Origin of the sequence: Humitalea sp. 24SJ18S-53, assembly GCF_050632385.1 — a bacterium.
Lineage (GTDB): Bacteria > Pseudomonadota > Alphaproteobacteria > Acetobacterales > Acetobacteraceae > Humitalea.
In genome coordinates this window covers 3,696,343-3,809,560 of the sequence record NZ_CP192599.1, presented here as the reverse complement: position 1 = coordinate 3,809,560, position 113,218 = coordinate 3,696,343, and the positions used below count along the sequence as shown (strand labels likewise).

The window sequence follows — 113,218 nt, the reverse complement described above, 5'->3', positions numbered from 1 at the left end:
GCCGAATGCCACGGCGATCTGGGGCCCGCGGGTCGCGGCCGTGCGCGCGGCGGGCGTCGTGGCCCCGGTTGCCCAGGCGACGATCGAACGTTGGCTGACGCCAGAATGGCATGCGGCCAATCCGGCGCGCTGGCAGCAGATCCTGGACACCATCGCCGCGACCGATCCCGAAGGCTATGTCGGCTGCGTGGAGGCGATCCGGAACTTCACCTTTGTCGCGCGCCTGCCCAGCCTGGCGATGCCGGTTTGCGTGGTCTGTGGCGAGAAGGATTCGGCCGTCCCCCCAAGCGAAGGCGAGCGGATCGCGGCCCTGGTCCCGAATGGCCGGTTCCACGCGATCGCCGGTGCGATGCATCTGCCGAATGTGGAAAAGCCCGAGGCGTTCAACAGGGTTCTGCTCGACTGGCTTGCCGCCAACCAATGACGCCGCCCTTGGACAGTTTTGGGCACCAACGCCGCCTGCTGGCCGGCCTTGGCCGTTTCACCGAGGACATCGCCGCCGACCAGCCGCTGCACATGGTCATCCGGCGGTCGTTCCATGCGCATGCGATCCTGGACACGCTGGCGCCGAGGGGCGTGGCCGACATCGCCATGCCGGCGTCGCCGCATCAGATCTGGTAGGCGCTGGGCTAGCTGGCGGTGATGCCCGCCTCACGCACCACCTCGCCCCACAGCGCCGTCTCGCGCACCATGATGGTGGTCAACTCCTCCGGTGTCGAGGATTCGGCATCCGCCCCGGCGCGTGCCAGGGCCTCCTTCAGCGTGGGCTCGGCCAGGGCCTGGCGGGACAATTCGCCAAAGCGGTTGGCGATGGACGGGGGGGCGCCGATGGGCGCGAAGATCGCGATCCAGGTACCGGCGACGCAGTTGGGCAGGCCAGCCTCCTCCATGGTCGGCAACTGCGGCAACAAGGCGTGGCGCTTGGCGCCGCACATCGCCAGCGGCCGGACGGTGCCCGCGCGGACCTGCGGCAGCGAAGAGGGCATGGAGTCGAACATCGCCTGGATATTGCCGGAGATCAGGTCGGCCATGGCGGGGCCGCCGCCGCGATAGGGCACGTGGGTGACGTTCACACCGGCCCGCAGCTTGAACAGTTCCGCGGCCAGGTGCAGCGACGATCCTGCACCGGCCGAGCCGTAGTTCAACTGCCCAGGGCGCGCCTTCGCCATGGCGATGAATTCCGCGACGCTATTGGCCGGGAGGGTCGGATGCACGACCAGCAGTTGCTCGATGCGGAACACCAGGCCGATGGGCATCAGGTCGCGCAGCGGATCGTGGTTCATGTCGCGATAGAGGTAGCGGTTGACCGTCAGCGGCCCGTTGCTGGTCAGCAGGATCGTGTAGCCATCGGGCGGCGTGCGGGTGAAGGCCTCGGCGCCGATGTTGCCGCCGCCGCCGCCGCGATTGTCGATGACGACGGGCTGGCCCACGACCTCGCTCATCCGTTGCGCCCAGATGCGTGCCGAGACATCGGTGCCGCCACCGGCCGCGAAGGGCACGATCACGCGAATGGACCGGTTGGGGTAGCCCGCCTGGGCATTGGCGATGGCGGGGGCGGCCAGCAGGGCGGCCAGGGCGGCGCGGCGCGGAATCATGACGGTTCCTTCCATGCGGACAGGGCGGCCGCGACGCGCTCCGCACCGTAGTCCCGTATCGCCGAGGCACGGCTGACCTTGCCGTCCAGGATATCGGCCGCCAGCGCGCGCGGGTCGCGCAGCGCCGGGTCGCCGAAACCGCCGCCGCCAGGCGTGTCCATCCGCACGCCAAGCCCCGCGGTCATCGGCAAGGCGGTGGTGGCGGTCGGCAGCAGGCGTTCGCGCGGCGTGCCCGGTTCGATCAGCAGGTTGGCCTGGCCACCAGAGAGCCCGCCATGCAGGCCGGGGGCGACCATCACATGGCCCTCGCCACGCGCCGTCAGCAGCGAGCCATCGACGCGCGATGAAATCTGCCGGGCGATGCCCAGGCCCCCGCGCCATTGCCCGGCGCCGCCACTGTCCTCGACCAGCGCATAGGCGTCGACCAGCAAGGGGTATTCGATCTCCAGCGCCTCGGCCGGCAGGTTGGAGGAGTTGGTAACATGCATCTGCACGGCTTCGGCGCCATCGGCGCCTTCGCGTGCACCCGCGCCGCCGCCGATGGTTTCGATATAGACGTAGGTGCCGGTGCGGCGCTGGCCGGAGACAAGCAGGGCCGGCACGGAATCATGGCTCTGCGCCATCTGGCGTGGGCGCGGCAGGACCTGGTTCATCGCATCGAAGATGGCCCCCGACAGGCGGTTGCAACTGATCGCGCGGGCCGCCGTGGCGGCGGGGAAGCGCGGGTTCACGATGCTGCCTTCGGGGGCGGAGATACGGATCGCATCGAACAGCCCGCTGTTGGCCGGCAGGTCGGGGTCCAGCAGGGCCTTCACGGCGTAGTAGCAGGTCGCCTCCAGCGCATTGGTGGCGATGTTCAGCGCGCCCCGTGCCTGCGCGGCCGATCCCGCGAAATCCAGCAGCAGATCGTCGCCGCGCACCACGATCCGGGTGCGCAGGACGATGGGTTCGCCCCCCGGCACGCCGTCGCCGTCCATCCAGCGTTCGCCCTGGTAGTCGCCATCGGGCAGTTCGGCGATACGGGCGCGCAGGCGTCGGCCGGTATAGGCGAGCAACGCCTCGATCGCCGCTTCCACCGCCGCCAGGCCATCGGTCGCGACCAGGCGTTGCATCAGTTCCGCGCCGCGTTCGTTGACGGCGATCTGGGCGCGCAGGTCCAGGATGCGTTCGGCCGGTTCGCGGGAATTATGGGCGATCATCTCCAGCAGGTCGCGGTCGATCTCACCAGTGCGGACGATACGCATCACGGGGATGCGCAGGCCCTCTTCAAAGATCGTGCGCGCGCTTTGCGACATGGATCCGGGGTTCGGCCCGCCGACATCCGAATGATGGCCGGTATTGGCGGCGAAGAAGGCGACGCGGCCGTCACAAAAGATGGGTGTGACGATGTTGATGTCCGGCTGATGCGTGCCGCGCGCCAGGAAGACATCGTTGCAGACGAAGGCATCGCCCGGCTGCATCTGGTCCACCCGGTAGCGTTCCAGCACGGTGACGACGGCACCCATCAGCGAGCCGAGGTGCATCGGCATATGCGCCGCCTGCGCCAGGCAGCGCCCGGTCGCATCGAACATGCCGACCGAACAATCCTTGCGTTCCTTGATGTTGGTCGAGAACGAGGCGCGGATGAGCACATGGCCCATCTCCTCGGTGATGGAGAGCAGCCGGTTGGCGAAGACTTCCATCGCGATGGGGTCGGCGGCCGCACGGGGGAGGGAGGTGTCAGGCATCGGCGTGCTCCCGCGCGGCGGCGCTGCGCACCGTGTCATCCTCGTTGCGGACGATGATATTGCCGTCGGCGTCCAGGGTCGCGGCCTGTCCGGGGAAGACGAGCGAGGTCGCGCTCATTTCCTCGATCACCGCGGGGCCGGCCAGCAGCGCGCCGACGGGCAGCAATTCACGGGCATAGACCGGCGCGTCGCGCCAGCCGTGGCGGGGGTCGAAAAAGACGCGGCGGCTGCCGATGCGCGCGGCCTCGGTCGTGCCGCCGGTGGGGGGCGGTTCGGGCGCGCCGCGGGGGACGTGGCCGACAGCGGTCAGGCGGCAGTTCACCAGTTCCACGCCGCGATCGGGGATGGCGTAGCCATTGGTGCGGGCGTGTTCGACGGCGAAGGCCTCCAGCACCTCATCGAGTGGCGGCACATCGGCGCCGAGCGGGACGCGGACCTCGAAATTCTGGCCTTCGTAGCGGAGTTCGACGGCGCGGCGCGTGGCGCGCTGGGCGGGCGGCACGCCTTCGGCGGCGAGCCAGGCTTCCGCCTCGGCACCCATCGTGTCGAACAGGGCACCGGCGCGGGTCCAGGTGGCGGCGTCCATCGGGGCGATTTCGCTGCGCACGAAGTCCAATGCGATATCGGCCAGCAGGATGCCGCGCGCGCACATGGTGCCGGGTTCACGCGGGATGATGACGGTGGGGATGGAGCATTCGGCCGCGACTTCCGTCGCGTGCAGCGGCCCCGCGCCACCGAAGGCGAAGAGTGCGAAATGTTCCGGTGCATAGCCGCGTTCGGTGGTCACGCCGCGGATGGCACGGCCCATGTTCGCGACCGCGATGCGGATGATGCCGAGCGCCGCCTGTTCCAGGGTCAACCCCAGCGGGGTGGCGATCCGGTCCTGCACCGCGCGGCGCGCGGCGGCGGCATCGACCGGCATGGCCCCGCGCAACAGCGCCGTCTGGTCCAGCCGCCCCAGCACGATATTCGCATCGGTCAGGGTCGGTTCGGTGCCGCCGCGCCCATAGGCGGCGGGGCCGGGATCGGCGCCGGCGCTGCGCGGCCCGACCTTCAGCGCGCCGCCCGCGTCGATATAGGCGATGGAGCCACCACCCGCACCGATCACGTCGATGCCGATGCTGGGTACTTTGACGGGGTATCCCGCGACGTCTCGCGCGCTGGTGGATGTCGCCTGGCCGCCCGCGACGACCGAAACATCGGTGGAGGTGCCGCCCGCGTCGAAGGTCACGATGTCGGCAAAGCCCGCCTGGGCGGCCACGACGGCAGCACCGATGACGCCGGCCGCGGGCCCTGACAGGCAGGTGCGGACGGGCGTCGCGGCGGCGGTCGCGATCGACATCAGCCCGCCGTTCGAATGCACAGTATAGGGTTCCGCGACGATCCCGGTATCGCGCACCCGGGCCAGCAGGCGATCGAGGTAATGCGCCATGCGCGGCCCGACGAAGGCGTTGAGCACGGTGGTCGAGAAACGGTCGAATTCGCGAAATTCCGGCAGGACTTCGCTGGAAACCGACAGATAGGCGTCCGGCAGCACGCGCCGCAGCACTGCCTTCGCGGCGCGCTCATGCGCCGGGTCGCGCCAGGAATGCAGGAAGCAGACGGCGACGGAGGTGACGCCGTCATCGCGGAAGGATTCCGCGGCGGCAACGACCTCGGCTTCGTCGAGGGCATGCAGGACCGTGCCCTCGGCGGCGATCCGTTCGGCGATCTCAAGCCGTCGGCGGCGCGGCACCAGCGGGTCAGGGCGGCGGATGTCGTAGTTGTAGAGATGCGGGCGGATCTGGCGCGCGATTTCCAGCACGTCGCGGAAGCCCTTGGTGGTGATCATGCCGGTGCGCGCGCCGCGGCGTTCGATCACCATATTGGTCGCGACCGTGGTGCCATGGCCGAGGAAGGCGACGTCAGCGGGCGATGCCGCGTTCTTCGCCAGCAACTCGCGCACCCCCGTCTCGATCGCCTGCGATGGATCGGCGGGGGTGGAGGGCACTTTGTGGAAGGCTATGCGGCCGGTCGTCTCATCCACCATCGCGAGGTCGGTGAATGTGCCGCCGACATCGACACCGATGCGCAACCGCTTGCCGCTGCCTGGGCGTTCGTCGGGCATGCTTGCATTCCTGACGCGCCGGAAGGGCGCGACAGGCAGCCTAGCGTGGCTTCGGCGGGAAAGACCAGACGCGACCTAATACCCGCGCGCGGGATCCACACGGTTCGGCGCCGGTCGACCGTCCCGCAGCGCCCGCAGGTTGGCGAAGAGAATGTCGAGCGTGCCGTCGTTGTAGGTCTGCGGATCATCCGACGACACATGCGGCACCACCAGCATCCCCGGCGTCCGCCACAGGCGGTGTCCGGTGGGAAGCGGTTCCGGGACCGCAACATCGGTCACGACGCCATCCAGTTGCCCGGCATCCAGCGCGTCGCAAACGGCGTCCTGATCCCAGACGGCGCCGCGCGCCATGTTCACCAGCTTGGCCCCGTGGGGCAGCAGCCCGATACGCCTGGCATCGATCAGCCCACGTGTCGCCGGGGTCAGCGGGCAGGCGAGCAGCAGGAACTCCGCGCGCGGCAAAACCTGGTCCAGCGCCTCGGTCGGGTGCACCTCATCGCAATCCGGATGTGGCGCCGGGCTGTTGCGTACGCCAAGCACGCGCATGCCGAAATGCCGTGCATGGCGCGCCGCGGCCCCGCCGATGCTGCCAAGGCCCACGATGCAGACCGTGCGACCGGACAGCACGGAACCGAAGATCGGCGCCCAACGTTCCACGCGCTGTGCGGTGGTGATCTTCGGGATGTGGGTTGCCAGCATCAGCAACGACATCAGCGCGAATTCGCCGGCCTTGGCGGCATGGGTGCCGCGGTTGTTCAGCAGCAGGATGTCGGGCGGCAACCAGTCGAATGGCGCCAGGCGATCAAGCCCGGCCGAGGTGCAGGCGATGACGCGCAGTTTCGGTGCGACGCCCGGCAACTCGCCTGAGGCGAAACGCTGCTTGACCACCTTGGTCCAGGTCAGGACCACCTCGGCCTCCGGGATCGCGGCGGCGAAGCCTGCGTCATCATCGGCGAAAGATACCGCGAACCCGCCGAGGTCCGGATGGCGCGCCAAGGCCGCGGCCCATTGTGCCGGGGTGACCGGAAAGATCTCTTCGCCGGCCGGGTTTTGTACATGGATCCGCATGCGGTTGAAAATCGCATGGTACTGGCTGGCGTCAAGCCGGCGCGTTGACAGGCCGGAGGGGACACGCAACCAATATGCCCCACCTATTCATCAGGAGATGTCATGGCCATGCGCCTCGCCACAGCCCTGCTCGCCTGCACGCTTGCAGCCCCCGCCGTCGCCCAGAACCTCACAATCGGTATGCAGACCGAACCGGGGACCATGGATCCGCAGTTCAACCTGTTGGGGTCCAATACCTCGGCGTTGCGTAATATCTACGACACGCTGCTGTCGCGCGACCCGAGCCTGCAGGTCCGCCCCTCGCTGGCCGAGAGCTTTCGCGCGGTCGATGAGACCACCTGGGAGTTCAAGCTGCGCCCCGGCGTGCGCTTCCACGACGGCAGCCCGCTGACGGCGGAGGATGTGCGCTTCACGATCGCACGCATCCCGAACGTCCAGGGCAATCCCAATTCCTACGTCACCTATATCCAGGGCATCCGGGAGGTGCAGGTCGTCGATCCGCTGACGGTGCGCTTCCTGACGGATGGTCCGGTGCCGTTGCTGCCGACCAATATCTCGAACGTCTTCATCATCTCCGCGGCGCATGGTCTGCGGCCGACCAGCGAGTTCAACACGGGCCAGGCCGCGATCGGCACCGGCCCGTATCGGTACTCCTCATGGCAGCCGGGTCAGCCGCTCGTGCTGGAGCGCAACGCTGAGTATTTTGCAGGTGCGGCGCATTGGCAGCGCGTGACGTTTCGCCCGCTGACGAATGATGCCGCGCGGGTCGGCTCCTTGCTCGCCGGCGACGTGGATTTCATCAATGGCGTGCCGTTGCAGGATGTCGCCCGGTTGGAGCGTCCCGCCAGCCGCACGCGCGTCTTCGGCGGCCCGTCGGCCTACGTCTACATGCTGTTCCCCGAGGTGGGTAAGGATCCGCTGCCCGGCGTGCGCGACACCCAGGGCAATCCGCTGCCGCGCAACCCCTGGATGGACCCGCGCGTGCGCGAAGCCGTGTCGCTGGCCATCAATCGGGAGGCGATTGTCGAACGCCTGATGGAAGGCCGCGCCAGCGTCGCCAACCAGGCGGTGCCGGCTGGGTTCTTCGGCCATTCCACGCGCATTCCGCCCGCGCGCTTCGATGCCGAGCGTGCCCGGGTGCTGTTGCGGGAGGCCGGCTACCCGAACGGGTTCCAGACCAATCTCGCTTGCCCCAATGATCGCTTCGTCAACGACAGCAAGATCTGCGAGGCGGCCGCGCAGCAGTTGCAGCGCGTGGGCATCCGCGTCGATCTTTCGGCGCAACCGCGCGCCACCTTCTTCCCGCAGCGGGCACGGCGCGAATGGCCGATGCATGCCGCCGGCTGGGGCAGCCTGACGGGTGAGAGCAGCTACTTCCTGACCAGCCAGGTGCATACGCCGAACCGTGACCTGGGGCTGGGTGCGATCAACTACTCCGGTGTTTCTTCGCCCGCGATCGACGCGCTGATCCAGCGCGGCCGCCGCATCCTGGACGATGGCGAACGCCGCCGCGTGCTGGAGGAAGCGATGGAGCAGACTATGGCGCAAAACCTCATCATCCCGATCCTGACGTTTGAAGCCGTTTGGGCCGGCCGCGCCGACCGCGTGCGATTCACCCCGCGTGCGGATGAGGAGACCTTGGCGATCGAGATTCTGCCAGCGACGCCATGACCGGCGTCGCCATCGACCTGTCGGGGCGCCGTGCGCTTGTCACCGGGGCCGGCACCGATGGGATTGGGCGCGCCATCGCCCTGATGCTGGCGCGCGCCGGCGCCCGCGTCGCGGTGCATCACCTGAACGAGACGGACGCGGCTGTGGCGCTGGCGGCGGAAACGGGCGGCGTCGCCTTGCAGGCCGATCTTTCCGACACGGCCGTGGCGGCGGGGTTGCCGCAGCGTGCGGCGACGGCTCTGGGCGGGCTCGATATCCTGGTCGGCAACGCGGGGGCGCTGCTGCGCAAGCCGCTGGCTGAAACGACCGATGCCGATTTCGCGCGCATCCATGCCGTCGACCTGGCCGCGAATTTTGCCTTGGCGCGGGAGGCGGCGGGGCTGATGCAGGGCGCGGGGCGGATCGTGTTCACCTCCTCGGTCAATCAATGGATGCCCAATCCCGGGCTCGTCGCCTATGGCAGCGCGAAGGCGGGCTTGGGTGGCCTGACGCGGCAATTGGCGCTGGAACTGGCTGCGGGTGGTATCATGGTGAATGCGGTGGCACCTGGAACCATCGAGACCGACCTGAACCGCGCCGCGCGCGCCGATCCCGCGTGGCACGCAAAGAAACTGACGCTGATTCCCGCCGGACGGACCGGCACGCCGCAGGATGCCGCGGGCGCGATCCTGTTCCTGTGCAGCGACCTGGCTGGCTACATCACCGGCACGACCATCACCGTGGATGGGGGACTTTCGTTGATGGGGCTGGCGGCATGAGCGAGTTGTGGGAGGTCTTTGCGCTGCGATGGGCGACCGATCCGGCGCGTCGCGCATTCCAGTGCTTCCTGGGTGGATCGGGCGGGGATGGGCCGATGCCTGTCGCCTATCACGCCTTCATCCTGCGCGGCCCGGGGGGATTCGTGGTGATGGACACCGCCGCAGACGCCGCGCGCACGCAGCGCTACGGTAAGCAGGCGTTTCATGGAATGGAGGAAGCGCTGGCCGTGCTTGGCACCACTGCCGCGACGGTGCCAACCATCATCCAGACGCATCTGCACTGGGACCACGCCGGGCAGCCTGCGCTTTTCCCGCAGGCGATATTCCATATGCAGCAACGCGAACTCGCCTATGTGAACGGCCCCGCGATGCGCCACGGCGTATTGCGCGCGGGGTATGAGCTGGCCGATATCGCCGCCGCCACCGCCCTGCTGCACGAAGGCCGCATGGTGTTGCACGATGGCGATGTCGCGCTGGCGCCGGGCCTGACCTTGCATCATGTGGGTGGTCACACCGATGGGTTGCAGATCGCGCGGGTGCGGACGCGGCGCGGTTGGATGTGCCTGGCGACGGATGCCGTGGCCTATCGGCTGAACCTGGAACGGCGGATCCCTTTCCCCGTGCTGTTCCACACGGGCGACGCGCTCGATGCTTTCGAGACGGTGCTGTCCTTGGCGGACGCGCCCGAACTGGTCATCCCAGGTCACGATCCTTGGGTGGTGGACGCACATCCCGCCGCCGCGGTGGGTGCCGAAGGGTGGCTCGCGCGTCTCGATTGAAGACGGGTCGGCATAATGTCTTGACATTATGGGCCGCGCAATGCTGCCATGCTGAAAGGCAATAAGGAGCAGCAGGAAGGCGATGTCCCGGCGCGAGATGCACCTGTTGGCCTACCTCAAGACAGGTCCGACCGCGAACCACATGGGGGCCTGGCGGCATCCCGACGCTTCACTCGACGACATCCTGCAACCCGAACGCTACGAGCACATCGCCCGCGTGCTGGAGGCTGGTCGCTTCGATGGCTGCTTCTTCGCCGACGGGCTGGGCCTGCACGACATCTACAAGGGTGGCTTCCAGACGCGGCTGGAGTTGGGTGGGCAGATCAGCTTCCTTGATCCGATGATGGTGCTGCCGCTGATGGCGCGGGTGACGCGCCATCTGGGCATCGGGACGACCCTTTCGACCACCTTCCACCAGCCCTACAATCTGGCGCGGATGCTGGCGTCGCTGGATATTCTCAGCGGCGGGCGCGTTGCCTGGAATATCGTGACCTCCACGCGGCGGGAGGAAGCGCGCAATTTCGGCATGGATGATTTGCCGCCGCGCGAATTGCGCTACGACATGGCTGATGAGGTTGTGGAAGCCTGCTGCGCGCTCTGGGATTGCTGGGATGACGGCAGCCTGGTGATGGACAAGGAGCGCGGCGTGATGGTCGATGCCTCCCGCGTCCGCCACGCTGACTACCAGGGCAAGTGGTTCAGCACGCGCGGGCCGCTGACCATGCCGCGTTCGCCGCAGGGGCGGCCGGTGCTGATGCAGGCGGGATCGTCACCACGGGGGCGGGATTTTGCCGCGCGCTGGGCGGAGATGATTTTTTGCCCGCAGCACACCAAGGCCGATATGCAGGCCTTCTACCTCGACATGCACCAGCGCATGGTTGCCGCCGGGCGCGATCCGGAGTCCTGCGCGATCATGCCGCAGCTTGAGGTGGTGATCGGTGAAACCGAATCCATCGCCGAGGAGAAGGCCGCCTACCTCGAATACCTGGTCGAGCCGGAACTCATCCTGGCGGCGCAGTCGAGCGCGCTGGGCGTCGATCTCGCCGCCAAGGTCGATGACATTGATGAAGCAGCCAAGGCGCGTGGCAACCAGGGCATGCAGGGCACACTGGATCGCGTTCGGTCGGTGATGGAGACGGAAGGCGTGACCTTCGCCCAGGCCGTCACCAAGTCGCACCGCGACCTGATCCTTGGCACACCCACCAGCGTTGCCGACCAGATGCAGGATCTTTTCGACTCACGTGCCTGCGATGGCTTCGTCGTGTCGCAAATGGTCTTCCCGTCGTCGCTGGAGCAATTCTGCCGATCGGTGGTGCCGGAGTTGCAACGGCGCGGCATTTTCCGGCGCGACTACCGGGGGCGCACCCTTCGCGAGAACCTGCAGGCGACGCCGCGCGGTTGAACTTTTGGCCAGGAGAGTAGGATGGACCGCATCGACAGACGCAGCCTGATGCTGGGGATCGGCGCGGTTGCCGCCGCCGGGCCGGCCATGGCGCAGGGCACGCCACGCCGCGGCGGCACGCTGACCGTGGGCTTCGAGGACAATACCCGCACGCTGGATCCGACCTTCTCGATCCAGTTCGGTGAGCGGCAGATCCTGTATTTGATCTACAACACGCTGGTCGCCATCGAGCCGGACTTCTCACTGAAGCCCGAATTGGCGAAAGCCTGGACGATCGAGAACGACGGCAAGCGCTATGTGTTCGAATTGCAGGCTGGCGTGAAATTTCACGACGGCACTGCCTTCGATGCGGCCGCGGTGAAGTGGAACATCGATCGGCGCCTGGACGAGGCCGTCGCCTCACCGCAGCGCAATCAGCTTCGGCCGCTGATCGACAATGTCGAGGTCATCGGACCGCTGATGGTCGCGATCAATCTGCGGTCGCCGCATCCGGGACTGCTCGCGGACATGGCGGACCGCGCGGGCTGCATGGTGTCGCCCGCCGCGGCGCAGCGCTTCGGCCAGGATTTCGGCCGCAATCCCGTCGGCACCGGCGCTTTCGTCTTCCGCAACTGGACGCAGGGCACCAGCATCACGCTGGAACGCAACCCTGACTATTGGGAAGCCAATGCCACCTGGTTGGACCGTGTGGTGTTCCGTTCGACACCGAACACCGTCATCGGGCTGCAACGCCTGATCGTGGGCGAGGTCGATTTTGTCGACGCGCTGGCGCCGGATAGCCTGCGGCAGATCCAGGGGCGCGAAGGCATCACGACCGATCGTGCGCGCGTGGGTCGCTGGTACTCGTTCCAGTATCAGGTGGACAAGCCGCCCTTCGACAATGCGAAGCTGCGCCTGGCGATCGCGACGGCACTCGACCGTGATCGGATCAACCAGATCACGATGGATGGGCAGGCGACCATCGCGAATGGGCCGACGCCGCAAGGGTTGTGGTGGTCCTCGCCCGACACCATCGTGCATGCCCATGATCCTGCACGAGCGCGGGCGCTGCTGGCCGAGGCCGGGGTCGCGCCGGGGACCACATTGACCCTGACGACGCCGAGTGAGCCGCTGTATCGCCGCATCAACCAACTCGTGGTGGAACAGCTCGGCGCTGTCGGGCTCCAGGTCACGCTCGCGCCCGTCGCGCAGTCGGAATTCTATGCGCGTGTCGTGTCGCGGGCGATCAACTTCGTCCCGATCAACTGGACGCAGCGCGCCGATCCTGATGGGCTCTTCTATATCCTTTTCCACAGCAAGGGCTTTGCCAATACGACGGGCTACAGCAACCCGGAGGTGGATGCGATGCTCGATGCCGCACGCCGCACGGTGGACCGGGAGGAGAGGCGGCGCCTCTACGCCGCGGTGAAGGACCAGTTGATGCGGGACCTGCCCTATATCCCGTTGTACTTTGCCGCCGAGTTTGCCGCCTACAACCGCAGGCTCGTCGGCGTCGTGAAGATGCCGGACAATATCCCGCGCTTCCGCTACGCCTGGAAGGCAGCATGATCCCGGCACCATGACCGGCTTCGTATTGCGACGGCTGGTCTGGATCCTGCCGAATGTGTTGCTGCTGACCTTCCTGCTGTTCGCGGTGGTGACGGGATGGCTCGGTAGTCCGGCTGGGATGATGCTGGGCACGGATGCCTCGCCCGAGGCTGTGGCGGCACTCGACCGTCGCTATGGCTTCGATCAGCCGATCTGGCGCCAGTACATCGCCTGGGTTGGGGCGGCGCTGGGGGGGGATTTTGGGCGATCTTACGCGACGCAGCAGACCGTTGCCTCGATGATCGCCCCGGCCGCGCCGGTGACGCTTGAACTCAGCGCATGGGCGATTCTGCTCGCGCTGGTCACGGCGGTCGGGCTCAACAGCCTGACGGTGGGGCGGCAGGCGATCGGCACGGTGACCTCCGCGCTTAGCGTGATCGGCGTGACGATCCCGAACTTCATGCTGGGGGCCAGCCTGGTCTATCTGTTTTCGGTCCATCTCGGCTGGCTGCCGACCACCGGCTGGGTGCCCTGGAGCGAAGGGGTGGGCACGCATCTTCGGCACCTCATCATGCCGGTGCTGACCTTGTTCGCATTCTATTTCGGGTCGTTCACCATGATCTACCGCGCCGAATACCGCGCAGTGCAGCGGCAGCTTTTTGTGCGCGTCGCTGCGGCCAAGGGCCTGTCGGATACGCGCGTTTCCTTCCGCCACGTGTTGCCGAATGCGATCCTGCCGGTGGTGACCTATGTGGGCATTTCGGCTGGCCATCTGATCGGCGGGGCGGTGGTGACGGAAACGGTGTTTTCCATCCCGGGACTGGGGCGTTTGTTTGTGTCCGCCATCGGTGCCTATGATTTTCCGGTGATGCTGGCCATGGGCATGATCGTGCTGGCGGGCGTGACCGTGACCAACCTTGCGGCCGATATGATCCTGGCCGCCATCAACCCGCAGATCCGACTTTGAGCATGGATGGACGGCTGGCCCGACGCGTCTTCGGCGGTGGGCTGATCCTGCTGGTCGTGCTGGCGGGGGTTTTCGCGCCGTGGCTGGCGAGCCATGACCCGAATGCCTCCGGCGCCGATGTCTTGGCGGGGGCGTCGGCCGAGCATTGGTTCGGCACCGATGATCTTGGCCGCGATGTGTTTTCGCGGGTGCTGCACGGCGCCCGCATTTCACTGATCGTCGGCCCAGCGGCGGCGCTGGTGGCCGCTGCCATCGGCGTGCCGATCGGCCTGATTGCCGGTTACGCGCGTGGACGCATGGATGTGGCACTGATGCAGGCCATCAACCTGTTCATCGCGATGCCGAGCCTCGTGCTCGCGTTGATGATCACGGCCATGGTCGGGGCGACCTTGCAGAACCTGGTGCTGGTGCTGGGTTTCGTCATGTGGCCCGAAATGGCCAGGCTGGTGCGGGGCCAGGTCATCAGCGTGCGAGAGGTTCTGTTCGTCGAGGCCGCGCATGCGATCGGATGCAAGCCATCACGCATCCTGGCGAGGCACATCTGGCCGAACATCATGCGCACCATCGCGGCGCAGATGGCGATCGCGGTCTCCTCGGCGATCTTCACCGCGGCGAGCCTGGGCTTCCTCGGCCTGGGCCTGCCGCCGCCGGCGGCGGATTGGGGCAGCATGGTGCAGAGCGGGTTCGACTACCTGTCCGTCAACCCGTTGCTCAGCCTCGCACCAGGGGGGGCCGTGGCGCTCACCGTGCTCAGCTTCTACCTGGTGGGCCAGACCGTTGAGTGAGGCGCCGCCGCTGTTGCGCGTGGAGGCGCTGCGCACCGTGTTCCGCACGCGCGCAGGAGAGGTTGCGGCCGTCGATGGCGTGGGCTTCGACATTGCGCGTGGGCGCACGCTCGGCATCGTCGGCGAAAGCGGTTGCGGCAAGTCGATGCTGTCGCTGTCGGTGATGCGCCTGGTGCCGCCTCCCGGGCAGGTCATGGCCGGCAGGATCCTGCTGGATGGCCAGGACCTCGCGTCGCTTTCGTCGCGCGCGATGCGCGCGATCCGCGGCAAGCGCATCGCCATGATCTTCCAGGAACCGATGAGCAGCCTGAATCCGCTCTTCACCATCGGCCACCAGATCGCCGAGGCCATGCGTGCGCATGATACAGCCGCATCCGACCGCGCATTGCGTGCACGCTGCATCGAACTGCTGCGCCGCGTGCGCATTCCAGCGCCCGAACGCCGGGTGGACGACTTCCCGCACCAGATGTCGGGCGGCATGCGCCAGCGCGTAATGATCGCGATGGCCCTGTCCTGCGAACCGGAACTGCTGATCGCCGATGAACCGACGACCGCGCTGGACGTCACCGTGCAGGCGCAGATCCTGGATCTGCTGCGCGACCTTCAGGCGCAGAGCGGGATGGCGATGATGCTGATCACGCACGACCTTGGGGTGGTGGCGGACATGGCGGACGACATCGCCGTCATGTACGCCGGCCGCATCGTCGAGATGGCGCCCAAGGCGGCGATCTTCGACGATCCGCAGCATCCCTATACGCTGGGGCTGCTCGGCAGCATGCCGCGGATCGAGGACCGTCGCGAGCGCTTGCTGGCGATCGACGGCATGGTGCCGCCCCCCTTCAACCTGCCACCAGGCTGCCGCTTCGCGCCGCGTTGCGTCTTCGCGGCGCCCGCCTGCGATGCATCGCAACCCGCGCTGCGGCATCTTGGCGCAGGCCATGTCGCGGCCTGCCTGCGCGCCCCATTGGAGGGCATCGACGCGTGAACCCGCCCCTGCTTGAGGTCGAGGACCTTTCCCGCCACTACCCGGTGCAAGGCGGGCTGTTTCGGGGTCGCACGGTCGGCGTCGTGCGCGCGGTGGATGGGGTGTCGTTCCGGATCGGTCGTGGCGAGACCCTGGGATTGGTTGGCGAGTCCGGGTGCGGCAAGTCCACCCTGGCGCGGCTGGTGCTGCGGCTGATCGAGCCGTCCGGTGGCACCGTCCGCTTCGCCGGCCAGGATATCACGGCGATGTCGGGCGAACCGCTGCGCCAGTTGCGGCGGAAGATGCAGATGATCTTCCAGGATCCCTTTGCGTCGCTGAACCCGCGCATGACGGTGGCGGACCTGATCGCCGAGCCGCTGGTCGTGCATGATCTTGGCGACGCTGCGGCGCGGCGGGCGCGGGTGCGGGCGCTTCTGGCCCTGGTCGGGCTGGACGAAAGCCATGCGCGTCGTCGGCCGCATGAATTCTCGGGCGGACAGCGGCAACGGATCGGAATCGCCCGGGCCTTGGCCGTGGAACCGGGGCTGATCGTATGTGATGAACCGGTCTCGGCGCTGGACGTCTCGATCCAGGCGCAGATCGTCAATCTTCTGCGGGATCTCCAGCAGCGGCTTGGCCTGTCCTACCTGTTCATCGCGCATGACCTGGCGGTGGTGAAGCATGTCGCCGATCAGGTGGCGGTCATGTATCTCGGCCGGATCATGGAGATCGGGCCGGCCGAGCAGATTTTCGATGACCCGCGGCATCCTTATACCCGCACGCTGATCGCCGCGGCGCCGCGCCCCGATCCGCATCGCGGCCGGCAAAGGGATTTGACGCCGGGCGACGTGCCGAGCCCGATGGACCTGCCCAGCGGTTGCCGCTTCCACACCCGCTGCACCTACGCGAACGACCTGTGTCGTAAGGTCGAACCGGTCCTGTCGGCGGTGGGTGACGGCCATCTGGCCGCCTGCCATCGCGCGGCAGACCTGCCGCCGTCGGCGGAGGCCGAACTGGTGCGGCCGCCCTCTGTCAATGCTGCGACGCGGCTGGCGCTTTACGCGGCCAGGCGCGACCGGGGTTAGGGCAGCATCTCGCTGCCCGGCACCACACCCTTCGGCAGCCCCGCGACATAGCGCGCGACGTCACCGGGGCGCGCGATCCACAAGCGGTCGCGATGATCGACGATATGGGTCAGCGCGCGGCGCAGTTGCTTCAGCCGATACGGCTGCCCGACCAGGAAGGTGTGCAGCACCAGGCTGCACACCAGCGGATATTTTTCCGATTGGCGCAGCAACTCGTCGAACTGGTCGATCATCATATCGGCAAAATCGCGCCCGGAATGCTGGCGATAGGCCATGGCGGGGCTGTCGTTGATCTCGACCGAATAGGGGATCGACAGGATCGGTCCGGACCGCGTTCGCATCCAGAACGGCTGGTCATCGGCGGGCCAGTCCATGACGTAGTCGAAGCCCTCCTCCTTCAGCAGGTCCAGCGTAACGCCGGTCTGTGCGAGCCAGGGTCCCATCCAGCCCTTTGGCCGTTGGCCGGTGTGGCGGGCGATGCCCTCGGCGCTTTCGGCGATCAGCCGGCGTTCGTCGTCTTCCCAGAGTGAATCCTGGCGTTCGGAATTGGTCCGGCCATGGCCGACAAACTCGTCGCCGCGCTTGATCAGCGCGGGTGCGATTTCCGGGCAGGCATCGAGTGCGGCGGTGTTCACATTGTGCGAACAGGGCAGCCCCATCTCGTCCAGCATGTCGAGCATGTACCAAAGCCCGACGCGGTTGCCGTAGTCGCGCCAAGCATAGTTGCGCTGGTTCTGCGGTGCGCCGATCTGCGCGCTGTCGCTGCCGATGCCGGCACGAAAGGCAAAATGCTCGATGTTGTTGGACAGCAGCAGCGCCAGCCGCTTGCCGCCCGGCCATTCGTAGGTCGGGCGTTGCGGCAGGGCGCTGTGCGTGTAGCGGTTGTGTTCGGGCAGCTTCATGCGGTCCTCCTGAAGGCTCAGACCTTGGCGCGGTCGATCACAGATTTCGGGAACAGGTCCTCGACCGCCAGGCGCCGCGCGGTCAGACCTTGCTCATGCGCATAGCGGGTCATCGTGTCGATCACCTTGGCATTGGCCTGCACGCCATAGGGCCAGAAATCCTCGCCCATCAGGGCGCGGGTGCGCTTCAACTCATCCACTGCCCAGGGCAGGGTGGTGTAGAGGTGGCCGATCTTGGCGATGTCGATCATGCACAGTCGCTTGGCTTCCTCGAAGGCCATCTGCACGTTCACCGGCAGCCAGGGGTTCTGCTCCACCAGGCTGCGGCGGATGCCGACCAGGTGCATGATCGGGAAGATGCCGGTGCGCGTGAAGTAGGCTTCCTCGGCAGCACGGTAATCGGGGAATAGCCTCGCGACTTCTGGTGTTTCACCGAAACAGGACGGTGCACGGGCTGTGAGCAGCGCATCGATGGACCCCTCGGCCAGCGCCGCGGACAGGGTCGTGTCGGCCGGGATGGGACGCACCTCGACTCCCTCAGGCAAGTCCAGCGCCACGACATTGCCGCGCCCCGCTTCTTCCAGCCCCCCGACGCGCCAGCGGATGTCCGACGGCGCGACCCCGTGCTCATCCTGCAGCACACCACGCATCCAGAGCGCCACGGTCATCTGGTATTCCGGCACGCCGATGATCTTGCCCTTCAGATCCTCGGGGCGGGCGATGCCGCGGTCGGTGCGGATATAGATGGAGGAGTGGCGGAACAGCCGGGACAGGAACACCGGGATGCCGACGAATTCGCAAGTGCCCTTGGCGACCTGGACCATGTAACTCGACATCGACAATTCGGTGATGTCGAATTCCTGGTGGCGGAAGGCGCGGTGGAAGGCTTCCTCCGGCGACATCGCCAGCGGCACCACATCGCAGCCGGCGATCGAGACGCGCCCGTCGAACAGCGCGCGGGTGCGGTCATAGGCGCAGCAGGACAGGCTGGCGCGAACACGGTTCATGGCACAGGTCCGATCAGCGAGAGAATATCCACCGGCGACACCGGCACACGATTGATCCGCACGCCGAATGGCCGCAGCGCATCCTCGATCGCGGAGGCAATGGCGGCAGCAATCGGGATCACCCCGGCCTCACCGACGCCCTTGATGCCCAGAGGGTTCAGGGGGGATGGGCTTTCCATGTGCCGGATGGTCACGGGCGGCATTTCTGTCGCTGTCACCAGCAGGTAGTCGGCGAGGGTGGTCGAGATAGGCTGCGCGTTCTCGTCGAAGCGCATTTCCTCGAACAGCGCATTGCCGATGCCATGCGCGATGCCGCCCATCAACTGGCCTTCGACGATGCGCGGATGCAGGGCTCGGCCACAATCATGCGCGAAGACGATGTGGCGCAGCGTGACGCCGCCGGTGTCGGCATCGACCTCGACCTCCGCGACCGCGCTGCCATTGGCATAGGCCATGGCGTCGATCACGACTTCCTCGGTCGCGATCAGCCCGGGACCGAGGCCCGCGGGCAGCGCGAAGCCCGGCAGGCCGGCGGTGGCGCGGGCGATCTCGCCGAGGCTTTTGCGCATGCCGGGCGCACCCTTGACCCGGACGTCGCGGCCTTCGATCTCCAGATCCTCGACTGCGACTTCCATCAGTTCGGAGGCCACGGCCAGGATTTTTTCACGCACACGCAAGGCCGCGGCATGTGCGGAACTTCCGGCCAGCACGGCCTGGCGACTGTTCGATCCGCCGATCCCCATGGGTGCGGCGGCGGTATCGCCCGTCAGCACGGTGACGTTGTCCATGTCGAAGCCAAGATGTTCGGCGACGATCTGGGTCAGCATGGTGCGGGTGCTTTGGCCCATGGCGGCGGCGCCGGTCGCGACGACGATACGGCCCGAAGGTTCGACCCGGACCGAGACATGTTCGAATGGCCCGCGCCCCGTGCCCTCGACGTAATTCGCCAGGCCCATGCCGATGTGGCGCCCTGCCGCCAGGGCCTCCGCCTGCCGCCGGGGGAAATCCGCCCAGCCCGCGCCGTCCAGCGCGAGTTGCTGGCAGGCCGGGTAGTCGCCGCTGTCCAGCACGACCTGCATCCCGCCGCGCGTGCGCAGCGGCGTCGCATAGGGCATGCGGTCGCCGGGCACGAGGTTACGGCGCCTGATCTCGTCGCGGCCGATCCCCAACTCCCGCGCGGCGCGGTCCAGCAGCCGTTCCATGGCGAAGACGCCCTGCGGCTGGCCGGCGCCGCGCACGGGCGTGACCGGAACCTTGTTGGTGACGGCGACGCGCACCTGCATGCGGAAGGCCGGAACGACATAGGCCAGGGGCATCGCCGACACGGCGCCCTGCGGCACGTTGATGCCGCGCGCGGTCCAGGCGCCATGGTCGTGAACCAGGCCGCCCCGCAGGCCGAGGATGCGACCCTCCGCATCGGTCGCGATCTCGACATCCCAGGCCTGGTCGCGTTCCTGCGTCGTGGTGACGCAGTGTTCGCCCCGGTCCTCGATCCATTTGACGGGGCGACGCAGCAGTTTTGCCGCGAGGGCGATCACGACTTCCTCGGCGTAGAAGATCAGCTTTGGCCCAAAACCGCCGCCGACATCGGGCGTGACCACGCGAACCTGCGTCTCCTCCAACCCCAGCAGGTCGCAGATCATCCGTCGCGAGGCGTGCGGCGTCTGCGTGGAGTTCCACAGGGTAAGCCGGTCTTCCAGCGGATCATGAACCGCGACGAGACCCCGGCATTCCATCGACTGGGCACTGCCGCGATGCATCCATAGCTCTTCGCGGAAGCGATGCGGGGCGCTGGCGAAGGCGGCCTCCACGTCGCCATAGGCCAGCACCATCTCGGCGGCGAGATTGCCGGCCTGGTCGCTATGCGCGGCGGGCGAGCCGGGCAGCAGGGCCGCGACGCAATCGGCGACGGCGGGCAATGGTTCGTCGTCGATCATGACGGCCGCCGCGGCGTCCTCGGCCAGCGCGCGGCTATCGGCGATGACGACGGCCAGGGCTTCGCCGACGTGAACGACCTCGGCTTCCGCCAGCACCGGCCGATGCAGGTCCATCCGGTAGGCGGGGCTGGGCAGGGCGACCCGCAGCCGCGTGTCGGTCAGGTACGGCCGCAGATCGGCCAGGGTCAGCACGGCGTGAACGCCCGGCATGGTGCGGGCCGCCGAGGTATCGATGCCCTTGATCAGTGCATGCGCCTGCGCCGAGCGCACGAATGCGGCGTGCAGCATGCCGGGCAGGGCGATGTCATCGGCGAAACGCCCCTGGCCGCGGATCAGCGCGGCATCTTCCAACCGCGCGACGTCGCGGCCCAGCAAGCGGGCTTCGGGCCAGCCGGTCATGCGGCGCGCAACCGTGCGGCGGCATCCAGCGTGGCCGCGACGATGCTGTCATAGCCGGTGCAACGACAGGTATTGCCGGAGATCGCGATGCGAATCTCCTCGTCCGTGGGGTCCGGGACCTGGGCCAGGAATTCGGTGAGCGTGGTCAACAAGCCCGGCGTGCAGAAGCCGCATTGCAGGGCGTGATGCGTGCAGAACGCGTCCTGCAACGCCCCCAGCGGGCCGGTCGCCGGGCTGAGGCCCTCGACCGTGGTCACCGTCATCCCCTGCGCCTGCACCGCCAGCATCAGGCATGCCCGCACCGCCTGGCCGTCCAGCAGCACCGTGCAGGCGCCGCAGACGCCATGCTCGCAGCCCAGATGCGTGCCGGTCAGGTTCAGGCTGCCGCGCAGGAAATCCGCCAGATGCTGGCGCACTGGCACATCGGCCTCTTGCACCGCGCCGTTCACGGTCAGTTGGATGCGCCGCGTCGTCATGCGGCGCGACCGAATGCGATGCCAAGGCCGCGGCGCACCAGCACCTCGGCCACGCGCTGGCGATACCAGCCGGGAACGGCGGGATCGCTGATCGCGTCGATGTCGCGGCAGGTCGCGGCGGCGTCGCGGAACAGCGCCTCCGATGGGGCGGCGCCCTGCAACAACGCCTCGGCCGCCAGCAGGCGCAGCGGCGCGTGGCCCACGCCGCCGAGCGTGATCGAGGCGCGCGACAGGCGCCCGTCCGCGCCGCGCAGCAGCAGCACGGCGGCCGAGACGATGGCGTAGTCACCATGCCGGCGCGCGAATTCGCCAAAACTGTGTCCATGCCCGGCCGGCCAATCCGGCAGGTCGATGGCGGTGACGATTTCCTCTGGCGCCAGCGATGGCGTCATGAAGCCCGCCGGAAAATCGGTCATGGCGATGCGGCGTTGCCCGGCCGGTCCCGCGACCAAGATTTCGGCATCGAGCGCGGCCGCGACGCTGACCAGCTCGGCAGAGGGATCGAGGTGGCAGAGCGAGCCGCCGATGGTCCCGCGGTTGCGCGTCTGGCGGTGGCCGATCTGGGTCAGGGCCTCGGCCATCAGCGGGCAGCGGCGAAGGATGTCCGGGCTGTCCTCCAGCGCCCGCTGGCGGGTCATCGCGCCGATGCGCAGCCCGGTTTCGGTCGCGGCGATGCCGGCCAGGCCCTCGACCCGGTTCAGGTCGATCAGGTGGTCGGGATAGACCAGGCGCAGGTTCAGCATCGGCATCAAGGATTGCCCGCCAGCCAGAAGCCGGGCGTTGTCCAAACTCGCCAGCAGCCCCAGCACCTCATCCAGGCGATGCGGGTCGTGGTAGTGAAACCCGGCCGATTTCACGCGGCACCGTCCAGCAATTCCCGCACACGCTGCGGCAGGATCGGCAGGCTGGTGATCGCGCCTGGCCGGCGCAACGCATCATCGACGGCGGCGGCGATGGTCGCGCCGACCGCGTTGGTGCCGCCTTCGCCCGCGCCCTTGATGCCGAGGGGATTCAGCGGGCTCGGCGCATCCTCGGCGATCAGCACATCGACCGGCGGCATTTCGGCGATGGTCGGGATCAGGTAGTCGGCGAAGGTCGTGGACAGCGGCTGGCCCTGCGCGTCGTAGCGGAATTCTTCATACAGTGCGCCGCCAAGCCCCTGCGCGAAGCCGCCGACCAACTGGCCTTCGACCAGCATCGGATTGACCGCGCGGCCGATGTCATTCGCGACCAGGTAGCGTTCGACCCGGACCTCGCCGGTCATCCGGTCCAGCCGCACTTGCGCGAGGTGCAGGCCGTAGGGATAGACCATGTGCTCGCTCCAGAACCAGCGCTCGGCCGTGAGTCCCGGCGTCAGGCCCTTCATGCGCGCTGCGTTGGGGCCCATCTGGCGCGCGACATCGCCCAGCGAGATCGAAGCACCACCCGGGCGCAGCACCTGCCCATCCACGATGGTCAATTCGTCGGCCGGCGCCTGCAGCAATTCGGCGGCGGTTTCCAGCGCCATGGCGCGCACCGCCAGCGCCGCCTGCCAGGTGGCCGAGCCGGACATGACCGTGACGCGGGACGCATGCGCGCCATTGCCGAATTCGATGCGGTCGGTGCGCCCGCGCACGACGCGGATTTTCGCGTGATCGACGCCCAGCGCCTCGGCGCAGATCTGCGCCAGCACCGTCTCCATGCCTTGGCCGACGGAGGCGGCACCGCTGACCAATTCCACGCCGCCCGTCGCATCGATGGTGACGCGGACGCCGTCGGAGGGGCCAAGGCCGCTCTTCTCGACGAAGAAGCCGAGGCCAAGGCCGACGCATTCCCCAGCGGCGCGACGTTGCGCCACTGCTTCTTGCGCGGCATTCCAGCCGAAGCGCGCCAGTGCCTTGTCCAGCAGCCCCGCATAATCGCCGGAATCCAGCACGACATCGGTGCCCAAGGTGTCCAGCGGGCGCGCATAAGGCATCTCTGCGGTGCCGATCAGGTTTTCCCGCCGCACCACGATCGGGTCCAACCCCAGGCGGTCGGCGATGGCGTCCATCAGCCTCTCGCGGACAAACGTCGTCTCGTAGCGCCCGGGTGCGCGATAGGTCGCGGCCGGCGTCTTGTTGGTCAGGCGGAAATGCCCCGCGACGCGATAGGCCGGCAGCCGATACGGGCCGGGCAACATGCCCGCCGCCAAATCCACGATGCGTGCGCCATGGGTGCGGACATAGGCGCCCTGGTCGTGGAAGAAGGTATCGTCAATCGCGAGCAGGCGCCCCTGCGCATCGACCGCCGCGCGGATACGGTGGCGTTGCTGCCGCGAATGGTTTGTCGCGACGAAATGCTCCCGCCGGTCCTCGATCCATTTGATCGGCCGGTCTAGGCGCAGCGCCGCCAGGCAGACCAGCAGATCCTCCGGATAGAGTTCGCCGCGCACGCCAAAGCCGCCGCCGACATGGCCTTCGAACAGGTGCACCCCGGCCTGGGGGCGGCCAAGCAGACGCGCGATCTCGTCGCGGTTCCAGTGCTGCTTCTTGGCACTGCCGTGCAGTTCCAGCACGTCCTGGCCCGCGTCGTAGCGCGCGATGGCGCCGCGCGTTTCCAGCGGCACGCCCGAATGCCGACCCACCGACAAATCCAGCGCGACCACGGCAAAAGCGTCGCGGAACGCGGCCTCCACATCGCCGTAGCTCTTGCGGATGATGGTGGGCTCGGTCCCGAGGCCAGGAGCGAAATCGCCCGGAGGGGCGGCGGCGTCGAGCAGTGGCGGCAGTTCCTCGACGTCGACCGACACCAACTCGCCGGCATCCTCCGCGACATAGGGATCTGTGGCAAAGATCGCCGCGACCGGTTCGCCGACATAGCGCACCCGGTCCCGCGCCAGGATGTGCTGGCAATAGGGCTCCATCCCCGTGACCTTGGTCGCGCGGAAGGGGATGGGCGGGATGTCGCGCACATCGGCGCCGGTCCAGATCGCGACCACGCCGGGTAGCGCCAGCGCCGCCGCGGTGTCGATGCCGATCAGCCGGCCATGCGCGACCTGCGCGCGCACGATCCGCATATGGAGTTGGCGCGGGAAGGAGACGTCGGCGGCGAATTTGCCGCGCCCGCGCACCAGGGGCAAATCCTCCAGCCGCGTGACAGGGCGACCGATGCTGGTTTGCGGGCCGGGAGGCAGGTCGTTCATCGCGCGCGCATCGCCACGGCGGCGGCACGCACCGCTTGGGCGATGTTCTGGTAACCGGTGCAGCGGCAGAGGTTCGACGACAAGGCCTCCATCAGGGTCGCGTCGTCGATCTCGGGATCCTGTTCCAGCAACCCCACCGCCAGCATCAGGAAGCCGGGGGTGCAGTAGCCGCATTGCAGCGCGTGATGGTCGATGAAGGCCTGTTGCAGCGGATGCAACTGGTCGCCCACCGCCAGGCCCTCGACCGTGCGCAGCGCACGCCCATCGGCCTGCACGGCAAAGATCAGGCAGGCGCGGACGGGTTGGCCATCCATCAACACGGTGCAGGCGCCGCAGACGCCGTGTTCGCAGCCCAGATGCGTGCCGGTCAGGCCGCAATCATCGCGCAGTGCATCCGCCAGGGTGCGCCTGGCCTCGATGTGCAGCCGATGGTCCTGGCCGTTGACGTGCAGGGTGATGGCGTGTCGCGTTTGCATGTCAGGCCGCTGCGCAAAGGGCGCGAAAGATGGAGGTTTCGGCCAGGCCGCGGCGATAGGCCGTGTCCTCCAGCGGATCCAGGATCGGCGGCGCGGCGGCGGCCGCGGCCTTGAACACGGCTTCTGATGGTGTCTTGCCCAGCAGCAGCGCCTCGACCGCCGCCATGCGACGCGGCGCCGGTTCGACGCCGCCGAGGCCGATGCGCGGTTGGACGATGGCCCCATCCCGCAGGGCATATGTCGCGATGGCCATCGCCTGCGCGTAATCCCCCGCGCGGCGCGCGAATTCATCGAAGCCGACGCGGACGTCGTCGGCCAGCAGCGGCAGGCGGGCCGAGAGCAGCAACTCGTCCGGCTCCAAGGCGGTCGCCATGAAGCCCTGGAAGAAATCGCCGGCGGGGATCATGCGTCGCCCGCGCAGGCTGGCGGCCTCGATCTCATGGCCCAGGGTCGCCATCAGAAGGCACCATTCGGACGCGGGGTCGGCATTGGCCAGGCTGCCGCAGAAGGTGCCGCGGTTGCGGATCGGCAGATGCGCGATGTGGCGCAGCACCTGGCCGAGCAGGCGCCCCAGTGGCCCGGGTGCCGCATCGGCGTTCAACTGCGCGTGGCGGACGCAGGGGCGGATGTGCAGCACCCCGGCCTCGATCGTCACGCGGTCGAAGCCCGCGACGCCGTTGATGTCGATCAGATGCGGCGGGCGCGCGACGCGCAGCGCCATCGCGGGGATCAGGGACTGCCCGCCCGCCAGGATGCGGCCATCCTCGGGCGCATGGGCGGCGAGGGCGGCTAGCGCGTCCTCCACCGTGCGGGGCGCGTGGTAGTGGAACAGTCCGGGCTTCACCTGTGGCTACCGCTCCTGTTCGTCGCCACCCGCGCGGTGCCCGACAATTGTCAGGACATTTATGGCCCGGTGTTGAACGGCGTCAAGGACGTCATGCGCCGGTGTCGTTGCGGAACTCGATTGGCGAATCGAGAGTGTATTGGAAGCGTTCGCCGTGAAAGCACACCACCCCGTGCAGCAGGGGCGCGCCGTCAGCGTCGAAATAGGTATGCGCGGTCTGCAGCAGGGGCGTGTTGGCGCGAACGCCGAGCAGCTTGGCGATCCGCGCCTCGGCGGCGACGCAACTGACGATATTGGTGATCCGGGCCGGTGGCTGGCCCATCGCCGCCGCCAGGAGGGAGATGATCGCCATCTCCCCCGCCATCCGGTCGGTGACCTGCCGGCCGATGGCCAGGGGCAGGAACCGGACCTCATGCGCGAAGGCCTGGTCGTCCAGCAGGCGCAGGCGTTCCAGGCAGACGACGTCCTCACCCTGCGGCAGGCCCAGGATATCGGCGACCGCTGCCGGCGGCGCATGGATCGCGCGGCCAAGCACCTGAAAACGCACCGCTTTACGCGCGACACGCATTTCGTCTTCGAAAGCCAGGCTGACGTCGTGGCTCATTCGCTCGAGGGCGACGAAGGTGCCGCGCCCCCGGCCCCGGGTGACCATGCCGGCCGACACGAGATGCGCCATCGCCTGGCGGACCGTCGGCCGGCTGACACCGAAATGCGCCATGCACTGGGTTTCGGTCGGCAGTGCGTGGCCGACCATCGCGGCGCGGCCGGCGCGGATGGGCGCCGCCAGGCGTTCGGCCAATTGCATGTACAGCGGCATGCTGCTGCTGGGTGCCAGCGGCGGCAGGGAGGTCAGATCATAGGCCGCGGGGCTGCTGCGGCTGAGCTCAGCCAGGGCTTTCGCTTGATCGGGTCGAGAGATGAAAACCACCGAATGCACGCTTCCCAGGAATGTTGCGATGCAGCCTAGAGCGCCTTCGCGCCAGTTGACAGGCGGGGCGCACAAACTGACATTGTCCTGACATTGTGGGATCGGGGGGCCGGGTTGGCGGACCCCGCCCGCGCTGGCCGGGGCGATGTCATGGGCAATACGATCCTTACCACCCTGGACCTGGACCGCTTGCGCCGGACCTACGACCAGGGTTTTTGGGGCGCTGACACGCTCTACATGCTGGCCGCGGGACATGCGAAGCGCATGCCCGAGGCGCTTGCGATGAGCGACCGGCATAGAAGCGTCGCTTGGGGAGACCTGGTCGCGGCGGCCGACCGGCTGGCGGCTGATTTCCGCGCCGCCGGGCTGCGCCAGGGCCAGCGTGTCGCCGTCTGGTTGCCCAGCCGAATCGAAGCGGCCGTCGCCATCCTGGCCTGTTCCCGCGACGGGTTGGTTTGCTGCCCATCGTTGCACCGGGACCATACCGTGGGCGACGTCGCGGCGCTGCTGCGGCGGATGCGCGCGGCGGCCTTGATCGCGCAACCAGGCTACGGCGCCGATGCCGAGCGTCACGATATATTTCGACAGGCTGAGGATATCCCAAGCCTGCGCCGGATCATCCGGCTGGACGCGGCGGATGCTGTGCCGATGTCTTGGCCGCCGGCGGTCGATGCCCCGCCGGCCGATCCGGTCGCGTCGCCCGACACCGTCGTCTACCTGGCCTTCACATCCGGCACGACCGGCGCGCCGAAGGGCGTGATGCACAGCGACAACACGCTGTTGGGCAATGCCCGCGCGATCGTCGCCGACTGGCGCATGGATGCGACGGATGTGATTTATACGCTCAGCCCGCTCAGCCATAACCTCGGCTTCGGTTCGCTGGTGCTGAGTTTGCTGACCGGGGCGCCGCTTGTGGTGCATGATTTGGCGCGTGGTGCCTCGTTGCTCGATCGGCTGGTCGCGACGGGCGCCTCCTATCTGGTGGGCGTGCCGACCCATGCGATCGACCTGCTGCGGGAAATGCGGTCGCGCGGCATGACCACGCTTGGCCGTGTGCGCGGGTTTCGCGTCTCGGGCGCGGCGGTGCCGAAGGAGGTCGTGGCCGGGCTGCTGGCGCATGGCGTCACCCCGCAAAGCGGCTATGGCATGACCGAGGCCTGTTCCCACCACTACACCCTGCCCGACGACCCCGCCGAACGCATCATCGAGACATCGGGCCGCATCTGCCCCGGCTACGAGGTGCAGGTCTTTGCGCGCGACAATCCGGAGCAGGCCCTGCCGGCGGGTGAGATCGGCCAGATCGGCGGACGCGGGTCGAGCCTGATGCTCGGCTACTTCGACGACCAGGCCGCGACCGAGGAGAGTTTCAACAGCCAGGGCTGGTTCATGACCGGCGACCTGGGCTGGGTCGATGCGCAGGGCTACATCCGCATCACCGGCCGCAAGAAGGACGTCATCATCCGCGGCGGCCACAATATCTTCCCGGCCAAGATCGAGACGCTGGCAATGCAGCACCCGGCCATCGCGCGCGCGGCGGCGCTGCCGGTGCCCGATCCGCGCCTGGGCGAAAAAGTCTGCCTGGCGGTGATGTTCCGGCCGGGAGCCGTCCCGACCGTTGCCGAGATCCTGAAGCATCTCGATGACGCCGGGCTGTCGCGCTACGACATGCCGGAGTATTTCCTGGCACTGCCCGAGATTCCGCTGACCGCGAGCGGAAAGATCCTGAAACGCGCCGTCGCGGAGTGGATCGAGGCCGGCACCGTCACGCCCGAACCGGTGCGCGCCGCCGCCGGCGTGGGGGGCTGACGCCGATGCGTGCCGTGATCGTGCCGGCCTTCGGCCCCGTCGAGACCGTGCAGGTCGGCGACTGGCCCGATCCCGTGCCGGGGCCGGGCGAAATATTGCTCAAGGTCGAGGCCGTTGCCGCCAATTTCGTCGACACGCTGGTGATCGGCGGGACCTACCAATTCCTGCCGCCGTTGCCCTTCGTGCCGGGCAAGGGGCCGGTCGGCGTCGTGCTGGCGCTGGGGGCGGGGGTGACGGGGCTGGCGCCGGGCGACCGCATCCTCGCGATGGCGGAAATCGGCGGCTATGCGGAAAAGGCGATCGCGCCGGCCGACCAGTGCTACCGCCTGCCCGATGGGCTGGGGTTTGTGGAGGCAGCGGCGATGTCGCTTGCCTATGACACCGCCTGGTTCGCGTTGCACGAACGCGGACGCCTGGCGGAAGGCGAGACTGTGCTGGTCCTGGGTGCGACCGGCGCGGTGGGTTTCGCCGCGATGCAACTGGCGCGCGCCGCCGGGGCACAGGTGATCGCCGGTGTCTCCTCGATGGACAAGGCCGATCAGGTGCGCGCCGGGGGTGCTTCCGACGTGATCGATCTGGGTGCACCGAACTTGCGCGACAGCCTGCGCGACCAGGTTCACGCGGTGACCGGGAAGCATGGCGCCGATGTGGTCATCGACATGCTGGGCGGCGATATTTTCGACGCGGCACTGCGCGCCATGGCCTGGAGCGGGCGGCTTGTGGTGGTCGGCTTCGCCGCGGGGCGCATTCCCAGCGTGAAGGCCAACTACCTGCTGGTGAAGAACATCGAAGTGAGCGGCTTGCAAATCAGCGACTACCGCAAGCGCAAGCCGGCGCTGGTGCGTCGCTGCTTCGATGAGGTGTTCGCGCTTTATGCGGCCGGTCGTATCCAGCCGCCGCCCAGCCGGCGTTTTCCGTTGGCCGATGCCGCCGCGGGCTTGAGCGCATTGCTCGACCGGCGTGTGCGCGATCGCATTGTCCTGCTGCCGGGCGCCTGAGCGACTGGCACAGGCATTGCTGTTCCAATCCATCTTCACCGGCGGAGTCCGACCCATGCTGACCACAACACGCCGGATGTTCCTGGGCGCAGCCGCGGCCCTTCCGGCAACGGCCTGGGCCCAGGCCTTCCCCGATCGCCCAATGCGGCTGGTCCTGCCCTATGCCCCTGGTGGTGTGGTGGATGGGGTCGGGCGCATCTTTGCCCAAGGCTTGGGCGAGGCCCTGCGCCAATCGGTCGTGACCGATAACCGCCCCGGCGCGGGCGGCATGATCGGCACCGATGTGGTCGCGAAAGCCGCACCCGATGGATACACCCAGTTGCTGATGGACCCGGCGGTGGTCATCAACCCGTCGCTGCAGGCGCGTGTGCCCTACGACCTGTTCCGGGAACTTCGGCCGGTGTCGATCCTGACGAGTTCGCCGCTTGTGCTGATCACGGCGCCGAACCTGCCAGTCACCTCGGTCGCGGAGCTGATCGCCTATGGCCGCGCCAATCCTGGCCGGCTGAGCTTCGCCTCGGCCGGGGTCGGCACCACGCCGCATCTGGCGGGGGAAATGTTCAGCCTGCGTAGCGAACTTGGCGCGACGCATGTGCCGTATCGCGGGATCGCTGCCGCCTATGCGGATATGATGGCGGGGCAGGTGCATTTTTCCTTCAGCAGCATCGCCGGTGCGCGACCGCTGATCGAGGACGGGCGGCTCAAGGCCCTTGCCACCACCGGCAGCGTGGCCAGCCCCGCATTGCCCAACCTGCCGACGATGCAGGGCGCGGGTGTCGCGAATTTCGTGGTCGACCTGTGGCTCGCGCTCTTCGTGCCGGCCGCGACGCCCGACCCGGTCACGGCGCGCATTCACGACGCGCTGATGGAGGTGATCAGCAAGCCCGAGACGGTGGCAGCACTCGGCCGGCTTGGTGCCTTGCCGCGCGGGACGACGCAGGCGGAGGCCGTCGCGATCGTGCGTGCGGAATACGAATCCTGGCGTGGTGTCATCACACAGGCCGGGATCACGCTTTAATCGGCGTGCGCGGCCTCACCAAAGTAGGCGCGTTCCAGGCGCTGGTGCAGGCCGGGTTCTCTGGCCGGTGCTTCCAGCACCACGCGCCCCTGGGCCATGGCATAGACCCGGTCGGATACAGCCAGCGCCTTGTCGATCAATTGTTCGACGAGCAGGACGGCGGTGCCGGTCGCGCGTAGGTCGGCCACCACGCCCAGCACCCGGTCCACCAGCACCGGCGACAAGCCGGCCGAGGGTTCGTCCAGCAGCAGCAGGCGTGGTCGCCGGACCAGCCCCTGCGCCACGGCCAGCATCTGCTGCTGCCCGCCGCTGAGCGCGCCGCCGCGTTCGTGCCGCTTGGCGGCGATTTCCGGAAAGACCTCCAGCGCCTCCTCGATCCGCGCCGCGCGTTCGCCGCGTGGCAAATCGTAGGCGGCCAGCAGCAGATTATCGGTGACGCTGATCTGGGTAAAAATCCGGTGGCCTTCCACGACATGAACCAGCCCCGCGCGCACAGACCCGCGCGGGCCCGCGTCGCGCATGTCCTGGCCCGCAAAGCGCACGCCTCCGCCGGTCCAGGGCAGCAGGCCGGTGATGGCCCGCAGCAGCGTCGTCTTGCCCGCGCCATTGGGGCCGAGCAGCGACACGACCTCACCAGCACCGACCCGCAGGTTGACGCCGTGCAGCACGGCGATCTTGCCGTAGCCGGCTTCGATGGCGCTGACCTCCAGCAGCGTTTCAGGCGCCGAGATAGGCACTGACCACCTCCGAATGCACACGGATTTCAGCGGGTGTCCCGGCCGCGAGCTCGCGGCCGAGGTTGAGCACGGTGACCTGGTCGCAGATGTCGAAGATCAGGTCGGCGTGGTGTTCCACCAGCAGCACGCCGGTGCCATGGCGGCTGATGCTGCGGATCAGCGCGCCGAGGCTGCGGATTTCCTCGGCGGAAAGCCCCGCCGCCGGTTCGTCCAGCAGCAGGAAGACCGGGCGCAGCATCAACGCGCGGGCGATTTCCAGGAAGCGCAACTCGCTATGCTGCAAGCGATCGGCGCGCACATCGGCCAGCGCGCCCAGGCCGGCACAGCGCAGTGCCAGCAGCGCATCCCGCCGCAGCATCGCCTCGTCACGCCGGTGGCGCGGCAGGGCGAAGAGGGATTCGATGAAACTGCCCCGGCCGCGGATGGCGCCGCCGACCATGACGTTCTGCAGCACGGAGGCCTCACCGATGAGGCGCGGTGTCTGGAAGGTGCGCGCGATCCCGGCCTGGGCGCGGGTTTGCGGCGCGCCTGGCTTCAGTGCCGTGTCGCCCAGCATCACGCTGCCGGCTTCGGGTTGGTAGAAGCCGCAGATGACGTTCAGGGTCGTGGTCTTGCCGGAGCCATTGGGGCCGATCAGTCCGTGCACCTGGCCCGGCTTGATATCCAGGTCCAGCCCGTCGATGGCGCGCACACCACCGAAGCTGAGCACCACGTTGCGCAAGGTGATGGGCTCGGCGGCGGCGCGGCCGCCGAGGATCTCGGCCAGGATTTCGGGCTGCGGCGTGATGGTGCGATCCGCGGTGATGGGCTGGCGACTGCGGAAGTCCAGCATTGCCGCGATCCCGCCAGGCGCGACCAGCACGATCGCCAGCAGCAGCGCGGCGTAGAGGAAGGTGGACCAGGCCACCAGCGGCGCCGCGAATTCCGGCAGCCAGGTCAGCACGATGGTGGCGATCAGCGGGCCGAGGATGGACCCACGCCCACCGATCAGGATGGCGATGAAGAACAGCACCGACAGGTCGAAGGTGAAGGCCTCGGGGCTGATGTAGGATTGCAGGGTGGCGAACAGCCCGCCCGCGATGCCGGCCATCGCGCCGGCAAAGAGGAAGACCGAGCCCAGCAACAGGGGTTTGGAGATACCGGCCGCTTCCGCCGCGACATCCGCATCGCGGATCGCGACCAGCGACCGCCCAAAGCGGCTATGCGCGACATTCGCCGTGATCCAGGTGCAGAAGGCGGCCAGGACAAGGCAGAACATGTACAGGCCATGGATCGTGTCGAAGGGGGCGGGCAGGACCGGGCCGATGATGCCGATGCCGCCGCCGGTCACGCTCTGCCAGGCCAGCGCGATCTGCGTCACGATGGTGGCGAAGCCCAAGGTGGTCATGGCGAAGTAGAAGGTGCGCAACCGCAGCGCGGGCAGCCCCACGATGACGCCGAACACACCGCCGACCAGCGCGGCGACGCCAAGGGCCAGGAACACCGGCACCGGCGGCAACACCTCGCCCGCCACAAGCACGCTGGTGGTATAGGCGCCGAGGGTCAGCATCGCGACCCAGCCGATCGCCAACTGCCCGGCGAAGCCGACCACCAGGTTCAATGCGGAGACGAGCACCCAATAGATCGCCGCGCGGGTCGCGATCAGCGTCCAGTAGTCGTTGCTGACCAATGGCAGGATCACCGCGACGGCAAAAATGGCGACGAAGGGTAGCAGCTGCACCAGCAGCGTCGGGCGGGAGGTCGTCATACCCGGCGCTGCGCCGGGGCGCCGAACAGCCCTTGCGGTGCCAGCAACAGCACGATGATGAACACGCTAAACACCGCGACCGAGGCGAAGACACCGCCAAAGGTGAAATTCGCCGCCTGCTGGAACACGCCCAGGGCCAGGCCGCCGATGATCGCACCGCGGTTGTTGCCCAAGCCCCCCAGCGCCACCGGTACGAAGCCGTAGAAATTCAGCATCGCCCCATTGGCGAAGAAGGCCAGGAACAACTGGCCCGAGGCGAAACCGGCCAGCCCCCCGATCACCCCGGCCAGCGCGTAGCTCGCCATGCGCAGGTTGCGCTCGGGCAGGCCCAGGGCGCGGGCGGCGAAGTTGTCCTCGGCGATGGCCAGGAAGGCGCGGCCGATCAAGGTGCGGCGATAGAGTAGTTCGAGGCCCACTACCGTCACCGCGCAGGCCAGGATGGGCAGCCAGAATTTCTCGTCCGATGCACCGCCGCCCTGGAAACCGAACAGGTTCGGGAAGGGCTGCGGTTCGGTGCTCCATTCGATGGCCGTGAACTGCTGGATCATCAGCGCCAGGGCCAGGGTCGAAAGCACATACAAGTGCTGCTCAAGGCTTTTCAGCACGGGGCGCACCGCGACGATCTCGGTCGCCACGCCGACCGCCGCACAGGCGGCCAGCGTCAACACGAAGCCGACGATCGCCGGCAGGCCCAGCACGCCGATGCTGGCGGCGCCGATCACGCCGCCCAGCATGCCGAGTTGCCCCGCGGTGAAACTCATGACGCGCGACGCCGAGAACATGACGTTGTAGGTCACGCCGATCAGCGCATAGACGGCGCCGACCGCAAGCCCGGACAGGATGATGGCTGGCAGCATGTTCAGGTGTAGCCCGGGGCGAGGCGGTAGGCGCCCTGGCGCAGCGAGTTCGCTTCCGACATCACCAGGTCGCCCTGCGGCAGCCCGTTGTGGTTCTCGGCCGACCACGTGTAATTCGCGTAGAGCCCCGGGAAGGCGCGCACGGTGTTCCAATAGGCGATCATCGCCGCCGGATCGGTGCCGCCGGTTTCCTGCACGGCCTTGGCGATGACATTGATCGCATCGACACCCGCGGCGACCCACCAAAGGGTGGTGTCCTCAAGGTTGATCTTGCCGCGCACGGAATCGACAAATGTCTGCACATGCGCCGGCAGCTTGCCGTCGGCGCCGTAGCTGCAGTTCTTGAAGCCCAGGATGAAGACGTTGCGCCAATTCTCCGGCCGCGCGATCAACTGCCCGACCTCACCCGACCCCATCGCCGGATGGCCGATCAGCGGCACGTTCCAGCCCATGTTCGCGCGTGTGTTCATGATGCGCGAGATCAGGCCTGGCGAGACGGTCCAGATCGCGATGGATTCCGCCCCGGCGTTGCGCATCCGCAGCATGTCCGGCGTCAGGTCCGGCTGCGTCGCATCGATGGTGCCGCGATAGACGACCTCTGCCTCACGCTTCAGGAAGGCGGCGGAGGAACTGGCGACCGTGGTGGTGCCATACCCGGTCGTGTCCCCGATCACCGCAAACTTCTTCAGCTTCAGGATGTCGACGCCATAGGCGCTGACCGCATCGTCGATCTGGCTGTTCGACGGCGCCATGCGGAAGGCATTGGGAAAGCGCACCGGGTCGATCAGCGTATCGACGAAACAGGGATGCACATTGGGCATCCGTGCCCGCGCCATGATCGGTGTCGTCGCCAGGGATTCGCCGGAATTGGTCGGCCCCCAGATCGCGTGCACCCGGGCGCGGCTGATCATCTCCTGCGCCGCGTTCACGGCCTTGGTCGGGTCGCCCTGGGTGTCGCGGACGATCAGGTCGATCTGCCGCCCACGCACGCCACCCGCGGCGTTGATGGCCTCGACCGCGTGCTTCACGCCACGATCGAAACCGATGGCGGGGGCGGAACTCGGGCCGGTCAGCGCGGCCAGCCAGCCGATGCGGACGGGTTCGCTTTGCGCCAGCGCCGGGGTGGACAGGCCCAGCGTCGATGCGGTGGCCAGGCTGGCGCCACCCAGCGCCAGGCCGCGACGTGTGACATTCATCATCTTATCCTCCCGTTTTTTCTTATTGATTTTGCAGATGCCGGATGCGGTCCCAGTCGAAGCAGAAGCCCCAGCCAGGACGTTCCGGCACCACCGCCGCGCCGTCCGAGAATTCCAATTTTTCCTGATACAGCGGCGAGAACCACGGCATGTATTCAAGGTAGATCGCGTTCGACAGCGCGCCGAGCACCTGGATGCTCGTCTCCGGGAAAAGGTGGCTGGAGACGGCCACATCATGCGCCTCCGCCATGTGGCCGACCCGCATGAATTCGCTGACGCCGCCGACTCTTTGCAGGTCGGGCATCAGGATATCGGCCGAACGCAATTCCAGCATGCGGCGGAAGCCGTAGCGGGTGTATTCCGTCTCACCGCTGGCAATGGGTGTGTCCAGCGCGGCGGCGACGCGTGCCAGCCCGTCCAGGTCCCAGGCTGGCAACGGTTCCTCAAACCAGGTCAGGTTGAATTCTTCCAGCCGACGGCCGAGGCGAATGGCCTGCGCTTCGGTCTGGCCCTGGTTGGCATCGGCCATCAGCGCGACATGCGGGCCGATGGCCTCGCGCACCGCGCGTACCCGTGCCGCATCCTCGGCCGGGTCGGCCTTGCCCAGCCGCATTTTTATCGCGCGGAAGCCCTGGCCGACGAAGTCCTGCGCTTCGGCCACCAATTCATCGACTGTCCGCGACAGCCAAAGCCCGCCGCTGTGATACACGGGTACGCGGCTTTGGGCGCCACCCAGCAACCGGTACAGCGGCAGCCCGGCCGCCTTGCCCAGCGCATCCCACAATGCGCCATCGATGGCCGAGATGCCGACCACCGACACACCCTTGTGGCCGATGAAATTGATGTCCTTCCAGGCGCGCGCCCAGAAGCCCGCGATGTGGCCGGCATCCTGGCCGATGACCAGATCGGACAGCGACTCCACCATCTGCCGCAGCACCGGCGTACGGCGGTCGTTGAGCGTAAAGATCAGGTTCTCGCCGGTGATCCCGGCATCGGTGCGCACACTCACCAGGATGCAGCCGAAGCTGGCGATCTGCCCCAGCGCGCTGCCGATCGGTTCCGGCAGCCGCACCACGATGGGCGTGGTCTCGACGGCGGTGACCTTCATGCCGCGTGCCTCATGCTGGTGCGGGTCGGGGCGTGGCGTAGGCTGCGTGCCAGCACGGCCGGGTCGGGGTCGCAGCCGAGGCCCGGGCCGGTCGGCACCGCCAGCTTTCCGCCTTGCGCGCGGACCCAGGGGTCGAAGGGGTTGGCCTCCATCTCCAGCCACAGCACCTCGATCAACGGGCGTTCCGCCAGGGCGGCCGCGATGTGCAGTGTCGCGACGAAGCCCGGGCCGAAGTAGGGGCAATGCGGCACCACCTCGACCCCGTGGGTGCGGCCGAGGGCGAAGACCTGCAACATCTCGCCGATGCCGCCGATTTTTGTGACGCTGGGCTGGGCGATGTCGATGGCCCCCGCCTCCATCAATGCCCGGAAGCCGAAGACGCCGGCGGTGTTTTCCCCGGCCGACAGGGGAATGCCGTGCCGGCGCAGGCTGGCCAGGCCGGAGGTGTCTTCCGGTGGCCAGACCGGCTCTTCCAGCCAGGCGAGCCCATCGCCGGCCAGCGACGCCGCCATGTCGCGCGCCACCGGCGGCGTCCAGGCGCAGTTCACATCCAGCATGATCGCCGCATCCGGTGCCGCCGCCTTCGCGGCCAGCACCGCATCCCGGGTCACCTCATGCAGCTTGATGTGGCGATAGCCGGCGGCGCGTGCATCGGCGGTGTTGCGCGCCACCAGGGCGAGGTCGCCGCCGTAGGACAAGAGGCTGGAGTACCCGTCCAGCAGTCCCGGCTTGCTGCCCCCAAGCAGGCGCCATAGCGGCTGCCCGCTGCGTTTGCCCAACAGATCCCACAGCGCCATCTCGATGCCGGAAAACGCGAAGACGAACGGCCCGTTGCGCCCCAGCAGATGCACGCCGTGCAGCACCTGGCGCGTGATCGCGGCGATGTCGCCCGCGTCGCGCCCCACCACCAGCGGCGCCACGATGCTGTCCAGCGCCGCCTTGGTCGCGGGAATGGCCGCGTGGCCAAAGGCCTCGCCCCAGCCGACCAACCCGTCGTCGGTTTCGACGCGGACGAGCAGGATCTCCAGCCGGTCCCATGGCTGCCCGGCGAAGAGCGGATGCGGCCCGCCCATGGAGAACGGCAGGGCGACGACGGAACTCTCGATGGCCGTGATCAGCATGGAATTCCGCCGGCTTTGCGCCACCTTCTGATCGGGTGGTCTGGTAGCAGACTGGATTGCGCGATAAATCAGATCAAGCCCATTTTTCTGATAAACATGTAAGTTGACCTGATGAAATTGAGCTTTCGGCAATTGGAGGTCATCCGCGCCGTCGCCCTGCATGGGGCGGTCACGCCTGCGGCGGCCGACCTGGGCGTGTCGCAGCCGGCGGTCAGCATGATGCTGCGCGAATGCGCCGCCAGCGCGGGCTTCACGCTGTTCCTGCGCGCCCAGGGGCGGCTGCAGCCGACGCCGGAACTGCGGGTTTTCCTCGATGAGGTGGACCGCGTGTTCAAGGGATTGGAGCGCATCGACCGCCTGGTCGGCGACATCCGCGATGCCAGCGTCGGGTCAGTCGTGGTGGCGGCCACGCCGACGCTGGCGGATAATCTGCTGCCCGCCGCGGTCGCTGCCTTTCGCCGCGCCCGGCCGCGCATCCAGATCACCGTGCAGACCATGGACAATCTGTCGGCGGTCGAGGCGCTGACACAGGGCGGGGTCGACTTCGCCCTGGTGCTGACCCCGATCGCCGACACCGATGTGCGGCTGGTGCCGCTCTGCGCGGCCGAATTGGTTTGCGTCGTGCCCCTGGACCACCCGCTGGCGGCATCGGGCGTGGTCACTCCCGGGGATCTGGCCGCCTATCCGTTGATCTCCTTCAGCCGCAGCCTGCCGCTCGGCCGGCTGGTGGAACAGAATTTTCGCGCGGCCGGGGTCGCGCGGCGAATCGCGCTGGAGGTCAACCAGTCCTCCACCGCCCTGGCGCTGGTGCGTGCCGGCGCCGGGGTGGCGGTGATCGATCCGTTCCTGCTGCTGGACGGCCGGGACCACGGCGTCGCGCAATTACGCCTGGCACCCGGTGCCACGGTGACGGCGCAGGCGCTGGTGCCGGCGCAGGGGGCGCTGTCGCGCCCCGCATTGATGCTGCTGGCGGCGATCAGGCGCCAGGGTGGGGCGCTGCCCGGCGTCACCAGCCTGGTGGCGCGCGGCCAGGCGCTATCGCAGGACGCCGTCTGAACCGTGGGTGATGCGACTGTGCGTCGCGCGAAAATTCACCCAGGCAACACCGGTTGGCAATGCTCGGCGTAGCCGGCAGTGTTATGAAACGAACGTCAGCACACGATTCAGAACGGAGAGGCGCCCCATGTCCGAACCAGGCATCGCCATCGATCCGCTGCCAAAGGTCTGGGACCCCGACAGCCGCGTCGGCGATATGCTGCGCGGCCTGCGTGGCCTTGTCGTCGGTATCGCGAATGAAAACAGCATCGCATTTGGCTGCGCTGCCAAGCTGCGCGCCTTCGGTGCCGAATTGGCGGTCACCTACCTCAACGAAAAGTCGGAACGCTTCGTCCGCCCGTTGGCGGAACAGATCGATGCCGCGCTGATCCTGCCGCTGGATGTGCAGGTGCCCGGCCAGACCGAGGCCGTGTTCGACCGCATCCGCCAGGAATGGGGCCGGCTGGATTTTGTCATCCATTCCATCGCCTTTGCGCCGCGCGCCGACCTGCATGGGCGGGTCGTGGATTGCTCGGCCGAGGGCTTCGCCCAGGCGATGAACGTGTCCTGCTATTCCTTCATCGAGATGGCGCGCCTGGCCGAACCGCTGATGACCCAGGGCGGCACCCTGATCACCATGTCCTACTACGGCGCCGACAAGGTGGTCGGCCGCTACAACCTGATGGGGCCGGTCAAGGCGGCGCTGGAGGCCAGCGTGCGCTATGTCGCGAATGAACTCGCACCCGCCGGCATCCGTGCCTTCGCCGTCTCGCCAGGCCCGCTGAAGACCCGGGCCGCGAGCGGCATCGCGGCTTTCGACGAATTGGTCGCCGATGCGGTCGAACGCACGCCCTCGCACCGGCTGGTGGACATCGCCGAGGTCGGGCGGGTCGTCGCCTTCCTGGTTGGCGGCGCGTCCTCCGGCATGACCGGCGACACGATCTTCGTGGATGCGGGTTTGCACAACATCGGCTGAGGCAGGGGTTTCGGCATGCGCGGGGTAATTTCGGCGGCGGATGCCGCGGCGCTGATACCGGATGGCGCCAGCGTGATGTTCGGTGGCTTCATCGGCGTCGGCACGCCGCCGCGCATCATCGACGCGCTGGTCGCGCGCGGTGTGCGGGGGCTGACCATCATCGGCAATGACACGGCGCGGCCGGGCCTGGGCATCGGCAAGCTGATCGATGCGGGCTGCGTCGCCCGCGTCATCGTCTCGCACATCGGCACCAACCCGGTGACACAGAAGAAGATGATGGCCGGGGAGATTGTCGTGGACCTCGTGCCGCAGGGCACCTTGGCCGAACGCATACGTGCCGCCGGCGCCGGCCTGGGCGGCATCCTGACCCCGACCGGCGTCGGCACGGTCGTGCAGGAGGGCAAGCAGGTGATCGAGGTGGATGGCCGCAAGTTCCTGCTGGAACTGCCGCTGCGCGCCGATTTCGCGCTGATCTTGGCGCATGAGGCCGATTACAACCGCAACCTGACCTACCGGCTGACGGCGACGAACTTCAACCCGATCATGGCCCTGGCCGCCGATGTGGTGATCGCCGAACCGAATGAGATCGTCCCGGTCGGCGTGATCCCGCCCGACCATGTGAAGACCCCGGGCATCCTGGTGACGCATCTGATCGAACGCCCGCACGCCAACGGGGGGGCTGGCTGATGGACCCCAAGGAAATCATCGCCCGCCGCGTCGCGCTGGAACTGCGCGACGGGACCCTGGTCAATCTCGGCATCGGCTTGCCGACGCTGGTCGCGCAGTATGTCCCCGCCGGCCGCACCGTCGCCTTCCAGAGCGAGAACGGCATCATCGGCTTCGGCGCCCCACCGCCCGAGGGCATGGAGGATGTGAACCTGACCGATGCCGGTGGCGCCTTCGTCTCCGCCCTGCCGGGGGCGGTGTCCTTCGACAGCGCGATGTCCTTCGCCTTCATCCGGGGCGGGCATGTGGACGCGACGGTGCTGGGCGGGTTGCAGGTCAGCAGCGACGGCCGCCTGGCGAATTGGATGGTGCCGGGCAAGATGGTCGCCGGGATGGGGGGCGCGATGGACCTGGTCGCGGGGGCCAGGCGCGTGATCATCGCCATGCAGCATGCCTCGCGGGGGGTATCCAAGATCGTGCCTGCACTGACCTTGCCGGCGACGGCGGATCGCCGCGTCAGCCTGGTCGTCACCGACCTTGCCGTGCTGGAACCGATCCAGGCCGGGCTGCTGCTGCGCGAACGCGCCCCCGGCGTGAGCATTGCCGAGATCGTCGCCGCGACCGAGGCGAGCCTGATCATCCCGGAGGATGTCCCCGAAATGCCCATCTCCAACGGGAGCCCCTGACCATGTCCCGCTTCAGTATCGAGCATGGCGGCCAGGACCGCCAGGTGCCGTCCCTGACCGGGCGCACCTGGGACCAGATCGCGGTCGGCGAAACGGCGTCCTTCCAGCGCATCTGCACGCCGCATGACCTGATCGTCTTCGCGCATGCCTCGGGCAATGTGAATCCGCTGAACCTGCCGGGCGAGTCCGAGCAGGAGGCCGGAAGGCCCGCCTCGGCGCCGGCCATGTGGGGCGGGTCGCTGTTTTCCGCCGTGCTGGGCAACCAGTTGCCGGGGCCGGGGACGGTCTACCTTGGCCAGACGCTGCGCTTCCACGACCGTGTCCGGCCGGGTGAGGAAGTGACCGTATCGGTCACCGTGCGCGAAAAGCGCCCCGACCGCGTGCTGATCCTGGATTGCGACCTGACCACCGCCGATGGCCGGCGGATCGTGGACGGGCAGGCGACCGTGCAGGCACCGCTGGTCGCCATGACCACCGATGGCGTACTGCTGCCGGCGCTGACGCAGCGCAAGCGCGGCAAGTTCGACAATCTGCTGGCCGCCTGCCGCGATGCGCCGCCACTGCCGACCGCCGTGGTGGCGCCGACCGACGACAATTCAGCCGGTGGCGCGTGGGAGGCGATGAAGGCCGGGCTGATCACGCCCATCCTGGTCGGGCCGGAGGCCGAGATCCGCGCCGCCGCCGCCGGTATCGGCTGGTCGCTCGACGGCGTGCGCATCGAGCCGACCGGCGATGCCCATGCCGCCGCCGCCCGCGCCGTCGCCATGGTGCATGAGGGCGCGGCCCGCGCGATCATGAAGGGCAACATCCATTCCGACGAAATCCTGGCCCAGGTCACCAAATCCGACGGCGGGCTGCGCATGGGGCGGCGGGTCAGCCATGTCTTCGTGCTGGATGTGCCGGGGCATGAGGCGCTGCTGTCGATCACCGACGCCGCCATCAACATCCTGCCCGACCTGATGACCAAGGCCGACATCATCCAGAACGCGATCGACCTGGCCCGCGCCATCGGCCTGGCGCAACCGCGCGTCGGCGTGCTGTCGGCGGTCGAGACGATCAACGTCAAAATCCCCTCCACCCTGGATGCCGCGATCCTGTCCAAGATGGCCGAGCGCGGGCAGATCAAGGGCGGCATCGTCGATGGCCCGCTGGCGATGGACAATGCGGTGGATTTGCACGCAGCGCAGACCAAGGGGCTGCAATCCTCGGTCGCCGGTCGCGCGGATGTGCTGGTCGCTCCGAACCTGGAGGCCGGCAACATGCTGGCCAAGCAATTGGTCTTCCTGTCCGGCGCCGACACCAGCGGCCTGGTCTGCGGCGCGCGCGTGCCGGTGATGCTGACCAGCCGCGCCGATGACGAACACGCGCGGCTGATGTCATCCGCGCTGGCGGTACTCTACGCGCATTGGCGCGCGACCGGCACGTCGCTGGTCGTGAGTGCCGCGTGATGGCGGCGCTGGTCCTGGTGCTGAATGCGGGGTCGTCGTCGATCAAGTTCTCGGTGCTGTCGGCCGAGGCGAAGGAGCCGCTTCTGATCGCCAAGGGGCAGGTGGAAGGCATTGGTGCCGCACCCCGTTTCGTCGCGCGCGATGCCGAGGGAAAAACACTGGTGGACCGGCGCTGGGACGGGGCGGCGGATGATCCGCCGAATGATCATGCCGAAGCCCTGGCCGTGCTGATCGATGCCTTGGACAGCCGCCTCGGCGAACGGAAGATCGCCGCGATCGGCCATCGCGTGGTGCATGGCGGGCCGGACCTGGCCGCGCCGGTGGTGGTCGATGCGACCGTGATGGCGCTGCTGGAGGGTCTGGTGCCGTTGGCCCCGCTGCACCAGCCGCATAACCTGGCCGGCATCCGGGCCGCGACCGCGGCCTTTCCGGGCGTGCCGCAGGTCGCCTGTTTCGATACCGCCTTCCACCGCGCCAAGGCCTGGGTCGCGGATACCTTTGCCTTGCCGCCCCGGTATTACGACCAGGGCATCCGGCGTTATGGCTTTCACGGCTTGTCCTACGAATACATCGCCTCCCGCATCGCGGCCGAGGACCCGGCACTGGGCGCCGGGCGCCTGGTCGTGGCGCATCTGGGCAATGGGGCCAGCCTTTGCGCCATGGCGAACGGGCGCTGCGTCGATACCTCGATGGGCTTCACCGCGCTGGATGGCGTGCCGATGGGCACGCGCTGCGGCCAGATCGACCCCGGCGTGCTGATCCACCTGATGCAGACCGAGGGCATGGATTCTGATGCCCTGACCCATATGCTGTACCACGACTGCGGGCTGAAGGGCCTGTCCGGCGTCAGCCAGGATGTGCGGGAGATCGAGGCCGCCGGCACGCCGCGGGCGCAGCGCGCCCTGGCCCATTTCGCTTTTCGCGTGCGGCGGGAAATCGGCGCCCTGGCGGCCTCCCTCGGCGGGCTGGACGCGCTGGTTTTCACGGCGGGCATCGGTGAGAATGCGCGCGCCCTGCGCGGGCAGATCTGCGACGGCTTGGGCGTCCTCGGCGTCCACCTCGACACCGCCGCCAACCTTGCCAACGCGCCGGAGATTTCCGAGGTGGGTTCCCCGGTCAGGGTCCTGGTGCGCGGGACGGACGAGGAACGCATGATCGCGCGCCACACACTGGCGCTGCTGGCTGCCTGAAGGCCGGGTCAGGCCTCGGCCACCCCCAGATGCGCCGCGACGGCCCGCGCCACCGCCACGGTGCCATCGCCGCCGCCGATGTCGGGCGTGCGCAGCCCGCCGGCAAAGGCGCCGTCGACGGCGGCGTTCAGTTCGGCCGCGGCATCGGCGTAGCCCTGGCCGGCGCCACGCGCACCAAGCCATTCCAGCATCATCGCGGCCGACAGCAGCATCGCGGTCGGATTGGCCAGGCCCTGGCCCGCGATGTCCGGGGCCGTGCCATGCGCCGGCTGGAACACCGCATGGGTGTCGCCGATATCGGCCGATGGCGCGAAGCCCATGCCGCCGACCAGCCCGGCGCCCAGGTCTGACAGGATGTCGCCGAACATGTTCTCGATCGGCAGCACGTCGAAATCCCAGGGCCGCCGCACCAGGTCCAGCGCCATCGCATCCACGTAATGCGCGCGGAAGGCGACGTCGGGGAATTCCGGTGCGATCCCCTCCACGACCGCGCGCATGAAGGCGAAGGCGCGGAACACATTGGCCTTGTCCACCAGGGTCACCGTGCCGGCACGCCCGCGCGTGGCGGCCCGCCGCCGTGCCAGTGCGAAGGAGAAGCGCCCAAGGCGCTCCGTCGTGGCGCGGGTGATGCGGAGCGTTTCTTCGGCCATGTCGTCCGTGACCGTCCCGCGTCCGCGGGAAAAGAACAGCCCTTCGGTGCTTTCGCGCACGATCACCAGGTCGATGCTCTGTGCCCGCGGATCGGCCAGGGCTACCGGCACCCCCGGGATCGCCCGCACCGGCCGCACCCCGGCATAGAGGCCCAACCGCATCCGCAGGTCGAGTTGCGGCGCGACCTCGGTTCCATCCGGCATGCGGATGCTGGGCCAGCCCATGGCGCCCAGCAGGATCGCATCGGCGGCGGCGGCGGCGGCAAAACTCTCATCGCTGAGCGCGGTGCCGGTGTCGCGGTAACAGATCGCGCCGGCGCGGACCTGTTCGAAGGCCAGGCCGATGCCGTGGCGGCGGGCCAGGGGCTCCAGCACGGCCAGGGTCGCCTCGGTGACCTCGATGCCGATGCCGTCGCCCGGCATGACGGCGATGCGCAGGGTATTGGAGGGCAGGGGCATGGCGGCGGCTCCGGGACGATTTTAGCGAAGGTCGGCACGCCGGCGCCGACTGCGCAACCCACCCCCCACATTGCGCCCGACGCTGATTGCGGCTGACCTGTGCCCCTTGCCCCCCGGAGGACCCTCCAAATGGCCGAATTCCGCGACGAAACCGACAGCATGGGGGTGGTGCAGGTGCCCGCCGATCGGCTCTGGGGTGCCCAGACGCAGCGGTCGCTGACCTATTTCAGTATCGGGCGCGACCTGATGCCGCCCGAGATGATCGATGCCCTTGCCGTGGTGAAGCGTGCCTCGGCCGAGGCCAATCATGCCGCCGGACACCTGGCCGATGCCCCGCATGGGCTGATCCTGCGCGCCTGCGACGAAATCCTGGCCGGGCAGCACCGCGACATGTTCCCGCTGCGCGTCTGGATGACCGGCAGCGGTACGCAGTTCAACATGAACATGAACGAGGTGATCGCCAATCGCGCCAACCAGTTCAGCGGCCTGGCCCTGGGCACGCGCGGGCCGGTGCATCCGAACGACCACGCCAATATGTCGCAATCCTCCAACGACGCCTTTCCGACCGCGATGCATGTGGCCGCGGCGACCGGGGTGGTCGAACGGCTGCTGCCCGCGGTGCTGGCGCTGCGCGATGCGATCGCCGCCAAGGCGGAGGCTTGGCGCGACATCATCAAGATCGGCCGCACCCATATGCAGGATGCGACGCCGATCACGCTGGGCCAGGAATGGTCCGGCTATGCCGCCATGCTGGACGAGAACATCGAACGCATCACGGCGGCGTTGGCGGGCGTGTATCGCCTGACGCTTGGCGGCACGGCGGTCGGCACCGGCATCAACGCCGCCCCGGGCTTTGCCGCGGCCGCGGTGGCCGAGGTCGCGCGCCTGACCGGGCTGCCCTTCGTACCGGCGCCGAACCTCTTTGCCGCCCAGGGGTCGCATGATGCGCTGGTGCACCTGTCCGGCACCTTCCGCACCCTGGCGGTGTCGTTGAGCAAGATCGCCAATGACATCCGGCTGCTCGCCTCCGGGCCGCGGGCGGGGCTTGGCGAATTGGAACTGCCGGCCAATGAACCGGGGTCCTCCATCATGCCGGGCAAGGTGAACCCGACCCAGGCCGAGGCCCTGACCATGATCGCGGCGCAGGTGATGGCCAATGATGTCGCCGTCGGCATCGGCGGCGCCGGCGGGCATCTGGAGATGAATGCCTACAAGCCGCTGATGATCCACAACATCGCGCAATCCATCGTGCTGCTGGCCGACGGCTGCACCAACTTCCGGCGCTTCCTGGTCGAGGGCACGGAACCCAACCGCAAGCGCATCGCCGAATTCCTGCACCGGTCGCTGATGCTGGTCACGGCGCTGGCGCCGGTCATCGGCTACGACAAGGCGTCACAGATCGCGCACCACGCGGCCGGGCACGACCTGACCCTGCGGGAAGCGGCGCTGGACCTCGGCTTCGTCTCGGCCGAGGATTTCGACCGCATCGTCGACCCGGCCTTGATGCTCGGTCCGTCCCGCTAGAGCGTGATGGCCGTAGGCGCGAATGCGCCGCAGGGCTGAATCACACGATAAAACAACAAGTCAGGCCGCGATGCGTGAGCGAATGCGAACGCATCGCGGTCTAACGTTCCACCGCATCGGCGGCGATGATCATCGGGCGCCAGATGGCGATCTGGTCGCCGACGAAGCGGGCGAAAGCCTCGCCGCTCATGGGGTCGTAGAAATTTCCGATACTGGCGAACTGGTCGATGGTGGTCTGGCGGCGGCAGATCTCGGCCAGCCCCGCCTGCAACCTGGCGGAAATCGCCGGTGGCAGGTTGGCCGGGGCGCTGAGCCCGTGCCAATTCTTCACCTCGATGTCGAAGCCGGCCTCGCGGAAGGTCGGGATGGCCGGCGCCGGCGGCAGGCGCGTATCCGACGCGACCGCCAGCCCGACCAGCGACCCGGCGGCGATCGCCGGCAGTGAGGTCACGATGCCCTCGAACGCCAGGCCGACCACGCCGCTGCTGAGGTCGATGCGCAAGGCCCCGGCACCGCGATAGGGCACGTGGACGATGTCGATCCCGGCCATCAGTCCAAAATTCGCCCCCGTGATATGCCCGATGGAACCGACGCCGCTGGAGCCGTAGTTCAACCGGCCCGGCGCCGCCTTGGCCTTGGCGATCAGTTCTGCGACCGACCGCGCCCCCACGTTCGGATGCACGACGAAGCCGCCATAGGTCGAACCCAGATACGCGACATGTGAAAAATCGCGCATCGCGTCATAGGTGATGCGCGGAAACATCGTCGGCGCGATGGTGAAGGGCGCGTTGTTGGACAGCAGGAACGTGTGGCCGTCGGGCGCTTCGCGCTTCAGCGCCTCGGCCGCCAGCATGCCGCCGGCGCCGGGGCGATTGTCCACGACGAACTGCTGGCCGAACATTTCCGACAATTGCGGCGCGACGACGCGGGCGACGAAATCGCTCGATCCACCGGGCGGGAAGGAAATGATGATCCGCACGCTGCGCGTCGGCCAGGCGGGCTGCGCCACCACGACGGCCGGCATCGCGAGCAGGCCGAGCGTCGCACGGCGCGTGAGGCTGGCTGGCATTCCACGGACACTCCGAATTCGTGCCACCCACGTTGCCGCCGCGCAGGACCGCGTTCAACAATGTGGATGGAACAGAAGGCGGTGCTGCCGTGGTGAAATGGACCATGTTGCTCAATACGGTCGCATCCGGACCGCAATGCTGGCTGTTCCTGGCGCAGGCGCGGGGTTACCTCGCGGAGGCTGGCGTCGCGCTGGACCTGACCCCCGGCAAGGGCGCTTACAACGCCGCTCCCGGGGTCGCGGCTGATGGGTATGATCTGGGCTATGGCGATGTCCATGCGCTGGTCGATGTGGTGGCGCGCGATCCCGGGCGTGCGCCGATCGGCATTTTCGCGATGTTCAATGCCTCGCCATCGGCCATTGCCGTGGCGCGCGATGGCCCGGTGGCGGGGCCAGGGGATCTGGCCGGGCGGCACCTGATCGGCCATGCGTCGGATGTCGCGTTGCGCACATTCCCGGCTTTTTGCGCCGCCAATGGCGTGGATGCCGCAAGCGTGCGGATCTCGCCCGCCGAGGGGGCGCTGGCCGCGCTGGCCGAACGGGTGCTGGGCGGGGACGCCGATGGCCTGTTCGGCTATGTCAGCACCATCACCGCCTCCTACGCCGCCGCCGGGCTGCGGGCCGAGGACCGGCTGCGTTTCCTGCGCTACGACCGGTTGCTGCCGGATGCCTATGGCAGCATGCTGATGGCCTCCGCACGCTTGGTGCGGGACGAACCGGCGCTGTTGCGGCGCGTGGTCGCGGCGCTGTCGCGTGGGCTGGCCGATGCGCTGGCCGATCCCGATGCGGCAATCGCCGCCCTGCACGCCGCGGCGCCGCAGACCGATCCTGCCGTGGAACGCCTGCGCTGGGACACCACGCTTGCGGTGGAAATGGCGCATCCCGAGGCGATGTCGCGCGGGTTCGGTGGCATCGACCCCGCCCGCTTCGCCCGCGGCATCGCCTTGCACGCGACCGCAAGCGGACTGCCCCGCAGCCCCGGGGCGGAGGAGGTCTTCACCGACGTCTTCCTGCCCCCCATCCCGGAGCGTGCCGTCGCATGAGGCGCCTTCGCATCCGCCTCAACACCGGCTTCGCCGGGCCGCACGCGGGATTTGCCCTGGCCGAGGCCGATGGCCACCTGGCGGCACAGGGTCTTGCGGTGGACTGGATCGGCGGCAACGGCGCCGCGGCGGTGATCGAGGACATGTCCGACGCGACCTGCGATGCCGCCGTCGGCGACCTTTGTGCCCTGATCGCGCGGCTGGGGCGCCGGCAGGAGGCGCTGCCGCCAAAGGCCGTGTTCATCCTGTTCAACCGCACGCCCCTGACCATCGCGGTGCGGGCCGATGGGCCGGTGCGCCATCCGCGCGACCTGTCGGGACTGCGCGTCAGCGGCCATGCCCGCGATGCCGCGGTGCTGTGCTTTCCGGCGCTGGCGTGGGCGGTGGGGATCGATCCCGCCCAGGTCGCCATCCTGCCTTCGGCCGCCCCCTTGGGCGAACAGGTGCGGGCGATGATCCAGGATGACGCCGCCGATGGCGTCTTCGGCTTCGTCAACACGATCATCGCCTCGATGAGCGGGGCAGGGATCGGGCTGGAGCATGCGACCCGCTTCCTGGAATACGCCGACCACCTGCCGGACCTGTATGGCAATGCCCTGGTCGTCTCGGGCCGCCTGGTCGCCGCGGAACCCGATGTGGTGCGCGGCCTGGTCCACGCCGTGACGGCCGGCACGCTGGCCGCGATCGCCGATCCTGATCGGGGCGTGATGGCGGTCAAGGCGCGCAACCCGGGCATCGACTTGGCCATCGAGACGCGGCGCTGGCGCGGCACCATCGCCAAGGAGATGGCGCATCCCGAGGCCGCGCGGATCGGCCTTGGCGACGCCGATCCGCAACGCCTGGCCGGCGGCATCGCGGCGCTGGCATCCTCCCTGGCGCTGGCGCGCGTGCCCACGCCGGCCGAGGTGTTCAGCGCGGTGTTCCTGCCGCCGCCACGGGACCGAGGGGCCGGCTGAGCCACCACCCCGGCGCCAGTACCCAGACGCCGTCGCGGCGCAGCAGCGCGTCGCGCTCTGGCGCGGCACCGCGCCGCGCCCGCGCCAGGCTCGCGTCATCGCCCAGCACATACAGCGTCCCTGGTTCGTGCCGCCCGCTGGCCAGTCGCTCCGCCATGTCGGCGTTCAGGGCCGCGACCCGGCCGGGATCGATGCGCGCGAGATAGACGGCATCCGTCTCAAGCCCGAGGGTCGCGGCATAGACGGCGACCTCTTCCCAATGCTTCGCCTGGTTGCCGTTCGGGACCACGCGGATGCGGGTGTAGCGCGCCGCGGCCTTGGCCCAGAAGGGATCGGTCAGGCGCAGTGGCGCGACCGCTGGACCCTGCGGGAAGTAGCGCGTCGTATTGGTGAACCCGGGTTGCAGGTCGATGAATTGCAGCCCCACCAGCAACGCCAGCACGACGCCCGCGCGCCTGCCGCCGATGGCATGCGCCAGCGCCGCGATGCCGGCCAACAACAGCGCGTAGCCAAGTGGCCAAAGGAAGCGTTCCGAGGCGCGCAGCGCCGCCGCGAGGTCGGCCAGGCGCGGCGGCAGTTCGAACCAGCCAACCTCCCGCCCACCGATCGACACGTGGTGCGAAATCGCAACGGCGAGCATGACCCCCAGCGCCAGCAACAGCGGCCAGCGCGCCGCGATCCCCCGCAGCGGGCGCCAAAGCCAAGCGATGCCCGACAGCAGCAACAGCGCCAGGATGCCGAGCCCGGGATAGGAAGCGCCGACCTCCGCATGCAGCGGTCCGGGTAGATCGGGCAGGATGGCGCCCCAGGGCCCTGGATCGAACGGCGCCAGCAGGTCCATCTGCATCTGTCCGTAGCGCGCACCCTGCCCACCAAAGCCGCTGGTCAATACGAAGAACCCCGCGGCCCACAGTGCCGCGAGGCCAGCGACAGGCACCGCGAGAGCTTCGGCGGCCAGGCCACGCCAGCCGTGGCGCGCGACCCCGCGCGCCAGCCAATCCGCGGCCCAGAGCCCCAGCACCATCGGCAGCAGGTAGGAATGGATCATGGCTGTTGCGGCGACCAACGGCGCCCAGGCCGCCGTCCGCCGCCAACCTGTGCCCGGCACGATGCAGAGCCAAAGTCCGGCCAGCAGGAGGAAATGCGCCGACAGCGCGAAATGCCCGCCCATGCGGGTCAAAAGGGCCGGCTGCATGATGAACAGAACGGCGCCCGCCAGGCGCGCCAACGGATCGCGCGTGACCTGGCCGATGAGCCGCCACGCCAACGCCCCCTGCAACCCCGCGCAAGCGAAAATCCACAGGCCCCAGTATTGCGAAACCTCGGCCAGCCCGGAGATTGCCTTGAAGAAGATGGCGAGCAGCGGGATGGAATCCGCGTAGAAGATGGAGGACGACACCTCCAATCCCCAGGCCGGGTTCAGCCCCGGCGGCCAGGTCCAAGGCGCGTGTTTGAAGAAGGTGTAGCCAAGCCAGTACTGCACCGGGTCCGGGCCCAGGGTGCCCCTCAGCATCCAGCCGGTATGCGACGGGGGCAGGATATGACCGCCGAAGACGTACCACGCCACGGCAAAGCCCAGCAGGCAGGCAGCGGCGCCCCCCCAATTCCGAGATATCCGTGACCCAAGCTCGACCACTGGAACCTCCAGCTGATCTAACGCGCGGGGCCGCTTTGGGTTGCTTCAACATCCCCCTTTTCACCGCAATCGATTTCCAGCACGCTTCATCAAAAGACGACGACGGGAGCGCCAAGATGTTGAAATTGCTGGTGAACGGCCGTGCGGGCGATGTGGACGCCGCGCCCGAAACCCCGCTGATCTACGTCCTGCGGAACGACCTGGCGTTGAACGGCCCGAAACTCGGCTGCGCGGTCGGGCAATGCGGCGCCTGCACGGTGCTGGTCGATGGCATGGCCGTGCGGTCGTGCCAGTTGCGCGCCGGCGATGCCGTCGCACCGGTCGCCATCACCACGCTGGAGGGCCTGGGCACCCCCGACCGCCCGCACCCGCTGCAAACCGCCTTCATCCAGGAACAGGCGGCGCAATGCGGCTACTGCACCAGCGGCATGATCATGCACGCCGCCGCCCTGATCGCCGGCAAGCCCGCGATCACCGAAGCCGAGGTGCGGGACGGCATGGACAACAACCTGTGCCGCTGCGGCACGCAGCCACGTGTGGTGCGCGCGGTGATGCGCGCCGCCCGGCAGGGGGTGTAGCGCCATGACGAACCTGTCCCGCCGCGGCCTGGGCCTGACGGCCGTGGGCCTGGCCGTTGGCTTCCACTGGGGCCTGGGCTCGGCGCAACCCGCCCGCCCCGTGGCGCCCATGCTGCGCGCCAATCCACGGATGGAGGCCTGGGTCCGCATCGCACCCGATGGGCGCATCACCGTGCTGACCGGGCGTGTCGAACTGGGCCAGGGCGTGCTGACCGCCATGCGCCAGATCGCCGCCGACGAACTCGATGTCGCGCCCGGCAGCCTGACCCTGCTGTCAGGCGACACCGCCGAGACCGCGGATGAGGGTGTGACCGCCGGGTCCCAATCCATCAAGTTCGGTGGCGAGGCCCTGGGGATCGCCTGCGCCGATGTGCGGGCCACCCTGGTCCGGGTCGCGGCAGAGGCCTGGAACCTGCCGGCCGCCACGCTGAGCGTCACCGACGGCGTGATCACCGGCGCGAACCGCCGCATGACCTACGCCCAGGCGGCATCGGGCCTGTCGCTCGCAAGGCCGGTCGATCCCCAGGTCCAGCGCAAGCCGGTCGCGGCACAGCGGGTGATCGGCACCTCGCTGCCGCGCACCGACATCCCGGGCAAGGTCTTCGGCCAATCGACCTTCATCCACGACATGCGGCCCGAAGGCATGGTGTTCGGCGCCGTCGCGCGGCCGCCGGCCTATGCCGCGCGCCTGGACTCGCTCGACATGGCCTGGGCGCGGGCGCTGCCGGGGGTGATCGCCGTGGTGCGCGATGGATCGTTCCTGGGCGTCGTCGCGCGGCGAGAGGAACAGGCGAATGAGGCTGCGAGAAAAATCACGCAGGCGGCGCGTTGGCGGGATGGGGCCGCCTTGTTCGGCGGCCGCGACGTGTTCGACCACCTGCTGAACACGCCCTCGCTCGTGACCACCATCCACAAGACCGAGGCCGCCGCCCCCGCCGCCGCGCGCACCCATCGCGCGGAGTACCGTCGCGGCTTCCAGGCGCATGCCTCGATCGGTGCGTCCTGCGCGCTGGCGGTGTGGCAGGGCGATGCGCTGACGGTGTGGTCGCATGCCCAGGGGCCTTTCCCCTTGCGCGGCGACATGGCGCGCGGGCTGCGGATGTCGCCGGAAAAGATCCGCGTCATCCATGTCCAGGGCAGCGGCTGCTACGGCCACAACGGCGCCGACGACGTGGCGCTGGACGCGGCGCTCCTGGCCCGCGCCGTCCCCGGCCGCACGGTGCGCGTGCATTGGACGCATGAGGAGGAGATGGTCTGGGAGCCATGGGGCTCGGCCATGGTCGTGCGGCTGGAAGGCGCCATGGCGGCCGATGGCACGCTCGGCACCTGGGCGCATGATGTCTGGTCATTCCCGCATTCGACCAGGCCGGGCGGGACCACCGGCTGCAACCTGCGTTCGGCCTGGTACCTGGAAAACCCGGTCGCGGCCCCGCCGGCGACCGATGGCGCCCTGCCGAATGGCGCCGCCGCGCGCAACGCCGTGCCGATCTATGCCGTGCCGAACCAGGCGGTGACGACGCATTACCATGAGCAGATGCCGGTGCGGACCTCCGCCTTGCGCACCCTGGGCGGGTATTTCAATGCGCTGGCGGCGGATATGTTCATCGATGAATGCGCGGCGCTGGCCGGGCGCGATCCGGTCGCCTATCGGTTGGCGCATCTGCGCGATCCGCGGTTGCAGGCGGTGTTGCGACGCGCGGTGGAATTGGCCGGCTGGACGCCGGAACCGGTCATCCGCAAGCCGCTGGCGGCCGAGATGATCGGCACCGGCGTGGGCCTGACCAAATACAAGAACAGCGATGCGCATGTCGCCGTCGTCGCCCGTGTCGCCGTCGACACCGGCACGGGCGTGGTGCGCGTGCTTGGCCTCTGGGCCGCGACCGAGGCGGGGCGCGCGGTGAACCCCGACGGCATCACGAACCAGATCGAGGGCGGCATGGTGCAGTCCACGTCCTGGACGATGATGGAGGAAGGCCGCTGGGACGCCGGGCGCATGACCAGCGACGATTATTCCAGCTACCCGATCATGGATTTCAGCACGACGCCGCCGATTCAAAGCGTGGTGATGGACCGGCCCGACCTGCCTTCGCTGGGGGTCGGCGAAGGCAGCCAGGCGCCGACCGGGGCCGCCATCGCCAACGCGATCTATGCGGCGACCGGGCGACGGGTGGCGGACATCCCCTTCACCCCCGCAAGGGTGAAGGCGGCGCTGGCGGGCTGATCAGTCCGCCGTCGCGCCCGATGCGCGCACGACCTCGCCCCAGACGCGCAGCTCTTCCTCGATGAAGGCGGCGTATTGGGCGGGGGTCAGGTCGGGCGCGTCGGCGGTCAGCGTCGCGTAGCGCTGGCGGATCACCGGCAGGGCCAGGATCGCGCGGATCTCCGCGTTGATCCGCTCCACCAGCGCCGGCGGCATCCCCTTCGGCCCGGACACACCGAACCAGGAATAGGAGGTGACGCCAGGCAGTCCTGCCTCGATCAGGGTCGGGATTTCCGGCAGGTTGTGGTTCCGGGTCGCGTCGGCGACGGCGATCGCCTTCAGCGAGCCATCCCGGATATAGCCGATGCAGGACGGCAGCCCATCGACGATCAGGCCGACATTGCCGGCGATGGTATCGAGCAGCGCCGGCCCGGAGCCACGATACGGCACCGGGTTCATCTTGATCCCCGCGACCATGCCGAAGCGCATGCCGCACAGATGGGTCGATGTGCCGTGCCCGGAAATCGCGAAATTCAACCCCTCCGGCCGCGATCGGCCAAGGCGGATCAGATCCTGGATCGTCTGCGCCTCATAGCGCGGATTCACCAGGACGGCGGTGGAGGTCGTGGCCGCCAGCGCGATATGCGAGAAATCCGTGTTGGCATCGTAGCGCACATTGCGGAATAGAGCGGGCGAAATGCCGTGGGAGGCGCTGTTGGAGATGTACAGCGCATAGCCGTCCGGCGGGTTCGCCAGCATCTGCGTCGCTGCCGTGGTCGCGCCGGCGCCGGGGCGATTCTCGATGACAAAGGGCTGGCCCAGCCGTTCCTGCAACTGCTGCGCCAGGATGCGGGCGACGATGTCGGTGGTGCCGCCAGGCGCGAAGGGCACCACGACGCGCACCGGCCGATTGGGCCAGGCGCCTTGCGCGAATGCCGGCAGCGGCAGGAGCGCGCCCGCGGCGAGTAGCGCGCGGCGGGGGATGGTCACCGTCATGTCTCGGCTCCTGGATTTGGGAAACCCTGCGGCAGGCTTGCGGGCGTGTCCAGGAAACGTGTCAGGATCGCCGCCGTTTCGGCCAGATCGGCGGCGCCCGGGGTCTCGACCAGGGCGGCCCCCGGCAGCAGCGCCGCGGCGCGGGCCGCCTGTGGAGCCACGTTGTCGCCGCGCGTCGCCACGATCAGGGCCGGCACGCGGACCAGTGGCAGGCGATCCTCGACACGGTAACGGATCGCGGCGCGGTAGGCGCGATGATAGGTGGTGCCGTTCTTCAGCACTTCCAGCAACTTGGCGTGCACCGCGATGGGGTCGGGCGCGGGCGCGGCGCGGCGATGCGCGGGATCGCGGGCGAACCAGGGGAAGAAACGAAAATAGTCGCGGCACATCGCATGGGCCATGTGCAGGTAGATCCCGTCCGGATCGGGCCGGATTTCGGGCGCCACCCGTTCCAGCATCTCCTGCCGTCCGGCATCGTCGTAGAAGCCGACGCCGTCCAGGATGATGCGGCGGGTGCGCGAGGGCGCGGCCAGCGCCATTTCCATCGCGACCCGCGCGCCCAGGTGCGCGCCCAGCACGTCGCAGGCCGCAAGTCCCATCGCGTCGCAGAAGCCGATCAGCGCCTGCGCGAAGGTGCCGAGGTCGGGCGCATCATCCGGCAGGGGATCGCTTTCGCCGCAGCCCGGCAGGTCGGGCACCAGCACCAGGCGGGTTTCCGACAGCGCCTCGGCCAGACGCGTCAGCCCCTGGCCGTTGCCGGCGGCGCCGTGCAGCAACACCAGCGGCGCGGCGCCGCCATGGCCCCCGGTGCGGTAATGCACCTGGCCCCAGCCTAGGTCGGCGAAGCGACGGCGCAGCATCAGCCCCCCGCCGCGTGGCGCGCCGCCAGCCAGCCGAAGGCCGCCCCGCGCATTAGGGACACGCCGGCCTGGTAGCCCGCGCCGGATTCGGTCGGTGCCGCGGCGTTGCCGCAGGCGTAGAGTCCGTCGATGGGGCGCCCCCGCACATGCAGCACGCGGGCATCGGGATCGGTCAGCAGCCCGGCGGCGGAAATGCCGCCCAGCTTGACCCGCACCGCGCAGAACGGGCCGGTCGCCAAGGTGCCGAGGTTGGGATGCGCCGCATGCGGATCGCCGGCGGTGGAGCGCGCGAAGGCCGAGGTGCCGCGGCCGAAATCCGGGTCCTCGCCCCGCGCCGCTCCTTCGTTGAAGCGGGTGATGGTGGCGGCCAGCGCCGCAGCATCCACGCCGATCTTGCGCGCCAACTCCTCCGTCGTATCGGCTTGCACCACCCAATCGGGCACCGGCGCGCCCGGCGGGCGGCGGGCAAAGCTGTAGCGGGCGAAATACTGCGCATCGAACAGCATCCAGGCCGGCAGGTTCGGATGCCGGTGCAGCCCGAGGTCGAACCGCGTCAGCGCCGAAACAACGTGCTGGAACTGGCTTTCATCACAGAAGCGCCGCCCCTGGTCGTTCACCACGATGCTGTGCGGATAGGACAGCCCGCGCAGCCCCGCGCTGAAGAATTGCTCGCCGCCATCCGGCGCCGGGATCGCGTAGCCGACCAGCATCGCCAGGTTGTTCGGCACGCGCCACACGGCGGCACCCAATTCGCTTCCCATCAGCAAACCGTCACCTTCGATCGAACGCGGAAAGATGTTCATCCAGTCGGGCAGGCCCTCGAACCGGCCCACCAACTCCGGGCTGCCTTCGTAGCCGCCCGTCGCGAGGACCACACCTTTTTTCGTATGCAGCCGCGTGCCGCCACCTTCCAGCCCGACCACGCGCCCGTCCTCCAGCAGCAGCCGTTCGGCGCGGAAGCCGGCCAGGATCGGCACCTGGCGTCGCACCAGTTCGGCGACGAACTGGCCGACCAGACCAGCACCGGCGGCGAGCAACTCGCCGCGGCGGCGCGCGTCCAATTCCGCCTCCGGCCAGCGCTGGCGGGCGCCCAACCCGCCCCAGGCGATGGCATCGCCCCAGGAGACGCCGGCTTCGTTGTAGACGCCTTCCTCCAGCCGGTGGCCCCAGGGACCGAGGGCCGCGCGCGCGATCGGCATCGCCTCCACCATGCGGCCATCGGCGGCGGCGCCATCGGCCTGGGGGAAATAATGGTCGGGCAGGCCGCGCAGCAGGCGTAGCGGCACGCCCGCATCGGCGAAGTCGCGCAACGCCAGGCGGCTGGCCTGCAGATAGGCTTCCGTCATCGGCGCCAGCGCATAGCCACCCGACAGGAAGCCCATGTAGCGCCGCGCGGCATCCAGGCTGTCGGGCAGGCCGGCCTCGGCTGCCAGATGGTTGCAGGGCGCCCAGAGCCCGCCGAGGGAGGCGGCGGTCGCGCCGCCCAGCCTGTCGGATTTTTCCACCACCACCACGCGCAATCCGCGCGCGGCCGCGGCCAGCGCCGCGCCGCAGCCCGCGGCCCCGGTGCCGGCGACAACCAGATCGACGTCGTGATCCGCCACGCCTTCAACGCCCCCCTGTACGAACAGGGCTTAGTCTTGACGCGGCCCCCCGCGGTGGCAAGGCTCCTGGATCCAACGACAGGTCATATCGAAATGCCCGAGGCTGTTGCGTCACCGTATCCGTTGCTGCTCAGCCCGCATGCCCTCGGTCCGAAGATGGCACGCAACCGTACGTGGATGAGCGCGCATGCGACCTTGCTGGTGAAGGACCACGTCTTCACCGACGAACACGTGGCCTATTACGAGGAACGCGCCAAGCACGGCGTCGCCGTCATCACCATGGAAGCCATGGCGGTGCATGAGACATCGCTGCCCTATCGCGGCAAGGCGCTGGCCTTCGACCCGCGCATGGTGCCGCAGTTCCGGAAGATCGCGGATGCGGTGCATCGCCACGGCGCGTTGCTGCTGGCGCAGCCCTGGCATCGGGGGCGTGAGACGAACAGCGTCGCCTCCGGCGTGCCGGTCTGGGCGCCATCGGCGGTGCCCTGCGCGGTGTATCGCGAGATGCCGCATGTGATGACGATCGCCGACATCGACACGATCCGCGAGGGCTATCGCCTGTCGGCCCGTCACGCCCGCGATGGTGGGTTGGATGGGGTCGAGGTCCATTCCATGGCGCATGGCTATCTGCTGAACCAGTTCCTGTCGCCCGCGACGAACCACCGTACGGATGCCTTTGGCGGCAGCTTGGAGAACCGCCTGCGCCTGGTCATGGAGATCATCCAGGCAACGCGTGAGGAATGCGGTCCGGATATGATCGTCGGCGTCCGCATCAATTCCGACGATGGCCATGAGGGCGGGCTGCGCCCGGACGACTGGGCCGAGGTCGCGGCGCGGATGACCGCATCGGGGTTGATCGACTACGTATCATGCAGCCACGGCACCTACCTGAACCGGATGCTGATCTACCCGACCTCACCGGAAAGCCACGGCTTCCAGATGGCCGCGACGCGAAAGGTGAAGCAGGCGGTGGACCGCCCGGTGGTGGGCGTCGGTCGCATCGTGACGCCGGCCGAGGCCGAGAAACACCTGGCCCAGGGCGATTGCGATTTCGTCGCCATGGCACGCGCGCTGATCGCCGACCCCGAATGGGTCGCCAAGGCGCAACGTGGCGAGGGCGAGGACATCCGCCCCTGCGTCGGCGCCAATTGGTGCATGTCGTCGATTTTCGCCCAGGCGCCGATCGCCTGCATCCACAACCCGGCGGCCGGCAACGAACGCCAACTCGGCGCCGGCACGGTGACGCAGGCGGCGCGCGCGAAAAAAGTCGCGGTCGTCGGCGGTGGCCCGGGCGGGATGCGCGCGGCACTGACCGCGGCCCAGCGCGGGCACCAGGTCACGCTGTACGAACGCAGCCATGAGCTGGGCGGCCAGGTCCGGCTGTGGTCGCGCGCGCCGTCGCGCACGGAACTGGCCGGCGTCGCCGACTGGCTGGAACGCCAGGTGGTGAAGGCGGGCGTCGATATCCGCCTGCAAACGGTGGCGACCGAGGCCATGCTCCGCGCCGCGGGCTACGAAACCATCATTGTCGCCACCGGTTCGGCCGGGCTGCGCCATGGCTGGACTCCGCTGCGGCCGGAAAAATGGAATGGCGCCCCGGTGCCCGGCACGGACCAGCCCAACGTGCTGTCCTACATGGACGCGCTGCGCGAACAGGCACCGCCCGGGGCGCGGGCGTTGGTCTATGACGGGTTGGGCGGGCGGCAGGCGGTGGTGGTCGCCGAATACCTGGCATCGCGTGGGGCGGCGGTGGAATTCGTGACCTGGCTGGGTCAGGCGGCCCCCGACCTCGCGGCCAGCCGCGACTGGGGCAAGACGTTTGGGATGCTCCGGCGCATGGGCGTCACTTTCACCACCGACATGGAATTGCTGGGGATCGAAGGCGGCACGGTGCGGCTGCGCGATGTCTACACCAGCGAACAACATGTGCGGAACAACATCGACACCATCGTCCTGGCGCTGGGCGCCGAGGCGCAGGACGCGCTGTTCCACGCATTGCACGGCAGCGGGCCGGAGGTGCGGCTGATCGGCGATGCCCTGGCCCCCCGCCGTGCCGACGCGGCGATACGCGAAGGCGAGATCGCCGCGCGGGCCATCTGACAACAAGGACAACACCATGACCCCCGAAGGCGAAGCCGAACTCGAAAAAATCCGCGCCGTCCGCGGCTATACCCTGCCGCTGCACGACATGCTGGCCGAGTGCAATCCGGAATTCCTGCGCCGCTACGGCGACCTTGCCAGCCATGTGATCTTTGGCCCGGGCGAGGGCCGTGCGCTGGACCTCAAGACCCGCTTCCTGGTGCTGGTCGGCATCACGACGGCGGTGAAGGGCGACCGCGAGGGCATCGAATGGGCGTCCCGCCGCGCCATGCAATACGGCGCGAGTTTCGAGGAAGTGGTGGAAGCCGCCTTCCTGGCCGGGCTGCCCGCCGGGATGCCGGCCTTCGAGGGATTCTGCCGTGCCATGAAGGATGTGCGCGAGGGCAAGGGGTGGGTTCCCACGACGCCGGCCGAACCCACATGAGGCGCACCACGGAGGACCGGCCCATGCTGTCACGACGCCTCACAGCCCTTGGCCTGGCTGTCCTGCCTTTTGCCGCCTTCGCCCAAGGGGCCGGCCCCGCCCGTATCCGCGGCACGATCGTGTCGTTCGAGGCCGGCCAACTGACCATCGCCACCCGCGAAGGCGGCCGCGCGACCGTCACCCTGCCCGAAACCGCACCCGTGTCCGCCCTGCGCCGGGTCGCGCTGTCGGAGGTGACGCCGGGGACCTTCCTGGGCGTGGTGGCCGAACCTGGCCCTGATGGCGGCTTGCAGGCGATTGCGATCAGCGTCTTCCCGCCGGGCGCGCGGGGGCGGGAGTTCCAGTCGGCCTGGGACCTCGGGCCCAATACCTCGATGAACAATGGCGCGGTGGAGGCGGTGGTCGAGAATGCGAATGGCCGTGAGATCACCATGACCATCCTGGGGCAAAGCCACCGGGTGGCGATCACGCCACGGACCGCACTGCTGATGGGCATCCCGGCCACGCGCGCCGATTTGGTGCCCGGCGCCGCCGTGCTGGTCGTCGGCACGCGGGCGGAGGACGGCCGGATCACCGTCGACCGCATGCAGGTCGGCCGCGACGGGGTGTCGCCGGCGACCTGAGTGTCAGGGTGCCGCCGTCACAGGCGACGCAGGATCAGCGCCATCGGGCGAACGTGCTCGCGATAGGTGATGAGGCGGTCGTAGACCCCCGCCGCCTGGCGGTTGGCGCCGATCGCCTCGTAGCCGGGTTGTTCGTCCGGCGTTTCCGGCCAGTCGTCCTGGGCGGGCAGGATCCGCTCCTCGGCCATGGCCTGGGGGTCGGTACCCAGAACCACGGACGCTTCCTGGGCGAGTGGGGTGTAGTTCGCGACGCCGGTGCGCTTGCGTGCTTGGGTGGCGTCGTCCAGCGCCAGGATGTCGCCGCCCTGCGCCACGCGGGTCAGCGGATAGGTGGCGCGTGCCCCGCCAACCAGGGCCGCGACCCGATCGGCGACAGCGGCGCAGAGGTCATGCATGGGGTTATAGCCCTCGACCGGGTCCGCCACGACCAGGGCGCCCGGTTCGGCCTGCCCCGCGATGGTCTCCGCCGCGGCCAGGAAGGGGGACGCATCGCCGGCCAGCAGCGCAGCATACCAGGCGCGGTCCGACAGAGGCCCCATGACCGCGCCGGCGCGTGCCCCGCACGCCTGGATAAGCGTCCGGGAGAATGCGGTGCGCGGCGGTGCGGCCTGCCCCGCCCCGTCGGTCAGCACGCAGACAAGGGGGCGTTGCTGCTCCATCCAGCCGAACAATCGCAATTCATGGCCGGGATGCGCGACGATCAGGCAGGGTTCGGGCATCGGGCCTTGTAGTCAGCGTGGCCGGATGTGAATAGCCAAGGCCTGTCGCCGCCACGGCTGGCGACCGGGAGCCATGACGTGTCGCTGACCGTGCTGATCACGAACCTCGTCCTGGCGAACCGCACGGGGACGGAGGTTGTCGTCGAACAACTGGCCGACGGCCTGCGCCGCCGCGGGCATCGCGCGGTCATCTATGCCCAGACGCTGGGACCGCTGGCGCAGGAGATGCGGGCGCGGGGCCATCTTGTCACCGACCGGCCCGACGGTTTGCCGATGCGGCCCGATGTGATCCATGGCCACCACACGGCACCCTGCTTCGCGGCACTGGCGGCCCATCCCGGCGTGCCCGGCTTGTTCGTGTGCCACGACGCCACCACCGCCTACGACACGCTGCCACCGCATCCGCGCGTGCGGCGTGCCTTTGCCGTGGATGAACGGTGCCGCGCACGCCTGGTGGCGGAAGGTGCGGCGGCATCGCAGGTGTCGATCCTGCCGAACGCGGTCGATCTGTCGCGCGGCCTGCCCCACCCCCGCCTGCCGGAACGCCCCGGGCGCGCGATCGCGATCACCAAGCATGCGACGCATCTGCCGGCCCTGCGCGCCGCCTGCCACGCGGCCGGGATCGTGCTGGAGGAATTCGGCTCCGGCCCCGGCCAGATGTTGGCGCGGCCGGAGGAGGCCTTCGCCCGCGCCGATATCGTCTTCGCCACCGCCCGGACGGCGATGGAGGCCGCGGCCGCCGGTGCCGGCGTGATCGTTTGCGACGGTCGTGGCTGCGCAGGATTCCTCGGCCGGGCCAATGCCGAGGCATGGCTGCCGTGGAATCTCGGCGCCGCCATCCTGGCATTCCCGACCGACGAAGCGCAGGTGGCCGCCGCCATCGCCGCCTGGTCGGCGGCCGAGGCCGAGGCCGCCACCGCCCTGGTGCGCGACCGGTGTGGGATCGAGCCCTGGCTCGATGGGCTGGAGACGATCTACCGGGACATGCTGGCGCTGCCCGCCCTCGACAATGCGCCCGCCGAGGCGGCGGCGGTCGGGGTCTTCATTTCACGCTGGGTGCCGCATCTGGACCAGGACGCCGCATGGCGCCGCCTTGCGGACCAGATCGGATGGCCCGCGCGTGGGTCGCCGCTCGACCGTGTCGGGCAGGAGATCGCCGGCCTTGCCGCCGCTGTGGCCCAGACGCAGGCGGGCCTTGCCGCGGCCATCGCGCAGACGCAGTCGGGCCTCGACACCGCCCAGGCCGAGACGGAGGGCGCGCTGGCATCCGTGACGGCGGACCTGCGAGAGGCGGTGCAGGCCGGATCGGCTGCGGCACAGGCCGCCGTCGCCGCCCATGCCCAGGACACCGCGATCGGCCTGGCCGGCGTCTTCGACCGGCAGGCGCTTATCGAAGCACGGGTGCTGGCCGCGCTGGACAGCACGGAGCGACGGCTGGACGCGGCGCTGCAGGGCGCGCGGCCGCCGCCCGGGCTTGGGGCGCGAATTGAATCCGTGCTGCGCGGGCTGTGGCACAGGATCCTGCCCGCCGCGGTGCGGGCGCCGCTGCATCGGTTGCGCCGGCGCGTGCTGGCGGCGCTACGCGGGTGACGCGCGGCCTTTACACGGCGTCGGCGCGCGTCGTGATCCAGGCGGCATAATCCTCATACGCCGCGGGGCCGATGAAGCGCGGCGCCCAGCCCAGCCCCGCCGCCCGGGTATTGGCCATCACGCCGCGCGGCCGGGTTTCGTTGAAGCTGACGGTCGCGGCCTCACCCGCCGCCGCATGGCGCCAGGAAAACCCGGGGAAGCGGGCCGCCATCACATCGCAGCAGGCCCCGGCCAGGGGCGCCCAGTCCAACCCGCTGGCCAGGTTGAACACGCGCGGACCCGGGGTGTCGGTGTCCACAAGCGCCAACAGCCCCGCCGCCAGGTCGCGCACGTAGATCCAGTCATAGGCGGGCAGGGGGGCGGCCGGGATCACGATGGCCCGCCCTGCCAGGGCCGCCTGGGCGATGGCCAGATGCGGGCTGAGGGTGTCGCGCAGGCCGGTATCGCGTTCCCACGGGCCAAAGGTCGCGCCGATGCGGGCGGCGATGGCGTCCAAGCCCCAGAGCCCGGACAGCCGCATCCCCATGCGCTCGACCGCGTATTTGGTCACGCCATAGAGGCTGATCGGCACGCAAGGGGTCTCCGCCTCGGTCAGCACCGGATAGGCATAGGCGCTTTCGCCATAGACGGCCGAGGAGGAGGGCAGCACCACCCGGCGCACCCCGCCCGCGTCGCGCGCGGCCTTCAGGGTCGCGACCAGGCCCTTCAGGTTCACATCCAGCACCAGTTCGGGGTTTTCCGCCTCCCGCGCCGGGCCGGCGGTGATGGCGGCGAAGGGCAGCACCGTGTCGATCGGCTGGGCGGCGAAGGCGGCGCGCAGGGCGGTGTCGTCCAGCACATCGCCCAGGATGACGGTCAACTGGCCGGGCAGGGCGGCGAAGGCGGCGGCGGCCGGGACGGGCAGGGGCTCACGGCCATAGATGACGACGCTGTCGCCGCGGGCCAGCAGCGCCTCGGTCACGTTCAAGCCGACGAAGCCGGCGCCGCCGGTGATCAGGACCTTGGCCATCGCGAACCCTCATGGAAATGCGCTTCGGCGTTACGCGGCCCGGGCGCCGGGGGCAATCCGGCTTGCATCCGGCCCCCGGCATGGCTACATGCATGGTCCGCCCGCGCGGAGTTCAACCCGCGCGCCCTTTTGGCTGAATTGAACCGGACATACCATGGCCCGCGTCACCGTCGAAGATTGCATCCTCCAGGTCCCCAACCGGTTCGACCTCGTGCTGTTCGCCGCCCAGCGCGCGCGGAACCTCAGCCGGGGTGAGGAACTGACCCTGGACCGCGACAACGACAAGAACCCCGTCGTCGCCCTGCGAGAGATCGCCGAAAAGACCGTCGACCTGCCGTTGCTGGAACAGGACATCGTCAAGGGCCTGCTGCGCGCGCCCGAGCCGGAGCCGCTGGACGAGGAAGTCGGCGACATCATCGCCATCGACGAGAATATCTTTGGCGTGATGGACGTGAACGAAGAAGCCCTGCCGGATGGCATGGGCCTTGAAGACCTGTCGCCCGACGACATCGAGGCGGCGATCGCCGCCGAACTGGCCGGGGGCAAGCGCTGACGGCCGGTCCCATAACCGGGACGGGCGACGGGCCGGCACGCGCGCCGGAAGGACTGGCTGCGCCGGGGGGCGCCCTGCCGAACAAGGCGGTGGTTTCCCCTGGGGCCGATCTGGCGGCGACCGTCGCCGCCTACGATCCCCGCGCCGACCGCGCCCTGATCGAGGCGGCCTACGACTTCGCCGCCGCCGCCCACGCGAAACAGACGCGGGAAAACGGCGACCCCTACATCACCCATCCGCTGGCTGTCGCGCGCATCCTCGCGGGCTACCGGCTCGACACCGCCTCGATCCTGACCGCCCTGCTGCATGACACGGTGGAGGACACCAGTGTTACCCTGGCGGAGCTTGAACGCCGGTTTGGTGCGGATGTCGCCAGGCTGGTCGATGGGGTGACCAAGCTGGGCCGGATCGAACTCCAGTCCGAACACACCAAACAGGCCGAGAACTTCCGCAAGCTCGTGCTGGCGATGAGCGAGGACATCCGCGTCCTGCTGGTGAAGCTGGCCGACCGCCTGCACAACATGCGGACGCTGCATTTCGTCGAGAAGCCGGAGAAGCGCCGCCGCGTCGCGCGCGAAACATCGGACATCTACGCCCCCCTGGCCGAACGCATCGGCATGGATGCGATCAAGACCGAGCTTGAGGTCCGCGCCTTCCGCGAGATCGAGCCCGACGCCTATCAGACCATCGTCGCCCGCCTGGCTTTCTTGCGCGGGCAGGGCGCGGATCTGATCGAGGAAATCCGCGCCGACATGCTGCGCGTGCTGGCCGCCGACGGGGTCGAACACGCCGAGGTCTCGGGGCGGGAAAAATCCCCCGTCTCGATCTGGCTGAAGATGAAGGAGAAGAAGGTCGAGTTCGAGCAACTCTCGGACATCATGGCCTTCCGCGTGCTCGTCCCGGACAAGGCCACCTGTTACGCCGCGCTGGGGTCGGTGCATTCGCACTATCGGGTCGTGCCGGGGCGGTTCAAGGACTACATCTCCACGCCCAAGAAGAACGGCTACCAGTCGTTGCATACCGGCGTGACTGTGCCCGCGCGCCGCAACGCCAAGATCGAAGTGCAGATCCGCACGCCGGAAATGCACGAAGTCGCTGATTTCGGCGTCGCCGCGCATTGGATCTACAAGCAGGGCGATACCGCGGCGAAAGATCGCCGGCGTTACCCTTGGGTCAAGGACCTGTTGGAAATCCTGGACAACACGGGCAACGAAGCCCAGTCGTTCATGGAGAATACCAAGCTCGCGCTGCACCAGGACCAGGTGTTCTGTTTCACGCCCAAGGGTGAGCTGATCGCCCTGCCGCGCGGCGCCACGCCCGTCGATTTTGCCTATCAGGTCCACTCGGCGGTGGGCGATGCCTGTGTCGGGGCAAAGATCAACGGCCAGATCAAGCCGCTGCGCCAGCCGCTGGACAATGGCGACCAGGTCGAAATCATCACCGCCCGCGGCGGCACGCCCAATCCCGCCTGGGAACGCTTTGTCGTCACCGGCAAGGCGCGCGCCCGTATCCGCCGCGTGGTGCTGGCCAAGCAGCGCGCCGAAACCCAGGAAACCGGCCGCGGCGCCATCGCCCGCGCCTTCCGGCAGGAGGGGATCGAGGCGACCTCCGAACGGGTCGAACGCGCCGCCAAGCTGCTGAAACAAGGCGGTGTCGAAGAACTTTACCTGACGGTCGGCGCCGGCCACATCTCGGCCCGTGACGTCGTCTATGCGGCCGAACCGGAATTGCGCGGCCCGCCGCGGGCGACCGACACGCTGGCGCTGACCCGTGCGCGCGGAAAACCCGGGCAGACCGTGTCGGTGCCGCCGCGCCGGATCGGCGATGCGGCCGATGGCATCAGCGGGCTGGTCGCGGGCATGCCGGTCGCCTTCGCCGGCTGCTGCCATCCGATCCCGGGCGACCGGATCGTCGGCATCGTCGCGACCGGCAAGGGGGTCACCATCCACCGCGCCGAATGCGCGACCCTGACGCAATTCGCCAGCACGCCCGAACGCTTCCTTGACGTGGATTGGGACCAGGCGGCGGCCCCGAATGGCCAGCATGTCGCCCGGCTGGCGCTGGTCGCGACCGAGGAAGGCCCGGCGCTGTCCGGCATCACCATCGCCATCGGCAAGCACGGCGCCCGCCTGTCGCGGCTGAAGGTGAAGCATCGCGCGTCGGATTTTGTCGAGGTTGAAGTGGATGTCGAAGTGACCGACACACGCCATCTGTCGAATGTCGTTGCCGCCTTGCGCGCCTGCCCGGGCGTCGAGGAAGTGGAGCGCGCCAAGGGCTGACGGCCGGCCCACACTGAGGAAGTTTTCAGCATGCCCGATATCGGCGATCGCCTGACCGCCTGGCGCCGTCACCTGCACGCCCACCCCGCCCTCAGCCTGCACGAAGGCCCGACGGCCGCCTTTGTCGCCGAAAAGCTGCGCGAGATCGGCGTGACGGAGTTCGAAACCGGCGTGGGCGGCCACGGCATCGTTGCCACCATCCGCAAGGGCGGCGGCAACCGTTCGGTCGGGCTGCGCGGCGACATGGATGCGCTGCCGATCCACGAAACCGATGCGGACCTGCCCTGGCGCAGCACGGTGCCCGGCGTGATGCACGCCTGTGGCCATGACGGGCACACCACCGCGCTGCTGGGGGCCGCGATCCGGCTGATGGCCGATGACGACTGGTCCGGCACCGTGCGCCTGGTGTTCCAGCCGGCCGAGGAAGGCGGCGGCGGTGCCCGCAGCATGATCCGCGACGGGCTGTTCACCCGCTTCCCGATGGATCGCATCTTTGGTTGGCACAACTGGCCCGGGCTGGCCGCGGGGACTGTCGCGGTGCATCCCGGCCCGGTGATGGCCGCCGGCAACCGCTTCACCCTGACCATCGATGGCCATGCCGGCCACGCCGCCTTGCCGCATCTGACGCGCGATCCGATTGTCGCCGCGGGCCATGCCATCGTCGCCGCGCAATCCATCGTGGCCCGGGTGCTGGACCCGCTGGATGCCGGCGTCGTCTCGCTGACCATGATCCATGGTGGTGAGGCGCAGAACCAGATCGCGGCCCAGGTGCTGCTGAAGGGCAGCATGCGTTTCCTGCGCCCCGCGACCGGGGATGCGATCATCGCCGGCCTGGAACGCATCGCACTTGGCCTGTCGGCCACCTTCGGCGTGACAGCGCGGGTCGAGGTGACACCCGGCGTGCCGGTCACCGTGAACCACGCGGCCGAGGCCGATGTCGCGGCAGAGGCCGCCGGGCGTGTCACCGCGCTGCGCCGCGATCTGGCGCCCGCGATGACGGGCGAGGATTTTTCGCACTTCCTGCACGAAGTGCCCGGCGCCTTCGTCTGGATCGGCAATGGCGAGGCGGCCGGCGGGCGCGACCTGCACAACCCGAACTACGACTTCAACGATGGGATCCTGCCGACGGCTTCGGCCTGGCTGGCCGAGGTGGCCAAGCGGTCGCTCGCGGGCGCCTGACCCGGCGGGCGGGGACTCCCCGTCAGCCGGCTTTACATTCCGGTGCCTGAAGGTCGAACGTAGCCTGTCAAGCCTTTGATAAAATAGGCTGGCATAGGGATTGCTCCTCTCCAGATCGACTCTAACCGTGGTCGGGGAGGGACGGTCACATGTGGTGCCGTAATATCCTTGGGATGGCCTTGGCCATCGGAGTGACGGTCGCGACGCTCGCTGGGGCCAAGGCGAACGTCGTGCTCGACTTCACGCAGGTCGGCCCAACCATCGAAAACGAAAGCGGCTTTCATCCGGAGCGCCCGGTCCCCCTGTTGTTCACGGGCAGAATGGTGGTGACCGACGCCGCCTATGCCGCGGGGTTCGATGTCACGCTGCGGAACAGCGCGCAGCAGGGCCCCTATTTCGAATCATTCGATGGCCTGGTGGCCTTCGACATTCGCTTCAGCATCAACTCTGTTTCTCGGTTGCTGGTCACCTTGGCGGATTTCACGTTCCAGCGGCCGTTTCAGTCGGGCTACTTCAGCGAATTTCACTTCGTTTCCACGCCAAACGGGCCGCCGACTGGCGACGTCTATTACAATGATACTGCAAGCGAGTTCCGGCTACAGGCAGCCGGTCCGGGCGCCTTCGCCGGGCAGGCCAGGTCGGATGGCGCGCTCGGCTGCTTCTTCGCGCGCTGTGACTTCGCCGGCGTGATTTCCGTGCCGGAGCCGTCGAGCCTGGCACTTGTCGGGGTGGGCCTCGTGGCGCTGGGGCTGTCATCCCAACGCCGACGGGCGACCGGCTGACGCTCCGGGCGTCACGCGGCGTCGAAAACCCGGCGCAGCCAGGCCCCTGCCTTGGCCACGGCATCGCGCGCCTTCGCGACCTCGGCCAATGCGCGCAGGAACCCGTGGGCGACGCCGGGAAACACCTCCGCCTCCAGCGGCACGCCGGCGGCGCGCAGGCGTTCCGCCATCGCGGCGTTTTCGCCCGACAGCACGTCCAACTCGGCCCAATGCAGCAGTACCGGCGGCAGCCCAGCCAGGTCGGCGCGCAGGGGGCTGGCCAGCGGGTTCAGCCGGTCGGCCGGGCGCGGGCAGTAGCAATCCCAGTAGAAGCGCATCTTGTCGCGCGTCAGCCAGTAGCCGTCAGCGAATTCATCATAGGATGGCGTGTCCAGCCGGGCGTCGAACACGCCGTAGTTCAGCAACAGCCCCGACAGCCGCAGGTCCGGGTCTGTCTCCCGCAGCAGCAGCGCCACCCCGGCTGCCAGGTTTCCACCCGCCGAGTCCCCGCCGATGGCGATGCGCCCGGGGTCGAGCCCCCAGTCGGCGCCTTGTGCCGCGATCCAGCGCACCACGGCGGCCGATTCCTCCAGCGCCTGCGGAAACGCCGCTTCGGGGGAAAGCGTGTAGTCGGGGCCGATCACGACGCAGCCCGCGGCGGCGGCGTATTCGCGCATCAGGCGATCATGCGTGTCGATACTGTTCCACACCCAGCCGCCGCCATGCAGATAGACCAGGACCGGCGCCGGCCCCGTGATCCCGGCGGGGCGGTGAAAGCGGCAGAGCAGGCGGTGGCCGCGGATCGGTAGCCAGCGATCCTCGGTGACGGCCATGACCGGGCCGGTGGTGGTATCGGCGTGGATCGCCTCACCGGTCGCGCGCGCGCCATCCAGCGGCAGGGTCAGCGTCTGCGGCGGATAGGTGGCGGCCCGCGCGGCCAGCCTGGTTTGCGCTGCCAGCATCTCGGGATCCCAGCGCGGGTCGGTTTCGGTCATGCTTCCTCCGGTGACGATCCGGCCATTCCACGGCGGCGCGGCCTTGCCGGCAAGTGACCCCCCACCTCTGTGCTTGCCCAAGCCGGGGGCTGGGACCAGCCTGTGGCCATGTCGCTGCCTGTCACCCATGGCCCACGGAAGAAGGGTTTTGCCGACACCGCGCTATTCCGGCCGCGCGCGGTCGTGCTTCTGGCCGACCCGTCGCTGCCCGAGGCGGGGGTGCTGGCCGCCAACCTCGCCGCCGGCGGCTTTGCGGGGGCGCTATCGATCCTGGGCATGGACGCGCCGGGGTTGACCCGGCTGCCCGACCTCGGGGCGTTGGAAATGGGGACGGACCTGGCGGTCATCGCCTTGCCGCGCGAATCGGTGGGACCGGCGATGGCGGGGCTGGCCGCGCGGGGCTGCCACGCAGCCGTCGTCGTCACCGACATGCCGGCGCCTGAACTGGCGGCGGCCGGGCGGGCGACAGGGGTTCGCGCCTTGGGGCCGCGGTCATTCGGGCTTTGCGTGCCGGCGATCGGGCTGAACGCCAGCCTGTCGCACCTGCCGGTGCCGGCCGGGCGGCTGGCCGTCGCGTGCCAGGGCTCGGCGTTGCCGCGCGCGCTGATCGACTGGGCGCTGGGTCAGGCGGTGGGCTTCAGCCACATTATCGGCATCGGCGACAACGCCGACATCGGCTTCGCGCCGGCACTAGACTGGATCGCGCGTGACCCCTCGGCCGGGGCCGTGCTGCTCGACCTGCGGCGCATCCGCAATCGGCGGATGTTCATCTCCGCGGCCCGCGCCGCCGCCCGCACCCGCCCGGTGGTCGCGATACGCCCGGGCGCCCGCAGCACCGACGGCAATGGCGATGCCGTGCTGGAAGCCGCGTTGCGCCGTGCCGGGGTGTTGCGCGTGGATGGGTTGGAAGATTTGCTAGCCGCCGCCGAAACCCTGCCTCGGGTCCGGCCCGCATCCCGCCACGGCGCCGATGCACTGCCGGGCGACCGGATCGCCATCGTGGCGAATGGCGAGGGCCTGGCCCTGCTGGGCGCGGATGCGGTCGCCGATCGCGGCGCGCGGCTGGCCGTGACGGGGGCAGCGAACCCCTTGACCCTGCCAGCCACGTCAGGCGTCGGCTTGGTGACCGAGGCCCGCCGGCTGGCCACGCTCCCCGCCGTGGATTGCGTCATCCTGCTGCATGCGCCGACACCCGGGGAGGATGAGGCACCGTTGATCGCGGCGCTGACCGGGACGCGGCCCGCGCGTGGCCAGGCGCCGCTGCTGACCGGCTGGTGCGGCCAGCATACCGCGGGCGCCCAGCGTCGCGCGTTGGCGGAAGCGGGCATGGCGGTCTTTCCGACGCCGGAGGGGGCGGTGCGCGGCGCCATGCACCTCGCGCGCGATCACCAGGCGCGTGCGGCGGCGGCGGAAACGCCATCGCGCGATGTGCTGGACCTCGCACCCGACCGCGACGCCGTGGGCGCGCTGATCGCCCGCGCCCGGGCCGAGGGGCGCCACGACATGAACGAAGCCGACAGCCTGGCGGTGCTGGCGGCCTATGGCCTGCCCTGCATTCCGTCGCGCGCGGCGAAGGGGCCGACCCAGGCGGCGGTCGCCGCGGCCGCGCTCGGCTTTCCGGCGGTGCTGAAAATCCTGTCGTCGGATTTGCCGCGCAAGACCGATGTCGGCGGCGTGGTCCTGGGCCTGCGGGATTCGGCGGCGGTGCTGCGGGCCGCCAAGGCGATGCTGGCCGATGTCGCCGCGCGCCGGCCGCAGGCGCGGCTGGACGGCGTGCTGGTGCAGCGCATGGCCGAGGCTGGGCAGGAGTTGCGGCTGCACCTGTCGGACGACCCGATGTTCGGCCCCTATATTGGCTTCGGGCGGGGCGGCACGGCGGCTGATTTCGAACCCGATGAGGGCTTCGACCTGCCGCCGCTGAACAACACCTTGGCAACCGCGCTGGTCGATCGCAGCCGCGCCGCCCGCCTGTTCGCGGGCTACAGGGACCTGCCGCCGGTGGATCGTCAGGCGGTCGCCGATGCGCTGGTCAGGCTGTCGCAGATCGCGGTGGATTTCCCCGAGATCGCCGCTATCAGCATCAACCCCCTGCGCGCGGGGCCGGCGGGAGTGATGGCGCTCGATGCCTCGGTGTCGCTGCGTGTGGAGGGCAGTCTTGGCCACCTGGCCATCCCGCCCTATCCGGCCGAATTGTCGCGCGCCTGGACCGCGCGCGATGGCGAGGAGGTGACCATTCGCCCCATCCGGCCAGAAGATGCCGCGGCACATGCCGAGGCTTTCGCCCGGCTGAAGGCGGAGGATGTGCGCTGGCGCTTCTTCACGCCGCTGAAGGAACTACCGCCCGAACAGATCGCCCGGATGACGCAGGTCGACTACGACCGGGAAATGGCCTTCGTGGCGGTGGATGCGGCGGCGCGCACCGTCGGCGTGTCGCGGCTGATCCGCACCCCGGACGGCGATGCCGAATTCGCGGTGGTGGTCGATCCCGACTGGAAGGGGCGGGGCCTCGGCCGCGCGCTGATGCAGCGCATCATCGACTGGGGGCGCAGCGTCGGCGTGCGGCGCATCGTTGGCCAGGTTCTGGCCGACAATGCGCCGATGCTCGGCTTTGTCCGTGCCCTGGGCTTCGTCGCGCGACGCCTGCCGGATGAGGAGGAGGTGCTGGAAGCGGTGCTGGACCTTTCGCCCGCGCCGGCTGGGTAACTAGGTAGTTTCCTTTTGTCGCCAGGGCGCGCTAGCCTTGTTGCGGAAGCCGGCGGCAAGCCGGCCCGCAAAGGGAGTCATCCATGGAACATCCGCAACGTCGCACGTTGCTGCGCGGCCTCGCCGCCGGTACCGCGCTGCTTGCCGCCCCGCATGTCGCGCGGGCGCAGGCCGTCATCACGCTGAACGGCGCCAGCCAATTCAACGACGAACATGTTTTCACCCGCGCCCTGGTCCGGTTCGAGGAGCTGGTGAAGCAGTATTACGGCCAGCCGATCAACTTCGTGATGCACAAGAACTCCTCGCTGGGGCTGGAGAAGCAGTATTTCGAGTACATGTCCGCGGGCCGCGCCGTCGACTACGGCATCGTCAGCCCGGCGCACATGTCCACCTTCAGCCGTGCCGCGCCCTTCATCGACGCGCCCTTCCTGTTCCGTGACCTGGCGCATTGGAACGCTGTGCTGGACGCCGACATGTTCGCCCCCATCGCCGACGAAGTGGATCGTCGTGCGCGGGTCAAGCTGATCGGCTGGGCCGGCGGCGGCATCCGCAACATCTTCAGCAGCCGCCCGGCGACCAACATGGCGGAGATCCGCAATCTGCGCGTTCGCGTCCAGGGTGCGCCGATCTGGAGCCGCACCTTCCAGGCGATCGGCATGGCGCCGCAGGTGATCGCCTACAACGAGGTCTACAACGCGATCCAGAACAACGTCATCGAAGCCGGTGAGAACGAGGCCGCCGGCGTCGAGCAGATGCGCTTCTTCGAAGTCGGGCCGAACCTGCTGATGACGCGGCACGCCATCACCATCCGCCCGATCTGCTTTTCGACCCAGACGTTCAACAGGCTTCCCCCGGCCCTGCAGGCCGCTGTGGTGCGGGCGGGCAAGGAAGCCGGTGTGTTCGGTCGCCAGGCCGAAAGCACCGAGGACGAGCAGAAGATCACCGCCCTGGCCGCCGCGGGGCGCCTGCGCAAGATCGAGTTCACCGAACGCCCGGCGATGCAGGCCGTCGTAGAGCCGGTGATGGCTGCCTATGCGCGCGAGATCGACGCAGGGCCGATTTTCGCCCGGATCAACGCCCAGACGTCCTGATCCCCGCGCGGGGCGGCCCGTGCGGCCGCCCCCCTCTTTTTCCAGTCCCTCCCCAAGGATGCCGCCCATGCCGCCCACTGGCGCGCGCAACATCTTGCGCCGCATTTCCGACGTCTACAGCCGTATCCTCGACGTGCTGTTGGTGTTCACGGTCCTGCTGATCCTGCTGCCGGTCACGTTGCAGATCTTCTCCCGCTTCACCGCGCTGCTGCCGCGATACATCTGGACGGAGGAGCTTTCGCGCTTCCTGCTGATCTGGATGATCATGATCGGCGCCATGGTCGGCGTGCGGGAGGGTGCGCATTTCACCGTCGATTTGTTCCCCTCGTTGAAGGGGCGCAAGCGGGCGGCGCTCGATATCGTCTCGGGCCTGTTCGTGCTGGCCTTTGCGTTGGTCTTCCTGATCTACGGCTGGGAATTCACCGAACTCGCCTGGTATCGCATCAGCGAACTGGCCGAACTGCCGTTGCCGCTGATCCATGTCGCCTGGCCGATCTGCGGTGCGACCTGGATCCTGTTCCAGGGTGAACGCATGTGGGACGACATCCGCGTTCTGCGCCATGGCGAGGACAATATCTGATGGGCGCGAGCACCCTGTCCGCCGGCACCGCCGCGTGGATCCTTTTCGGCATGTTCTTCGCGCAGCTTGCGCTGCGGGTTCCCGTCGCCGTCGCACTTGGCATCGCCTGCCTGCCGATCCTGCTGATCGAGGACCGGCTTTGGCCGATGATCCTCGTGCAGGAGACGTTCAACGCCTACAACTCCTTTATCCTGCTCGCGGTGCCCTTCTTCCTGCTGACCGCGAACCTGATGAACGTGGGCGGCATCACCGACCGGCTTGTGCGGTTTTCCCGTGCCCTGGTCGGGCATTTCCCGGGCGGGCTCGCGCAGATCAACGTGGTGCTGTCGATCTTCTTCGCCGGCATTTCCGGCAGCAGCACGGCGGATGCGGCCAGCCAGTCCAAGCTGTTCATCGATGCCCAGCGCAAGGAAGGCTACGATGACAGCTTTTCGGTCGCGATCACGGCGGTTTCCGCGGTGCTGGCGGTCATCATCCCGCCGTCGATTCTGATGATCGTCTGGGGCGGTGTGCTGACCGTCTCGATCGGGGCGCTGTTCCTGGCCGGGATCATTCCCGGTGTCATGATCGGCCTGGTGCAGATGGCGACCGTGCATGCCTACGCCAAAATACGTGGCTACCCGACCTATCCGCGCGCCACGCTGGCCGAGATTTTCTCCGGCTTCATGGTGTCGATCCCGGCACTGATCACGCCCTTCATCATCATCGGCGGCAAGATCTTTGGTTGGTTCACGGCCACGGAGTCTGCCTGCATCGCCGTGCTCTACGCGGGCTTCCTGTCGATCATCGTCTATCGGGAAATGGACTTCAAAGGCCTCTGGCTGGCTTTCTCCGATACCGGGCGGCTGTCGGCGATCACGCTGTTCTGCGTCGGCACGGCCAGTGCCTTCGGCTGGTTGCTCGCCTACTACAAGATCCCCGAAGCGCTGCTGGTCGGCGTGTCGGCGTGGGAGATGGGGCCGATCACCACGGGGTTGTTCATCGCCGGCGTCTTCCTGGTGGTGGGCTGCTTCCTCGATGCGATCCCGGCGATCATCATCGTGGGCACCATCCTGCAACCCATCGCCGCATTGGCCGGGCTGCATCCGGTGCATTTCGCGATGATCGGGATCGTGTCTCTGGCCTTCGGGCTGGTCACGCCGCCCTATGGGCTGTGCCTGATGATCGCCTGTTCCATCGCCAAGATACGCATGATCGACGCGTTGAAGGACACGATGATCATGCTGATCCCGATGTTCGCGGTCCTGGTGCTGCTGATCATGTGGCCCGGGATGGCCTTGCTGCTGCCGTCGCTGGTGGAACCCGACTTCCTCAAGTGAGGAAGCCGGGCGCCGGTCTCAGACCGGCGTCTCGGCGACCAGTGCGCGGACCCGGGCGGCAGCGGCCGGGCCCTTCAACGCATCCCGCCAGGCGGCCTCGGCCACGCGCTGGTACACCGTGATCGCTTCATCGGCGGCGGTGACGGTGGCAACGCCCAGGCCGGCATTGGGTGCGGTATCGGGCGGGAAGGGACTGGTGCAGACATGCGCCCTTTCGCGCCCGCGCAGCACGATGAAGCCGCCCGATGGCTCTACGGTGGACATCAGGCCGAGCTGCAACCCCATCGGCAGGTTTTCCATCAGGCTCGCGATATGCTCGGCCTCGGCCCGTGCCGCCATGCGGCAGCGGATGCGGGTGCGTTCCGACATCGGCAGCCCCGGGGCCACGCCCTCGGCCAGCAGGCGGCGCAGGTTGGCCTCGCTCAGCATCGCGGTCATCGACGGCTTGCGCGCCGCATGCATCCGCCGGCGGGCGGCGAGCAGCCCGAGCGCCTGGTCCGCCGCGGCGCGGGCCGGCACGCGTTCGGGTGTTGCATCGGCATTGTCGGTCAGGGCCTCGGCCAGCGCCCCGTCAAAGGAATCGCTGGCGGCGAGGTAGCAGACCGCGCCGCCGACCTGCAGGATCTGTTCAGCCTGTTCCTCCACCTGGCGCAGGCGTTCCTGGAAGCCGGCCGGGCGGGTAAAATACTCGATCCCGATCCCCAGCAGCGACAAAGGCGAAATTTTCAGGAGTTCGGCCAGGCGCCGGATGGTATCCAGCTTGATGACCTCGCCCTTCTCATACCGGTAGAGGGCCGCGCGGGAAACGCCGAGACGGGCTGCGATTTCCTCCGCCCGCAGGCCTGATTCGAGGCGATAGGCCCGCAATTGCTGCCCGATGTCGGCAAACTGCATGCAACCCCCTGTTGGTATCGCGAGCGAATTACAATCATGAATTACGAGACATGTCTCGTGTCGCGATTACAATGCTGCGAACCGGTGGATGGCGCAATAGGATTGTCGCGGCGTTTACGAAAAATGGGGCGCGTTGCAACCATGGAGAGCGGACCCACGGCCCGCCCCCTGGCACGAATGGCAGCCTAGTCTTCGGCGACCTTGCTCGCGGCCATCGTCTCCAGCGCCTTGACCAGGGCCGAGTGGTCCAGATCGGCGCCGCCCTGGGCCGCGACGGCCGAGAACAACTGCTGCGCCGAGGCGGTGTTCGGCAGCGCCACGCCCAGGTCCCGCCCGGCCGACAGCGCCAGGTTCAGGTCCTTCTGGTGCAACCGGATGCGGAAGCCGGGGGCGAAGGTGCGCTTGATCATGCGCTCGCCATGCACTTCCAGGATGCGGGAGGCCGCAAAGCCGCCCATCAGCGCCTGGCGCACCTTGGCCGGATCGGCACCGGCCTTGGAGGCGAAGACCAGCGCCTCGGCCACCGCTTCGATGTTCAGCGCCACGATGATCTGGTTCGCGACCTTGCAGGTCTGGCCGGCGCCGGCCGGGCCGACATGGGTGATGTTCTTGCCCATCAGCTCGAACAGGGGCAGGGCGCGGGCAAAGGCGTCGTCGGTGCCGCCGCACATGATGGTCAGGGAGGCCGCCTTGGCACCGACCTCACCACCCGACACGGGCGCATCCACCCAGTCGCAGCCGGCTTCGACCAGGCGCTTGGCATAGCCCTGGGTCGCGGTCGGGCTGATCGAGGACATGTCGATCACCAGCGTCCCCGGCTTCAGCGCGGGGGCGATGCCGTCGGCGCCGAACAGCACGGCCTCAACATCGGGGGTGTCGGGGACCATGATGATGACCACCTCGGCCGCCGCGGCGACCGCCGCGGCATCGGCCAGGACTTCCGCCGAGGCGCGCATTTCGGGGGTCAGGCTGGCGCGTTCCGGCACGAACAGGCTGTGCCCGCCCTTGGCCAGGTTGAGCGCCATCGGGCGCCCCATGATGCCGAGGCCGATGAAACCGATCTTCATGTTAACGATCCTTATCAGGAAGCGGGTTTGGCGTAGGGGCGGAACCAGCCGAGGCCGGCGACCGTGTCGCCCGCGGGGCGATACTCGCAGCCGATCCAGCCGCGGAAGCCCAGGGCGTCGATGCGCTTGAACACGAAATCCCAGTTCACCTCACCCGTCCCCGGTTCGTTGCGCGCCGGGACATCGGCGACCTGCATATGGGCGATGATCGGCAGGTGCTTTTCCACCCGCTTGACGATGTCGCCCTCGGTCACCTGGCAATGATACAGGTCGAATTGCAGGCCAAGCCGATCCGGGCCGACCGCCGCGATCACCGCCGCCGCCTGGTCCATCGTGTTCAGGAACAGGCCCGGGATGTCGCGGTGGTTGATCGGTTCGATCACCGGCTTCACGCCCGCCTTGGCGCATTCTTCCGCCGCCCAGTCGAGGTTAGCGACATAAACCCCCGTCAGCGTGTCGTGCGCGACGCCGGCCGGTGCCAGCCCTGCCATCAGGTGCAGGCGCGGACAGGACAGCGCGGCCGCGTAGTCCAGCGCCTTCTTCACGCCGTCGCGGAATTCCTGCCGCCGGTCGGGCAGGCAGGCGACGCCGCGTTCGCCGCCGGCCCAATCGCCGGGCGGGCCATTGAACAGGACCTGCGACAGGCCGTTGTCGGCCAGGCGCCTGGCGATATCCGCCGCGGGGAAGTCGTAGGGAAAGAGAAACTCGACCGCTTCGAACCCTTGTGCCCGGGCTGCGGCAAAGCGGTCCAGGAAGGGGACCTCGTTGAACATCATGGACAGGTTGGCGGCAAAGCGCGGCATGGCGGGGCGTTCCCTTGTTTCCCTGGGCTGGCTTTCTGGCGGGGGAAGCCAGTGTCGGCAAGGGTGCTGATGGCGGGCACAGGCGACAGGAGGGCGCCGGATGCGGCACAGTGGCCGCATGAGCGATGCCCCTCCACCGTCCCCACCCCCCACCAGCGATCAGCGCGTGGAGTCGCACCAAGCCAACCGCATCATCGGCTTCGCGGCGCTCGTCGCCCTCGGGGTCGGCTGCCTGTTGGTGCTGAAGCCTTTTGTCTCGGCGCTATTATGGGCGGCGATCCTGGTGTTCTCGACCTGGCCGGCCTTCCTTCTGCTGCGTGACCGTGCCCGGCTGGGACCGACGGGCGCCGCCACGGCGATGGTGGTCGCGGAGTTCCTGCTGATCGGCCTGCCGCTGTTGCTGGTGGCGCCGACCGACCGGGCTTCGATCGAAAGCCTGCAAGCCGCGGTGCAGGGGATGGTCGGCCGGGGGCTGCCGGATTTCAATTGGATCGCCGCGATCCCCTTGGTTGGCGAAACCCTTCATACGACCTGGGCGTCCTGGCAGCGGGACCTGTCCGGCCTGGCCGAGGCCGTCCAGCCCTATGCCGGCACCATTGCCCAGGCCGCGTTGTCGGTGTTGCTGACCGTGCTGTCGGGCATCGCGGAACTGCTGGTCGCCATCGCGCTGGCCTTCTTCTTCTACCGCGACGGTCCGGCGATCGCGACGCAGGCGCGGCGGTTGTCGGACCGGCTGGCGGGCCCCGCCTCCTTGCGGCTGTTCAAACTCACCGGCGATGTCACGCGGGGCGTGGTGTATGGGCTGCTGGGCACGGCGCTGGTGCAGGGGTTGATGACCACCTTCGGCCTGTGGATCGCGGGGGTACCGCAGCCGGTGCTGCTTGGCTTCATCACTGGCGTGATTTCGATCTTGCCGGTCGGCGCGCCGCTGGTCTGGATTCCCGCCACCCTGTGGCTGCTGGGGCAGGGTAGCATCGGTTGGGGCATCTTCATGGGGCTGTATGGGGCCTTGGGGATTTCCTCGGTCGACAACTTCATCCGGCCCTGGCTGATCAGCCGCGGCGCCGACCTGCCGTTGCTGCTGACCTTGCTGGGCGCCTTGGGTGGGGTCTTCGCCTTTGGCTTCCTTGGCCTGTTTCTTGGGCCGGTGCTGCTCGCGGTCGGCTATACGTTGCTGCGTGATTGGACAGGTACGGGCACGGTGGCGGCGGGACCGGTCAAACCCGGCGCCTAAACCTCTTTCGCGGCGCCGTTGCAGCCTCTATGCCTGAGACATCAAAAAAGCCGACCGGGAACCGGCGGCAGCAGGGGGTTCTGGGCGATGCGGAAATGGCTTTTGGCCGTGTTGGCGGCTGTGGTGATCGCAGGCGGCGCTGACGCGCGCACCATCCGCTGGGCCGCCTCTGGCGACCCGAATACGATGGATCCGCACAGCCAGAACGTCGGCACGGTCACGATGGTCGTGCAGCAGATCTACGACGCGCTGATCGCCCGCAATGCCGACCTGAGCCTCGCCCCCGGCCTGGCGCTGTCCTGGACGCAGGTTGAACCCACCCGCTGGCGCTTCGTGCTGCGCCAGGGTGTACGCTTCCACGAAGGCGAGGGTTTCAGCGCCGATGACGTGGTCTTTTCGATCGGCCGCGCCCGGGCGCCGACCAGCAACTTCGGCATCTTTGTCGACACGATCGACAGCGTCGTGAAGGTCGACGACGCCACGGTCGATGTCATCACCAAGATCCCCGACCCGATCCTGCCGAACAAATTCGCCAGCGTTTATATGATGAGCCAGGCCTGGGCCGAGCGCGTTGGCGCCACCCGGCCGCAGAACACGCGCAACCGTGAGGAAATGGCGACCGTCCGCCAGGCCAATGGCACCGGCGCCTTCCGCCTGTCGCTGCGCGAACCGGATGTCCGCACCGTGCTGACCCGGAACCCCGCCTGGTTCGGCTGGCAGCAGACGACCGGCGGCAATGCGCCGGGCAATGTCACCGAACTGGTCTTCCGCCCGATTTCGTCGGATGCGACGCGGGTCGCGGCGCTGCTGTCGGGTGAGGTGGATTTCGTGCTCGATCCGCCGTTGCAGGACCTGAACCGCCTGCGCGCCGCGCCGGGCGTCAAGGTCCTGGAGGGCCCCGAGGTCCGCACGATCTTCCTGGCCTTCGACACATTCCGCGACGAGCTGATCTACAGCAGCGTACGCGGCGCCAACCCGTTCCGCGACCTGCGGGTGCGGCAGGCGCTGTATCATGCGATCGACATCGCCGCGATCCAGCGCACCACGATGCGTGGCCAGTCGGTGCCGACCGGCACGCTGTTCCCGCCCCAGGTCAATGGCTATGTCGCGGCCGAGGATGTGCGACTGCCCTACGACGTCGCCCGCGCCCGTGCCCTGCTGACCGAGGCCGGTTATCCGAACGGCTTCGAGATCACGCTCGATTGCTCCAACAACCGCTACATCAACGATGAGCAGATCTGCCAGGCAATCGCCGCCATGTGGGCGCGGGTCGGCGTGCGGACGAACCTGAACGCTATGCCGCTGGCGCCCTTCTTCGCCAAGATCCAGCGCGACGACACATCGGTGTACATGCTCGGCTGGGGCGTTCCGACGCTGGATTCCCTGTATTCCTTCCAATCCCTGCTCGCGACCCGCAACGGCGCGCAGGGCGATGGCATCTGGAATTACGGGCGCTATTCCAACCCGGCGATGGATGCGCTGATCGAGCGTATGAAAACCGATTCGAGCGACGCCCGCATGGAGACGATTGCCGAGGCGCTGCGCCTCTACCGCGCCGACGTGCCGCATATCCCCTTGCACCACCAGATGATCCCCTGGGCCATGCGGTCCAACATCTCCATCCCGCATGCGGCGAACAACCAGCCGTATTTCCGCTGGGCCGTGGTGAACTGAGACTTTTGTAGCGGGGGTACGGCACGCGTGTTCGCTTTCATTGTCTCTCGCGTGCTGCAGGCCATACCGGTCATGCTGGTCGTGGCTTTCATCTCCTTCGCGATGTTTGCCTATGTCGGCGACCCCATCGCCATCATGCTGGGCCAGGATTTTACCGAGGCGCAGCGGGCGGCGCTCGTCACCGACCTGGGGTTGGACCAACCCTTCTTCATGCAATTCCTGAAGTTCGTAGGCAATGCCGCGCAGGGTGAGTTCGGGCTATCCTACCGCCTTGGCCGCCCGGTCGCCGACCTGATCATGGAACGCGCGCCGGCGACGCTGGAACTGGCTCTCGTCGCGGCCTTCCTGGCGCTGGCGATCGGCGTGCCGATGGGGGTCTATACCGGGCTTTACCGGAATTCCTGGCTCTCGCGCTTCTTCCTGACCTTCTCGCTGATCGGGGTGTCGCTGCCGACCTTTCTGATCGGCATCCTGCTGATCCTGGTTTTTGCTGTCTGGCTCGGCTGGCTGCCATCCTTCGGCCGCGGCGACGTCGTGCGGCTGGGCTGGTGGACGACCGGCTTCCTCACCTTGTCGGGGATCAAGGCGCTGATCCTGCCTGCGGTGACGCTGGGCATCTTCCAACTGACCTTGATCATGCGGTTGGTGCGGGCGGAGATGCTGGAGGTGCTGCGCACCGACTACATCAAGTTCGCCCGTGCCCGTGGGTTGTCGAACCGGGCGATCAATTTCGGGCATGCGCTGAAGAACACGCTGGTGCCGGTCATCACCGTCGCCGGCCTGCAACTGGGCGCCATCATCGCCTTCGCCATCGTGACCGAGACGGTGTTTCAATGGCCGGGCATGGGGCTGCTGTTCATCCAGTCAGTCGGTGCCGCCGATATTCCCGTCATGGCCGCCTATCTGATGCTCATCTCCGCCTTGTTCGTGACGATCAATCTGATCGTCGACCTGCTCTACTTCGCCGTCGATCCCAGGCTGCGCGTTGGTGGCGGGGGTCACTGAGATGCTGAAGAATTTTTTCGATGGCGACCTCTGGTGGTCCTTTACTCGCAATCCCGTGACCATCGCCTCGGCGATCGTGGCGCTGGTGCTGATCCTGGGGGCGGTGCTCGCGCCTCTCATCGCGCCGCACAACCCTTTCGACCTGGCCAGCCTGAACCTGATGGACGCGTTCAAGCCGCCGGCCTGGGATGCGGAAGGCGATGCCATGTACCCGCTCGGCACCGACGACCAGGGGCGGGACCTGCTGTCGGCGATCATGTATGGCGCCCGCGTGTCGCTGCTGGTCGGTGTTTGCGCGGTCATCTTTTCCACCAGCCTCGGCGTGCTGGTCGGGCTGACCGCGGGCTACGCCGGCGGCACGGCCGACGCGGTGCTGATGCGCATCGCCGATATCCAACTGACCTTCCCCTCGATCTTGGTCGCCCTGCTGATCGACGGCGTCGTGCGCGCGGCCTTGCCGCGTGAGGTGCATGACCAGATCGCGCTCTACGTCGTCATCTTCGCCATCGGCGTCAGCAACTGGCCGCAATTCGCCCGCACCGTGCGGGGATCGACCTTGGTCGAACGCAACAAGGAATACGTCCAGGCGGCGCGGATCATCGGCATCTCGGCACCCAGGATCGTGTTTTCACACGTGCTGCCGAATGTGATGGGGCCGGTGCTGGTTATCGCGACCTTGAACCTGGGCTTTGCCGTGCTGGCGGAGGCGACGCTGTCCTTCCTCGGCGTCGGCGTGCCGCCCACACAGCCCTCGCTCGGCACTCTTATCAGGATCGGCAATGACTTCCTGTTTTCCGGCGAATGGTGGATCACGATCTTCCCAGGCGTGGCGCTTGTGCTGCTGGTGCTCTCGGTGAACCTGTTGGGCGACTGGCTGCGCGATGCGCTGAACCCGAGGCTGCGCTGATGGCCGCACTGCTTGAGGTGCGTAACCTGCGCGTGGAATTCCCGACACGGCGCGGCATCCTGACCGCGCTGGATGATGTGTCCTTCGCGATCGAACCCGGCGAAATCCTGGGCATCGTCGGGGAATCCGGTGCCGGAAAATCCATGACCGGCGCGGCCATCATCGGGCTCCTGGAACCCCCTGGCCGCATCGCCCGTGGCGAAATCCTGCTGGATGGCCGCCGCATCGACAACCTGCCCTATGCCGACATGCGCCGCATCCGCGGCCGCCAGATCGGCGCGATCTTCCAGGACCCGCTGACCACCTTGAACCCGCTGTATTCCGTCGGGCGGCAGTTGATCGAAACCATGACCACGCATCTGCCGATCGGGCCGGACGAGGCGCGTCGGCGCGCCATCGGCTGGCTGGAACAGGTGGGCATCCCCGCCGCCGCGCAGCGGATCGACGCCTATCCGCATGAGTTTTCCGGGGGCATGCGGCAACGCGTCGTGATCGCGCTGGCGCTCTGCGCTGAACCAAAGCTGATCGTGGCGGATGAACCGACGACAGCGCTGGACGTGTCGATCCAGGCGCAGGTCATCGCGCTGCTCAAGGCATTGGCGCGCGACAAGGGCACGGCGATGATGCTGGTCACTCACGACATGGGCGTGATCGCGGAAACCGCCGACAGGGTCGCGGTCATGTATGCCGGGCGCATCGCCGAAATCGGCCCGGTGCGGGAGGTCGTGGGCAACGCCCGGCATCCCTATTCATCCGGTCTGATGCGATCGATCCCGCCGCTCGACCGCCGGGTGGAACGACTGGCGCAGATCGACGGCGCGATGCCGCGGTTGAACGCCATCCCGCCGGGCTGCGCCTATAGTCCTCGCTGCCCAAAGGTGTTCAGCCGCTGCGGCGCTGAACGGCCCGACCTGATGGACGCCGGCACCACCCGCGCCGCCTGCTGGCTGTACGACAATGTCTGAGCGCCCCTTTGTCGAGGCGCGCGACATCGCGCGCTACTTCGATGTCTCTCGCCCCATCGTGCAGCGCCTCATCGCGCGTGAGGGCCGCCGTTCGCTGCGCGCCGTCGATGGCGTGACCTTCGACATTCCGCGCGGCACCACGCTGTCGCTCGTCGGTGAATCCGGCTGCGGCAAATCCACCGTCGCGCGGCTGATGGTCGGCCTCTATCGCACGACCGGCGGCGAGGTGATGTTCGATGGCATGGAACTAGGCGCCGCCCGCGCCGATATGGCGCAGCGCCGCCGCATGCAGATGATCTTCCAGGACCCTTACGCCAGCCTGAATCCCCGCTGGCGGGTGCGGGACATCGTGGCCGAACCCGTCCGCGCCTTCGGCATCGCCCGTGGCCAGGATGCGCTGGATCGCGTCGGCGCGGCTCTGACCCAAGTGGGCCTGTCGCCGCTGGATGCCCAAAAGTTCCCGCATGAGTTTTCGGGCGGCCAGCGTCAGCGCATCAGCATTGCGCGGGCGCTGTCGTCATCCCCGGAATTCCTGGTCTGCGACGAACCGACCTCGGCGCTCGACGTCTCGGTGCAGGCGCAGATCCTGAACCTGATGAAGGAACTGCAGCAGCGGCTGGGCCTGACCTACCTCTTCATCAGTCATAACTTGGCGGTCGTGCGCCAGGTCAGCGACCGGATCGGGGTCATGTATCTCGGCCGCTTGGTCGAGAACGCGCCGGCCGAAACGCTCTTCCGCACGCCGCGCCACCCCTACACCCGGGCGCTGATGGAAGCGGTGCCCGACCTGTCGATGTCAGGCCGCCCCCGCACCCCTGTGGGGGGGGAGGTGCCGAGCCCGATCAACCCCCCGACCGGCTGCGCTTTCCACCCGCGCTGCCCCCTGGCCAATGACCGCTGCAAGGTGGAGCGGCCGGAGATGATCCTGGCGCACGAAACCCTGGTCGCCTGCCACGCGGTGCAGGAGGGGCGGGCCGCCTAGCGATACGGCACCACCGCCACCGCGTTGAACGGACTGCCATCCACCATCCGCGTGCTCCAGGCGAGGTAGACGACGACCTTCCGCTCCTCATCCAAAAACCGCTGCACGCGGGTTTCCTTGAAGAACAGGCTGGTGTTGCTCTCGTAGACCTGTTCGCCGCGTTCACCGCGCCGGGCGCTGGCGGCGACCCGCACCTCACCCGTCGGGGTGCAGACCAGGGCGAAGCGGGCCGGGTCCTCGGCTAGGCCGACCATGCCCGACAAGCCGCCGGTGCGCGCCTGGCTGATGTAGCAGGACACGCCCGCGACCTCAGGATCCTCGAAACGCTCCACGACCACGCGATGGCTGCGGGTCAGGCCAAGATTGGTCCAGGCGGTGGCGACCGCTCCGATTTCCCGGGTTTCCTGCGCCGTGGCGGCGATCGGGGCCAGCAGGCAGATGGCAAGCAGCAAGCGGTGCATGATGGTTCTCCGTTCGTGTCCGTCAGTCGGCCAGCACCACGCCTTCGCGCCGCGGATCGGCACCGCCGACCAGGCTGGTCGGGGTGACCCGTATGGCGTGCAGGCCAGATGTCAGCTCGCGGACAGCGACGGTATGCCCGCGCGCCTCCAACGCAGGAGCAAGCCCCGCGGCTGCGGTCCCTGCCTCCAATTCCACGGCGCCCCCTGTCGTCACGATCCGGGGCTGGTCGATGGCGGCCTGTGGCGTCATGCCCCAGTCTATCATGCCGACCAGCGCATGGGCGGTGAAGGTGATGATCCGCGCCCCGCCGGGGGAGCCCACCACCATCAGCAACCGGCCGTCGCGGTCGAAGACCAGGGTCGGGGACATCGACGACCGGGGGCGCTTGCCGGGCTCGACCCGGTTGGCGACGGGACGGCCCCCGACCTGCGGCAACATCGAGAAATCGGTCAGTTCGTTGTTCAGCACCATGCCTCGCACCATGGCGAAGCTGCCAAAGACGCCCTCGATGGTGGTGGTCATGGCGATCGCATTGCCCGCGGCATCGACGATGGAGATATGGCTGGTGCCGTATTCGATCTGCTCGGGTTGCGGCGCCTGCGCGGCGCGGCGCCAGTCGGGGTTTCCCGCGCGGGGCGTTGGGTCGGCGCGGGAAAAATCCAGGCGCTGCGCGCGTTGCCCGAGGTAGCCGCGGTCCAGCAGGCCCCGCACCGGCACGGGCACGAAGTCACTATCGGCCAGGTATTGCGCGCGATCGGCAAAAGCCAGGCGCGCGGCCTCCGCAAACACATGCGCGGCCTCTGCCCCGGCCGGGTCCATCGAACCCATGTCGACGTGTTCCAACACACCCAGAATCTGCCCGACCGCGACCCCGCCCGAGGAGGGGGGCGGGAATCCGCAGACCACGACGACGCGGTAGGGGCCGCAGACCGGGTCGCGCAGCACCGGGCGGTAGGCGGCCAGATCCTCGACCGTCATGGTGCCACCTTCCCCCCAGGCCTGCACGGTCGCGGCGATGTCGGCCGCGACCGGCCCGGTCAGCAGCCCGGCCGCGCGCTGGGTCGCGATGGTGCGCAGGGTGGCGGCGTGTTCGGGGTTTTGCAGCAGGTGGCCGGCGGGCAGCGGCGATCCATCGGCGGCCAGGAAATACGCGGCTGTTGCCGGGTGCCGCCGCAGGCGTGGTGCCTCGGTGGCGATGGCGGCGGCAAGACGCGGAGAGATGGCGAAACCCTCCTCCGACAGTCGGATCGCCGGGGCAAAAAGCGCGGCCCAGGGCAGGCGCCCATGAAGGCGGTGTACCGCCTCCAACGCCGCGATGGCGCCCGGCACGCCGATGCTGCGGCCGGACATGACGGCGTCGATGAAGGGCATCGGGGTGCCATCGGGTCGCAGGAACAGGTCTGGCATGGCCCCGGCGGGCGCGGCTTCGCGGCCGTCCCAGGCCGTGGTGTGGCGGCGAAGGGCGTCGAAGTGCAGGATCAGCGCGCCGCCGGCCAGGCCGCTGGACTGGGGTTCGACCAGGGACAGCACGGCCTGGATGGCGACGGCGGCGTCGATCGCACTACCGCCGGCGCGCAGCATGTCCTGCCCGGCCGCGGCCGCCAGCGGATGGGCGGCGGCGACCATGTGGCGCTGGGCGACGGCGGGCGACGACAGCAGCAGAAACAGGCAGAACAGGCGACGCATGATCGAACCCTCCAACCCAAAGCCTCGCATGACCGCGCCGGCCGCGACACCCGCGGTGCGTGCCGCCGCCGAGGCACGAGGACGCGCTGCCGAGGATCGGGCCGCCGCGGCGTTGGTGGCCGATGGTTTTGTCGTGCTGGCCCGCCGCTGCCGCACGCCCGCCGGAGAACTCGACCTGGTGGCGGCCCGCGATGGGCTTCTGGCCTTCTGCGAGGTGAAGGCGCGCAAGACGCTGACCGAGGCGGCCTTCTCCCTCGCTCCCCGCCAGCAGGCGCGGTTGCTGGCGGCGGGTGAATGGTGGCTGGGGCAGAACCCGGGGCAGGGCGCTGCGGGCGTGCGCTTCGATGTGCTGCTGGTCGATGTGGCGGGGCGGGTGCGGCGTGTCGTGGATGCGTTCCGGCTGGAATAGGGCGGGGGGTCAGCCCACCGTCGGCCCGGCGGCCTCGATCACCGCCGACAACCGCTCCATGATCGGCTGCCCCAGCGGCGGCGTCATCGCATCGCCGAGGATCCGGGCGATGTTCGCGGTGGCCAGGGGATCACCCGCCGGATCGGGCGGGTGCCGCCGTGTCGAGGCCAGGCCCTGGCAGTCTTCGACAGGCGTGCGAGGCTGCCCCCATCGAGAGGGGAGAGACATCGATGACCAACGCCTTCCAGGATCCGCTGCCGCCGGCTTCGGTCGCGCCTGTGCTCCACCTCGGCTCCGCCTGGTCGTCCGGCTGGTCGGTGCCGGGCTGGATGATCTGCCAATTGGGCGGCATCACGCCGGAAGATCGCATCATCTTCCTCTCCCGCCCCGACAGCCCGCCCAAACTGCGCGCCGTCTCTCCCTCCGGCCGCGTGCCGGTGCTGGAGATCGACGGGCTGCGCCTGTGGGACACCCTGGCGATCGCGGAATACTTGTGGGAGCGAAACCCCGGCTGCGCGATCTGGCCGGCCGATCCCGCCCGCCGCGCCATCGCCCGCTGCATGGCGGCCGAGATGCACAGCCATTTCGACGAGGTCCGCAACGGGTTGCCGATGAACCTGATCAAGCGCTGGCCGGTCAGGGACGGGTTGCCCAGCAACGTGAAGCTGATGGCCCGCCCCGGCGTGCGTGCGGGCACCGATCGTATCGAGGCGATCTGGCGCGACGCCCTGGCGCGTTTCGGTGGGCCTTGGCTCTGCGGCGCGGATTTCTGCGCGGTCGATGCGATGCACGCCCCGATGACCACGCGCTACACCACCTATGGCGTGGACCTCGCGCCCGACAGCATGGCGTTCATCGCGCAGATGGCGGCGCATCCGCTGATGCAGGCCTGGCGGGCGCGGGCGGAGGCGCAGGCGGATGCGATCGGGCGGGATGTCGTGATGGCCTCGCCATAGGGCCTCGCAACCGCGCCCGGGATCGGTTACGGCTGGGTCACTATCAGGGAGAAAACGAATGCGTCGCAGAACGCTTTTGCTTGCCACCACGCTGGCCCTTCCGGCCATTCATGCCCGTGCCCAGGGCGCGCCGTATCCGAACCGCCCGATCCGCATGATCATCCCCTGGCCCCCGGGCCAGGCGACCGACCTGATGGGGCGCGTCGCCGGGCAATTGATCACCGATGCGCTCGGCCAGCCCGTCGTCTCGGAAAACCGCCCCGGCGCCGGCGGCATGATCGGCACCGATGCGGCCGCCAAGTCCACCCCCGATGGCTACACCCTGCTGGCCGCCAGCAGCGGGCCGGTCACCATCAATCCGCTGTTGCAGCGCGTGCCCTTCGACCCTGAAAAGGACCTGACGTCGGTCGCGATCCTCGGCCTGTCGCCGTATCTGCTGGTGGTCCGGCCGGGCTTCCCGGCGACCGACATGGCCAGCTTCATCGCGGCGCTGAAGGCGGCCCCGGGGCGCTACACCTTCGCCACCTCCGGCACCGGGGCGACGGCGCATCTGATCAGCGAATACTTCAACCGCGGCGCGGGGGTGGAGGCGGTGCACGTGCCCTTCGCCGGCAGCGGGCCGGCCTTGACCTCGGTGCTGGGCGGGCAGGTCGATTATGCGATCGACACGGTCGCCGCGACCGGGCCGCTGGTGCGCCAGGGCGCTGTGCGGACGTTCGGGATGTCGCTGACGCGGCCATCCGTCCTGGCCCCCGGCGTGCCGACCATCGCCGAGGCCGCCGGCATCCCCGGCTTCAACGCCAGCGCCTGGCTGGGCGTCATGGCGCCCGGCGCGACGCCGCGCCCGGTCATCGATCGCCTGTCGGATGCCATCAAGCGCGGCATGGCAAACCCGACGACTCAGGAGCGGCTTGTCGCCATGGGGATCGAACCGGAGTTCCGCGACACGGCGGCGATGGCGGCGCATTTGCGCGACCAGAGGGAGGTCTTCTCCACCATCATCCGCACCGCCGGCATCAGGTTGGAGTAGCCGCCACGCCGGTGCGCACCCGCGCACCGGCCGTTTGCCGAATGTCGCCTATCCCGCGCGCGGCCCACGCCCATTCGGGTAGGGCCAGCGCGGGTCACGGAATTCCTGGATTTCCAGCCAATAGCCCTCCGGATCCTTGAAGAAGGCCGAATAGACGTTCTTGCCGCCGCGCATGTCGGGCGGGCCGTCGAAGGCCACGCCGCGCGCGAGCATCCAGGCATAGGCTTCCTCGACGTTCTCGACGAGGAAGGTGAACATCATCCCCTTGGTGCCGCGCGGCCGGCCGACCTTGTCGCAGACCCCCAGGAACCCGGTCGGCGAAACCTGGAAAATCCGGCACACGCCCTGGTCGAGCACCTGCGGCAGGTCCAGCACATCGCGGTAGAAGGCCGCGTGGCGTTCGATGTCGTCGGTGTACATCCAGACGACGTTCTGTTCGATGAACGGCTTTTTGGCCGTCAGTGGGTTGGCGACGGGTTCGGCCATGGCGCAGTCTCCGAGGTGAGACGACCCGCGTGCCGCATCCCGCGGCCGCCCGCAAGGACTCCCCGATGACCGCTGCCGCGACCGATACGCCGCTGGACGACACCCTGCGCGATGCCCTGCTGGCGGTGCCGGTCGCGACCCTTTCGGCGGTGCTCTATGCGCGCGGCCTGCGGTCGCGTTTCCTGCACGGCGTCGTTTCGGTCGGCGCACCCAAGATGGTCGGGCTGGCACATACCGTGCGCGCCATCCCGGTGCGCGAGGACATCCGCACCGAGGTCGAGGCCAAGCGCGCCCCCAGCCTGCATCGCCAGGCGCTGGACCAGGCGCGCCCCGGCGACGTCGTGGTCTTCGCGACCGAAGGGGCGGCGCGGGTCTCGGTCCTGGGCGACATCATCGCGACCGCGCTGCAGGCGCGCGGGGTCGCGGGCTTCGTCACCGATACCGGGGTCGCCGACCTGGAAAGCGTGGGTGGCCTCGGCTGGCCGGTCTTCGCAGCGGGTGGATCGGCGCCGGTGCCGTCCTCCGCATTGGTGATGGTGGCCGATCACGGCCAGCCCATCGGCATCGCCGGTGTCGCGGTCTTCCCGGGCGACGTGATGGTGGGGGATGCCAATGGCGTCGTCTGCATCCCGCGCGCGATCGCGGCCGAGGTCGCGGCGGCGGCGGCCGAAAAGGAAGCCATGGAGGGCTGGATCGTGAAACAGGTCGCCGCCGGGGCGCCGTTGGAGGGCACCTACCCGCCCTCGGCCGAGGCGCTGGCGCGCTATCGCGCGGAAAAAGGCGGTTAAGCCTTCCCAACGGCAACGACCTCACCCTATGTTTCCGATAATTTCATAACGGGAGCACACATGACGGAAGCCAGCCGCCCGAGTGGTCCGTCCGACAACGAGGCCACGCTGCTGGACCGCGCCCTGCGGCGGGTGAAGGGGCTGTGGACCGATGTGACGGTGCTGGTCGGCGCCGGCAACGGCCCGGAGGATCTGGCCACGCGGATGCAGGATTGCCTGGCCGGCCGCGGTGGCGAGGCTTCGGCCCGCGCCCGCGCGGCGGGGCTGGCCGAATTGTACCTGGCCCAGGATGATGCCGGCCGCACAGCCTTCCTGCGCACCCTGGCCGGCTTCGATTCCGATGAAGGGGCCATCGCCGAGGCTGCCAAAGCCTTGACCGCCGCCACCGGCACGGCGGAACGGGCCGCGGCCAAGACCCGCCTGCGCCGCGCGCTGGAACCGCCACGGATGCGGCTGCTGACGCAATTCACCTCCATCCCGAATGGCGTGAAATTCCTGGTCGACCTGCGTGCGGAATTGCTGCGGCGCAACGGCGATCCGTTGCTGGCGGCGCTGGAATCCGACCTGCGCGCGTTGCTCGCCAATTGGTTCGACGTGGGCTTCCTGGAACTGCGCCCGATCGATTGGCACAGCCCGGCGGCACTTCTTGAAAAGCTGGTGGAATACGAGGCGGTGCATCGCATCCGCACCTGGCGCGACCTGAAGAACCGGTTGGATTCCGACCGCCGCTGCTACGCGTTTTTCCACCCGCGCATGCCGCAGGAACCGCTGATCTTCGTCGAAGTCGCGCTGGTGCAGGGCATCGCCGGCAATGTGCAGGCGCTGCTGGACCAGAACGCTCCGGTGCTGGACCCGAAGAAGGCCGATACCGCGATCTTCTATTCCATCAACAACTGCCAGCGCGGCTTGGATGGAATTTCCTTCGGCGCCTTCCTGATCAAGCGCGTGGTCAGCGAACTGGGCCATGAATGCCCCGGGCTGAAGCAGTTCAGCACGCTGTCGCCGCTGCCGGGCTTTCGCACCTGGCTGGACAAGGCGCTGCACCAGCAGGGCGAGGCGCTTTTGGCCGAAGGCGAGGCAGAGTCGCTGCGGGCCGCCGTCCCTGGCGCCGATGGTGGCGCCGCGGCGCTGGCCGCGATCCTGGCCAGGCGCGGCACGCTGCGCGACCCGGCGGCGGCGGCCAAGGCCGAACCGGTGCTGACGCGGCTTTGCGCCCGCTACGTGCTGATGGAACACGGGCGCAACCCCAGGCGTGCGCGCGATCCTGTGGCGCATTTCCATTTGTCGAACGGCGCGCGGCTGGAGCGGATCAATGTCCGTGGCGACACCTCGGACAAAGGGTTCCGCGAAAGCCTGGGGCTGATGGTGAACTACCTCTACGACCCGGATAAGATCGAGGCGAACCACGAGGCCTATGCCGGCGAGGGCAAGCGCGCGGCCGCGAGCGCATTGCGGAAGCTGGCAAAGGCGTAGCCGGCACCGGTGGGTCGCGACCCACCGGTGCGGCGTCGTCGCCAAGGCTCAGAACGGATGCATGCGCGGCCAGTTCATGTCGCCCTTGGCGATGTTGCCGGGCACGTCGCGCAGCCACATCTGCTGTGCCTGTTCGTGCACCTGCAGGTAGAGCTTGCCTTCGACGACGCGCCAGACCTCGGAATTCCCGGGCGCCTTGTAGCCCTGCGACGCCGCCCAGGCGCAATAGCCATCAAACTGCGGCACGTAGCGCGCGGGATCGGCCTTGAAGAGATCGCGCGTGCCTTCGGAGGCGAAGAACCAGACGCCACCATTGTAGGGCGCATTGTAGCGCGCCACGCCCCGCTGCGGCGTGCCGCTTTGGTAGCTGGTCGCATCATAGCCGCTGATCGCGACGGCGAGCTGGTTGCCGGCGAGCGCGATGCGCGCGCCACCAAGAAGCCCGGCGGCGGCACCGATGCCACCCAAAAGGGCGGAAGCCGTGAGCGTGCGGCGTTGCAGAATGTTCGGCATGGACGGAGATCCTTTCCTGGTTGCTCCATCAAGGCCTTCGTGCGCGGCGGTGCGCCGGTTACGGTGCGGGCGCGGCGTTGTCGGCAAGCCCCGTCGTCTGTGGTTCGGCGACCGCCAGCCTCTCCCGCAACCGTTCGATCAGCCATCGCCCGGCCCGGCCCGGCGGCCGGGCGGGGTGGTGCACGGCGTGCAACTGCATGACGAAGCCATTGCGCTGCTTCAGCACCAGCCGCTTCAACACCCCCGAGGCGATATGCGGGGCGACCAGATGCAGCGGCATGTTGCACCAGCCAAAGCCGTTCAGCAGGAAAGCGAGCCGCGTGTTCATGTCGGCGAAACGCCAGACCAGGTGGCTGACCACGCCCAGCGACCAATCCTCGGGCGTCAGCGTATCGGTCAGCACAAGCTGGACATGCGTGCTGAGTGCATCGCGCGACAGCGGGCCGGGGAGGGCGGCGAGCGGATGCGACGCCGCGACCACGGGTACCAAGGGCACATCGACCAGGAACTCCGTCTCCAGGTCCGTGGCATCGGTGAGGCCCAAAGGGAAGATCGCGAGTTCCACGGTGCCGGCGCGCAGGTAGCGTTCGGGGGCGGCGATGCCGCCGGTCAGCAGCCGCACCGGCAGGTTGGGAAAGGTCTGGCTCAACTCGCGCATCACATCCATGCTGGTCTGGCGTTCCAGCAACTGGCTCAGCGACAGGGTCAGTTCCGGTTCCAGCCCGTTGGCGATGCTGCTGGCCCGGCCGCGCAGCGTTTCCGCATCGCCGATCACGCGCCTGGCGTCGGCCAGGACGGTCCGGCCGGCATCGGTGAGCCGTGGCTTTTTCAGCGTCCGGTCGAAGAGTTGCAGCCCGAGCGTCGTCTCCAGCGCTCGCACCGACTGGCTGACCGCGGATTGCACCCGCTGCACCGCCACGCCGGCGGCGGAAAAGCTGCCGGTGTCGGCGACCGCCACGAAAATGCGAAGCTGGTCCAGGGTCAGGCCGTCGAGCATGTATCACGAAATCCGATAGTAACAGCCATAATAAAAGCAGTTAAAATGCTGGAGGCAAGGGCGCACCTAGGCCCCAGACGAGCAGCACGCCTCGTTAGAGCAATGATCCGCAGAGGCAGAATCGCCGCCGCGGTGAATCATGCGCCCAGCAGAGTGGGCCCGGCCGTTCCCGCGCATGCGGACCAAGGCGAGGGCCCGAAAATGAGGATGACTACGTTGATCAAGTTCAATCTTTCTGCGATCGCCCCCGCCGCCACCCTGGCGGTCCTGCTGGCGGCGCAGCCTTTCGCCGCCCAGGCCCAGTCCTACCCGCACGCTGTCGGCAGCGGTGAGAATGTGACGATCGACTACGGCCCCGCCGGCCAGACCAATGTCGTTGGCGGTGGTTCGCTGGTGAGCACCGGCGTTGGCCAGGACGTGGTCGTCACCTACCTCGATCCGCGGTTCACGCAGCAGCCGGCCGCGGGCCTGGTGCCGGTCGCCATCGGCTCGGGTGAGAGCGAGCAGACGGTCTGGGTGCCGGCCAACACCGACCCGCGCGCGCTGGAACTGACCGGTGCGGACGGCGTTGTGCCGAACCTGGCGTCCATCGGCCGGCGCACGCCGCGCGGCTAAGGCTTCGGCAGGCTTCGGCCTGCCGATCCCGGCTATTCGGCGGGGTGCACAGCCTGCTTTGCGGCTGCACCCCGTCGGCCTATCCTCGGTTGTAAATCGGGGTGGGGCTAAGCGAATGACGGTACAAGGCAAGCCGGTCCGGGATGCGGCCCCCGACGAAGCCCGCCGCATCGCCATGCTGCGCGCCATCGAGCGCAAACTTTTGTGGCTTTCGGCGTGGATGATCCACCACGCCAACCACGTCCGCCCCAACCGCGATGGGTTGAAGGTCGGGGGGCACCAGGCCTCCTGCGCCTCGATAGCCGCGGTCATGACGGCGTTGTATTTCGACGTTCTGCGGCCGGAGGACCGGATCGCGGTCAAGCCCCACGCGGGACCTGTCTTCCACGCGATCAACCTGTTGCTGGGTCGGCAGGATCCGGCGCGGATGACCACCTTGCGCCAGTTCGGCGGCATCCAGCCCTATCCCAGCCGCGTGAAGGATGGCGGTGAGGTCGATTTCTCCACCGGATCGGTCGGCCTGGGCGTCGCGCTGACGAGTTTCGGCAGCCTGGTGCAGGATTACGTGCGGCTGAAGAACCTGGCGCCGGAGGGCCTGCCGGCCGGTCGCCATATCGCCCTGGTGGGCGACGCGGAGCTGGACGAGGGCAATATCTACGAAGCCCTGCTGGAAGGCTGGAAGCACGACATCCGCAATGTCTGGTGGGTCATCGACTACAACCGCCAGAGCCTGGACAGCGTCGTCCCCGACCGCCTCTTCGGCCGGATCGAGGGCCTGTTCCGCGACATGGGCTGGAACGTCGTCACCCTCAAATACGGCCGCAAGCTGGCAGCCGCCTTTGCCCGGCCGGATGGCGAGGCGCTGCGGCACTGGATCGATGACTGCCCCAACAGCCTCTACGCCGCGCTGACCTTCCAGGGCGGCGCCGCTTGGCGCGCGGCGTTGCTGTCGGAACTCGGCCGGATCGACGGGGTGCGCGCGATCATCGACCCGCTGACCGATGACGAATTGGCGGCGCTGATGACCAACCTCGGCGGCCACGACATCGAGACCTTGCTGGAGGCCTTCCGCGCCCAGGATGCGGAGGGCGACCAGCCGACCTGCTTCATCGCCTATACCATCAAGGGCAAGGGCCTGCCCTTCGCCGGGCACAAGGACAACCATGCCGGGTTGATGTCCAAGGAACAGATGGGCGTCTTCCGTGCCGCCATGCACATCCGCGATGGGCATGAGTGGGACCTGTTCGAGGGGCTGGACATTCCGCCCGGGGAAATGGCCGACTTCGTCGCCAGCGTGCCCTTCGCCACCCCGCTGACGCCTGCTGGCCGTTCGCTCGTCTCGCCCACCATCGCCGTCCCGCCGGCGTTTCCGGTGCCGGTGGCAGGGGTGGGGCGGGGCATGTCCACCCAGGGCGCATTTGGCGAAATCCTGGCCGAGATCGGCCGCGGCAATGGCGCGAATGCGGCCCTGGCGGATCGGATCGTCACCACCAGCCCCGACGTCACCGTTTCGACGAATCTCGGACCCTGGGTGAACCGGCGCGGGATTTTCGACCGCCACCTGAAGAATGACGTGTTCCGCGACGCCAAGCTGGCCTCGGCGCAGCGCTGGGGCATGTCGCCGGGCGGGCAGCACGTCGAACTGGGCATCGCCGAGCAGAACCTGTTCCTGGTGCTGGCGGCCCTGGGACTGTCGGACCGGCTGTATGGCGCGCGGCTGCTGCCGATCGGGACGGTCTATGACCCCTTCGTCAATCGCGGCCTCGATGCGCTGATCTACGCCTGTTACCAGGATGCGCGATTCCTGCTGGTCAGCACGCCGTCGGGGCTGACGCTGGCGCCGGAGGGTGGCCAGCACCAATCGGTCAACACGCCCTTGATTGGCATGGCGGCGGACCGGCTGGCGAGCTTCGAACCCGCCCATGCGGATGAACTCGCCATCCTGCTGCGCCACGCCTTCCACCACATGCAGCAACCTGATGGCAGCGCGGTCTGGCTGCGCCTGTCGACGCGCGGGTTGATGCAGCCGCAAAGGGTCCTGGATCCGGCCGCCGTGATCGCCGGCGGTTACTGGGCCGTGCCGCCGGGGCCTGGGGCGCGGATCGCCATCGCCTACCAGGGGCCCGTGGCCCCCGAAGCGACGGCGGCCTTCGAGGCGTTGCGCGAGGAGGAGCCCGGGGCCGGGCTGCTGGCCATCACCAGCCCCGACCGGCTGCATGCGGGCTGGCTCGCCTCCCGCCGCGCGGCGCGGGGCGCGCATGGCGCGGCCCCATCGCATGTCGAGTCGCTGCTTTCGGCCTTGGCCCCGGGCGGTGCCATCGTCTCGGTGCTGGACGGGCACCCGGCGGCACATGCCTTGCTGGGGGCGGTGAGGGGGCATCGGGTCGTGCCGCTCGGCGTCGATCATTTCGGCCAAGCCGGCGATATTCCTGATCTTTATCGGGAATACGGGCTGGATACCGATGCCATCCTGGATGCCTGCGCCCAGGCGCTGCTAGGGTAGCGGGGGCACCCGTCACCTTTCGTTTCGCGCCGGCAGGTCGCGTCACGCGGCGCGGGCGGCTATGGGCAGTGCAGCATGAATGCTCCTCTGCCCGGGCCGCCTGTCTTGCGGCGGCCCGCCCCCTCTACGCGGCCGGGTGCGCCCGCGACGCCGCGCCGGCCGTTGATCCTGGCGCCGCGCGTGTTGCCGCGCCGGCGCCGGCGCGACGTCAAGCCATTCGGGCCGGCGGCGATCGCCTCCGCGTTGTTGCACGTCATGTTGCTGCTGGCCTGGCTGATCCCCGACCTGGGGCGGGACATGGCCGAACCCCTGCCGCCCCCGGCGATCGAGGTGGTGTTCGAAGGCGGTCAGCCCGACCGCCCGGCCCAACCCCCGCCGCAACCGCCAAGCCCGCCTGAACCCGAAAGCCCCGAACCGGCACCGCCGCCGGATGCGCCGCCGCCGCCCGTGGCCCCGCCCGAACCGGCACCGTCGCTGCCGACGCCTCCGCCGCCGCCGCCACCCACGGTGCGACCACCGCCGCCCGCGGCCCCCGCCGCACCGCCGCCGGTCGCCCGGCCGCCGGAACCCGCCCCGCCGCCGCCCGCACCCCCGGCACCAATCGCCCCGCCGGCGCCGCCCGCCGCGGTCGGAACCGCGCCGCCACCGCCCTCGGCCACGCCCCCCGCGCCGCCGCAGCCGACCGTCACCCCGCCCGAACCGCCGCCGCCTTTGCCGGTGCGGCCGGAGGCGCCGCCGATCGAATTCAGCCTGCCGCCGGCGGAGGAATTCACCCTGCCGCCGCCGACCCCGCTGACCCTGCCGCCCCGGCCCCGGCCGCCGCCGCCGCCCCGTGAGGCGCCGCGCGCGCAGCCGCGGCCCGACCCGAACGCGCCGATCTACCTGCCGGACGGCTTTTCCTTCGAACGCGCCCGCCCGCCATCACAGGCCGCCCGGCCGCCCGGCCGGCAGCTCGATACCTCGGTCAGCCCCGAGCAACTCGGCCGCATGACGCCCGATCCGCAGTTGCAGGTCCGTGGCGCCCAGGTCGGCCCCGACTGGCGCAACGCCTTCCGTGCCTGGCTGGACGCCAATTTGCGCTACCCGGAAGACGCCCGGCAGAACGGGGCCCAGGGCAATGTCCGGGTGCGCATCACCGCCGATCCGGACGGGACGGTGCGGAGCGTGCGGCTGCTGCGAAGCTCCAATTCGCTCTGGCTCGACCGGGGCACGGAGCGGCCATTCCGCCCCGGCGTCCGCATCCCGCCCTTCCCCCCGGGCGCCGATCCGCGCGGGGTGGAGGTTGATCTCGAGGTGCAATACAGGTTGATCCAACGCTGAACGCCTTGGCTTCCGGTGCCGGTTCCGCTAAGGCCCGCGCTTCGCAGTCATATGGGCATGCCCGGCGGCGGGCGTGGTGGAATTGGCAGACACGCTGGATTTAGGTTCCAGTGGCGCAAGCCTTGGGGGTTCAAATCCCTCCGCCCGCACCAGTCGGACCCGCCCGTAACGCCAGATTTCCTTTCCAAGAAGACAGGTCACGAGAGACATGCAGGTCACCGAGTTCGCCAATGAAGGCCTCAAGCGCGGCTACAATATCGTGGTGTCCGCCGCCGAAATTTCGGCTGGCCGCGACAAGCGGCTCGCCGCCCTCGGGCGCGACCTGCGCCTGCCTGGCTTCCGCCCTGGCAAGGTGCCGGCCTCGGTCGTGAAGCAGCGCTATGGCGCGGCGATCATGAGCGAAGTGCTTGAGGAACAGGTGGGCGAGGCGACCCGCAAGGTCGTGTCCGACCGCGGCCTGCGCCCGGCCCTGCAGCCCAAGGTCGATGTGGTGAATTTCGCCGATGGCGGCGACCTGGAATTCAAGGTCGAGCTGGAACTGCTGCCGGAAATCCCGCTGCCCGATTTCTCCGCCATCGCCCTGGAGCGCCCCAAGGCCTCCCCCAGCCCGGCCGAGATCGACACCGCGATCGAGGGCATCGCCGGCCGCAACCGTACCATGGTCGATGTCGAGGAGGTCCGCCCGGCGACCAAGGGCGACGTCCTGGTATGCGATTTCGTCGGCCGCCTGGCCGGCGAGACCGAGCCCTTCCAGGGCGGCAGCATGAACGACATGCCGATCGAGGTGGCCGGTGAGGGCTTCATCCCCGGCTTCACGGAACAACTGGACGGCCTGTCCCCGGGCGAGAGCCGCCAGATCACGGTGAGCTTCCCGGCCGAATACGGCGCCGCGGAACTGGCCGGCAAGGAAGCGGTGTTCGACATTACCGCCAAGAAGCTGCAGCGGTCGGAAACCCCGGTGATCGACGACGCCTTCGCCAAGACGCTCGGCCTGGACGACCTGGACGCGGTGAAGAAGGTCCTGACCGAGGGCCTGCAGCGCGAATACGACGGGCTGGCCCGCCAGAAGATCAAGCGCGCCCTGCTGGATGCGCTGTCCGAGCAGGCCCAGTTCGAGGTCCCCGAGGGCATGATCGAGGGCGAGTTCGCCCAGATCTGGCAGCGGGTCGAGGCCGACATGAAGGAAGGCCGCCTGGACGCCGATGACAAGGGCAAGGACGAGGACACGCTGAAGGCCGAATACCGTGCCATCGCGATGCGCCGCATCCGCCTGGGCCTGCTGCTGGCCGAGATCGGACGGGTGAACGGCATCCAGGTCACCTCGGAGGAGCTGGGCCGCGCGGTGCGCGCGGAAGCCACCCGCTACCCCGGCCAGGAAAAGCAGGTCATGGATTTCTTCCAGAAGAACCCGCAGGCGGCCGAAAACCTGCGTGGCCCGATCTTCGAGGACAAGGTCGTGGACTTCATGCTGGAGCTGGCGAAGGTGACCGACGTCGACGTGACGGTCGCCGAGTTGACGGCGCCCCCGGCCGCAGCCTGAATAGGAGGCGCTGGCCCCTCTTTACCGGGCCGGCAGTCATCCCATCTTCATAACTGCCGGATAGGGTGCCGCGGGCGGGGCGGTCCTGACGGAACAGGGTCCGTGCGTGCCTTTCGGGGGCGGCGGGGCCGGTTCCACCCGGAACATGGTCCGAAAGGACCGGCGCCCTCCGTCGGGCGGCAAGGGGCAAGTCATGCGAGATCGCGATCCCGTCGAAATCTACAACAATTCACTTGTCCCCATGGTGGTCGAGCAGACAGCCCGTGGCGAACGCGCCTTCGACATCTATTCGCGCCTGTTGAAGGAGCGGATCATCTTTCTGACCGGGCCGGTCTACGACCAGGTGTCGGCGGTGATCTGCGCGCAGTTGCTGTTCCTGGAAAGCGAGAACCCGAACAAGGACATCGCTTTCTATATCAACAGCCCGGGCGGCGTGGTTTCGGCCGGCCTCGCGATGTATGATACCATGCAATACATTCGTGCCCCGGTCAGCACGGTCTGCCTCGGCATGGCCGCCTCCATGGGCAGCCTGCTGCTGACGGCTGGCGAGAAGGGCAAGCGATTCGCCCTGCCGAACGCCCGGATCATGGTGCACCAGCCCTCGGGCGGGGCGCAGGGCCAGGCGACCGACATCGAAATCCAGGCGCGTGAGATTCTGGACCTGCGCAAGCGGCTGAACCAGATCTACGTCAAGCACACCGGCCAGCCGCTTGAGGAAATCGAGCGCAAGCTGGAACGCGACAGCTACATGTCGGCCGAGGAGGCGCAGGCCTTCGGGCTGATCGACCAGGTGGTGGCCCAGCGGCCGCTGACCCCGTCGGAAGCCAAGGCCTGACCCGCAATGCCCCGCCAGCCTTGGCAAACAGGGCAGGCGGGGACGATCTTCCCCCCCGGTGACGGCGGGGCTACACTTTGGGGTCCAACAGGTCCCCGGGGCTTGTCCGCGCCCCACCGGGACGACCCCGGCGGCCAGGACAGCCCGCTAGGAGAGCCATGAGCAAGTCGGGCGATTCGAAAAACACCCTCTACTGCTCGTTCTGCGGCAAGTCGCAGCACGAAGTGCGGAAGCTTATCGCCGGGCCGACGGTGTTCATCTGCGACGAGTGCGTCGAACTCTGCATGGATATCATCCGTGAGGAGCATAAGACGCATCTGGTGAAGTCGCGCGATGGCGTGCCGACACCGAAGGAGATCTGCAAGGTCCTCGACGACTACGTCATTGGCCAGCAGCACGCGAAGAAGGTGCTCTCCGTCGCGGTGCACAACCATTACAAGCGGTTGGCGCATCAGGCGAAGAACGCCGATGTCGAGATCGCCAAGTCGAACATCATGCTCGTAGGGCCGACCGGTAGCGGCAAGACGCTGCTGGCGCAGACCCTGGCGCGCATCCTCGACGTGCCCTTCACCATGGCGGATGCGACCACGCTGACGGAGGCGGGCTATGTCGGTGAGGATGTGGAGAACATCATCCTCAAGCTGCTGCAGGCCGCCGACTACAACGTCGAACGGGCGCAGCGCGGCATCGTTTATATCGACGAGGTCGATAAGATCAGCCGCAAGTCCGACAACCCCTCCATCACCCGCGATGTGAGCGGTGAGGGCGTGCAGCAGGCCCTGCTGAAGATCATGGAAGGCACCGTGGCCAGCGTTCCCCCGCAAGGCGGGCGCAAGCATCCGCAGCAGGAGTTCCTGCAGGTGGATACGGCCAACATCCTGTTCATCGTCGGTGGCGCCTTCTCCGGCCTCGAACGGATCATCGGCGCACGCGGCAAGGGTTCGGGAATCGGCTTCGGCGCCGAAGTCCGCGGTCCGGATGAACGCCGCACCGGCGCCATCCTGCGTGAAGTGGAGCCCGAGGACCTTCTGAAGTTCGGGTTGATCCCGGAATTCATCGGCCGTCTGCCCGTCGTGGCGACGCTGGAGGATTTGGACGAGACCGCGCTGATCGAAATCCTGACCAAGCCGAAGAACGCCCTGGTCAAGCAGTACCAGCGCTTGTTCGAGATGGAGGGCGCCAAGCTCACCTTCACCGAGGAGGCGCTGCAGTCCGTTTCCAAGCGCGCCATCCAGCGCAAGACCGGCGCGCGCGGCCTGCGGTCGATCATGGAGGGCATCCTGCTCACCACCATGTTCGACCTGCCCGGCCTGGACGATGTCGAGGAAGTGGTGGTGAACCGCGAAGTCGCCGAAGGGCGCGCCACGCCGCTGTTCATCCACGGTCAACGCCAGGCGGAGCAGTCTTCCGCCTGAGCGTTACCCTTCCGGGACAAAGAAAGACCTTGTCCCAGCGTTCGGCCTGACCATCTTCTGGTGCAACCGTGGCGGGGAGTCGCGCGCCGATTTCCGGGCGTGGCCCCGCCGACTGTCCTCTGTGAGGTCCCCATGACGGAAACCATCCGCGGCGAGTTGCTTCCTGTCCTGCCGCTCCGCGATATCGTTGTCTTCCCGCACATGATCGTGCCGTTGTTTGTCGGACGCGAAAAGTCCGTGCGTGCCCTGGAAGCGGTGATGCGGGAGGACAAGCAGATCCTGCTTGTCGCCCAGAAGAACGCGGCCCAGGACGACCCCAGCGCCGACGATCTCTACAACGTCGGCACCGTGGCGACCGTGCTGCAATTGTTGAAACTGCCCGATGGCACCGTGAAGGTGCTGGTCGAAGGCAGCAGGCGCGCGACCATCGCCGCCTGGCACGAGACCGACACGCATTTCGAAGCCTATGCCGCGCCGATCGAGGAAGAGCCCGCCGATGGGCGTGAGCTTGAGGCGCTGTCGCGCAGCGTGGTCTCGCAGTTCGAGGCCTATATCAAGCTGAACAAGAAGATCGCGCCGGAAGTGCTGGTGTCGATCAACCAGATCGACGAACCGGCCAAGCTGGCCGACACCGTCGCCTCGCACCTGAACCTCAAGATCGCCGAAAAGCAGGAACTGCTGGAGATCGTGCCGGTGCAGTCGCGGCTTGAGCGCGTCTTCGCCCATATGGAGGGCGAGATCGGTGTGCTGCAGGTCGAAAAGCGCATCCGCAGCCGCGTGAAGCGGCAGATGGAGAAGACTCAGCGCGAGTATTATCTGAACGAGCAACTCAAGGCGATCCAGAAGGAACTCGGCGAGGGCGAGGAAGGCCGCGACGAAGCCTCCGAACTCGAAGCCCGCATCAAGGCGACCAAGCTGTCGGTCGAAGCGCGCGAAAAGGCGCTGGCGGAGCTGAAGAAGCTGCGCAGCATGAGCCCGATGAGCGCCGAGGCGACCGTCGTGCGCAACTACCTGGACTGGATCCTGTCGATCCCCTGGAAGAAGCGCAGCAAGGTCAAGAACGACGTGGTGAAGGCCGAGGCTGTCCTCGAGTCCGATCACTACGGGCTCGACAAGGTCAAGGAACGTATCCTCGAATACCTGGCGGTGCAGTCGCGCAGCCCGAAGATCAAGGGGCCGATCCTGTGCTTGGTCGGGCCGCCCGGCGTGGGCAAGACGTCGCTCGGCAAGTCGATCGCCAAGGCGACCGGCCGCACTTTTGTCCGCATGTCACTGGGTGGCGTGCGGGACGAGGCCGAGATTCGCGGCCATCGGCGGACCTACATCGGCTCGATGCCGGGCAAGGTCATCCAGGGCATGAAGAAGGCCAAGACCAGCAACCCGCTGTTCCTGTTGGACGAGATCGACAAGCTGGGCGCCGATTGGCGCGGCGACCCGTCGTCGGCCCTGCTGGAGGTCCTGGACCCCGAGCAGAACGGCACATTCGCCGACCACTACCTGGAGGTGGACTACGACCTCTCGGATGTGATGTTCGTGACGACCGCCAACAGCCTGCGCATGCCGCAGCCGCTGCTGGATCGCATGGAGATCATCCGGGTGTCTGGCTACACCGAGGATGAGAAGGTCGAAATCGCCAAGCGGCACCTGCTGCCGAAGGTGATGGAAGCCAACGGCCTCAAGCCAGGCGAGTGGACGCTGACGGATGAGGCGCTGCTCGATCTCGTGCGTTTCTACACGCGCGAGGCCGGCGTTCGGTCGCTGGAACGCGAATTGGGCGGACTGGCGCGCAAAGCGGTGCGGGAGATCGTGACCAAGAAGGCCAAGAAGGTCGCGATGAACCGCAAGAACCTCGACAAGTTCGCCGGGGTTCGCAAGCACCGCTACGGCGAGGCCGAGGCCGAGGACATGGTCGGCTGCGTCACGGGCCTGGCCTGGACCGAGGTGGGCGGCGAGATCCTGACCATCGAGTCGGTCATCGTGCCAGGCAAGGGCAAGGTGCAGACGACGGGCAAGCTGGGCGACGTGATGCAGGAAAGCGTCTCCGCGGCGCTGTCCTACGTTCGCAGCCGCAGCATCACCTTCGGCATCAAGCCCACGCTGTTCGAAAAGCGCGACATCCACGTCCACGTGCCGGAAGGGGCGACTCCGAAGGACGGTCCGTCGGCTGGCATCGCGATGGCGACGTCGATCGTGTCGATCCTGACGGGCATCCCTGTCCGCAAGGAAGTCGCGATGACCGGTGAGATCACGCTTCGTGGTCGCGTGCTGCCGATCGGTGGCCTGAAGGAGAAGCTGTTGGCGGCCCTGCGCGCGGGGATCACCACGGTCTTCATCCCCAAGGAGAACGAGAAGGACCTGGCCGAGATCCCGGACAATGTGAAGAAGGGCCTGACCATCAAGCCGGTCAGCCACGTCGATGAGGTCATCGCCGAGGCCCTGGTGCGCAAGCCAGAGCCGATCACCTGGGAGGAGCCGGCCGAACCCGTCGCCGCGGCGACGACGCCGCCTGTGGTGCCGCCCAGCCTGCCGCACTGACAGTCGTCGCCACGCATCGTGAGGGGGGCCTGGGCGGGAGCCTGGGCCCCCTTTTTCGTGTCCTGGCGGTCGCAGGCCTGGCCCGATAGCCAGAAAACGGCGGATAACCGCCACAAAGCGGGACCGCCGTCGTTGACGGATTGAAAGTCCCTTTCCTAGTCTGCGGAAGATGCGCCACGCGATTCTGCACGGCGCCGCATCCCGAGATGAAAAGGGGGGTTCACGCATGAACAAGGCGGATCTGGTGAGTGTCGTCGCCGAGGCTGGCGAGCTGTCGAAGGCCAAGGCTGGCGACGTGCTCGATGCGGTGTTTGAGGCGGTTCAGAAGGCGCTGAAGAAGAAGGAAGAAGTCCGCCTGGTCGGCTTCGGCACCTTCAGCACCTCGCGCCGCAAGGCCGGCAAGGGGCGCAACCCGCGCACCGGCGAAGAGATCAAGATCGCGGCGACGACGACTGTCCGCTTCAAGGCCGGCAAGGCCTTGAAGGACGCGGTGAACTAAGCCTTCGCATCTACGATTTTTTCCGAAAGGCCGGCCCGCGAGGGCCGGCTTTTTTCGTTTCGGGGCTTTTGGGTTTCGGCCGCGGCGCGCAGCGGCTAATCAGGGAGCGGCACGGGCGCTTAGCTCAGCGGTAGAGCGTCTCGCTTACACCGAGATGGCCGGCGGTTCGATCCCGTCAGCGCCCATGCCGTTATCTTGCCCGGGGCGGGTTGACTTGCCGAGGTCCGGCTCGTATCCCCCGCCTCCTGGATGCGGGTGTAGCTCAGTTGGTTAGAGCGCCGGCCTGTCACGCCGGAGGTCGCGGGTTCGAGCCCCGTCACTCGCGCCATCCAAATTCCGACGCCGCCGGGTTCGCCCGGCGGCGTTGTCGTTTCCGGCATTGAAATCCAAGGCCTGGGCGCCTATGGCGCAGCGACACGGGGGCGGTTATGGTCAGGTCGCGCTGCGGTGCGGCATGGCTGGCCGCGGCCGAAATTCTTGTTGGTGCCGGCTTGCGCCGGCACCGCGGGCCTAGGGATCGTTGACGCAGCATGACCCAGCCGTTCCTCGCCGATTACTTCCCGATCCTGGTCTTCCTGGGGATCGCCGCCGGCATCGCCGTCGCGATGGTGGGCGGCTCCGTGCTGGCCGCGAAGCAGAAGCCGAATCCGGAAAAGCTGTCGGCCTATGAATGCGGGTTCGAGCCGTTCGACGACACGCGGCGCAAATTCGACGTGCGATTCTACCTGGTCGCGATCCTGTTCATCATTTTCGACCTTGAGGTGGCGTTCCTGTTCCCCTGGGCTGTCAGCCTTGGGCAGATCGGCTGGTTCGGCTTCATGTCGATGATGGCGTTCCTGGGCGTGCTGACGGTCGGCTTCATCTACGAATGGCGCAAAGGCGCCCTGGATTGGGAGTGATGGCCGTGAGCGAGCCTGCAGTGGCCTGGAACAGCCAGGCCCTGGCCCCCGGGGCGGCCCAGGATGCCGTGATCCAGGGCGTGACCGACGAAATCCAGGACAAGGGCTTCGTCGTCGCCCAGATCGACAAGGTGGTGAACTGGGCGCGCACCGGCAGCCTGTGGCCGATGACCTTCGGCCTGGCCTGCTGCGCGGTGCCGATGATCCACGCCTATATGCCGCGCTACGACCTCGACCGATTCGGCATCATCCCGCGTGGGTCGCCGCGGCAGTCGGACGTGATGATCGTCGCCGGCACCCTGACCAACAAAATGGCCCCGGCGCTGCGCAAGGTCTACGACCAGATGCCGGAACCCCGCTGGGTGATCAGCATGGGCTCCTGCGCGAACGGGGGCGGCTACTACCACTACTCCTACAGCGTGGTGCGTGGCTGCGATCGCATCGTGCCGGTGGACATCTACGTGCCCGGCTGCCCGCCGACGGCCGAGGCGCTGGTCTATGGCATCCTGCAATTGCAGAAGAAGATTCGCCGGACGGGGACCATTCTGCGTGGCTGATCTTCAGGTCTTGGGCGAGGCCATCGCCACCGCGGCGCCGGCGGGCGTCATCACCCATTGGCACGTGCCGCGCGGTGCGGAGCTGTGCCTGCATGTCCGGCGCGAGGCCTTGCTGCCGATGCTGCTGATGCTGCGCGACGATCCCCGATTCGCGGCCGAGCAATGCATGGATATCTGCGGCGTCGATTATCCGGACCGCCCGGAACGATTCGAAGTCGTCTATAATTTGCTCTCGCTGACCCACAACCATCGCATCCGCGTCGTCATCGCGACCGACGCTGCGACGCCGGTCCCGTCCGTCGTCGGCCTCTGGCCCTCCGCCACCTGGTACGAGCGCGAGGCCTGGGACATGTACGGCATCGTCTTCGACGGCCAGCCGGACCTGCGCCGGATCCTGACCGACTACGGGTTCGAAGGGCATCCGCTGCGCAAGGATTTCCCGCTGACCGGCTTCGTCGAGCTGCGCTACGACCCGGAACGCGGTTCCGTCGCCTATGGCCCGGTGCAGTTGACGCAGGATTATCGCAACTTCGACTTCCTCAGCCCGTGGGAAGGCATCACGACCTTGCCGGGCGATGAGAAAATCCATCTGAACCGGATCGAGGCACCCAAGCCGTGAGCGATGCCGAAACGCCCTCTCGCGTTTTCGAGATGGACAGCCACACCATCAATTTCGGGCCGCAGCACCCGGCCGCACACGGCGTGCTGCGCCTGATCCTGGAATTGAAGGGTGAGGTCGTCGAACGCGCCGATCCGCATATCGGCCTGCTGCATCGCGGCACGGAAAAGCTGATCGAGCACAAGACCTACATCCAGGCGCTGCCGTATTTCGACCGCCTCGATTACGTCGCCCCGATGTGCCAGGAGCACGCCTTCGCCCTGGGGACGGAGCGGCTGCTCGGGATCGAGGTGCCGGAGCGCGCGCAATACATCCGCGTGCTCTTTGCCGAGATCGGCCGGGTGCTGAACCACCTGTTGAACATCACGACCTACGCACTGGACTGCGGGGCGATCACGCCGAGCCTTTGGGGCTTTGAGCAGCGCGAGATCCTGCTCGAATTCCACGAAGCCGCGTCGGGCGCGCATTACCACGCGAATTATTTCCGGCCGGGCGGCGTCGCCAAGGATCTGCCTGCCGGGCTTGAGGACAAGATCGGCGCCTGGGCGCAGAAATTCCCCAAGTTCATCGACGAGTTGGGCGGGCTGCTGACCAACAACCGCATCTTCAAGCAGCGCACCGTGGACATCGGCGTCATCGACGCCGAACAGGCGATGGCATGGGGCTTCTCGGGGCCGTGCCTGCGCGCCTCCGGCTGCGCCTGGGATCTGCGTCGCAGCCAACCCTATGACGTGTACGACCGGATGGAATTCGACATTCCGGTCGGCCGGCACGGCGACTGCTACGACCGCTACCTGGTCCGCATGCTGGAAATGCGCGAAAGCCTGAAGATCATCCGCCAGTGCCTCGACCAGATGAAGCCAGGCCCGATCAAGGTGCAGGAACACAAGATCACGCCGCCGACGCGCGGTGAGATGAAGCGCTCGATGGAAGCGCTGATCCACCACTTCAAACTCTACACCGAGGGCTACCACGTGCCCGCCGGCGAGACCTACACGGTCGTCGAAGCGCCCAAGGGCGAGTTCGGCGTCTACCTGGTCGCCGACGGCACGAACAAACCCTATCGCTGCAAGATCCGCGCGCCTGGCTACGCCCATTTGCAAGCGATCGAGTTCCTGTCGAAGGGCCACATGCTGGCCGATGCGGTCGCTGTGATCGGGTCGTTGGATATCGTGTTCGGGGAGATCGATCGGTGAGCGAACCGACCGCATTCGCATTCGCCTTCGATGCAGAGAGCGAAGAGAAGATCGCGACGATCCTGCCGCGCTATCCCGCGGGCAAGCAGGCCAGCGCCGTGATCCCGTTGCTCTACGTCGTGCAGAAGCAGATGGGCCGCGCGACCGGCAGCACCTGGGTGCCGCGCGAGGCGATGGATGTCATCGCCGCACGGCTCGATATGGCGCCTATCCGCGTCTATGAGGTCGCGACCTTCTACCTGATGTTCAACACCAAGCCGGTCGGTCGCTTCCACCTGCAGATCTGCGGCACGACGCCGTGCTGGCTGCGCGGGTCGGATGACGTGCTGCGCGCCTGCAAGGATGCCGGCGGGCTGAAGGGCTATGGCGACAGCAGCGCTGACGGCAACTTCACGCTGACCGAGGTCGAGTGCCTGGGCGCCTGCGTCAATGCGCCGATCCTGTGCGTGGATGAGGATTTCTATGAGGACCTCGACTACGACCGCACGGTGGCGTTGCTCGAATCCTTGAAGCGTGGCGAACGGCCGCCGTATGGCAGCACGATCGGCCGCAAGACCAGCGCGCCCGAGGGCGGCCCGATGGTCCTGACCGGGGCGGAGAACTGAGATGGCGCTCAGCGACAAGGACCGGATTTTTACCAACCTCTACGGGCTGGAATCCTGGACGTTGCCTGCCGCACGCGCGCGCGGCGACTGGGACGGCACGGCCGGCTTCATCCAGCAGGGCCGCGACTGGCTGGTCCAGCAGGTCAAGGATTCGGGCCTGCGCGGGCGCGGGGGCGCCGGCTTCCCGACCGGCATGAAGTGGTCCTTCATGCCCAAGGTCAGTGACGGTCGCCCGTCCTACCTCGTGGTGAACGCGGATGAATCCGAACCGGGGACCTGCAAGGACCGCGACATCATCCGCCACGATCCGCACAAGCTGATCGAAGGCTGCCTGATCGCGGGCGCCGCGATGGGCGCGGTCGCCGGCTACATCTACATCCGCGGCGAATACGCCAATGAAGCCCTGGTCTTGGAAGCGGCGGTGGCCGAGGCCTATGCCGCCGGGCTGCTGGGCAAGAACGCGGCGGGGTCGGGCTACGACTACGATCTGTATGTGCATCGCGGCGCGGGCGCCTACATCTGCGGTGAGGAAACGGCCCTGATCGAAAGCCTTGAAGGCAAGAAGGGCATGCCGCGGCTCAAGCCGCCGTTCCCGGCTGCCGTCGGGCTCTATGGCTGCCCGACCACGGTGAACAACGTCGAGACCATCGCCGTGGTGCCGACGATCCTGCGCCGAGGTGCGTCCTGGTTCGCCGGCTTCGGCCGCCCGAAGAACCAGGGCACCAAGATTTTCTGCATCAGCGGGCATGTGAACAAGCCCTGCAATGTGGAAGCCGAGATGAGCATCCCCTTGCGCGAGTTGATCGATACCTACGCCGGCGGCGTGCGCGGCGGGTGGGACAATCTGCTGGCGGTGATCCCGGGCGGGTCCTCCACCCCGATGATCCCGAAGTCGGTCTGCGACGATGTGCTGATGGATTTCGACGCGCTGCGCGACCAACGGACCGGCCTCGGCACCGCGGGCGTGATCGTGATGGACAGGTCCACCGACCTGATCAAGGCGATCGCGCGGTTGTCGCAGTTCTACAAGCATGAATCCTGCGGCCAGTGCACGCCCTGCCGCGAAGGCATGGGCTGGGTGAAGCGCGTCATGGACCGCATGGTCGAAGGCCGCGCCGAGGTCGCCGAGATCGACGTCCTGGAACAGGTCACGCGCCAGATTGAGGGGCACACCATCTGCGCGCTCGCGGATGGCGGGGTCTGGCCGGTGCAGGGGTTGATCCGGCATTTCCGGCCGATGATGGAAGAGCGGATCGCGGCCTACAAAGGCCGATCGATGCCCTTGGCGGCGGAGTGATCGGGCGATGACCAAGCTCTTCGTTGACGACATCGAAGTCGAAGTCCCCCCCGGGACCTCCGTGCTCCAGGCCTGCGAAGTCGCGGGCAAGGAAATTCCGCGCTTCTGCTACCACGAACGCCTGTCGGTCGCCGGCAATTGCCGGATGTGCCTGGTGGAAGTGGAGAAGGCCCCCAAGCCCATCGCCTCCTGCGCCTATCCGGTCGCCGAGGGCATGAAGGTCTTCACCGACACGCCGATGGTGCGCAACGCGCGGCGGGGGGTGATGGAGTTCCTCCTCATCAACCACCCGCTCGACTGCCCGATCTGCGACCAGGGCGGCGAATGCGACCTGCAGGACCAGGCCGTCGCCTATGGCAAGGACGGCAGCCGCTTCCACGAGCAGAAGCGCGCGGTGAAGGACAAGTATGTCGGCCCGTTGATCAAGACGATCATGACGCGCTGCATCCACTGCACCCGCTGCATCCGCTTCGCGACCGAGGTCGCCGGCGTGCCGGAACTGGGCGCGACCGGGCGTGGCGAGACGATGGAAGTCGGCACCTACGTCGAAAAGGCGCTGACCACGGAACTCTCCGGCAACCTGATCGACATCTGCCCCGTCGGTGCGCTGACCAGTCGGCCCTACGCCTTCGTCTCGCGACCCTGGGAACTGACCAAGACCGACAGCGTGGACGTGCTGGACGCAGTCGGCGCGGCGATCCGCATCGATACGCGCGGGCCGGAAGTCCTGCGCATCCTGCCGCGCACCAATGAGGACGTGAACGAGGAATGGCTCGGTGACCGTTCGCGCTTCGCCTTCGACGGGCTGAAGCGCAAGCGGCTGGACCGCCCCTGGATTCGTCGCGACGGCACGCTGAAGCAAGCGACCTGGGCCGAGGCGTTCGGCGCCATCGCGACCCGCCTGAAGGGCGTGTCGGGCGATGCCATCGGCGCCGTCGCCGGCGACCTGGCCGATGCCGAAAGCATCGTGGCGCTGAAGGATCTGATGGCCGGCCTCGGCAGCCAGAACCTGGACTGCCGCCAGGATGGCGCTGCGCTGGACGCGACCCGGCGCGATTTCTACGTCTTCGGCGCCGGCATTGCCGGCATCGACCACGCTGATGCGCTGGTCATCATCGGCAGCAATCCGCGGGTCGAGGCCCCGGTGCTCAACGCCCGCATCCGCAAGCGGACCCTGGCCGGCCATTTCCCGGTGGGGTTCATCGGCCCGGCCGGCACCGACCTGACCTATGCGGCGACGCACCTGGGGGAGGGGCCTTCGGCCATCGCCGCCGCTGCGTCGGTGCTTGAGGGTGCCAAGAACCCGATGGTGTTGATCGGCCGTGGCGCGCTGGCACGGCCGGATGGCGCCGCGATCGCCGCCGCCGCCTGGGCGCTGCTGCGTGGGGTGGATGGGCTGCGGCCGGATTGGAATGGTTTCTGCGTGCTGCACCAGTTCGGCGGCCAGGTGGGTGCACTCGACCTCGGCTTCGTGCCGGGGCCGCAGGGGCGCAACCTGGGCGGCATGCTCGGCGGCGGCGTGGAAGCGCTGTGGCTGCTGGGCGCTGACGGGTTCGACCCCGCGTTGATCGGGGCCGATACCTTCGTGATCTACCAGGGCCACCACGGCGACCGCGCGGCGTCGCGCGCCGATGTGATCCTGCCGGGCGCCGCCTACACGGAAAAGGACGGCACCTACGTTAATACGGAAGGCCGGGCCCAGCTCGGCCGTGCCGCGCTGGCTCCGCCGGGGGAGGCGCGGGAGGATTGGCGCATCCTACGCGCGGCTTCGGCGGCGCTCGGCGTCACCTTGCCCTACGACAGCATCGAGGCCGTGCGGGCGCGGTTGGCGGCGGTGAACCCGCTGTTCGGCGCCGATTTCGCGCCGGTGGGCTGCGACGATCCGGCGGGGCCCGCGGGCGATCCCGCGGCGATCGCGGATGCGGCCTTCGTGCTGCCCATCGCCGTCTATTGGCAGGCCGACTCGATCAGCAGGGCGAGCGACACCATGGCCGAATGTGCGCAGGTCTATGCGCCCGCGCCCGCCCTGGCGGCGGAGTAGCCGGTCATGGACGCGTTTCTCACCACCCCCATCGGCATCCTGGCGCTGACGGTCGCCCAGGCATTGGCGATCCTGGTGCCACTGCTGATCGCGGTCGCCTACCTCACCTACGCCGAGCGCAAGGTGCTGGCGGCGATGCAGATGCGCAAAGGGCCGAATGTCGTCGGACCCTTCGGCCTGCTGCAGCCCTTCGCCGATGCGCTGAAGATGCTGATGAAGGAGACGATCATCCCGTCCGGCGCGTCGCGCGCGCTCTTCATCATGGCGCCGATGATCACCTTCCTGTTGGCGATGATCGCCTGGGCGGTGATCCCGGTGAATGACGGCTGGGCCATCGCCGACATCAATGTCGGCATCCTGTATCTGTTCGCGATCTCCTCGCTGGGCGTCTACGGCGTGATCATCGCCGGTTGGGCCAGCAATTCGAAGTATGCCTTCCTGGGCGCGCTGCGGTCGGCGGCGCAGATGGTCAGCTACGAAGTCTCCATGGGCTTCGTCATTGTGACGGTGCTGTTGTGCGTCGGCTCGCTGAACCTGACCGAGATCGTGCGGGCGCAGCAGAACGTGTGGTTCGTCATCCCGCTGTTCCCGATGTTCATCATCTTCTTCATCAGCGCCCTGGCTGAAACCAACCGTGCGCCCTTCGACCTTCCCGAAGGCGAAAGCGAGTTGGTCGCCGGGTTCTTCGTCGAATACAGCAGCATGTCCTTCGGGCTCTTCTTCCTTGGCGAATACGCCAACATGATCCTGATGTCGGCGCTGACGACGATCCTCTTCCTGGGGGGCTGGTATCCGCCCTTCGCCTTCCTGGCTTTCATTCCCGGGCCGCTGTGGTTCATCGCCAAGATCTGCTTCTGCCTGTTCGTCTTCGTCTGGGTGCGGGCGACCTTTCCGCGCTACCGCTACGACCAGCTGATGCGGCTGGGTTGGAAGGTGTTCCTGCCGTTCAGCCTGCTCTGGCTGGTGCTCACCGCGGCGGTTCTCAAGTTGACCGGCTGGCTGCCGGCGTAAGGACCTGATCATGCCAACCCTCGACAGCCTGGCGCGCAGCCTGCTTCTGACGGAGCTGGTTTCCGGCATGGGGCTCACCTTGAAGCAATTCTTCAAGCGCAAGCCGACCATCAACTACCCCTTTGAAAAGGCGCCGATCTCGCCGCGCTTCAAGGGCGAACACGCGCTGCGCCGCTATCCCAATGGCGAAGAACGCTGCATCGCCTGCAAGCTGTGCGAGGCCGTGTGCCCGGCCCAGGCCATCACGATCGAAGCCGAACCGCGCGAAGACGGCAGCCGCCGCACCACGCGCTACGACATCGACATGACCAAGTGCATCTACTGCGGGCTGTGCGAGGAAGCCTGCCCGGTGGATGCCATCGTCGAAGGCCCCAACCTGGAATTCGCGACCGAGACGCGTGAGGAGCTGTTCTACGACAAGGACCGCCTGCTCGCGAACGGCGACCGGTGGGAGCCGGAGCTGGTCAAGCGCCTCGAACTGGATGCGCCCTACCGATGATTGCAGCCCTCGCATTCTACCTCTTTGCGGCGGTCCTCGTGGCCTCCGCCGTGATGGTGGTGACCAGCCGCAACCCGGTGCATTCCGTGTTGTTCCTGATCCTGTGCTTCTTCAACGCGGCGGCGCTGTTCCTGCTCGCGGGGGCGGAGTTCCTGGCGATGATCCTGCTGATCGTCTACGTCGGCGCGGTCGCGGTGCTGTTCCTCTTCGTCGTGATGATGCTGGACGTCGATTTCAGCCAGATG

General features: G+C 68.2%; 103 protein-coding genes and 3 tRNA genes (2 of these 106 running past the window's edge). 69 read left to right on the top strand and 37 right to left on the bottom strand.

From position 1 onward, the window contains the following. Together ACQW02_RS18175 and ACQW02_RS18170 are read left to right on the top strand one after the other, a co-directional pair. Positions 1-424, top strand: partial view of an alpha/beta fold hydrolase gene (locus ACQW02_RS18175; RefSeq protein WP_431281320.1) — the 3' portion only. The gene continues 374 nt to the left of window position 1, outside the view; only the last 424 of its 798 coding nucleotides appear in the window; the start codon falls outside the window, past its left edge; the stop codon is at positions 422-424. Next, positions 421-621: a hypothetical protein gene (locus tag ACQW02_RS18170; protein ID WP_431281319.1), complete on the top strand. Its 201-nt coding sequence runs from the start codon at positions 421-423 to the stop codon at positions 619-621. Before ACQW02_RS18175 ends, ACQW02_RS18170 begins: the two co-directional genes overlap by 4 nt. Positions 622-629: 8 nt before the next feature. On the opposite strand, the gene ACQW02_RS18165 is transcribed toward ACQW02_RS18170, so the two are convergent. The 4 genes from ACQW02_RS18165 to ACQW02_RS18150 all read right to left on the bottom strand — a co-directional run bounded on the left by ACQW02_RS18165 (position 630) and on the right by ACQW02_RS18150 (position 6,497). Next, positions 630-1,595 carry a Bug family tripartite tricarboxylate transporter substrate binding protein gene (locus tag ACQW02_RS18165; RefSeq protein ID WP_431281318.1) on the bottom strand — a complete coding sequence of 322 codons (966 nt, stop codon included), beginning with the start codon at positions 1,593-1,595 and terminating at the stop codon, positions 630-632. Continuing rightward, positions 1,592-3,322 (bottom strand): hydantoinase B/oxoprolinase family protein, encoded by a 1,731-nt coding sequence (locus ACQW02_RS18160; RefSeq protein ID WP_431281317.1) that lies wholly within the window; start codon positions 3,320-3,322, stop codon positions 1,592-1,594. Before ACQW02_RS18160 ends, ACQW02_RS18165 begins: the two co-directional genes overlap by 4 nt. Then, positions 3,315-5,429 (bottom strand): hydantoinase/oxoprolinase family protein, encoded by a 2,115-nt coding sequence (locus ACQW02_RS18155; RefSeq protein ID WP_431281316.1) that lies wholly within the window; start codon positions 5,427-5,429, stop codon positions 3,315-3,317. Before ACQW02_RS18155 ends, ACQW02_RS18160 begins: the two co-directional genes overlap by 8 nt. Before the next feature lie 75 nt (positions 5,430-5,504). Then, on the bottom strand, positions 5,505-6,497 hold the full coding sequence (locus ACQW02_RS18150) for a D-2-hydroxyacid dehydrogenase (protein WP_431281315.1): 993 nt from the start codon (positions 6,495-6,497) through the stop codon (positions 5,505-5,507). A 108-nt stretch (positions 6,498-6,605) separates the two neighbouring features. Between ACQW02_RS18150 and ACQW02_RS18145 the strand changes: the two genes are divergently transcribed. From ACQW02_RS18145 to ACQW02_RS18105, 9 genes are all read left to right on the top strand, one after another. Continuing rightward, the gene (locus tag ACQW02_RS18145; RefSeq protein ID WP_431281314.1) at positions 6,606-8,168 is read left to right on the top strand and encodes an ABC transporter substrate-binding protein; all 1,563 of its coding nucleotides are present in this window, start codon (positions 6,606-6,608) and stop codon (positions 8,166-8,168) included. After that, on the top strand, positions 8,165-8,926 hold the full coding sequence (locus ACQW02_RS18140; RefSeq protein WP_431281313.1) for an SDR family NAD(P)-dependent oxidoreductase: 762 nt from the start codon (positions 8,165-8,167) through the stop codon (positions 8,924-8,926). Before ACQW02_RS18145 ends, ACQW02_RS18140 begins: the two co-directional genes overlap by 4 nt. Further along, positions 8,923-9,705 (top strand): N-acyl homoserine lactonase family protein, encoded by a 783-nt coding sequence (locus ACQW02_RS18135; protein WP_431281312.1) that lies wholly within the window; start codon positions 8,923-8,925, stop codon positions 9,703-9,705. The genes ACQW02_RS18140 and ACQW02_RS18135 overlap by 4 nt, the downstream gene beginning before the upstream one ends. Before the next feature lie 82 nt (positions 9,706-9,787). Continuing rightward, complete coding sequence (locus ACQW02_RS18130; RefSeq protein WP_431281311.1) at positions 9,788-11,107, top strand: LLM class flavin-dependent oxidoreductase; 1,320 nt, start codon at positions 9,788-9,790, stop codon at positions 11,105-11,107. Between the two features lie 21 nt (positions 11,108-11,128). Continuing rightward, positions 11,129-12,655 carry an ABC transporter substrate-binding protein gene (locus ACQW02_RS18125; protein WP_431281310.1) on the top strand — a complete coding sequence of 509 codons (1,527 nt, stop codon included), beginning with the start codon at positions 11,129-11,131 and terminating at the stop codon, positions 12,653-12,655. A 10-nt stretch (positions 12,656-12,665) separates the two neighbouring features. Further along, positions 12,666-13,601 (top strand): ABC transporter permease, encoded by a 936-nt coding sequence (locus ACQW02_RS18120; RefSeq protein ID WP_431281309.1) that lies wholly within the window; start codon positions 12,666-12,668, stop codon positions 13,599-13,601. A gap of 2 nt (positions 13,602-13,603) precedes the next feature. After that, a complete protein-coding gene (locus ACQW02_RS18115; protein ID WP_431281308.1) occupies positions 13,604-14,386 on the top strand; it encodes an ABC transporter permease in 783 nt (260 codons plus the stop codon). After that, positions 14,379-15,371 carry an ABC transporter ATP-binding protein gene (locus ACQW02_RS18110; protein ID WP_431281307.1) on the top strand — a complete coding sequence of 331 codons (993 nt, stop codon included), beginning with the start codon at positions 14,379-14,381 and terminating at the stop codon, positions 15,369-15,371. The genes ACQW02_RS18115 and ACQW02_RS18110 overlap by 8 nt, the downstream gene beginning before the upstream one ends. Then, positions 15,368-16,435 (top strand): ABC transporter ATP-binding protein, encoded by a 1,068-nt coding sequence (locus ACQW02_RS18105; protein ID WP_431281306.1) that lies wholly within the window; start codon positions 15,368-15,370, stop codon positions 16,433-16,435. Before ACQW02_RS18110 ends, ACQW02_RS18105 begins: the two co-directional genes overlap by 4 nt. On the opposite strand, the gene ACQW02_RS18100 is transcribed toward ACQW02_RS18105, so the two are convergent. From ACQW02_RS18100 to ACQW02_RS18060, 9 genes are all read right to left on the bottom strand, one after another. Beyond that, the gene (locus tag ACQW02_RS18100) at positions 16,432-17,337 is read right to left on the bottom strand and encodes a polysaccharide deacetylase family protein (protein WP_431281305.1); all 906 of its coding nucleotides are present in this window, start codon (positions 17,335-17,337) and stop codon (positions 16,432-16,434) included. The two genes, ACQW02_RS18105 and ACQW02_RS18100, sit on opposite strands and share 4 nt — an antisense overlap. 17 nt (positions 17,338-17,354) lie before the next feature. Next, positions 17,355-18,344, bottom strand: coding sequence for an ABC transporter substrate-binding protein (locus tag ACQW02_RS18095; RefSeq protein ID WP_431281304.1), 990 nt, complete (start codon positions 18,342-18,344; stop codon positions 17,355-17,357). Continuing rightward, complete coding sequence (locus ACQW02_RS18090; protein WP_431281303.1) at positions 18,341-20,680, bottom strand: xanthine dehydrogenase family protein molybdopterin-binding subunit; 2,340 nt, start codon at positions 20,678-20,680, stop codon at positions 18,341-18,343. Before ACQW02_RS18090 ends, ACQW02_RS18095 begins: the two co-directional genes overlap by 4 nt. Further along, positions 20,677-21,156 carry a (2Fe-2S)-binding protein gene (locus ACQW02_RS18085; RefSeq protein ID WP_431281302.1) on the bottom strand — a complete coding sequence of 160 codons (480 nt, stop codon included), beginning with the start codon at positions 21,154-21,156 and terminating at the stop codon, positions 20,677-20,679. The genes ACQW02_RS18090 and ACQW02_RS18085 overlap by 4 nt, the downstream gene beginning before the upstream one ends. Further along, on the bottom strand, positions 21,153-22,013 hold the full coding sequence (locus ACQW02_RS18080) for an FAD binding domain-containing protein (protein WP_431281301.1): 861 nt from the start codon (positions 22,011-22,013) through the stop codon (positions 21,153-21,155). Before ACQW02_RS18080 ends, ACQW02_RS18085 begins: the two co-directional genes overlap by 4 nt. Beyond that, positions 22,010-24,319, bottom strand: coding sequence for a xanthine dehydrogenase family protein molybdopterin-binding subunit (locus ACQW02_RS18075; RefSeq protein WP_431281300.1), 2,310 nt, complete (start codon positions 24,317-24,319; stop codon positions 22,010-22,012). The genes ACQW02_RS18080 and ACQW02_RS18075 overlap by 4 nt, the downstream gene beginning before the upstream one ends. After that, on the bottom strand, positions 24,316-24,795 hold the full coding sequence (locus ACQW02_RS18070) for a (2Fe-2S)-binding protein (RefSeq protein WP_431281299.1): 480 nt from the start codon (positions 24,793-24,795) through the stop codon (positions 24,316-24,318). Before ACQW02_RS18070 ends, ACQW02_RS18075 begins: the two co-directional genes overlap by 4 nt. Position 24,796: 1 nt before the next feature. Continuing rightward, positions 24,797-25,639 (bottom strand): FAD binding domain-containing protein, encoded by an 843-nt coding sequence (locus ACQW02_RS18065; RefSeq protein WP_431281298.1) that lies wholly within the window; start codon positions 25,637-25,639, stop codon positions 24,797-24,799. 91 nt (positions 25,640-25,730) lie between these two features. Then, on the bottom strand, positions 25,731-26,567 hold the full coding sequence (locus ACQW02_RS18060) for a GntR family transcriptional regulator (protein ID WP_431281297.1): 837 nt from the start codon (positions 26,565-26,567) through the stop codon (positions 25,731-25,733). 150 nt (positions 26,568-26,717) lie between these two features. Here ACQW02_RS18060 and ACQW02_RS18055 point away from each other — a divergent pair, with 150 nt between their 5' ends. The 3 genes from ACQW02_RS18055 to ACQW02_RS18045 are packed head-to-tail and all read left to right on the top strand — an operon-like array spanning position 26,718 to position 30,389. Beyond that, on the top strand, positions 26,718-28,373 hold the full coding sequence (locus tag ACQW02_RS18055) for a class I adenylate-forming enzyme family protein (RefSeq protein WP_431281296.1): 1,656 nt from the start codon (positions 26,718-26,720) through the stop codon (positions 28,371-28,373). A gap of 5 nt (positions 28,374-28,378) precedes the next feature. Then, complete coding sequence (locus ACQW02_RS18050) at positions 28,379-29,371, top strand: NADPH:quinone oxidoreductase family protein (RefSeq protein ID WP_431281295.1); 993 nt, start codon at positions 28,379-28,381, stop codon at positions 29,369-29,371. 55 nt (positions 29,372-29,426) lie between these two features. Further along, the gene (locus ACQW02_RS18045; protein WP_431281294.1) at positions 29,427-30,389 is read left to right on the top strand and encodes a tripartite tricarboxylate transporter substrate binding protein; all 963 of its coding nucleotides are present in this window, start codon (positions 29,427-29,429) and stop codon (positions 30,387-30,389) included. On the opposite strand, the gene ACQW02_RS18040 is transcribed toward ACQW02_RS18045, so the two are convergent. The 6 genes from ACQW02_RS18040 to ACQW02_RS18015 are packed head-to-tail and all read right to left on the bottom strand — an operon-like array spanning position 30,386 to position 37,155. Then, positions 30,386-31,126 (bottom strand): ABC transporter ATP-binding protein, encoded by a 741-nt coding sequence (locus ACQW02_RS18040; protein WP_431281293.1) that lies wholly within the window; start codon positions 31,124-31,126, stop codon positions 30,386-30,388. The genes ACQW02_RS18045 and ACQW02_RS18040 overlap by 4 nt on opposite strands. Next, on the bottom strand, positions 31,107-32,873 hold the full coding sequence (locus ACQW02_RS18035) for an ABC transporter permease subunit (RefSeq protein ID WP_431281292.1): 1,767 nt from the start codon (positions 32,871-32,873) through the stop codon (positions 31,107-31,109). The genes ACQW02_RS18040 and ACQW02_RS18035 overlap by 20 nt, the downstream gene beginning before the upstream one ends. Then, positions 32,870-33,730 (bottom strand): branched-chain amino acid ABC transporter permease, encoded by an 861-nt coding sequence (locus ACQW02_RS18030; RefSeq protein ID WP_431281291.1) that lies wholly within the window; start codon positions 33,728-33,730, stop codon positions 32,870-32,872. The genes ACQW02_RS18035 and ACQW02_RS18030 overlap by 4 nt, the downstream gene beginning before the upstream one ends. Positions 33,731-33,732: 2 nt before the next feature. Further along, positions 33,733-34,929, bottom strand: coding sequence for an ABC transporter substrate-binding protein (locus ACQW02_RS18025; protein WP_431281290.1), 1,197 nt, complete (start codon positions 34,927-34,929; stop codon positions 33,733-33,735). A 19-nt stretch (positions 34,930-34,948) separates the two neighbouring features. After that, positions 34,949-36,034 (bottom strand): mandelate racemase/muconate lactonizing enzyme family protein, encoded by a 1,086-nt coding sequence (locus tag ACQW02_RS18020; protein ID WP_431281289.1) that lies wholly within the window; start codon positions 36,032-36,034, stop codon positions 34,949-34,951. Continuing rightward, positions 36,031-37,155, bottom strand: coding sequence for a mandelate racemase/muconate lactonizing enzyme family protein (locus ACQW02_RS18015; RefSeq protein WP_431281288.1), 1,125 nt, complete (start codon positions 37,153-37,155; stop codon positions 36,031-36,033). The genes ACQW02_RS18020 and ACQW02_RS18015 overlap by 4 nt, the downstream gene beginning before the upstream one ends. A gap of 111 nt (positions 37,156-37,266) precedes the next feature. On the opposite strand from ACQW02_RS18015, the gene ACQW02_RS18010 reads away from it, so the two are divergent. From ACQW02_RS18010 to ACQW02_RS17985, 6 genes are all read left to right on the top strand, one after another. Beyond that, positions 37,267-38,211: a LysR substrate-binding domain-containing protein gene (locus ACQW02_RS18010; protein WP_431281287.1), complete on the top strand. Its 945-nt coding sequence runs from the start codon at positions 37,267-37,269 to the stop codon at positions 38,209-38,211. A 127-nt stretch (positions 38,212-38,338) separates the two neighbouring features. Continuing rightward, positions 38,339-39,166, top strand: coding sequence for an enoyl-ACP reductase FabI (fabI, locus tag ACQW02_RS18005; RefSeq protein ID WP_431281286.1), 828 nt, complete (start codon positions 38,339-38,341; stop codon positions 39,164-39,166). A 15-nt stretch (positions 39,167-39,181) separates the two neighbouring features. After that, positions 39,182-39,853 carry a 3-oxoacid CoA-transferase subunit A gene (locus tag ACQW02_RS18000; RefSeq protein ID WP_431281285.1) on the top strand — a complete coding sequence of 224 codons (672 nt, stop codon included), beginning with the start codon at positions 39,182-39,184 and terminating at the stop codon, positions 39,851-39,853. Beyond that, positions 39,853-40,518: a 3-oxoacid CoA-transferase subunit B gene (locus ACQW02_RS17995; protein ID WP_431281284.1), complete on the top strand. Its 666-nt coding sequence runs from the start codon at positions 39,853-39,855 to the stop codon at positions 40,516-40,518. Before ACQW02_RS18000 ends, ACQW02_RS17995 begins: the two co-directional genes overlap by 1 nt. 2 nt (positions 40,519-40,520) lie before the next feature. Next, entirely contained in the window at positions 40,521-41,966 is a 1,446-nt protein-coding gene (locus ACQW02_RS17990; RefSeq protein WP_431281283.1) for a bifunctional enoyl-CoA hydratase/phosphate acetyltransferase, read from the top strand. Then, entirely contained in the window at positions 41,966-43,156 is a 1,191-nt protein-coding gene (locus ACQW02_RS17985) for an acetate/propionate family kinase (protein ID WP_431281282.1), read from the top strand. The genes ACQW02_RS17990 and ACQW02_RS17985 overlap by 1 nt, the downstream gene beginning before the upstream one ends. 8 nt (positions 43,157-43,164) lie before the next feature. Here ACQW02_RS17985 and ACQW02_RS17980 read toward each other — a convergent pair whose 3' ends face one another. Beyond that, on the bottom strand, positions 43,165-44,265 hold the full coding sequence (locus tag ACQW02_RS17980; RefSeq protein WP_431281281.1) for an isocitrate/isopropylmalate dehydrogenase family protein: 1,101 nt from the start codon (positions 44,263-44,265) through the stop codon (positions 43,165-43,167). Between the two features lie 129 nt (positions 44,266-44,394). On the opposite strand from ACQW02_RS17980, the gene fumC reads away from it, so the two are divergent. Further along, entirely contained in the window at positions 44,395-45,789 is a 1,395-nt protein-coding gene (fumC, locus tag ACQW02_RS17975) for a class II fumarate hydratase (RefSeq protein ID WP_431281280.1), read from the top strand. 100 nt (positions 45,790-45,889) lie between these two features. Here the strand turns inward: fumC and ACQW02_RS17970 are convergent, their stop codons facing one another. Then, a complete protein-coding gene (locus ACQW02_RS17970; protein ID WP_431281279.1) occupies positions 45,890-46,858 on the bottom strand; it encodes a Bug family tripartite tricarboxylate transporter substrate binding protein in 969 nt (322 codons plus the stop codon). 104 nt (positions 46,859-46,962) lie between these two features. On the opposite strand from ACQW02_RS17970, the gene ACQW02_RS17965 reads away from it, so the two are divergent. Further along, on the top strand, positions 46,963-47,901 hold the full coding sequence (locus ACQW02_RS17965; RefSeq protein ID WP_431281278.1) for an ABC transporter substrate-binding protein: 939 nt from the start codon (positions 46,963-46,965) through the stop codon (positions 47,899-47,901). After that, on the top strand, positions 47,898-48,857 hold the full coding sequence (locus tag ACQW02_RS17960; RefSeq protein WP_431281277.1) for an ABC transporter substrate-binding protein: 960 nt from the start codon (positions 47,898-47,900) through the stop codon (positions 48,855-48,857). The genes ACQW02_RS17965 and ACQW02_RS17960 overlap by 4 nt, the downstream gene beginning before the upstream one ends. On the opposite strand, the gene ACQW02_RS17955 is transcribed toward ACQW02_RS17960, so the two are convergent. Beyond that, complete coding sequence (locus tag ACQW02_RS17955) at positions 48,811-50,424, bottom strand: DUF6311 domain-containing protein (RefSeq protein ID WP_431281276.1); 1,614 nt, start codon at positions 50,422-50,424, stop codon at positions 48,811-48,813. The genes ACQW02_RS17960 and ACQW02_RS17955 overlap by 47 nt on opposite strands. Positions 50,425-50,609: 185 nt before the next feature. Between ACQW02_RS17955 and ACQW02_RS17950 the strand changes: the two genes are divergently transcribed. Both ACQW02_RS17950 and ACQW02_RS17945 read left to right on the top strand, forming a co-directional pair. After that, on the top strand, positions 50,610-51,071 hold the full coding sequence (locus tag ACQW02_RS17950) for a (2Fe-2S)-binding protein (RefSeq protein WP_431281275.1): 462 nt from the start codon (positions 50,610-50,612) through the stop codon (positions 51,069-51,071). A 4-nt stretch (positions 51,072-51,075) separates the two neighbouring features. Continuing rightward, positions 51,076-53,292, top strand: coding sequence for a molybdopterin cofactor-binding domain-containing protein (locus ACQW02_RS17945; protein WP_431281274.1), 2,217 nt, complete (start codon positions 51,076-51,078; stop codon positions 53,290-53,292). Here ACQW02_RS17945 and ACQW02_RS17940 read toward each other — a convergent pair whose 3' ends face one another. Genes ACQW02_RS17940 through ACQW02_RS17930 form a run of 3 tightly spaced genes read right to left on the bottom strand, consistent with a single transcriptional unit; the run spans position 53,293 to position 56,731 of the window. Further along, positions 53,293-54,267 (bottom strand): Bug family tripartite tricarboxylate transporter substrate binding protein, encoded by a 975-nt coding sequence (locus tag ACQW02_RS17940; protein ID WP_431281273.1) that lies wholly within the window; start codon positions 54,265-54,267, stop codon positions 53,293-53,295. Then, positions 54,264-55,127 (bottom strand): alpha/beta hydrolase, encoded by an 864-nt coding sequence (locus ACQW02_RS17935; RefSeq protein WP_431281272.1) that lies wholly within the window; start codon positions 55,125-55,127, stop codon positions 54,264-54,266. The genes ACQW02_RS17940 and ACQW02_RS17935 overlap by 4 nt, the downstream gene beginning before the upstream one ends. Beyond that, positions 55,127-56,731, bottom strand: coding sequence for an FAD-dependent oxidoreductase (locus tag ACQW02_RS17930; protein WP_431281271.1), 1,605 nt, complete (start codon positions 56,729-56,731; stop codon positions 55,127-55,129). The genes ACQW02_RS17935 and ACQW02_RS17930 overlap by 1 nt, the downstream gene beginning before the upstream one ends. A 177-nt stretch (positions 56,732-56,908) precedes the next feature. Between ACQW02_RS17930 and ACQW02_RS17925 the strand changes: the two genes are divergently transcribed. The 3 genes from ACQW02_RS17925 to ACQW02_RS17915 are packed head-to-tail and all read left to right on the top strand — an operon-like array spanning position 56,909 to position 59,878. Continuing rightward, positions 56,909-58,831, top strand: coding sequence for an FAD-dependent oxidoreductase (locus ACQW02_RS17925; RefSeq protein ID WP_431281270.1), 1,923 nt, complete (start codon positions 56,909-56,911; stop codon positions 58,829-58,831). A 16-nt stretch (positions 58,832-58,847) separates the two neighbouring features. Next, entirely contained in the window at positions 58,848-59,255 is a 408-nt protein-coding gene (locus ACQW02_RS17920; protein WP_431281269.1) for a carboxymuconolactone decarboxylase family protein, read from the top strand. Between the two features lie 23 nt (positions 59,256-59,278). After that, positions 59,279-59,878 carry a hypothetical protein gene (locus ACQW02_RS17915; protein ID WP_431281268.1) on the top strand — a complete coding sequence of 200 codons (600 nt, stop codon included), beginning with the start codon at positions 59,279-59,281 and terminating at the stop codon, positions 59,876-59,878. Between the two features lie 17 nt (positions 59,879-59,895). On the opposite strand, the gene ACQW02_RS17910 is transcribed toward ACQW02_RS17915, so the two are convergent. Then, on the bottom strand, positions 59,896-60,597 hold the full coding sequence (locus ACQW02_RS17910; RefSeq protein ID WP_431281267.1) for a hypothetical protein: 702 nt from the start codon (positions 60,595-60,597) through the stop codon (positions 59,896-59,898). A 78-nt stretch (positions 60,598-60,675) separates the two neighbouring features. On the opposite strand from ACQW02_RS17910, the gene ACQW02_RS17905 reads away from it, so the two are divergent. Continuing rightward, positions 60,676-62,187, top strand: a complete 1,512-nt coding sequence (locus ACQW02_RS17905) for a glycosyltransferase (protein WP_431281266.1) — start codon at positions 60,676-60,678, stop codon at positions 62,185-62,187. Between the two features lie 10 nt (positions 62,188-62,197). On the opposite strand, the gene ACQW02_RS17900 is transcribed toward ACQW02_RS17905, so the two are convergent. Next, positions 62,198-63,196, bottom strand: coding sequence for an NAD-dependent epimerase/dehydratase family protein (locus ACQW02_RS17900; protein WP_431281265.1), 999 nt, complete (start codon positions 63,194-63,196; stop codon positions 62,198-62,200). 154 nt (positions 63,197-63,350) lie between these two features. Here ACQW02_RS17900 and rpoZ point away from each other — a divergent pair, with 154 nt between their 5' ends. The 4 genes from rpoZ (at position 63,351) to ACQW02_RS17880 (ending at position 67,989) form a co-directional block, all read left to right on the top strand. Further along, positions 63,351-63,749 (top strand): DNA-directed RNA polymerase subunit omega, encoded by a 399-nt coding sequence (rpoZ, locus tag ACQW02_RS17895; protein WP_431281264.1) that lies wholly within the window; start codon positions 63,351-63,353, stop codon positions 63,747-63,749. Positions 63,750-63,838: 89 nt separating this feature from the next. Continuing rightward, complete coding sequence (locus ACQW02_RS17890; RefSeq protein WP_431281263.1) at positions 63,839-66,028, top strand: RelA/SpoT family protein; 2,190 nt, start codon at positions 63,839-63,841, stop codon at positions 66,026-66,028. Positions 66,029-66,058: 30 nt separating this feature from the next. Next, positions 66,059-67,207: an amidohydrolase gene (locus ACQW02_RS17885; RefSeq protein ID WP_431281262.1), complete on the top strand. Its 1,149-nt coding sequence runs from the start codon at positions 66,059-66,061 to the stop codon at positions 67,205-67,207. Positions 67,208-67,380: 173 nt separating this feature from the next. Further along, positions 67,381-67,989 (top strand): PEP-CTERM sorting domain-containing protein, encoded by a 609-nt coding sequence (locus ACQW02_RS17880; protein ID WP_431281261.1) that lies wholly within the window; start codon positions 67,381-67,383, stop codon positions 67,987-67,989. 11 nt (positions 67,990-68,000) lie between these two features. Here the strand turns inward: ACQW02_RS17880 and ACQW02_RS17875 are convergent, their stop codons facing one another. Beyond that, a complete protein-coding gene (locus tag ACQW02_RS17875) occupies positions 68,001-68,963 on the bottom strand; it encodes an alpha/beta hydrolase (RefSeq protein ID WP_431281260.1) in 963 nt (320 codons plus the stop codon). Positions 68,964-69,071: 108 nt separating this feature from the next. On the opposite strand from ACQW02_RS17875, the gene ACQW02_RS17870 reads away from it, so the two are divergent. From ACQW02_RS17870 to ACQW02_RS17855, 4 genes are all read left to right on the top strand, one after another. After that, entirely contained in the window at positions 69,072-71,666 is a 2,595-nt protein-coding gene (locus ACQW02_RS17870; RefSeq protein WP_431281259.1) for a GNAT family N-acetyltransferase, read from the top strand. A gap of 83 nt (positions 71,667-71,749) precedes the next feature. Next, the gene (locus tag ACQW02_RS17865) at positions 71,750-72,757 is read left to right on the top strand and encodes a TRAP transporter substrate-binding protein (protein ID WP_431281258.1); all 1,008 of its coding nucleotides are present in this window, start codon (positions 71,750-71,752) and stop codon (positions 72,755-72,757) included. A gap of 67 nt (positions 72,758-72,824) precedes the next feature. Next, positions 72,825-73,337, top strand: coding sequence for a TRAP transporter small permease (locus ACQW02_RS17860; RefSeq protein ID WP_431281257.1), 513 nt, complete (start codon positions 72,825-72,827; stop codon positions 73,335-73,337). Continuing rightward, positions 73,337-74,656, top strand: coding sequence for a TRAP transporter large permease (locus tag ACQW02_RS17855; RefSeq protein WP_431281256.1), 1,320 nt, complete (start codon positions 73,337-73,339; stop codon positions 74,654-74,656). Before ACQW02_RS17860 ends, ACQW02_RS17855 begins: the two co-directional genes overlap by 1 nt. An 18-nt stretch (positions 74,657-74,674) precedes the next feature. Here ACQW02_RS17855 and ACQW02_RS17850 read toward each other — a convergent pair whose 3' ends face one another. The 3 genes from ACQW02_RS17850 to otnI all read right to left on the bottom strand — a co-directional run bounded on the left by ACQW02_RS17850 (position 74,675) and on the right by otnI (position 77,420). Then, the gene (locus ACQW02_RS17850; RefSeq protein WP_431281255.1) at positions 74,675-75,550 is read right to left on the bottom strand and encodes a helix-turn-helix domain-containing protein; all 876 of its coding nucleotides are present in this window, start codon (positions 75,548-75,550) and stop codon (positions 74,675-74,677) included. 185 nt (positions 75,551-75,735) lie between these two features. Beyond that, the gene (locus tag ACQW02_RS17845) at positions 75,736-76,617 is read right to left on the bottom strand and encodes a 2-hydroxy-3-oxopropionate reductase (protein WP_431281254.1); all 882 of its coding nucleotides are present in this window, start codon (positions 76,615-76,617) and stop codon (positions 75,736-75,738) included. A 14-nt stretch (positions 76,618-76,631) separates the two neighbouring features. Further along, on the bottom strand, positions 76,632-77,420 hold the full coding sequence (otnI, locus tag ACQW02_RS17840; protein ID WP_431281253.1) for a 2-oxo-tetronate isomerase: 789 nt from the start codon (positions 77,418-77,420) through the stop codon (positions 76,632-76,634). 166 nt (positions 77,421-77,586) lie between these two features. On the opposite strand from otnI, the gene ACQW02_RS17835 reads away from it, so the two are divergent. The 6 genes from ACQW02_RS17835 (at position 77,587) to ACQW02_RS17810 (ending at position 84,187) form a co-directional block, all read left to right on the top strand. Further along, positions 77,587-78,654, top strand: coding sequence for an AI-2E family transporter (locus ACQW02_RS17835; RefSeq protein ID WP_431281252.1), 1,068 nt, complete (start codon positions 77,587-77,589; stop codon positions 78,652-78,654). 87 nt (positions 78,655-78,741) lie between these two features. Further along, complete coding sequence (locus ACQW02_RS17830; protein ID WP_431281251.1) at positions 78,742-80,328, top strand: ABC transporter substrate-binding protein; 1,587 nt, start codon at positions 78,742-78,744, stop codon at positions 80,326-80,328. Between the two features lie 27 nt (positions 80,329-80,355). Continuing rightward, entirely contained in the window at positions 80,356-81,333 is a 978-nt protein-coding gene (locus ACQW02_RS17825; RefSeq protein WP_431281250.1) for an ABC transporter permease, read from the top strand. Position 81,334: 1 nt separating this feature from the next. Continuing rightward, a complete protein-coding gene (locus ACQW02_RS17820; RefSeq protein ID WP_431281249.1) occupies positions 81,335-82,240 on the top strand; it encodes an ABC transporter permease in 906 nt (301 codons plus the stop codon). Continuing rightward, entirely contained in the window at positions 82,240-83,205 is a 966-nt protein-coding gene (locus ACQW02_RS17815) for an ABC transporter ATP-binding protein (protein WP_431281248.1), read from the top strand. Before ACQW02_RS17820 ends, ACQW02_RS17815 begins: the two co-directional genes overlap by 1 nt. Then, positions 83,198-84,187: an ABC transporter ATP-binding protein gene (locus ACQW02_RS17810; RefSeq protein ID WP_431281247.1), complete on the top strand. Its 990-nt coding sequence runs from the start codon at positions 83,198-83,200 to the stop codon at positions 84,185-84,187. Before ACQW02_RS17815 ends, ACQW02_RS17810 begins: the two co-directional genes overlap by 8 nt. On the opposite strand, the gene ACQW02_RS17805 is transcribed toward ACQW02_RS17810, so the two are convergent. Next, positions 84,184-84,648: a CreA family protein gene (locus ACQW02_RS17805; RefSeq protein WP_431281246.1), complete on the bottom strand. Its 465-nt coding sequence runs from the start codon at positions 84,646-84,648 to the stop codon at positions 84,184-84,186. The two genes, ACQW02_RS17810 and ACQW02_RS17805, sit on opposite strands and share 4 nt — an antisense overlap. Positions 84,649-84,670: 22 nt before the next feature. Next, positions 84,671-86,335 carry a gamma-glutamyltransferase gene (gene ggt / locus ACQW02_RS17800; protein WP_431281245.1) on the bottom strand — a complete coding sequence of 555 codons (1,665 nt, stop codon included), beginning with the start codon at positions 86,333-86,335 and terminating at the stop codon, positions 84,671-84,673. Here ggt and ACQW02_RS17795 point away from each other — a divergent pair. Continuing rightward, complete coding sequence (locus ACQW02_RS17795) at positions 86,334-86,744, top strand: YraN family protein (protein WP_431281244.1); 411 nt, start codon at positions 86,334-86,336, stop codon at positions 86,742-86,744. The two genes, ggt and ACQW02_RS17795, sit on opposite strands and share 2 nt — an antisense overlap. A gap of 9 nt (positions 86,745-86,753) precedes the next feature. On the opposite strand, the gene ACQW02_RS17790 is transcribed toward ACQW02_RS17795, so the two are convergent. After that, positions 86,754-86,972 carry a hypothetical protein gene (locus ACQW02_RS17790; RefSeq protein WP_431281243.1) on the bottom strand — a complete coding sequence of 73 codons (219 nt, stop codon included), beginning with the start codon at positions 86,970-86,972 and terminating at the stop codon, positions 86,754-86,756. A gap of 2 nt (positions 86,973-86,974) precedes the next feature. On the opposite strand from ACQW02_RS17790, the gene ACQW02_RS17785 reads away from it, so the two are divergent. Further along, complete coding sequence (locus ACQW02_RS17785) at positions 86,975-87,700, top strand: glutathione S-transferase N-terminal domain-containing protein (RefSeq protein WP_431281242.1); 726 nt, start codon at positions 86,975-86,977, stop codon at positions 87,698-87,700. Between the two features lie 58 nt (positions 87,701-87,758). Next, entirely contained in the window at positions 87,759-88,730 is a 972-nt protein-coding gene (locus tag ACQW02_RS17780) for a Bug family tripartite tricarboxylate transporter substrate binding protein (protein WP_431281241.1), read from the top strand. 48 nt (positions 88,731-88,778) lie between these two features. Here the strand turns inward: ACQW02_RS17780 and ACQW02_RS17775 are convergent, their stop codons facing one another. Further along, complete coding sequence (locus tag ACQW02_RS17775) at positions 88,779-89,216, bottom strand: VOC family protein (protein WP_431281240.1); 438 nt, start codon at positions 89,214-89,216, stop codon at positions 88,779-88,781. A 65-nt stretch (positions 89,217-89,281) separates the two neighbouring features. Here ACQW02_RS17775 and ACQW02_RS17770 point away from each other — a divergent pair, with 65 nt between their 5' ends. Beyond that, positions 89,282-90,004, top strand: coding sequence for a ribonuclease activity regulator RraA (locus ACQW02_RS17770; RefSeq protein WP_431281239.1), 723 nt, complete (start codon positions 89,282-89,284; stop codon positions 90,002-90,004). A gap of 60 nt (positions 90,005-90,064) precedes the next feature. Beyond that, positions 90,065-91,477 carry a malonyl-CoA decarboxylase gene (locus ACQW02_RS17765; RefSeq protein WP_431281238.1) on the top strand — a complete coding sequence of 471 codons (1,413 nt, stop codon included), beginning with the start codon at positions 90,065-90,067 and terminating at the stop codon, positions 91,475-91,477. Between the two features lie 48 nt (positions 91,478-91,525). Here the strand turns inward: ACQW02_RS17765 and ACQW02_RS17760 are convergent, their stop codons facing one another. Together ACQW02_RS17760 and ACQW02_RS17755 are read right to left on the bottom strand one after the other, a co-directional pair. Continuing rightward, on the bottom strand, positions 91,526-91,990 hold the full coding sequence (locus tag ACQW02_RS17760; protein WP_431281237.1) for a YHS domain-containing (seleno)protein: 465 nt from the start codon (positions 91,988-91,990) through the stop codon (positions 91,526-91,528). Positions 91,991-92,048: 58 nt separating this feature from the next. Further along, positions 92,049-92,987 carry a LysR family transcriptional regulator gene (locus tag ACQW02_RS17755; RefSeq protein WP_431281236.1) on the bottom strand — a complete coding sequence of 313 codons (939 nt, stop codon included), beginning with the start codon at positions 92,985-92,987 and terminating at the stop codon, positions 92,049-92,051. A 216-nt stretch (positions 92,988-93,203) separates the two neighbouring features. On the opposite strand from ACQW02_RS17755, the gene ACQW02_RS17750 reads away from it, so the two are divergent. From ACQW02_RS17750 to ACQW02_RS17650, 21 genes are all read left to right on the top strand, one after another. Continuing rightward, positions 93,204-93,602: a hypothetical protein gene (locus ACQW02_RS17750; protein ID WP_431281235.1), complete on the top strand. Its 399-nt coding sequence runs from the start codon at positions 93,204-93,206 to the stop codon at positions 93,600-93,602. Between the two features lie 115 nt (positions 93,603-93,717). Next, a complete protein-coding gene (locus ACQW02_RS17745) occupies positions 93,718-96,105 on the top strand; it encodes a 1-deoxy-D-xylulose-5-phosphate synthase N-terminal domain-containing protein (RefSeq protein WP_431281234.1) in 2,388 nt (795 codons plus the stop codon). Positions 96,106-96,285: 180 nt separating this feature from the next. Beyond that, on the top strand, positions 96,286-97,425 hold the full coding sequence (locus ACQW02_RS17740) for an energy transducer TonB (protein WP_431281233.1): 1,140 nt from the start codon (positions 96,286-96,288) through the stop codon (positions 97,423-97,425). A 67-nt stretch (positions 97,426-97,492) separates the two neighbouring features. Then, positions 97,493-97,577 (top strand) — tRNA-Leu (locus tag ACQW02_RS17735). A gap of 56 nt (positions 97,578-97,633) precedes the next feature. Beyond that, entirely contained in the window at positions 97,634-98,965 is a 1,332-nt protein-coding gene (gene tig, locus ACQW02_RS17730; RefSeq protein ID WP_431281232.1) for a trigger factor, read from the top strand. Between the two features lie 193 nt (positions 98,966-99,158). Continuing rightward, a complete protein-coding gene (clpP, locus tag ACQW02_RS17725) occupies positions 99,159-99,800 on the top strand; it encodes an ATP-dependent Clp endopeptidase proteolytic subunit ClpP (RefSeq protein WP_431281231.1) in 642 nt (213 codons plus the stop codon). Between the two features lie 158 nt (positions 99,801-99,958). Further along, complete coding sequence (gene clpX / locus ACQW02_RS17720; protein ID WP_431281230.1) at positions 99,959-101,215, top strand: ATP-dependent Clp protease ATP-binding subunit ClpX; 1,257 nt, start codon at positions 99,959-99,961, stop codon at positions 101,213-101,215. 132 nt (positions 101,216-101,347) lie between these two features. Further along, complete coding sequence (lon, locus tag ACQW02_RS17715; protein ID WP_431281229.1) at positions 101,348-103,750, top strand: endopeptidase La; 2,403 nt, start codon at positions 101,348-101,350, stop codon at positions 103,748-103,750. A 226-nt stretch (positions 103,751-103,976) separates the two neighbouring features. Then, on the top strand, positions 103,977-104,249 hold the full coding sequence (locus ACQW02_RS17710) for an HU family DNA-binding protein (protein WP_431281228.1): 273 nt from the start codon (positions 103,977-103,979) through the stop codon (positions 104,247-104,249). 113 nt (positions 104,250-104,362) lie between these two features. Further along, positions 104,363-104,434: transfer RNA gene (locus ACQW02_RS17705), tRNA-Val, on the top strand. A 66-nt stretch (positions 104,435-104,500) separates the two neighbouring features. Beyond that, positions 104,501-104,577: transfer RNA gene (locus ACQW02_RS17700), tRNA-Asp, on the top strand. A 202-nt stretch (positions 104,578-104,779) separates the two neighbouring features. Then, complete coding sequence (locus ACQW02_RS17695; RefSeq protein WP_431281227.1) at positions 104,780-105,148, top strand: NADH-quinone oxidoreductase subunit A; 369 nt, start codon at positions 104,780-104,782, stop codon at positions 105,146-105,148. After that, positions 105,118-105,705, top strand: a complete 588-nt coding sequence (locus ACQW02_RS17690; RefSeq protein ID WP_431281226.1) for a NuoB/complex I 20 kDa subunit family protein — start codon at positions 105,118-105,120, stop codon at positions 105,703-105,705. Before ACQW02_RS17695 ends, ACQW02_RS17690 begins: the two co-directional genes overlap by 31 nt. Further along, positions 105,647-106,324, top strand: coding sequence for an NADH-quinone oxidoreductase subunit C (locus tag ACQW02_RS17685; RefSeq protein ID WP_431281225.1), 678 nt, complete (start codon positions 105,647-105,649; stop codon positions 106,322-106,324). The genes ACQW02_RS17690 and ACQW02_RS17685 overlap by 59 nt, the downstream gene beginning before the upstream one ends. A 32-nt stretch (positions 106,325-106,356) precedes the next feature. Further along, positions 106,357-107,520: an NADH-quinone oxidoreductase subunit D gene (locus tag ACQW02_RS17680; protein ID WP_431285923.1), complete on the top strand. Its 1,164-nt coding sequence runs from the start codon at positions 106,357-106,359 to the stop codon at positions 107,518-107,520. After that, complete coding sequence (locus ACQW02_RS17675; RefSeq protein ID WP_431281224.1) at positions 107,517-108,125, top strand: complex I 24 kDa subunit family protein; 609 nt, start codon at positions 107,517-107,519, stop codon at positions 108,123-108,125. The genes ACQW02_RS17680 and ACQW02_RS17675 overlap by 4 nt, the downstream gene beginning before the upstream one ends. 1 nt (position 108,126) lies before the next feature. Next, positions 108,127-109,422 (top strand): NADH-quinone oxidoreductase subunit NuoF, encoded by a 1,296-nt coding sequence (nuoF, locus tag ACQW02_RS17670; RefSeq protein ID WP_431281223.1) that lies wholly within the window; start codon positions 108,127-108,129, stop codon positions 109,420-109,422. Between the two features lie 7 nt (positions 109,423-109,429). After that, positions 109,430-111,463, top strand: a complete 2,034-nt coding sequence (gene nuoG, locus ACQW02_RS17665) for an NADH-quinone oxidoreductase subunit NuoG (protein ID WP_431281222.1) — start codon at positions 109,430-109,432, stop codon at positions 111,461-111,463. 6 nt (positions 111,464-111,469) lie between these two features. After that, positions 111,470-112,474, top strand: a complete 1,005-nt coding sequence (nuoH, locus tag ACQW02_RS17660) for an NADH-quinone oxidoreductase subunit NuoH (RefSeq protein WP_431281221.1) — start codon at positions 111,470-111,472, stop codon at positions 112,472-112,474. 10 nt (positions 112,475-112,484) lie between these two features. After that, entirely contained in the window at positions 112,485-112,973 is a 489-nt protein-coding gene (nuoI, locus tag ACQW02_RS17655) for an NADH-quinone oxidoreductase subunit NuoI (RefSeq protein WP_431281220.1), read from the top strand. After that, positions 112,970-113,218 carry the beginning of an NADH-quinone oxidoreductase subunit J gene (locus ACQW02_RS17650; protein WP_431281219.1) on the top strand. 438 nt of this gene lie beyond the right edge of the window, so 249 of the gene's 687 nt are visible here — the first part of the coding sequence; its start codon is at positions 112,970-112,972; the stop codon falls past the right edge of the window. The genes nuoI and ACQW02_RS17650 overlap by 4 nt, the downstream gene beginning before the upstream one ends.

Bases quoted from the DNA above. Each gene is read 5' to 3' on its own strand.
- ACQW02_RS17960 (WP_431281277.1), top strand. From the start codon at position 47,898: ATGAGGCGCCTTCGCATCCGCCTCAACACCGGCTTCGCCGGGCCGCAC.
- nuoI (WP_431281220.1), top strand. From the start codon at position 112,485: ATGCCAACCCTCGACAGCCTGGCGCGCAGCCTGCTTCTGACGGAGCTG.
- ACQW02_RS18010 (WP_431281287.1), top strand. From the start codon at position 37,267: ATGAAATTGAGCTTTCGGCAATTGGAGGTCATCCGCGCCGTCGCCCTG.
- ACQW02_RS17880 (WP_431281261.1), top strand. From the start codon at position 67,381: ATGGCCTTGGCCATCGGAGTGACGGTCGCGACGCTCGCTGGGGCCAAG.
- ACQW02_RS17780 (WP_431281241.1), top strand. From the start codon at position 87,759: ATGCGTCGCAGAACGCTTTTGCTTGCCACCACGCTGGCCCTTCCGGCC.
- ACQW02_RS17785 (WP_431281242.1), top strand. From the start codon at position 86,975: ATGACCAACGCCTTCCAGGATCCGCTGCCGCCGGCTTCGGTCGCGCCT.
- ACQW02_RS18130 (WP_431281311.1), top strand. From the start codon at position 9,788: ATGTCCCGGCGCGAGATGCACCTGTTGGCCTACCTCAAGACAGGTCCG.
- ACQW02_RS18120 (WP_431281309.1), top strand. From the start codon at position 12,666: ATGACCGGCTTCGTATTGCGACGGCTGGTCTGGATCCTGCCGAATGTG.
- ACQW02_RS17965 (WP_431281278.1), top strand. From the start codon at position 46,963: ATGTTGCTCAATACGGTCGCATCCGGACCGCAATGCTGGCTGTTCCTG.
- ACQW02_RS17945 (WP_431281274.1), top strand. From the start codon at position 51,076: ATGACGAACCTGTCCCGCCGCGGCCTGGGCCTGACGGCCGTGGGCCTG.
- ACQW02_RS17775 (WP_431281240.1), bottom strand. From the start codon at position 89,216: ATGGCCGAACCCGTCGCCAACCCACTGACGGCCAAAAAGCCGTTCATC.
- fumC (WP_431281280.1), top strand. From the start codon at position 44,395: ATGGCCGAATTCCGCGACGAAACCGACAGCATGGGGGTGGTGCAGGTG.
- ACQW02_RS17805 (WP_431281246.1), bottom strand. From the start codon at position 84,648: ATGCACCGCTTGCTGCTTGCCATCTGCCTGCTGGCCCCGATCGCCGCC.
- ACQW02_RS18035 (WP_431281292.1), bottom strand. From the start codon at position 32,873: ATGACGACCTCCCGCCCGACGCTGCTGGTGCAGCTGCTACCCTTCGTC.
- nuoF (WP_431281223.1), top strand. From the start codon at position 108,127: ATGGCGCTCAGCGACAAGGACCGGATTTTTACCAACCTCTACGGGCTG.
- ACQW02_RS17815 (WP_431281248.1), top strand. From the start codon at position 82,240: ATGGCCGCACTGCTTGAGGTGCGTAACCTGCGCGTGGAATTCCCGACA.
- ACQW02_RS18100 (WP_431281305.1), bottom strand. From the start codon at position 17,337: ATGAAGCTGCCCGAACACAACCGCTACACGCACAGCGCCCTGCCGCAA.
- ACQW02_RS17760 (WP_431281237.1), bottom strand. From the start codon at position 91,990: ATGCCGAACATTCTGCAACGCCGCACGCTCACGGCTTCCGCCCTTTTG.
- ACQW02_RS17770 (WP_431281239.1), top strand. From the start codon at position 89,282: ATGACCGCTGCCGCGACCGATACGCCGCTGGACGACACCCTGCGCGAT.
- ggt (WP_431281245.1), bottom strand. From the start codon at position 86,335: ATGCGTCGCCTGTTCTGCCTGTTTCTGCTGCTGTCGTCGCCCGCCGTC.
- ACQW02_RS17925 (WP_431281270.1), top strand. From the start codon at position 56,909: ATGAGCGCGCATGCGACCTTGCTGGTGAAGGACCACGTCTTCACCGAC.
- ACQW02_RS17970 (WP_431281279.1), bottom strand. From the start codon at position 46,858: ATGCCAGCCAGCCTCACGCGCCGTGCGACGCTCGGCCTGCTCGCGATG.
- ACQW02_RS17845 (WP_431281254.1), bottom strand. From the start codon at position 76,617: ATGAAGATCGGTTTCATCGGCCTCGGCATCATGGGGCGCCCGATGGCG.
- ACQW02_RS18085 (WP_431281302.1), bottom strand. From the start codon at position 21,156: ATGACGACGCGGCGCATCCAACTGACCGTGAACGGCGCGGTGCAAGAG.
- ACQW02_RS17940 (WP_431281273.1), bottom strand. From the start codon at position 54,267: ATGACGGTGACCATCCCCCGCCGCGCGCTACTCGCCGCGGGCGCGCTC.
- ACQW02_RS17980 (WP_431281281.1), bottom strand. From the start codon at position 44,265: ATGCCCCTGCCCTCCAATACCCTGCGCATCGCCGTCATGCCGGGCGAC.
- ACQW02_RS17855 (WP_431281256.1), top strand. From the start codon at position 73,337: ATGGGCGCGAGCACCCTGTCCGCCGGCACCGCCGCGTGGATCCTTTTC.
- ACQW02_RS17910 (WP_431281267.1), bottom strand. From the start codon at position 60,597: ATGCCCGAACCCTGCCTGATCGTCGCGCATCCCGGCCATGAATTGCGA.
- ACQW02_RS18095 (WP_431281304.1), bottom strand. From the start codon at position 18,344: ATGAACCGTGTTCGCGCCAGCCTGTCCTGCTGCGCCTATGACCGCACC.
- ACQW02_RS17810 (WP_431281247.1), top strand. From the start codon at position 83,198: ATGTCTGAGCGCCCCTTTGTCGAGGCGCGCGACATCGCGCGCTACTTC.
- clpX (WP_431281230.1), top strand. From the start codon at position 99,959: ATGAGCAAGTCGGGCGATTCGAAAAACACCCTCTACTGCTCGTTCTGC.
- ACQW02_RS17765 (WP_431281238.1), top strand. From the start codon at position 90,065: ATGACGGAAGCCAGCCGCCCGAGTGGTCCGTCCGACAACGAGGCCACG.
- ACQW02_RS17900 (WP_431281265.1), bottom strand. From the start codon at position 63,196: ATGGCCAAGGTCCTGATCACCGGCGGCGCCGGCTTCGTCGGCTTGAAC.
- ACQW02_RS18055 (WP_431281296.1), top strand. From the start codon at position 26,718: ATGGGCAATACGATCCTTACCACCCTGGACCTGGACCGCTTGCGCCGG.
- ACQW02_RS17820 (WP_431281249.1), top strand. From the start codon at position 81,335: ATGCTGAAGAATTTTTTCGATGGCGACCTCTGGTGGTCCTTTACTCGC.
- ACQW02_RS17860 (WP_431281257.1), top strand. From the start codon at position 72,825: ATGCCGCCCACTGGCGCGCGCAACATCTTGCGCCGCATTTCCGACGTC.
- ACQW02_RS17915 (WP_431281268.1), top strand. From the start codon at position 59,279: ATGCTGTCACGACGCCTCACAGCCCTTGGCCTGGCTGTCCTGCCTTTT.
- ACQW02_RS17685 (WP_431281225.1), top strand. From the start codon at position 105,647: ATGGCATCCTGCAATTGCAGAAGAAGATTCGCCGGACGGGGACCATTC.
- ACQW02_RS17830 (WP_431281251.1), top strand. From the start codon at position 78,742: ATGCGGAAATGGCTTTTGGCCGTGTTGGCGGCTGTGGTGATCGCAGGC.
- ACQW02_RS18015 (WP_431281288.1), bottom strand. From the start codon at position 37,155: ATGCTGATCACGGCCATCGAGAGTTCCGTCGTCGCCCTGCCGTTCTCC.
- ACQW02_RS17695 (WP_431281227.1), top strand. From the start codon at position 104,780: ATGACCCAGCCGTTCCTCGCCGATTACTTCCCGATCCTGGTCTTCCTG.
- tig (WP_431281232.1), top strand. From the start codon at position 97,634: ATGCAGGTCACCGAGTTCGCCAATGAAGGCCTCAAGCGCGGCTACAAT.
- ACQW02_RS18050 (WP_431281295.1), top strand. From the start codon at position 28,379: ATGCGTGCCGTGATCGTGCCGGCCTTCGGCCCCGTCGAGACCGTGCAG.
- ACQW02_RS17865 (WP_431281258.1), top strand. From the start codon at position 71,750: ATGGAACATCCGCAACGTCGCACGTTGCTGCGCGGCCTCGCCGCCGGT.
- ACQW02_RS17990 (WP_431281283.1), top strand. From the start codon at position 40,521: ATGTCCCGCTTCAGTATCGAGCATGGCGGCCAGGACCGCCAGGTGCCG.
- ACQW02_RS17995 (WP_431281284.1), top strand. From the start codon at position 39,853: ATGGACCCCAAGGAAATCATCGCCCGCCGCGTCGCGCTGGAACTGCGC.
- ACQW02_RS18160 (WP_431281317.1), bottom strand. From the start codon at position 3,322: ATGCCTGACACCTCCCTCCCCCGTGCGGCCGCCGACCCCATCGCGATG.
- ACQW02_RS18155 (WP_431281316.1), bottom strand. From the start codon at position 5,429: ATGCCCGACGAACGCCCAGGCAGCGGCAAGCGGTTGCGCATCGGTGTC.
- ACQW02_RS17920 (WP_431281269.1), top strand. From the start codon at position 58,848: ATGACCCCCGAAGGCGAAGCCGAACTCGAAAAAATCCGCGCCGTCCGC.
- ACQW02_RS18115 (WP_431281308.1), top strand. From the start codon at position 13,604: ATGGATGGACGGCTGGCCCGACGCGTCTTCGGCGGTGGGCTGATCCTG.
- lon (WP_431281229.1), top strand. From the start codon at position 101,348: ATGACGGAAACCATCCGCGGCGAGTTGCTTCCTGTCCTGCCGCTCCGC.
- ACQW02_RS18150 (WP_431281315.1), bottom strand. From the start codon at position 6,497: ATGCGGATCCATGTACAAAACCCGGCCGGCGAAGAGATCTTTCCGGTC.
- nuoH (WP_431281221.1), top strand. From the start codon at position 111,470: ATGGACGCGTTTCTCACCACCCCCATCGGCATCCTGGCGCTGACGGTC.
- fabI (WP_431281286.1), top strand. From the start codon at position 38,339: ATGTCCGAACCAGGCATCGCCATCGATCCGCTGCCAAAGGTCTGGGAC.
- ACQW02_RS18125 (WP_431281310.1), top strand. From the start codon at position 11,129: ATGGACCGCATCGACAGACGCAGCCTGATGCTGGGGATCGGCGCGGTT.
- ACQW02_RS17850 (WP_431281255.1), bottom strand. From the start codon at position 75,550: ATGCAGTTTGCCGACATCGGGCAGCAATTGCGGGCCTATCGCCTCGAA.
- ACQW02_RS18070 (WP_431281299.1), bottom strand. From the start codon at position 24,795: ATGCAAACGCGACACGCCATCACCCTGCACGTCAACGGCCAGGACCAT.
- otnI (WP_431281253.1), bottom strand. From the start codon at position 77,420: ATGCCGCGCTTTGCCGCCAACCTGTCCATGATGTTCAACGAGGTCCCC.
- ACQW02_RS18145 (WP_431281314.1), top strand. From the start codon at position 6,606: ATGCGCCTCGCCACAGCCCTGCTCGCCTGCACGCTTGCAGCCCCCGCC.
- rpoZ (WP_431281264.1), top strand. From the start codon at position 63,351: ATGGCCCGCGTCACCGTCGAAGATTGCATCCTCCAGGTCCCCAACCGG.
- ACQW02_RS17870 (WP_431281259.1), top strand. From the start codon at position 69,072: ATGTCGCTGCCTGTCACCCATGGCCCACGGAAGAAGGGTTTTGCCGAC.
- ACQW02_RS18045 (WP_431281294.1), top strand. From the start codon at position 29,427: ATGCTGACCACAACACGCCGGATGTTCCTGGGCGCAGCCGCGGCCCTT.
- ACQW02_RS18170 (WP_431281319.1), top strand. From the start codon at position 421: ATGACGCCGCCCTTGGACAGTTTTGGGCACCAACGCCGCCTGCTGGCC.
- nuoG (WP_431281222.1), top strand. From the start codon at position 109,430: ATGACCAAGCTCTTCGTTGACGACATCGAAGTCGAAGTCCCCCCCGGG.
- ACQW02_RS17935 (WP_431281272.1), bottom strand. From the start codon at position 55,127: ATGCTGCGCCGTCGCTTCGCCGACCTAGGCTGGGGCCAGGTGCATTAC.
- ACQW02_RS18135 (WP_431281312.1), top strand. From the start codon at position 8,923: ATGAGCGAGTTGTGGGAGGTCTTTGCGCTGCGATGGGCGACCGATCCG.
- ACQW02_RS17985 (WP_431281282.1), top strand. From the start codon at position 41,966: ATGGCGGCGCTGGTCCTGGTGCTGAATGCGGGGTCGTCGTCGATCAAG.
- ACQW02_RS18140 (WP_431281313.1), top strand. From the start codon at position 8,165: ATGACCGGCGTCGCCATCGACCTGTCGGGGCGCCGTGCGCTTGTCACC.
- ACQW02_RS17790 (WP_431281243.1), bottom strand. From the start codon at position 86,972: ATGTCTCTCCCCTCTCGATGGGGGCAGCCTCGCACGCCTGTCGAAGAC.
- ACQW02_RS17690 (WP_431281226.1), top strand. From the start codon at position 105,118: ATGGCGCAAAGGCGCCCTGGATTGGGAGTGATGGCCGTGAGCGAGCCT.
- ACQW02_RS18165 (WP_431281318.1), bottom strand. From the start codon at position 1,595: ATGATTCCGCGCCGCGCCGCCCTGGCCGCCCTGCTGGCCGCCCCCGCC.
- ACQW02_RS18000 (WP_431281285.1), top strand. From the start codon at position 39,182: ATGCGCGGGGTAATTTCGGCGGCGGATGCCGCGGCGCTGATACCGGAT.
- ACQW02_RS17795 (WP_431281244.1), top strand. From the start codon at position 86,334: ATGATCGAACCCTCCAACCCAAAGCCTCGCATGACCGCGCCGGCCGCG.
- ACQW02_RS18025 (WP_431281290.1), bottom strand. From the start codon at position 34,929: ATGATGAATGTCACACGTCGCGGCCTGGCGCTGGGTGGCGCCAGCCTG.
- ACQW02_RS17875 (WP_431281260.1), bottom strand. From the start codon at position 68,963: ATGACCGAAACCGACCCGCGCTGGGATCCCGAGATGCTGGCAGCGCAA.
- ACQW02_RS18075 (WP_431281300.1), bottom strand. From the start codon at position 24,319: ATGAACGACCTGCCTCCCGGCCCGCAAACCAGCATCGGTCGCCCTGTC.
- clpP (WP_431281231.1), top strand. From the start codon at position 99,159: ATGCGAGATCGCGATCCCGTCGAAATCTACAACAATTCACTTGTCCCC.
- ACQW02_RS18090 (WP_431281303.1), bottom strand. From the start codon at position 20,680: ATGACCGGCTGGCCCGAAGCCCGCTTGCTGGGCCGCGACGTCGCGCGG.
- ACQW02_RS17885 (WP_431281262.1), top strand. From the start codon at position 66,059: ATGCCCGATATCGGCGATCGCCTGACCGCCTGGCGCCGTCACCTGCAC.
- ACQW02_RS17710 (WP_431281228.1), top strand. From the start codon at position 103,977: ATGAACAAGGCGGATCTGGTGAGTGTCGTCGCCGAGGCTGGCGAGCTG.
- ACQW02_RS18030 (WP_431281291.1), bottom strand. From the start codon at position 33,730: ATGCTGCCAGCCATCATCCTGTCCGGGCTTGCGGTCGGCGCCGTCTAT.
- ACQW02_RS17950 (WP_431281275.1), top strand. From the start codon at position 50,610: ATGTTGAAATTGCTGGTGAACGGCCGTGCGGGCGATGTGGACGCCGCG.
- ACQW02_RS17680 (WP_431285923.1), top strand. From the start codon at position 106,357: ATGGACAGCCACACCATCAATTTCGGGCCGCAGCACCCGGCCGCACAC.
- ACQW02_RS17755 (WP_431281236.1), bottom strand. From the start codon at position 92,987: ATGCTCGACGGCCTGACCCTGGACCAGCTTCGCATTTTCGTGGCGGTC.
- ACQW02_RS18020 (WP_431281289.1), bottom strand. From the start codon at position 36,034: ATGAAGGTCACCGCCGTCGAGACCACGCCCATCGTGGTGCGGCTGCCG.
- ACQW02_RS17745 (WP_431281234.1), top strand. From the start codon at position 93,718: ATGACGGTACAAGGCAAGCCGGTCCGGGATGCGGCCCCCGACGAAGCC.